Origin of the sequence: Aureibaculum flavum (genome assembly GCF_016406085.1) — a bacterium.
Taxonomy (GTDB): Bacteria; Bacteroidota; Bacteroidia; order Flavobacteriales; family Flavobacteriaceae; genus Aureibaculum; species Aureibaculum flavum.
The window spans coordinates 1-115343 of record NZ_JAEHFJ010000003.1 but is presented as its reverse complement, the minus strand read 5'-3'; the positions used below and the strand labels follow the sequence as shown (position 1 = coordinate 115343).

Here is a 115343-nt window from a genome sequence, read left to right as displayed (position 1 = left end):
AACTTTTGTCCAATTAAACTATACACCTCATAAGTTAAATCTCCTATAAATTCATTTCGTTTTATGTTAATGATTCCGCTTGAAGGATTTGGATATAAAGTAATTTTATTATCTAAAAGATTATTTTCAATAGCTAAAGTATTTGAATAACTGTTTAAGGTGCTTGGCTCAATAGATTTAGGGTCTAACCAGTCTTTTAAACGAGTAGCTGCTGAAGATCCACTATCCCATGAAATTGCAAATCGTCCATAAAGGTCATAATCATTATTGTCTGAAGTTCCAATACATGCCGCATTTCCACCGTATAATTGTCCAATAATATGTCCATTTTGATTAAACAATGGTGAGCCTGAAGAACCGCCTTCAGTTACTCCAATTTCCCACCCTTCTCCAGTGCCAATACCATCGTTTGCTCCACCAATTAACCAAACTTGCTTACCGTCTGTATTTGTTTTTGTAGCACCTGTATCATCTCTGCTAACTTTCATAATGTCACCTAACGGATGATGTATACCAACCTCAAAAGTAGGATCAATATCTCTTCTGTCCCATCCAGCAAAAGTGACATCCCAATCCGTTGGAATGGGATTATTAATTTCCAATAATAACATGTCAGCTTCAGAATATTGAGCTTTTAATGTTGATCCTAACATGGTTAACTCATCATTAGAATCAGTACTTCCTGCAATAGCAGCACAAACAGGATTAGGACTTATCCAATTAAATCGCATGGAAAACAGTGAAGGATTTGCAGCTGGATCTCCTGTTTCTCTTTCTAAACAATGTTCTGCAGTTAAAAAATAAGGTTTTTTATCTTGGGCCGTATTATTTATTAAACTACCTGAGCAAATATAACCATCACCCATACTTAAGAAAGCAACTGATTTTTTTAATTCTTCTTTATGAGCTTCAAAATCTGATCCAATTGGGCAATTAACATCGTGATTACATTGACCCGAGTTATTAATTTTTAAAATTGATTTTTCTATATAGCCGTTTTGAACTTCGTGAGCTAATCTATAACCATGTATTACTGAGCCAATATTTAATTTGCCTAGACCTTTTACTTCTTTAGGTTCGTAATATTCAATGAAAATATGATCTCCTTTTACAAACCAAGTACCTAATTCATTTTTATTATTATTTGCGTTAGAAGTTATGGCACCAATTAGGTCTGACCTATCATTGTTGTATAAATAAATAGTACTGCCTTCTGGCAAATAAAAACTATTAAAATTAACACTTAAATGCAATGCTTCCGGTGATGCAAATGAAATCTGCCAAATACGGTCTCCGTTTGGTAAATCTGTCCAGCGACCAGCATTTTTTAATCCGAAATTAACTTTGTTAGAAACGCCAATTCTGTATGGTTTTGTTTTTATTTTGTCACTTTTAAGGTCTTCAGTTCTTAGCTGTTTTAAATCTAGTTTTGGTAGTTTTATAGATTCAGAAGCAGCTTTTGTATTCGTCAAGCTCCAGCTAAAAGGTTCACCTTCATTGGTAACCTGTGCTGATGTGAGTGCTGATATGCTTAATAAAAATAAAACTAGAATTTTTTTCATAAATGGTAATTTCTGTAAAGGTATAAAAAAAAGCCTCATATTATTTTAATATAAGGCTTTCCAGTTTAATCTGTAAAATCTAATTATATTATTAACATGGCATCACCATAAGAATAAAAATTATATTTTTCTTTAATAGCTAATGCATACGCTTCTTTTAGAAAATCATGACCAGCAAAAGCTGCTGCCATCATCATTAAAGTAGATTTTGGTGTATGAAAATTAGTAACCATTGCGTCTGCAATACTAAACTCGTAAGGAGGAAAAATAAATTTATTAGTCCATCCATTATATGATTTTAAATGATGGTCAGCAGAAACAGAACTTTCTAAAGTTCTCATAACTGTTGTACCAATAGCTACAACTCTTTTTTTAGTGTCAATAGCATTATTAATCATTTTCGCTGCATTTTCAGGAATATCAATTTCCTCAGAATCCATTTTGTGTTTTGATAAATCTTCTACTTCAACGGGGTTAAAAGTACCTAAACCAACATGTAATGTAACTTCAGCTAGGTCAATACCTTTAATTTCAAGTCTTTTTAAAAGGTGTCTAGAAAAATGAAGACCTGCGGTTGGTGCAGCTACTGCTCCTTCATGTTTCGCATATATTGTTTGATATCTCTCATCATCCAAAGGCTCAACATCTCTTTCAATATATTTTGGTAATGGAGTTTCTCCTAATTCTTGTAGTTTTTTTCTAAATGCTTCATAAGATCCATCAAATAAGAAACGTAATGTTCTACCTCTAGAAGTGGTATTGTCAATTACCTCAGCCACTAAATCGTCATTGTCTCCAAAAAACAATTTGTTTCCTATTCTTATTTTTCTTGCCGGATCAACTAAAACATCCCACAATCTGCTTTCTGCATTTAATTCTCGCAATAAAAACACTTCAATTCTAGCTCCAGTTTTTTCTTTATTACCATACAATCTTGCTGGAAAAACCTTTGTGTTATTGAAGACCATTACGTCACCTTCATCAAAATAGTTTACAAGGTCTTTAAATAATTTATGCTCAATTGTTTGTGTTTTTCTGTCTAAGACCATTAATCTGGCTTCATCTCTTTGCTCTGCAGGATAGCTAGCTAATAACTCTTCTGGAAGTTCAAATTTAAAATGTGATAATTTCATATGTTATACGAGGGTTTTTTAATGTGTTAAAAAAAACGAATGCAAATATACAATATCCATATACCCTTTGTCAAGTGTTTAGCTAATTATATTATTTAAAGCGAGTTATTAAGTGTTTTTATAAAATTAATTAGTTCGTTAGTTTGCCTTGAATCATTATCTTTGTAACTTCATACTCCAAAGTTTAACCATGGAGGGCAAAATTTACAATATGACTAATAGAGTTACGCCATATAAAGATTCTGAATTAAGTAAAAAAGAACAAGTTGCAGAAATGTTTGACAATGTTTCTGGTAATTACGACTTCATAAACAGAATTATGACATTTGGTATTGATATAAAATGGCGTAAAAGAGTAGTACAAATTGTAGGTCAGAAAAATCCGAAAACCATACTTGATATTGCTACCGGAACTGGTGATTTTGCTATAATGTTGTCAAAATTAAAGCCAGAGAAGATTGTCGGTTTAGATATTTCAAAGGGTATGTTAGATGTTGGAATCAAAAAAGTTAAAGAAAAAAAACTTGACGGATTAATTGAAATGATAATCGGAGATTCTGAAAACTTACCTTTTGATGATAATAGTTTTGATGCGATTACCGTTGGTTTTGGTGTTCGAAATTTTGAAAATTTAGATAAAGGTTTGCAAGAAATTCATCGCGTTTTAAAACCGGACGGAATTTTTGTGGTATTAGAAACTTCACAACCTGAAAAATTTCCTGTAAAACAGCTATTTAATTTTTATTCGAAGTATATTATCCCAACCATAGGTAAATTAGGGTCTAAGGATAAAAGAGCGTATACATATTTGCCAGAATCTGCGGCAGTTTTTCCTTATGGCAAAAAGTTCAACAATATTTTAGAGAAAAATGGGTTTAATAATGCAACTAACAAACCCCTAACTTTTGGATCTGCCTCCATTTATACCGCAACGAAATAAATTGGAAGCAGCGTTTTGTTGTAATATATTGTAAATGTGAAGTTTGTGTAAAAACACATTCTGCAAAATGAAAATATTAAAAGAATGAATAGATCATTTTTATGTATAGTTAGTGTACTCATTTTTATTGGCAATTCATTTGCTCAAAAAGATAAAGTAATAAACCTCCCTAATAAGGATAAGAAAAAAATCCATTACGGATATTATTTAGGTATTAACAAAAAAGGCTTTAAGGTTAGTTATGAGCTTGCTAACTCGTTTGTAGATGTTGAAGAAAAGTATGGTTTCAATATTGGTCTGGTCTTAGGCTATAATATTAGTGATAATTTAAATGTAAGACTTGAACCAGGACTATCTAGTAACTCTAAAGTGTTGACGTTTTCTAACCCAACTATACCTGACACAGAAAAAGATAGAGTAAGAAAAGTGCCAGCTACCTATTTTAGAATTCCGCTGTTACTTCAATTTAGAACAGATCGGTTAGATAATATGCGTGCTTTTGTAATTGGAGGGGTGTCTTATGATTATAACTTCTCAAGTAATCAAAAAAACACGGATGATAATTTTGAAGGTGAATTTAGAATGAAAACCAACAACTTTATGTACGAGGTTGGTTTAGGGGTCGATTTTTATTTACCACATTTTAAATTTTCACCCTCTATTAGAGGTATATTTGCAATGAATAATGAAATGGTGCGAGATAATAACCCTGCTAGTCCTTGGACTTTACCTATAGACTATTATGGAACAAGAGGGGTTTTCTTAAACTTGACTTTTGAATAATATTTTACCGTCTAAATTCATTCAATAATATAGCAGTCGCTGTTGCTACATTTAAACTTTCTGGAGTGTTGTTTTTACTAAACTTTGGAATAGTTATTTTATGACTCAATAAATGTTCAATTTCAGTGGAAATTCCATTTGATTCATTGCCCATTACTAAAATTCCATTTTTATCTAATTCAGTATCGTATACATTTTTTCCATCCATTACGGCACCATAAATAGGGCTATTGACATTGTTTAAATATGCGTTTAAATCAGTGTAAATAATTGATAATCTGGTTAATGAGCCCATGGTGGCCTGCACCACTTTGCTATTGTAACAATCAACAGTGTCTGTAGAACAAATGAGTTGCGAAACACCAAACCAGTCGCATAAGCGGATAATAGTTCCTAAATTTCCTGGATCATTAACAGCATCTAACGCAACAGTTAAACCTTCTGTTTGTATGGCATTAGCCAAAGGGATTTTAAATAGTGCAATAACCTTATTTGGTGTAGATAATTTACTTAATTTTAATAATTCTTTGTCTGTAATTATTTCTGGCTCATATTTTGATATGGAATTGGAATAGTCTTCAGTACAAAATAACTTATGGAGTTGAAGATTAGAATTTAAAAATTCGTTTACAACCTTTACGCCCTCAGCAACAAATAATTGGTGTTGAATTCGGTATTTTTTTCGTTGTAAACTCGTTATTAACTTATGTTCGTTTTTGCTTAACATCTAAATAGTAGTATTTTTGGTGTTTTAATAAATATTCCCTTTAAATCGAAAATTACGTTGCTTAACTATTTTGCTAAAATAATAGTATTTATAATATTAACTGTTGTAATTATTTCTTGTACTGCAACCAAAAGGGTTCCTCAGGATAAATATCTGCTATCAAAAAACACAATTGTGGTAGATGATAAAAAAAATAGCAACCCTGATGTTATTAGTTATCTCAGACAAACTCCTAATACAAAGATACTCGGAATTCCTATTTCTCTGCATATTTATAATTTTGCAAAACCAAATTACGAAATAAAGTTTCAAGAGTGGCTCGACAAAAATCCAAATAAAGAACGAAAATTAGTCAATGTTTTTTCTCAAAAACAAGTAAAGGCTATGGAAAATGCCTATAATGGAGTAAATGCTTGGTTTTTGAAAAATGGTAATGCCCCTGTAATTTCTGACAGTACAAAAATTAGAAAATCGGTAATTTCATTAACTAAGTATTATCAAAGTAAAGGCTATTTTGATGCTGAAGTTAGTTTTAAGCAAATAAAAAAAGATAATAAAAAAATTACTGTTGATTATTTGGTCACAAAAAATAATCCATATTTTATCGATAGTTTAACAACTGATATTAGTTCACCGGTACTTGACTCGTTATATAAATTATATAGAAATAAATCGCTAGTTGTAGTTGGTGATCAAATAGATTATACCAAGTTTGAAAAAGAGGAGGACCGTTTGGTTGAATTGTTTAGGAATTCAGGTGTCTATTATTTTGGAAAAAACAATATGGAATTTTGGATTGATACATTAGGTTTATCTCCATACAGAACGAGTGTATCTTTAGAAATAAATGATAGAGTTGTTGAAAAAAATGACAGTGTTTATACCGAACCTTTTCAGATTAGAAAAGTTACTAAAGTTAATGTGTTTACTGATTTTTCATTTACTGATAAAAACAAGGCAATTCAAGATTCTGCTTATTATAATGGGTATAATTTTAAGTCGACCAATAAATTGGCATACAACCCTAAATATTTGGCAAACGCCATTATTATTCAAAAGGATAGTATTTATAGAGATACGGAACAGCAATTAACAAGAGCCTATTTAAGAGATTTACAGAATTTTAAACCCTCATTAGATATTAAATATGAAGAGAACGAAGACGGTTCGCTTACTTCAAATATTTACTTAACAACACAAAAGAAATTCACTTTTGCAATAGATAATGAGTACATTACCTCTAATATTAAGCCATTTGGCATATTAGGTAAAGTGTCTTGGTCAAACAGAAATGTATTTAGAGGAGCAGAAGTATTAGAAGTGTCATTTCAAGGCTCTTTTTTAAATGTAGCAGCAGAACTTGCAGATAGTGATCGTTTTTTTAATGCGTATGAAATTGGTTCAAGTGCAACTTTAAAATTTCCAAGAATATTATTCCCAATAAACACGAGAAGTATTATTCCCAAAAGGATGACACCCAAAACCAATATTGAATTAAGTGTAGCCTTACAACGAAATATAGGTTTAGACCGACGGAATATCACAGGAGGTTTAAACTATACATGGAAAAGTTCAGCTACTACCAACCATAAATTTGAATTATTAAATGTTCAATACATAAGACACTTAAGAACCGATAAATATTTCACTGTTTATGAATCTCAAGCAGAACTTCTTGACGATATTTCAGATGTTTTAGTTCCAGACGCTACTTATACTACAGCTAGTGGAGAAAAATTATATGATGATAATGGCGATTTGAATTCTTCTAATTATCTTGAATATGTTCTTGATGATACTAATGGGTTTTCGATATCAAACCCTACTGAATATGAAGAAGCTGTAGATGTAGAAGAGCTTAGAAGTATTCTAACCGAAGATGCGTTGGTTCCTGTAATGTCTTACACTTATAATTACACCAATAGGGAAGGTTTTACTGACAACAGTTTTTCAGGTTTTACAGCCAAATTAGTTTCTTCAGGTAATCTTACATCAATGTTTGTAAATAAATCTTCTGAGAGTAATAAAAAAGAACTTTTTGGTTTAGAAGTAGCACAGTATTTAAAAACCGAAGTTGAGTATAAAAAATATTGGGGTATTAATTCAAAATCAACATTAGTTCATAGAACATTTATAGGGGCTGCTTTTCTTACTGGTAATTCTGAGTCGATACCATTTAGTAGAAGTTATAGGGCTGGTGGGTCTAATGATATTAGAGCTTGGAATACCTTTGATTTAGGTCCAGGCTCTGAAAGCAACTCATTAGAATTTAATGTAGGTAGTTTAAAACTAACCTCAAATTTAGAATATCGTTTTCAGGTTGTAAATAATATTTATAGTGCACTTTTTATTGATGCAGGTAATATTTGGGATATAACGAACTCTTCCATAACTGATAGTAAAGCAAAGTTTAATGGACTTTCGTCTCTAAAAGATATTGCTGTAGGTTCCGGGTTTGGTATCAGATACGACTTTAGTTTTTTAGTATTTCGTTTAGATGCAGGATTTAAAACATATGAACCATACCTTAGCTCTTCTAATAAATGGTTCAAGAATTATAACTTTGGTAATGCTGTATATAATATTGGTATTAATTACCCATTTTAAAACAGAAACGTAGTTTATCTCAGTTGCTTGTGCGATGTAAAAAAGTAAATTAGACAAAATACAACGTTTTCGTATTTTTACAGCTACTCCTGTTTCCATCCTATTTAATTTTTGTAAATTTACATTTCAATTATAATCAATAAATTATGGCTCACAATATAAAACCAGGTGTTGCAACAGGCGACCAAGTACAAGAGATTTTCAAATATGCAAAGGAAAAAGGATTTGCATTACCAGCGGTTAACGTAATTGGATCAGACACTATTAATGGTGTGTTAGAAACAGCTAGAGATTTAAATGCTCCAGTTATCATCCAATTTTCTAACGGAGGTGCTCAATTTAATGCAGGAAAAGGACTTAGCAATGAAAATCAGAAAGCAGCTGTTTTAGGTGCTATTGCCGGAGCTAAACATATTCATATATTGGCAGAAGCTTATGGTGTGCCAGTAATTTTACATACTGACCACTGTGCAAAAAAATTATTACCTTGGATTGATGGTTTATTAGATGCTAGTGAACAACATTTTAAAGAAACAGGCAAGCCTTTGTATAGTAGTCACATGATTGACCTTTCAGAAGAGCCAATTGAGGAAAACATAGAGATTTGTAAAACTTATTTGACTCGTATGAGTAAAATGGGAATGACGTTGGAAATTGAATTAGGTATTACTGGTGGTGAAGAAGATGGTGTTGATAATAGTGATGTTGATGAATCAAAATTATATACTCAACCTGAAGAAGTTGCTTATGCATATGAAGAACTTTCTAAAATAAGTGATAAATTTACTATAGCTGCAGCATTTGGTAATGTTCATGGTGTTTATAAACCAGGTAATGTAAAGTTAACTCCAAAAATTCTTAGAAATTCACAAGAATATGTTACCAAAAAATATGGTGTTGAGCATAATCATATTGATTTTGTTTTTCATGGTGGATCAGGTTCTACTGTTGAAGAAATCAGAGAAGCAATAGGTTATGGTGTTATAAAAATGAATATTGATACAGATATGCAATATGCATTTATGTCAGGTATTCGTGATTATATGATTGAAAAAGCTGATTATTTGAAAGCTCAAATTGGTAGCCCAGACGGTCCTGAATCTCCAAATAAAAAATATTATGATCCAAGAGTATGGTTGCGTAAAGGTGAAGATACTTTTGTAACTAGACTTAAAAAAGCCTTTGAAGATTTAAACAATGTTAACACATTGTAAAAAACCTTTTTAATTAAAAAGCCCAATAAAATTTAATTTTTGTTGGGCTTTCTTATTTTTTAGTAACTTGCATCTTAATAAATTTATATAATATGTCGTCTTGGTTTAAAAGAAAAGATAAAGGAATTCAAACTGCTACTGAAGATAAAAAAGATGTACCAAAAGGACTTTGGTACAAAACACCTAGTGGTAAAATTGTTGATACTGAGGAGTTGAAAGAAAATTTTTACGTGAGTCCAGAGGATGGTTACCATGTAAGAATTGGAAGTAATGAGTACTTTGAAATTTTGTTTGATGAAAATAAATTTACGGAGCTTAATGCTAAAATAACATCTAAAGATCCTTTAAAGTTTACCGATACAAAAAAATATACAGATCGATTAAAGGATGCTGAGGAAAAAACAAAATTAAAAGATGCTATAAGAACTGCCGTTGGTGAGTCTTTTGGTAAAGAATTGGTTATTGCTGCCATGGATTTTTCTTTTATTGGAGGTTCAATGGGGAGTGTTGTCGGTGAAAAAATAGCTAGAGCAATAGACTATTCAATTAAAAATAAAATTCCATTATTAATAATTTCAAAATCAGGAGGAGCAAGAATGCAAGAAGCTTCTTATTCTTTGATGCAATTAGTGAAAACATCTGCAAAATTAGCTCAGTTAGCTGAGGCAGGTGTTCCATATATTTCATTATGTACAGATCCAACTACGGGAGGTACAACGGCATCATATGCCATGTTAGGTGATGTAAATTTTGCTGAGCCAAATGCACTTGTTGCTTTTGCAGGACCACGTGTTGTAAAAGATACTACTGGTAAAGATTTACCTGAAGGTTTTCAGCGTTCAGAATTTGTCTTAGAACACGGTTTTTTAGATAAAATAATAGAGCGTAAAAATCTAAAAGAACAGATTAATCTATATATTGATTTGATTCAGAATTTACCAATTAGAACGGAGCCTCAAGTTAAGGAAAAGGCCTAAAAATAATCTAAAATCATTATCTTTACCTTCAAATAAAAAGTAAAATGATTTTTATAGAAAATGAAGGAGTTACAGATCCGCGTCTAAATCTTGCTCTTGAAGAATATGCGTTGAGAAACTTTAGTAGTGACCAAGATTACTTGTTATTCTACATCAACGAATCTTCGATAATAATAGGTAGGAACCAAAATACGTTAGAAGAGATAAACCAACAGTACGTAACAGATAACAATATTCATGTTGTTCGCCGAGTTTCTGGAGGTGGTGCGGTTTATCATGATTTTGGAAATCTTAATTTTAGTTTTATTACGAATCACGACAATAAAAGTTTAAACAACTTCAAGAAGTTTACGGCTCCAGTTATAAAAGTATTACAGCAATTAGGTCTTGATGCCGAACTAAAAGGCAGAAACGATATTCAAGTAGAAGAGAAGAAGATTTCTGGCACTGCTCAATTTTCTACTGGTAAGCGAATGATTAGTCATGGTACTTTGCTTTTTGACACTGATTTGGCTGAAGTAGTACACGCATTAAACGTTAAAATGAGCAAAATTGAATCGAAAGGTCACAAATCTGTTCGAAGTAGAGTAGCTAATATTTCAGAGTTTTTGAATAACCCGATGAAAATCGAACAATTTAAAAAATTATTGTTGGAAGGACTTTATGAAGAAAGTGAACCTTTTGAAAGTTATTATCTTACTGCAGATGAATGGAATGCTGTACATCAACTGAAAGCTGAAAAATATGATACTTGGGATTGGAACCACGGACGTTCACCTAAATTCAATATTCAACGTACAAAGCGTTTTCCAATAGGCGAAATTGATTTGAGAATATTTGTAGAAAAAGGGTATATCAAAGAATTTGTAATCTATGGTGATTTCTTTGGTAAAGAACCCGTTTCAAATATTGAAAATTTATTGAAAGGAATCCGTTATGAAAAAGAAGATATTTCAATGGCATTAAAAAGCATTGCTATCCGTGAATATTTTGGAGATATTCGAAAAGAAGATTTTTTAGAACTCGTTTATGGTGAAGATTAAAAAGATTTTTCTTTTAGAAGTCTGATATTTAAAATCAATTTATCGTCTCTATAAATGGATACATTGTCTTTTATATTCAGAGATGTTATGCTCATTACTTAATGCGAGCTATTGCTAATCGGAATAATAGTTTTATATTTGCCGCTCGAAATAATTCGATACATAAAAATTATTAATTAAAAAAACTTAATGTTAGCATGTATTTAGCAGCAGAAAAAAAATCAGAGATTTTCAAAAAACACGGAAAATCAGAAAAAGACACAGGTTCAACTGAAGGTCAAATAGCCTTATTTACTTACAGAATCAACCATTTGTCAGAACATTTAAAAAAGAATCGTAAAGATTTTAATACAGAGCGTTCTCTAGTAAAATTAGTAGGAAAACGTAGAAATTTACTTGATTACTTGATTAAAACTGATATTGTAAAATATCGTGAGTTAATTCAAGAGTTAAATATTAGAAAATAACAAAAAGAGGCTTTATGCCTCTTTTTTATTAATCCTGCCCCGATGAATTCGGGGGTTTCAGGATAAAAAAAGCTTACTTCTTTTCATTGGTTAACACACAACACACAACCTGACCGTCCAGCCTGACGGTAACCAATTGTTTAATTACACCTATCAATAGATGGGTTAAAAAATTTATTTATGATACCTAAGGTTTTTACCGAAATTATCGATTTAGGAGATGGAAGAACCATTTCTTTAGAAACAGGAAAGTTAGCAAAACAAGCTCACGGTAGCGTTGTTGTGCAATCAGGAAAATGTATGTTATTATGTACAGTTGTTTCTAACTACGAACAAAAAGATCTTGATTTTTTACCATTAACGGTAGATTATCGCGAAAAATTTGCTGCTGCTGGGCGTTACCCAGGAGGATTCTTTAAAAGAGAAGCAAGACCAAGTGATGGTGAAGTATTAACAATGCGTTTAGTGGACAGAGTTTTACGTCCGTTATTCCCTAAAGACTATCACTCTGAAACTCAAGTTATGATTCAGTTAATGTCTCATGATGATGATGTTATGCCAGATGCAATGGCAGGATTGGCAGCATCTGCAGCTATCCAATTGTCAGATTTCCCATTTGAATGTGCTATCTCTGAAGCCAGAGTAGGTCGTGTTAATGGTGAGTTTGTAATTAACCCAACTAGAGCTCAGTTGGCAGAATCTGACATCGACATGATGATTGGTGCTTCTGCTGATTCTGTAATGATGGTTGAAGGTGAAATGGATGAAATTTCTGAAGAAGAAATGACTGAAGCTATCAAGTTTGCACATGAAGCAATTAAAGTACAATGTGCTGCTCAATTAAGATTAGCTGAAGCTTTCGGAAAGAAAGAAGTTCGTGAATACCCTGAAGAAAGATCTGACGAAGATTTAGCAAAAAAAGTTTATGACATGGCGTACGATAAAGTATATGCCATTGCAAAAGCAGGATCTTCTAAGCATGAAAGAAGTGCAGCATTTTCTGAAATAAAAGAGGAAATCAAAGCAACTTTTTCTGAAGAAGAATTAGCAGATTTTGGTGGTTTAGTTTCTAAATATTATCGTGCTGCTGAAAAGGCGGCTATTCGTGATCTTACCTTAAATGAAGGGTTACGCTTAGACGGTCGTAAAACTGACGAAATTAGACCTATCTGGTGTGAAGTAGATTACTTACCATCTGTTCATGGTTCTGCAATTTTCACAAGAGGTGAAACGCAAGCTTTAGCAACCGTAACGTTGGGAACTTCTAGAGATGCAAATAAAATTGATATGCCTTCTCATGAAGGTGAAGAAAATTTCTACTTACATTATAATTTCCCTCCTTTCTGTACTGGAGAAGCTAGACCTATCCGTGGAACATCTCGTAGAGAGGTAGGACATGGTAACTTAGCTCAACGTGCATTAAAAGGAATGATACCTGCGGATTGTCCTTATACAGTGAGAGTTGTTTCAGAAGTATTAGAATCTAACGGTTCTTCTTCTATGGCAACAGTTTGTTCTGGTACAATGGCTCTTATGGATGCTGGGGTTCAAATGACAAAACCAGTTTCTGGTATTGCTATGGGATTAATTTCTGATGGAGATTCTGGGAAATATGCTGTTTTATCTGATATCTTAGGTGATGAAGATCATTTAGGTGATATGGACTTTAAAGTAACAGGTACGGCAGACGGTATTACCGCTTGTCAAATGGATATAAAAGTAAAAGGATTGTCTTATGAGATTTTAGTAAATGCACTAAATCAAGCTCGTAATGGTCGTTTACATATCTTAGAAAAAATAACAGATACTATTGCTACACCAAATGCTGATGTTAAAGAGCATGCTCCTACAATGGTAACAAGACGTATTCCTAACGAATTTATCGGAGCCTTAATTGGACCTGGTGGAAAAGTAATTCAGGAAATGCAAAAAGAAACTGAGACTACTATCGTTATTAACGAAGATCCAATAACTGAAGAAGGTATTGTTGAAATTTTAGGTGTTGGTAAAAAAGGTATTGATGCTGTAATGGCAAAAATAGATTCTTTATTGTTCAAACCTGAAGTTGGTAAGGTATACGAAGTTAAAGTTATCAAAATGTTAGATTTTGGTGCTGTAGTTGAATATATGGATGCTCCAGGTAACGAAGTGTTATTGCACGTAAGTGAATTAGCTTGGGAACGTACAGAAAATGTTAGCGATGTCGTTAATATGGGAGACGTTTTTGATGTAAAATATTTCGGTGTTGATTCAAGAACACGTAAAGAAAAAGTTTCTCGTAAAGCTATTTTACCAAAACCAGAAGGTTTTGTTGAAAGACCACCAAGAGAAAATAAAGGAAGAGACAATCGCGGACGTGATAACCGTCGCGATGATAGAAAACCAAGAAGAGATTAATTTCTTCTAGATTTTATAAATTTAAAACCTGTCAATATTATTATTGACAGGTTTTTTTGTTTTAAAGATATACTATCCATTGCTTAACATTTTACGAGTGAAAATAATTTTCAATGTTTTATTTCTTCCAAATGCTTTATGTAACACCTGCTATAGTTGTAATCAATGTCATTATTGTTGTTTGAAAACAACTCTGCGAAGGATAGTTTTAACAGATTTTTATCGTCTTATTTATAATATTAATAGGAATTTAACGTCTATAAGTGTTCTAATTAGGGAAATTGTTAACATCAAATTCATCTTTTTTTAATTTAAAGTGAAATAATTGTAACATTTCAGTAACTAGTAACGTATATATAGTACACAACAAAATTTAACATTAATAAAACAGCAGAAATTACATGAGACAACTTAAAATAACAAAACAGGTAACTAACCGCGAAACAGCATCATTAGATAAATATTTACAAGAAATAGGTAAAGTTGATTTAATTACTGCTGATATGGAAGTTGAATTAGCTCAGCGTATTAAAGCTGGTGATCAAGTGGCTTTAGAGCGTTTGACAAAAGCTAATTTACGTTTCGTAGTGTCTGTTGCTAAGCAGTATCAAAATCAAGGCTTAACCTTACCAGATTTAATTAATGAAGGTAACTTAGGTTTGATAAAAGCTGCTAAACGTTTTGATGAAACTAGAGGTTTTAAGTTTATTTCTTACGCGGTATGGTGGATTAGACAATCTATTTTGCAAGCATTAGCTGAGCAATCAAGAATTGTACGTTTACCTTTAAACAAAATTGGTTCTATTAATAAAATTAATAAAACATATGCCCGTTTAGAACAAGATAATGAAAGACCACCTTCTGCAGAAGAAATTGCAAAAGAATTAGACATGACTATTAATGACGTAAAAGAGTCGTTAAAAAATGCAGGGCGTCACGTATCTATGGATGCTCCTTTAATTCAAGGAGAAGATTCAAATTTATATGATGTATTGCGTTCTGGTGAGTCTCCAAATCCTGATAAAAGCTTATTACACGAATCTTTAAAAGTTGAGATTGAACGTGCTTTAGAAACCTTAACTCCAAGAGAAGCTGATGTTGTTGCCTTGTATTTTGGATTGGGTGAAGCTCAACCAATGACTTTAGAGGAAATTGGTGAAACTTTCGACTTAACTCGCGAAAGAGTTCGTCAAATTAAAGAAAAAGCAATTAGAAGATTAAAACATACTTCAAGAAGTAAGATTTTAAGAACTTACTTAGGATAGGTTTACGTTTTACTAACAATAATTTGGAAACGCTTAACATTTAGTTAAGCGTTTTTTTTTGTTTTATACGCTCAGATTTCGTCATTAATGATGTAAAAAAAACTAACCGTTACGCGTTAACCGCTAGTAACAATTTCACTACTTTTGTAAAAAACAGAAAAACATGAGTCATTTAATTGCACCTTCCATTTTAGCTGCTGATTTTGCCAACCTACAACGTGATGTAGAAATGATTAACAACAGTGAGGCCGATTGGTTTCATATTGATGTTATGGATGGCATGTTTGTACCCAATATCTCTTTTGGTATTCCCGTAATAAAAGCGATAAAAAAGCATGCTAAAAAACCAATGGATGTCCATTTAATGATTGTAGATCCTGATCGTTATATCAAAGATTTTAAAGAGGCAGGAGCAGATATTATAACAGTACATTACGAAGTTTGTAATCACCTGCACAGAACCATTCAAGCTATAAAGGCAGAAGGCATGCAAGCAGGAGTTGTACTGAATCCGCACACGCCAATTAGAGTGTTAGAAGATATTATTATTGATTTAGATTTGGTCTTATTAATGAGTGTAAACCCTGGTTTTGGTGGACAATCATTCATTGAAAATACCTATAAAAAAGTAATTCAATTGAAAGATTTAATTGAAAAATCAGGCTCAAAAGCTTTGATTGAAATTGACGGTGGTGTAAATGATAAGAATGCTCCAATGTTAGTTGGTGCCGGTGCCGATGTTTTAGTAGCTGGTAGTTTTGTGTTTAAAAGTGAAAATCCGACAGAAACTATTGCTGAGTTGAAGAACTTTTAGAGAACACTACTCAATGAGCTTATCTTGTTAGCTTTATAAGAAAATATATTTTCATTTCAATAATTTTCAAGAGGACAGTTAAATAAAATGAAATCTTTTTTAATTTTATTGGCAATTAATTTTTCATGTATCTGCAACGCTCAAAAAGTTGATGATACTAATAAGGCTGCACGAAAAATTTATCAAAAGCATCTCTCTCTCATCAAAAGATATTTTAAAGAAATTTATACAGAATCCGGTTTTAGTGATGATTCAAATAATAATTTTGAAGAGACTACCACTTTTCTTGTCATTCTTACAAAATTAGATTGTTATACTTACTCTTATGAAGGGTGTGAAGCTTCAGAAGAAAACTATTTAGATTGGAAAGCTTGGTATAAACTAAATAGGAAAAAATTATATTTAGAAAGAGATACCGTTAAAATCAAAGGTAATCCAATCTCCGTTAGAAACAACCCAATAAAATATTTTAAAAAGAAATTGAAATTGGTTAAAAAGTCAATTAAAAATAGATACTTCGAAGACCCTCCTTACATCGACGCTATTGTATTCTTAATAAATCTAACTGAAATCAAAGATGTTTATTATGATGAAGAATCCGACTTAGATATTCCAACTAGTAAACAAATTACATTTATCGAAAATTGGTTCAAAAAGAACAAAAACAAATTGTATTGGGATGTAAAGACACATTCTGTAAAATTAAAATGAAAGAATTACTCCTCAAGAAGTTTGTTAAATCCGTTTTACATTTGAGAGATTCTTCACTTAGCTTTGAATTACTTGAATATTCTATAATTCGTTTGCTACGTTCTGAATGACAGGAATGAAATAGACCATATTGTTTACTTTTTGTCTTGATTCCTGATTCTTTCCGTCTTGATTTAAAAGGACTGCGGACTGCCACTGCCTACAGAAGACTAGATCGAACATCCTTCACAATCAACTGCAACGAAGTATTGCCGTTCCAAGTGTTTTCACCTATGGTGTAAACGATATCAAAAGGTAGTCCGTTAGAAATTTCGGCATGTTTTTTACCTAAATTAAAACCAATACCGTTAAATTTTGTTCCGTCTTCTGAAACAATGCTCAATTTTAAGTGATCTTCATCTGCACCAACTTTTCTAGAATAACCTGTGTCTTTTACATTTTTACTCATAAAAACGGGACTCATATTCAGAGGGCCACAAGGTGCAAACTGTTGTAGAATTCGATAAAATTTAGGAGTTACTGCTGATAATTCTAGCTCCAAATCAATTTTAATTTCTGGTTGTAATAGTTCTGGAGGAATACTATTTTTTACTACTTCTTCGAACTTATCTTTAAAATTTTTATAGTTTTCTTGTGATAAAGTAAGTCCTGCAGCATATTTATGACCTCCAAATTGCTCAATAAATTCCGAGCAGGCTTCTAGGGCATTGTACACATCAAACCCGCTTACGGATCGGGCGGAAGCCGCTAATTTATCACCACTTTTTGTGAAGACTAGGGTAGGGCGATAATAATTTTCAATTAAACGAGAAGCAACAATACCAATGACTCCTTTATGCCAATCTTCTTGGTAAACTACTGAAGAAAAATCTTCTGTTTCATTATTTTCTTCAATTTGTTGCAGGGCTTCAATGGTAATTAGTTTATCCAGATCGCGACGGTCGTTATTAAAAACTTCAATATCAGCTGCCATAGTTTGAGCTGTTTCAAAATCTTCTTCACATAATAACTCAACAGCATAATTTCCATGTTTCATTCTACCTGCCGCATTTATTCTTGGGGCAATCACAAAAACAACATCAGTAATAGTTAACACCTCTTTTTTTAATTGATGTGTCATGGCTCTAATTCCACTTCTAGGATTGGTGTTAATCCGTTCCAAACCATAATAGGCAAGAATTCTGTTTTCACCATTCATAGGGACAATATCTGCAGCAATTGCAGTTGCTAGCAAATCTAAATACGGCATTAAATCGTCAATAGTTTGATTACGTCTCGAAGCCAACGCTTGCACTAATTTAAAGCCAACACCACAACCACATAATTCATCAAATGGATAGTTACAGTCTTCTCTTTTTGGGTCTAAAACGGCTGCTGCTTTGGGAAGTTCGTTACCAGGTCTATGGTGATCACATATAATAAAATCAATATTTTTATTGTTGGCATAATCGACTTTATCAATTGCTTTTACACCACAATCTAATGCAATTATTAATGAAAAATTATTGTCTTCAGCAAAGTCTATACCTTTATAAGAAATACCATAACCTTCTTGGTATCTATCCGGAATGTAAGTAGCAACATTTGGGTAATAGGTTTTTAAATAAGAAGACATTAAAGAGACTGCTGTTGTGCCATCAACGTCATAATCACCAAAGACCAAAATGTTTTCATCATTAGCAATTGCTTTTTCAATGCGGTCAACTGCTTTTTGCATGTCTTGCATTAAAAAAGGATCATGTAACCTTGATAAATCAGGTCTAAAAAATGATTTGGCTTCCTCGAAAGTTTCAATGTTGCGTTGCACTAAAAGCGTAGCCAAATTAGTGTCAATAGACAACTTTTTTGCTAAGCTACTTACTTTATCTAATGTTGGTAAAGGCTTTAATGTCCAACGCATAGTATTGTTTTTTAGAAGTATTTTTTTATTTAAAATTTATTAAATATGTTTTCCTTTTTCCCAACCGTGTTTCCCTAAATATTGGTTACCACTTTCAACGGCACCTTCTTCTATAGATGTACCCATGGAGTCGTTCCATCTGTTTAAGTATCCAAAGAGAGATATTACACCTAACATTTCTACAATCTCACCCTCATCCCAATATTCATATAATCTTTTTTTAATTTTTTCGTCTACATCGTTCGGTACTTGACTTGCTGCCAATGAAAAATCAAGTGCAGCACGTTCAGCTTCATTAAATGCGGGATGTGTTCTGTATTCCCAAATATTATCTAATTGTTCTTGTTCTGCTCCATAACGTTCTGCGGCTCTTATGGCATGTGCTTGGCAGTAACGACACCCCGTTGAATTACTACTTACCCAAGCAATCATTCGTTTTAAGGCTGAGGTTACCCTGCCTTCATTTGCCATTACCGCTTTGTTTAAATTGATAAAAGCTTTACTAATTGCGGGTCTGCGTTGCATTGTTAATACTGAATTGGGACAAAACCCTAAGGTTTCATTAAAAAATTCAGCTAATTTTTTGGTTTCTATATCATGTTCTGATGATAATGGAGTTACTAAAGGCATATAATTTTGATTTGAGATGTTAGACTTGAGATTTTAGATTACAAACTCTAAAATTTAGAAGTACCAAATTACAACTAAATCTCAAAGTAGAAAAAGTAAACCCTATAACAGAACTAATTTTTTTCAGAATATCAATACTTAAAAAGTCCTATTTGGCTTCGTTGATTATTTTCTACAGATGGTTTTAATTGATGAAATTATGGTTCAAAATATCAAAAAAGATATCTATTCATTTTAATAATTGTTTTATTGTTATTTGGATAAATACCCTTATTTTTAATTTTCATTAAATATAATTTTATGCAACTAATACTTAGACCCTACGAGTTAAAATTAGAACATACATTTCGAATTTCAAGAGAAGCAAGAGACGTTCAAGAAAGCCTTGTCGTTGAATTAAAGGATGGAGAAATTTCTGGTTATGGAGAAGCCACAGCCAATCCCTATTACGGAGCTACTATTGAAAAAATGTCTGCTGATTTAACGGCGTTGGAGTCCTTAATTAAAGCGAATGCAACGTTGGAACCTTCAGCGTTTTGGCAAATAATGTATCCTAAATTAAAGGATAATATGTTTGCTCTCTGTGCGTTAGATTTGGCTTATAATGATTTGTATGCAAGAAAAAAGGGAGTAAAACTATATGAATATTGGGGGCTCGATATTAATAATAACCCAATCACTGATTATACTATAGGTATTGATACCATTGAAAAAATGGTTTCTAAACTAAAGGAAAAACCTTGGCCTTTGTATAAAATTAAGTTAGGTACAAAAGAAGATATTGCTATAATTAAAGAGTTGAGAAAACATACCGATGCTGTTTTTAGAGTAGATGCCAATTGTGGTTGGTCGGTTGATGAAACACTCAAAAATGCAGTTGTATTAAAAGAATTGGGAGTAGAGTTTATAGAGCAACCTTTAAAAGCAGATGATTGGGGTGGACATAAAACATTATTCTTAAAATCAGTTTTACCAATAATAGCAGATGAAAGTTGTATGGTAGAGGCAGATGTAATGAAATGCCACAATCACTTTCATGGTGTTAATGTAAAATTGACAAAATGTGGTGGGTTAACCTCTGGAAAACGAATGTTAGAAAAGGCAAGAAAATTAGGAATGAAAACGATGGTAGGTTGTATGACGGAATCTTCTGTTGGTATATCTGCAATTGCACATTTATTGCCTTTATTAGATTTTGTTGATATGGATGGAGCGATCTTACTTTCAAATGATATTGCCGACGGTATTACCATTACTGACGGGGTTATTACATATAGTGAGTTGAACGGTACCGGAGTTAAATTAATTGCTTAATGATTGTAGATAATTTTCCGGATAGAACCATTACTGTTGAGGGTAATGAATACCTATATTTCGGCGGAACTGGATATTTGGGCTTAGCAACACACCCTGAGTTTGTTGACATTCTATTGGGTGCTATTAAAAAATGGGGAACCTTTTATGGTAGTTCACGTAATTCAAATATTAAACTTTCAATATATGATCAGTTTGAAAACTATTTTGCTGAACAAATAGGTGCGGAGGACGTATTAACAGTTTCTTCTGGAACACTCGCAGGTAGATTAGTTATTGATTTTTTGAAGAAGTCAAATCCTATATTTTTTCATTATCCAAAGACACATCCTGCAATTTTAGCGGACGGCAGCTTGCCTTTGTTTATTGATAATAAGTTACATCCGCGATTGCTTGAAGCAACCGATGAAGAAATTGTAATTACAGTTGATGCTATCTTGGGTCTAGAAGTAGCCCCAGTATCTTTTAATTTTTTGGATAACATATCAACCTCTAAAAAAATTACATTAGTAATTGATGAATCACATAGTTTAGGTGTTTTGGGTGAAAATGGTAATGGCGTTTTTGGCGGTATACAACATTCAAATGTTGAAAGTAAAATTATGGTTTCCTCTTTAGGAAAAGCCTTAAGTTTATCTGGTGGAGTTATTGCTGGGAATAGAGAATTTATCAATAAGTTAAGAAACGAATCAATGTTTGTCTCTTCTTCCGCTGCAAATCCTGCATATTTAGAAGCATTTTGTAAGGCTGAGGATATTTATGAGACTCAAAAGAAAAGATTGGTAAACAATCTAAATTTTATTGCTGATAGATTACAAGCTAAGGACGGTATAAAATTCAATAAAAATTATCCTGTTATTTACAGTGAAGATGAGGGTGTTTATAATAAGCTATTTACTGAGGGTATTATTATTACAAATTTTAAATATCCTACTTATAAAAATATGATGAATAGAATTGTAATCACAGCGAATCATACAGAAGAAGATTTAAATAGATTAATAAAAATTTTAAATAAATAGCAATGACAAATACAGTAAAAACTACTTGGAAAGGAGACATGAAATTTGAATCTACTAACCCTAGTGGAATAAATTTAATGATTGATGCCGGCGTAGATGATGGAGGTAAAGGTGAAGGGTACAGACCAAAGGCACTGATGCTTTCTGCATTAGCTGGCTGTTCTGGATTAGATGTTGTTTCGTTATTAAAGAAAATGAGAGCTGAAGTGGATGCATTTAACATTGATATTACGGCTGAGTTAACTGAAGAACATCCTAAATTTTATAAGAAAGTACATGTAGTTTATAATTTCTATGGTTCAGATTTTAAAAAAGATAAGATTGAAAAGTCTGTAAATTTATCAGTAGATCGGTATTGTGGAGTGATGGAGATGTTTAGACAGTTTGCTGAAGTTACTACGGAGATAAAATATATTGAGAAATAGTGGACTTAAATCAGATGTATAGACAAAAAAAGGTTTAGAATATTCCTAAAAAAAGAAAGCCAACTAAAATTAATTAGTTGGCTTTTCTCTCAGGTTTAATTGCTAATTATAATGCAGTTATTTGTCTTACACGTGCACGGTATGTTGGTGAATCATTACGATAGCCGACAAATATATGGTGTCTTGCATAACCAATATATCCAGTCCAGTAATCGCTATATTCAACCATGTTTCCATAGGCATTTTTAAGAATTAAGTTTCCTTGATCTGATCCATCATCTCCTATTACTCTTAGACGATAATAGATATAACCATAACCTGAAGATATTTCTATTCTTTTATTTACATCTGCTTTACTCCATGAAGTAGCTTCTCCAAAGGCAACCGGTTCTCCTAAATTCGCCCATTCACTTCTATCACCTGTCTCATTATCTACTATATATTGAAATTGATATTGTAGCGTTAAATCAGTAGGTACTCCTTCAGACTCATACATTAGGTTATAAAACCTGATGTTTGTATAATCACCAGTTCCGTCCGTGGTGTAAGTAGGATATGGCACTTCTGCATCTATAATAAGTGGAGCTTCATCAAAGTTATAAATGATTATAGTAGATTTTCCTGCGGGTAAATCTACATTAACATCATAAACTAGATCTAAATCAGAGCCTTTATAGAAAGTCAGTTTTGACGCTCCAGCTTGAGTGGTATAATATTTACCTACACTTGTTGGGAGGTAACTATTAATTTTTAATGGAGAAGCGTCAGTTGATAATAGCTCACCATTCAATTCTATTTTATTTATATAATTTGAAGATCCAGTGCTTATTGGAATCATATAAAATATTTGGAATTGTGCGGTAGTTGTACTAACGTCCTCAGCCATATATTCTATCTCATTTTTCTCGCAACTTGCAACTAAAAAAGTGCAAAGGAGAAATAATCCTATTTTAGTTATATTTTTCATATTTGTATATTTCTTGTTTTGTATATTTCTTGTGTTAACATATCTCATTATTGAGGTAGCTCACCAGGGTAAGCAAACCAAGGAATTGATGTGTGATAGTTAGGTGCCGTTCCAGATATCGGTGTAAGTATCTCCAATGATTTAAGATTCCACATATATTCAGAATTAAAACGTGGTCTTATTCTATAACTTGGAGAACCTTCATTGTTTATATTGTAAGTTCCTTTTCGTCCTTGAACTTGAGCTGGTGATAAATAGAGACCTTTATATACTTTAGTTGGATTGGTATCCCATTTTTGTTCTACTGTGGTTTGTGTCCATCCATTACCTTCACTAGGGTATTCACCTGTATAATCTACGTCAAAGTGATATTTACGCATATCTACCCATGCTTCTGCGGCTCCCCATGGATATAAAGATACCCATTTCTGCATCATAATATGAGATAATGAAAAGTCTGTTAATCCTCCTACAAATGGACCTTCTAGATATTCGTCTGCCAATGTATTAAATAAAGCAGTTGTAATTTTATCTCCTCCAGTAGGACTTCCAGAAGTTCCTGTTTTAATATATCTTGCCGATGTTTGCATGTCAGCACTAACGCCTCTTTTAAAAGCATCAAATGCAAGCGTTGTCTGGTTTGTTTTCCAATAGGCTTCTGCCAAACAAAACTGAATTTCAGCATAGGTTGTCATAACGTATGGTGCTTCATCTCTAAATAACCAACGACCAGTTCCGTCATGTTCTGCACCTTCATAGGCTGAGTTTGCAATTCTTCCATAAACGGAAGGTGCCGTGCCTAAGGGACCATTTGCTGATGTAAAGGTTCCGCCGTAGTACTCATACGTTTTTACACTGTCTGCATTACTTAAGTTTTCATAGTTTGGATTGCTCGTTGTAGATAACTTAACGGTTACTCGTGGGTCAAAATGTCCTAATTCATTTACTAATGTATCCGTGATAATTTGATTATCAGCAAGTTCGAATGGGTAATATTCGGTAACAACATCAAGGTTATTTTTATCGCCAGTAGCTTCGTCATAAGTTGGTACCGTACCAGTAAATACCTGTACAGCATATTCATGTTGAAAGTAGTTGTCTAATAAATTACCTCTGGCCGTTCCCCAAAAATTATTAAATGAACTGAATGGAGCAGATTGTGATCCTCCTGCAATGGATACCGTAGCATCATCATCAGGACTTTGAAAAGATTTACTTGCCGCATCTATCAATTCTTGTGAATAACTAGCTGCAAAATCTGTTTTGTTTGTTAAAGAAGATAAATTACGAACAATAACTGCATATGCAAATTTAATCCACTTGTCTTTATTTCCTTCATATATAAAGTCATTAGAACTAATTTTATCAGCATAAACATGATCATCTGCTCTTTCTAATAATTCGATAGATTTATAGGCCCACTCTCTTACTTGTGCATAAATTTCTTTTTGATAATCATAATCGTGTGAAAGTAAATCTGGTACAAAAGCATCGTTCATCGGTAATTCACCGTGAACCTTCGTTAACAAATCCCAGCTAAAAGCTTTCATTGCATAACCAATACCTGCCAAGGTCCAATCTTCAGCGTCCATAGACTGATTAATCATGTTTTCAAGGTTCTGACCTTGATTCCAATAGGTCATTCTCCAAATTTCACCAGCAGCATCACTACCAACACTGTAATAATTAAGGGCAAAATTAGCATAAGAAGTTGTTCCCCACATCTGAGCCATTGGTGCTATAGCACGTCCGTCCCAATAAATTCCATTGTATTGTTGGGTAATATTAGCCAAATATAAATAGCCATCTGCATAAGAGGGGCCATCTACATTGGTGTTTACGTCAAGGTAGTCTTCGCAGCTTACTAAGCTGAAAAATATTGATAATATGTATATAAATTTTTTCTTCATGATATCTATTCTTTAATTTAATATTATACTTAATCCTATTGAATAACTACGAGGGTTTGGTATTGCCATTACATCATAGCCTTCTCCACCAACACCACCTGCAGCAGCAGAAACAGCGTTACCAACAGCGTCTATACCTGAATAGTTTGTCCAAGTAAATAAATCATTAGCCACAAAATATAGGTTCATAGAATTAAGTAATTTAGACTTTTTAAGGATGTCATCTGGTAAACGATATGCCAAACGTAATTCACGTAGTCTTATATATTTTATATCTTTTTCTATCCAATCTTCATCTCCTCCAGTAAATATGCTAGAACCATATGTACCATAATCAACAGATATTGTATTTGTAGTTGGATTGGCTGTGTTTTCATTACCATCTTTTATAACCCCTTCAAATACTTGATCTGGTCCTTCTCTTAATTCAACGGACTCCCAACTTGTACCTCTTTGCATCATATAGCGTTTAGTACCATTAACAACGGTAGCACCTAAACGTCCTGAAAACAATCCTGATAAAGTTAAGTTTTTATACTTTAAACGCGTAGTTATACCAAAACGTAAATCTGGTTCTCTGTTTCCAAGATTAGACCATTCAGAAGAAGTTAAAGGTAAACCACTTGTTGGAGAAATTAAGATATCACCGTTATCATTACGTTCATAAGCTCTACCCGTTAACGATGTAATAGGGTTTCCTACACTAATACCAGTTCTTATATTTCCAGATAACCAAGTGTATGCGTTATAATATTCTGTTACGTTTTCTGGAAGATAAACAACCTCAGATGTTCCGTGAGATCCATTAACACCCAAATTCCAAGTTACATTTTCAGTTTTTATAACATCAACATCAATTGCGGCTTCCCACCCTTTTGTTTCAAAGGTACCTACGTTTAAGGTGTTTAATACAAAACCAGTAGCATAACTTAATCTAAAACCTTGTATTATTTGATTTGAATTTTCTGTTTCAAAATAAGAAAAAGTACCTTTTACTCTATTTTTAAACAATCTAAAATCAACTCCTACCTCTTGTCCAGTAGTAATTTCTGGTTTCAAATTTCTATTAGGTCCAGTAAATCCATATTTATAACCACCACCTGTTAAGCCCGTAGTTTGTAATTCTGGGTCAATTTGTAATGGTCTAGCATCTTTACCAACTTGAGACCAAGAACCTCTTAATTTTAAGTAACTGATAGCTTCTACATCTTTAATAAAATCTAAATCAGATAAAACGAATGAACCTTCAATAGATGGGTAGAAATAACTGTTATTTTCTTTAGGTAATGTAGATGACCAGTCATTTCTAGCTCTAAAAGTAAGAAAGGCCATGTTATTGTAACCCACTTGAAACTGACCAGAAATACCTTGTACTCTACGTTTGGTGTTTCTTTGTTTAGAAACAATAGTTAAAGGATCTACATTGTTAATGGATTGAAAACTAGCATCAATAAAGTTAGTACCATAAGTAGAAGCTCGTGTAATCTTATTTTCTAATTGGTGATATCCAACTTGTGCTGATACTGAAAGTTTGTCATCAAAATACTTATTGTCGTAACCAGAAAGTATATTAATACTAGGGTCAGAATAATTTGCATTAACTAAACTATAAGAACCATCGCCAGCATTATTATACGCATAATAAGGGTTTCTAGAAGAAACATAGGTTTGATTTGCCACATCCCAACCAACTTGTGCTCTTAAAAAGGCATTTTTAATGGGTGTAAAGTTAAGCGATACATTACCTAAAATACGATCTGATTCGTCGTAGTATTTATTGTTATACATATCAAATAAAGGGTTTAACAAGTCAACATCATGGTAATATTCAGGGTTTCTCATATGTAAACCATCTTCAGCTAAATAATTACTCATATCATCAACAACAGGCCATAACATAGCACGGTATAATGGGCTTTCTGTACCTCTTCTTACCTTGTTATTTTCTGTACCCGTATATTGCATAGAACCTTCAAATTTTAACCAATCTGTAATTTGAGCTCTACCAGATAAACTTAAATTTGTTCTTTCATATTCTGTAGTTTTAATAACTCCAGTTTCATTTAGTTGTGAAAAACTAGCACGGATGGTAGCCTTATCAGAACCACCTTCAACAGCCACATTGTAACGTTGTTGAACACCTGTTTGAAGAATGGCATCAACATTGTCATATAATTGTTGACCTTCTGGGTACAATCCACCATATTTACTTGTGTAGTAATAATTAGTAGTTCCACGGGCTCCGTTAGCATATTTATCTTGCATTTCTGGATAACCATACGCATTACTTAATTTGATATAGTTACTAAAGGTAACTCTACCTTTACCGGCTTTACCTTTTTTAGTAGTGATGATAATGGCTCCGTTAGAAGCATCCGAACCATATAAAGCAGCCGCACCGGCACCTTTTAATACGGTTATCGATTCTACGTCTTCAGGGTTAAAATCATTACCACGTGAAGAGAAATCTGAGTTGTTAACAGAATACTCGCTTGTGGCTCCACCTGCCATCCCGTTAGGATCGAAAGAAGAGTTGTTCATTGGTACACCATCTACTACATATAATGGTTGGTTGCTACCAGATATCGAAGTTATGTTTCTTAAAACTACATTACTAGAAGCTCCTGGTGCACCACTTGTAGAACTGATTTGAAGACCAGGTACACGTCCGGAAAGAGCTGTAATAAAATTCTCTCTACCAGATTCGGTAATAGTTGCTCCGTCAATTGTCTGTGTTGCAGCACCTACACCTCGTTCGGCTCGTTTTTGGCCAAATTCAGCAGTAATCATTACTTCGCCTAAAACTGAAGCATCTTCAATCAAAGTTATATCTAAGATTTCACCAGATACTACTTGTTCTTGTTTTTTGTAACCAATAGACGAAAAAACTAATGTTGTCCCTTCTGCTACCGATATTTTATATTTTCCATTAAAATCGGTTGCTGTTCCTTTCTTTGTTCCTTTCACTAATATCGTTACTCCTGGCAAGGGTGTACCAGTTTCGTCTGCTACCGTACCACTCACACTAATATTTTGTGCGGATAATAGGGCAAAAGAAGTTGTAAAGAAAATTAGGAAGATTGCTTTAATTTTTTTTCTCATGAATGAATTATTTTCGTTAGTACTGGTAAACATATAAAAAATATTGCAATCTTTTGCGGTTTTAGCTTTGTTTTTGCTGTTTTTTGAAAATTTAACTTAATTTGCGAACTAATTAATACATTTATACCTTAAATTATGAGAATATGATCTTTAAATTAAATATTTTTTCAATAGTTTTATTTTGTATTGGGATATATCTTACAAAAACGAATGAATTACCTTCAAAAAACAGTAAAAACCTGCAAATCAGTGAAATCATTACGGGTGCGGACCAAACCGAAAAATATGTACCTTATTTAAAAGATAAGCGGGTAGCAATAATGGCCAATCCTACAAGTATTATAGGAGAAAAGCATTTGGTAGATAGTCTTCAGAACTTAGGGGTAAACATTGTAAAGGTATTTGGTCCGGAGCATGGGTTTAGAGGAAATGTTGGTGCCGGTGTTCATGTTACTGATGAAATAGATCGTAAAACAGGAATACCTATTGTTTCTTTATATGGTGCTAAAAGAAAGCCTTCAAAGAAAGATTTCGAAGATATTGATGTGCTTATTTATGATTTGCAAGATGTTGGTGTTCGGTTTTATACCAATATTAATGCGTTGGTACGTTTGATGGAGGCGTGTTATGAAAATGATAAGGAGCTACTTATTTTAGATCGGCCTAATCCAAATGGTTATTTAATTGATGGACCTGTATTAGATATGAAATATAAATCGGGGATAGGTAAATTTCCTATTCCGATGTCTCATGGATTGACTGTGGCTGAGTTTGCTCAAATGGCAAATGGTGAAGGTTGGGTTACATTAAATGGCAAACCTGTACAATGTAAGCTGAAGATAATATCTGTTGCCAATTATGATCACAATATGTCTTATACCTTGCCGGTATCACCTTCTCCAAATTTAAATACGCAATTATCTGTATTATTATATCCGTCTACATGTATGTTTGAAGGTACTTATATTAACCATGGTAGAGGCACAAAGTTTCCTTTTACTGTTTTTGGGAGTCCTGCTTATAAAGGTATTTATGATTTTTCATTTACTCCTAGAAGTATAAAAGGCATGTCAATGACACCTATATTTATGGATGAAGTGTGTTATGGTTTAGACTTACGAAATTACGATACTGATGTATTGAGAGAAAGCAAGCAAATAAATTTGAAATGGATAATGGAATTGTATGCTTCTAGCCCAGAAAAGGAAAAATTCTTTGATGGTAGTTTAAGTAATCAAATGAATAGTATTGAAATTCAAATAGGTTCAGGGCTGTTTAGACAACAAATTATTGACGGAGTACCCGAATCAGAAATTCGTGCGAGTTGGGAGTCTGGTTTAACGAATTATAAAGAGATGCGTAAGAGCTATTTATTATATCCTTAAAACTATTAGAAGCAAAAAATCCTCGGCTATAACCGAGGATTTTTTGTTTTAAATAATTTAAAAAAGAATAATAATTTCTTTTTGCTTTTTTATTGATCCCACCACATACGAGTAGAAAATGTATCGCCACCCATATCAGCGATTGCTTGTGCTAAGTTATCACCGTTAACAGCACCTTCACTATTTGGATAAAAATATCTTCTTGGAATTTCAGTAGCATTTGTTGTAGCAGCCATTGGAAAGTTTAGTACAGGATAGTCTAATCTTCTCCATTCGCTCCAAGCATTTCCACCTTGAGAATATAGTGCAATATATTTTTGCTCACCAATATATTTTTTCCAATTAGATGCATCATATTGAACATCACTTTGGGCGAGATAAGTATTTGTGTCTGTTCCACTAACGCCCCACTGTTCCATACTAGCTGTAATTGCTTGTTGGTATGTTGTAGCAGCATCGGCAACGGATCCGAACCAGCCTCTTTGTTCAGCTTCAGCTTTTATAAAGAGTAATTCAGAATAGGTCATAATATAGCTTGGAAAATCAATAGCCCTAGTCATTTCATTTGGCAATGAACGCTCATCAATTGCATAGAAAAAGGTATCTGATGTATCTAATCCATATGGGAATCCGATATAGTCTCCATCAACATTTGGATCTGCATATTTTGAAATTCTTGGATCTGAAGGGCTAGAATCTGTCCCTGAACCATAAGTATTCATCAATTCTGTAAGAGGTTCTGCTATAAAAGTCCAAGCTTGAGTTAAAAACTCTATGTATAATGGATTAGCATTTGCCTCTTCGTTTTGATATGCAACTACCGCATTATCATTATTACTAGTAAATATGGTTGACCCTAAAGCATCGGCGACTTCAGTTTGAGCTAAACTCGGATTTGCTTCAGACATACGCATGGCAATTCTCGCTCTCATTGAATTTGCAAAAGCTTTCCATTTTGCCATATCCCCATTATACATTAAATCTCCAGTGGAGAAACCAGAAGCGTTTGTATCAATGAGTGCAACAGCATCTTTTAACTCTTGAATCAAAGCAGGATAAATATCTTCTTGCTTATCAAATTTTGGTAACGTTATATCATTATTAAAAGTTTCTGAATACGGTATATTTCCCCAAGTATCAGTTAAGTTATGAAAAACCCATACTTTTAATATGGTTGCAACAGCAATTTGATTTTCATTTTTACCATAAACAGAATAGCGATCCTTATCGTCACCTGAGTTTAAATTAATTATTTCCATTACTTCTGGAAGAATCCCATAAAAGGCACTCCAGTCTCCTTCTGCTGAAAGACCATAAAGACTTCTAGTCGTTGTTTCTCTTTGAGCCCATTGCTGCGAATAGAACATCATTGTTTTGTTATAACCTAATCCCGAGTTTACATTGATTAAATTCTGAGTTGCAGAAGTTAAAAGTGTCGGAGTTGGCACTTCAGTTGCAGCTAAAGGATTTTTGTTAAGTTCTTCAAAATCGCTAGTACAAGAACTTATACTAACAATTAATATATATATTATTACTATTTTTTTCATAATTTGAATTTTAAAATGATAATTTAATATTCATACCTACAGTTCTAGCAGTGGGTAATTGACCATATTCTCTACCTTGAATATTTCCTGAAGCATTTCCAGCAGACTCAGGGTCGTATCCATCAGGAGTATTTCTTGAAAGTATTGCCAAGTTTCTTCCTACTAATGAGATGTTAAGAGCACTAAGAGATAATTTCTCTAATACTTCTGACGAGAATGAATATTGTAAAGACATTTCTCTTAATTTAACAAAGCTTGCGTCAAATGTTGTAAAATCACCAGGGTTTCTACGCATTAATCTAAAATATTGATCTACGCTTGCAACAGGTGTAGTGTTTGTTACATAGCCTCCATTGCCATCAGACATAACGCCGTCAGCAACCAGACCGTTTTCACGAACACCGTTAGCTGCCGTAATATCAATGGTTCCAGCATAGATAGCCGTTTGATAACCTCTAGCGTAATATACACCTCCTTTTTGAATGTCAATTAAAGCCGATAGCGTAAAGTTTTTATAGCTAATTGTATTCGTTATACCAGAGGTCCAATCAGGCAACACACTGCCAATAAACTCTTGTTCACCACTGACATAATATCCATTTGCATCCACTATTTTATTTCCATCAGGATCACGGGCAATTTTTGTAGCATAAACAGAACTAAAAGGTTCACCAACGCGTGACTCTAAAGTTACAATTGCCGGACCTGAAGTATAAAAAGTTGACATTAAATAAGAATCTAAACCTTCAGCTAATTCAACAACTTCGTTATTGTTTTTTGCCCAATTTACGCCTACATTCCAAGAAAAATCTTCGGTCTTAATAGGGGTTCCTGTTAATAGTACTTCAATACCACTGTTTTTAATTTCTCCAGCATTTACCCACTTACTTGAATATCCAGTGGTTTCAGATACTGTAATTGGCATGATTTGATTTTTAGTATTTCCCGTATAATACGTTAAATCTAAACCAAGTCTATTTTGATACATTTTCAATTCAACACCAGTTTCAAAAGAATTTGTTATTTCAGGTTTTAATTCGGAGTTGTTAAGAGTTGACGGTAAGTAAAATACTGGATTACCACCAACTGCAGCCCCTTGAACATAATCATTATTTAATCTATATGGGTCAGTGTCGTTACCTACTTGTGCCCAACCTACTCTGAATTTTCCTAAATTTATTTTTTCACTTTCAATAAATTCTGAAAATAAAACACTTCCTGTAACAGAAGGGTAGAAGTATGACCAATTGTCTTTAGGTAAAGTAGAAGACCAATCATTTCTTGCTGTTAAATCTAAATACAAATAATCTTTATAACCTAATGAAGTACTTGCATAAATACTATTAGTTTCTTTATTTGAAAGACCTCTAGATAGGTAAGGGGCATCTACTGAATTAGCTAAAGAATAAATATTATTAACCGTGAGGCCTCCTTGTGTTGCACCAGAATTAGATTCTAACGTTCTCGTCATTTTGTTTGCCCCTAAATTGGCAATTAATGAAATGTCTTCTGTTAAATTAGGATTGTTGTATTGTAATAATGCATCGATATTTTCTTCACTAAAATTATACATTTTACTAATAAAATAGGGAGTATATCTAGAGCCAACAGCTCTTCTGTCTCGCCTTCTGTCGTCATATCTATCAAATCCATATTTTAAAGTAGCACTTAACTCATTGGTAATGTCATATTTTACATTAATATTACCTATGAATCTGTTTTTTTCATCATCTTGATAGTCTTCATATGCCAACCAAAACGGATTGTTTGCCCTAATGCTAGTTGAACTTAAATCGCCAGTTCTCCAAGTTCTTTGGGTTCCGTCAGCTCTTTTATAATCTCTTAGTCTATCTATATCTAGTTGACGTTGAGACCAGATAACCATATTATAGGTTAAGTTATCACTACTACCACCTAATTTAGGTCTTGCAGTACCTTTTGTGTTAATGTAATTGAAGTTGGTAGAAATGGATAGTTTATTTATTTTTCCATTTAAGTTTATATTAAATGTATTTCTATTGATATTACTATTAGGAATAATACCATCGTGATTTAAATTGGTATAAGACACTCTGTAGTTACCAAATTCACCACCATTACTTACGGCAATATTTGTTTTATGGATTTCACCAGTATTAAAAAAGTCTTTATAGTTGTCTGGATGAGCAACCCATGGTCTAACTTCACCGCCATTACCATCACCATCCCACTGACGAACTAATCTTCCGTCTAATTTTGGTCCCCAACTTTCGTCTGTACTCACATTTTGAATGGGAATGCCATCATCACCAATATTTGCAAAGTCTAAAGATTGACCTCCACCATATTCATTTTGTAAACCTGGAAAATCATAAGCACTTTCAAGTGAAAAGCCATAATTAACATCTACACCTAATCCATTTCTTTTTTTACCTTTTTTAGTCGTTATTAAAATAACACCATTGGCCGCTCTTGAACCATATAGTGCAGCAGCATTTGCTCCTTTTAATACACTAATAGAAGCTACGTCATCAGGATTTATATCTTGAGCAGCATTACCATAATCTACGTTACCATTAATATCATCTCTACCACCATAGGCTTGTGTACCACTGCCAAAATTGGAGTTGTCAATTGGTACTCCGTCTACAACAAATAGTGGTTGGTTATTACCTGTTAAAGAAGAGGCTCCTCTTAATAGAATTCTTGAAGAACCACCTATATTGTTTGTTCCTTGAATTTGAACACCTGCTATTTTTCCAGATAGCGTGTTTACAACATTACTTTCAGAGCCTTTATTAATGGCATCACCATCTACCTCTTGAATGGCATATCCTAAAGATTTTTTCTCTCTAGAAATACCTAAAGCTGTTACTACTACCTCATCTAAAGAAGCTGCATCTTCTTCAAGACTCACATTTAAAGTTGAGTCTGATATTTTTATTTCCTGAGTTTTGAAACCTAAATAAGAGAAAATTAAAATTCCACCTTTAGGTGCTGAAATTTCATATTTCCCATCAAAATCAGTTGAAGTTCCTGTGTTTGTACCTTTCACTTGAATGTTTACGCTTGGTAATGTCATACCACTGGCATCAGTAACCTTACCGCTTACGGTAATGTTCTGTGCAAATAGAAATGAGCATGCCGTTGAAAAACAAACAAGAAAAGAAATCGTAATTTTTTTTCTCATAAGTATGTTATTTAAGTTAGTAATAAGTAAATCTATAAAAAAAAATGTAATATATTGCGTTTTTATTCGTGTTTTCGCGTTTTAATTCGGAATTTAACATGTGGTTTGCATAAATTAACAATAATTCAGAATTGTTAAATTTATTTTGTCATATGTGTAAAACATAGTTTATGCTAAAGTTAGAAAGACATCAATTAATACTTCAGAAATTAAAGACTCATAGAAAAGTACATTCTACCATTTTGAGTGTTGAGTTGCAAGTTTCTGAAGATACTATTAGAAGAGATTTAAAGGAGTTAGAGGCTCAACATCTATTGCATAAGGTACATGGTGGGGCATTATCAATTGAAAATAAAATACTCAGTTATAATGAAAGGAGTGTTTCAGATTTAGATAAGAAAAAACAAATTGCAAAAAAAGCCGTGAAATTAATTCATGACGGTCAGGTTATTATTATGACTGGGAGTTCTACTAATTTAGAACTGGCAAAATTAATACCAGCAAACATAAATTCAACAATTTTTACTTACAGTTTACCTATTGCTTTGCAATTATCGCACCATCCAACAATTGAAGTTATTTTTATTGGTGGTAAATTAAATAAATCAGCTCAGGTAACCATTGGTATTGATGTAATGAACTCAATATCTAAATTAAGAGCTGATATATGTTTTATGGGTACGGATGCTTTAAATATAGAAAGAGGTATGACGGAATCTGACTGGGAAGTAGCCCATATTAAAAAGGGCATGATTGAATCTTCAGATTATGTAGTGTCTATGTGTATCAGCACAAAAATAATGGAGGCCAGACGGTATGCAGTTGTTCCTATCAATGACATTGATGTTATTGTAACTGATGATAAAACAGATGAGTCGTTATTAATTCCATTTAAAGAGCGAGGAATTGTGGTGATGTAAGATGTTGCTGTTTTATATAGAATTAGATCATAAAAACGAGGAATCCTAAAGTGAGTAAACTTGCCTTATAGATAATTGATTTCACTATATCCTTATACTGCTGATTAGAGACTAAACTCTAATCATTCAACTTCAACACCGACATAAAAGCTTCTTGTGGTATTTCTACATTACCTACTTGACGCATCCGTTTTTTACCTTTTTTCTGTTTTTCTAACAGTTTACGCTTACGAGAAATATCACCACCATAACATTTTGCGGTAACATCTTTACGAAGAGCTTTAATAGTTTCTCTAGAGATAATTTTTGCTCCAATAGCTGCTTGAATAGGAATGTCAAATTGTTGTCTTGGAATTAACTGTCTTAACTTTTCACACATTTTTTTACCGATGCCATATGCATTATCGGCATGTAATAATGCAGAAAGGGCATCAACAGGCTGAGCATTTAGTAAAATATCAACTTTTACCAATTTTGAAGCTCGCATTCCAATAGGTGAATAATCGAAAGATGCATATCCTTTAGAAACCGTTTTTAATCGATCATAAAAATCAAATACAATTTCTGCTAACGGCATGTCAAAAGTAAGTTCAACACGCTCGGTAGTTAAATAGGTTTGATTGGTAATTTCGCCACGTTTTTCAATACACAATGACATTACATTACCTACAAACTCTGATTTTGTAATTATTGTAGCTTTAATATAAGGCTCTTCAACACGTTCAAGTCTTGACGGATCTGGTAAATCTGTGGGATTATTAACTAGAATTTTGGTATTTACATCTTTATGGGTATACGCATGATAAGATACGTTAGGTACAGTTGTAATTACGGTCATATCAAATTCACGCTCTAAACGTTCTTGAATAATTTCAAGGTGTAACATGCCTAAAAATCCACATCGAAATCCGAAACCTAAAGCCGCTGAACTTTCAGGAGTAAACACAAGAGAAGCATCGTTCAATTGTAATTTTTCCATAGAGTTTCTGAGCTCTTCATAATCTTCTGTATCTACGGGGTAAATACCTGCAAAAACCATTGGTTTTACATCTTCAAAACCTTCAATGGCATTGGTAGTAGGGTTTTTAGCATCGGTTATCGTATCACCAACTTTTACTTCTTTAGCTTCTTTTATACCTGTAATTAAATAGCCAACATCGCCTGTTTTAATTTCAGTTTTAGGGGCTTGTTTTAATTTTAAAGTACCCACTTCATCGGCAAAATAAGTTTTTCCCGTTGCAATAAATTTTATGTTTTGACCTTTTTTAATTGACCCATTTAAAACTCTAAAATAGGTTTCAACACCTCTAAATGGATTATAAACAGAATCAAATATTAAGGCTTGTAAAGGTCCGTCTGGATTTCCTGTTGGAGCAGGAACTTTGTGAATTATCGCTTCTAAAATTGCTTCAATTCCTAATCCGGTTTTTGCACTGGCAGGAATCACGTCTTCAGCTTTACAGCCAATTAAGTCTACAATATCATCAGTAACCTCTTCAGGATTTGCACTTGGTAAATCAACTTTATTAAGAACTGGAATAATCTCCAAGTCATTTTCTAAAGCTAAATATAAATTAGAAATGGTCTGTGCTTGAATACTTTGTGCGGCATCAACAATTAACAATGCTCCTTCACATGCAGCAATGGAACGCGATACTTCGTAAGAAAAATCGACGTGACCAGGCGTGTCAATAAGGTTAAGTGTATATTTTTCACCTTCGTACATGTAATCCATTTGTATGGCATGACTTTTAATGGTAATACCACGCTCACGCTCTAGGTCCATACTGTCTAATAACTGATCTTGCTTTTCTCGATCGGTTATAGTGCCAGTAAATTCCAGCAATCTATCTGCCAAGGTACTTTTACCATGGTCAATATGGGCGATAATACAAAAGTTACGGATGTTCTTCATTCAGTTCACAAAATAAGTCAACAAAGGTACTGTTTTTAAAATTATACTCAATTATGCATTTTGCTTTTAAAATTGTAATTTTGAGTATTAATATATTTACGTATTATGACACGAGCAAGTTAAAAATTTTGTCATTTAAGGAAATGATTATTTGCGAACTGTCCCAACGTTTCGGGATGACCATTGAAAAAGAAATAAGGAAAGACACATGAAATTTAAAAGATTAAGACCAAGAAGACAACCTAATCAAAAAAGAGCAATGCTATTAATTGTATTATTACTTTTAGTAATTCTTATTTGGTTAAATGCCGATAGTTTAATGGCACGGGTTTTTAATAAGTAAATACATGAAGATTTTAATTACAGGAGCTACAGGATTAATTGGTAATGAAATTATGGCACTATGTGAACAGAAAAATTATTTTGTTCATTATTTAACGACCAGTAAAGACAAAATTATAAACTCTACGTCAAAAAAGGGTTTTTATTACAATCCTAGATCTCAAGAAATTGATAAAAAATGTATTGATGGTGTTGATGCTATAATTAATTTGGCAGGAGCTTCCATATCAAAACGATGGACCGAGAAACAGAAACAAAATATACTCAATAGTAGAATTGATACCGTTAAATTATTATACAAATTACTTTCTGAGAATGAGCATAAGGTGACTCATTTTTCTTCAGCATCAGCATTGGGTATTTATCCTTCTTCGTTAACTGCAAAATATAGAGAGATAGATAATAGTATCGTCAGCGATTCTTTTTTAGGAGAGGTGGTTAAAAAGTGGGAAGACGAGGTTGATACGTTAGAGGGTTTAGGTATTACGGTGTCTAAGTTAAGAACAGGAATTGTACTTTCAAGTAATGGAGGAGCCTTAGATCAGATGGTAAAACCTATCAACTATTATGTTGGTGCACCTTTGGGTAGCGGCAAGCAAAATCAATCATGGATTCATGTTACCGACATGGCAAATATGTATTTATTTACGATAGAACACAATAATGATGGTGTTTTTAATGCCGCAGCTTCTAATCCGGTATCTAATAAAATGCTTACCAAAGCCATTGCAAAACAATTAAATAAACCAATTTGGTTACCTAATATACCTGCTTTTGTATTGAAGTTGGTGTTGGGTGAGATGTCAGCTATTGTGTTGGAAAGTCAATACTTAGTCAATACGAAAATAAAAAATCAAGGATTTCAATTTCAATATGAATGGATTGATGATGCCTTGGCGTCTATTTTTGACTGATTTTATTTTTCTTCTTTTTTTACAAAGGTCTTTAACCGATCAATAAAAGCGAGTGTAGTCAGTTTTCCTGTTTGATAATAGTAACCCATGTCCTCATTATACAACGTCTCATTAAAGGTTATTTGTTGTAATTTTGGATCAATTTTCAGATTGAATTTATCACCTCTAGATATTTCAATGCCGTATTCTGTTGTATTGTTTTCAAAAATTGGCCAAGGTTTTAAAATACCGTCAACAAATTTATAATAGGTAATTATCAAATGCATTGCTCCACTACCAAAAGTGCCCCAGCCCGCAATAAAATAACCATTATCAAAAGCAACAATTTCGTTAATGGTTGCATTTCTAAAACCGTTTTCTTCTTCGTTATCTCTTAAATTTTCAATGTGTACGATATCATTATTTTTGTATTGAATATAACTTTTCATGTTATGGCGACTACCACCCTCTCTTTCATCCCAAGCAAAAGTTCGTATTAAACTGTCTTTAGAAGATAAAATTCTGATTTTTTTTGACAATTCTTGAAACGGATATTGCCAACTGTTATGTAAATTAAGAGTTACAAGTAATTCTTTTTCAAAAGATGGAGCCACACTTTCATAGCGTATTCGGGGCTCACTGTTTTTTAGTTTTTCAAATAAAGTTACCAATGCTTTTTCTGCTTTTATAATGTTATTTGGTAGTTCTTTATGCGGATACATCCATGGGTAAGATTTGGTGTTGTTAACATAACCATAGGTGTCAAAGTCTCTCCAGACCCCCACTTTATTTTTTTCATCGGCTTCATAAGAGCTTTGATAACTCTTTTCTGCTTTTAATTTTCCATTTTCATGGTATTCATTGACGGTAATGTCTTGTATTGTGCTATGGCAACCGTCTTCCGGATTTATAATCCAATTGTTATAAAATTCAGTTTTATTTAGGACTCCATTTTCATCGTAATATTCAAATTTTCCACTGTCCATCCAGCATCCAAATTCGTTTAATGTTTGACCTTTTTCTTTTAGAATTCCATTTGCATAAAAGACTTCGTAATGTCCACCAATTACAGATCCTTGTGTATCATAATAAATTATTTTTTCTTGAGAGATACTATCAATTACAACCTTGGTTTCTTGAGAAAAACCCCATAATGTATGTAGTAAAAATAAATAAATTACTTTTTGCATTTTTCTTTATTTGGTAATTCAAAGATAAATAGACATACTACTAATTAAATGTATAAAGTTATATTCGTAGTTAACTAATGTATTTTAGACATACTATTTATTATTGCAGAACTCATTCATATGTCTGTTCTGTGATGTCTACTAAAATATCCATGTTATTTTTCCAACGAACCCAACCATTGTAATTTATCTTATCGTCGAAATAACTCGCATATAACTTTGCTTTTTTAACTTTTATCCAATCTCCTTTTAATTCGGTAACTTGAAATGGTAAAAAATCTTCATTATTTCGCTCTAAGAGTATGATACCGTCAGGATTCGTATAAATATCTAAACCTTTTATTGTAATAAACTGTAATCTTTTAAAGTAATTTTCCCAAGTTTCGTAAATATAAAAATCTGGATTGTAATTAGAGCCAGGGCAATTAGAACAACTGTTTGCATAAACTTGACTTAATTCAGTGTAAAGTGCATAATTAGGATCAATTTTTAAATAAGCAGTTTCAAAAGTATTTTCATCAATTATAATTTTGAAGTAGGTATCTGTTTTTTCTAATACTCTAAATAGTAATTCAGGTCCAAATCGTACCAAGCCTCTATTTATATGATCTTGAGCCATTGTGTCAGAGTCTCCTGAATGCATTCTGTATGGAGTTAGCGTTATTTTTGATTCGAATAATAATCTACCTCTCGTTTCAGGATGGCTATCTTTAATAAAATCGAGCTGATCAAAAATTACAGAATCATTTGGGTTTTTGTATAACTTCAACGATTTTTTAAAAGATATAGAAAGTAAACCTAAACCCATTTCTTTTTCAACCGATATAGCATTTTCATGCTGAGTTGTTGGACGGTCGGGTGCTCTTTCTGGATGACATTGAAATAATGTAGATAGAAACACAATGGGGATGAGCAGTTTTAAAATCATAATTTGTCAACTTAGATTCAAATCTATGTAAAACCAATTGTAAAGGGCAAGGGTAATGCGTTTTTGAGTATTTCTAATGATTATTCGCTGAAATTGTAATGATATTTGTATTTAGAACACACAGCCACTATGTTCAGGGTAAAATCTGTTAGATCTTTAAGATTCTTATTTTTTAGACCATAAAATTATTATTCGTTCTCTCTATATTTTTCAAACCAAGCTAAAATATGATCCACTTTAGTAATTAATTGACTAGGTCGGTTAACAATTAAATGATAAGCTCCGGGAATTTCTACCAAGGCGGTTTCAATTTTTCTAATTTTTAACGCACTGTACAATTGCTTGGCTTCTGATAAAGGAGTACGTCTGTCTTCAGTACCCACCATAACTAGGGTAGGCGTTTGTATATTACCCACTAAAGAGAGTGGAGAAAACTTCCAATAGGTTTCAAAATTTTCCCAAGGTTGCCCAGGATAACGCGAATTTGCATAGCCGAAATAGTTGTCAGCCGTTAGGGTTTTACTAATCCAATTCATTACGGGTTTTATAACAGCAGCAGCTTTAAAGCGATTGTTTTTACCAATCATCCATGCAGACATAATACCGCCGGCACTTCCGCCTGTTACGTATAATTCTTTAGGATTTATATAACCTTTAGAAATTACGGCATCTACGCCATCCATAACGTCGTCATAATCATTACCGGGATAATTGTGATAGAGTAAATTGCCAAATTTTTCACCATAACCAGTACTTCCTCTAGGATTGGGATAAAAAACTACATAACCTGCACTGGCGTACAATTGTATTTCGGGTGAAAATCGGTCTCCATAATTAGAAATGGGTCCACCATGATTTTCTACTAACAAAGGATGTTTTTTTGAGGCATCAAAATTTGGAGGAAAAGCAATCCAACCTTGAATATCATTGCCGTCAATGGTCGATTTGTACCATATTTCTTCAACCTTACCTAATGTTCTAAATGGTAAAATATCTTCGTTGAGGTTTGAAATTTTTAGAGATTTTCCTTTGGTGATTACAGCAATTTCGGAAGGGTAGCTTGGTGTAGTTTCCGTAAAGGCTATAATTCCATTTTCTGATAATGAATAAGAGCCTCCACCATAAGGTCTACCTATAGAAGTGCCTCCTAAATTGTCTGCAATTTTAGATGTTTTTCCGGATAGGGTAGTGTAGCCAATTTTCGTATTTCCTGTGTTATCATATTGAAAAAAAAGTCCTTTTCCATCATTACTCCAAGTTAAATTAGAAGGACTTCTATCTAAGCCTGTTTGAATTTGTTTTTTGTTTGTACCGTCAATATTCATCACATAGATATGATTTACTTGATAGGTTTGTACCTTATCATCAAAACCTGTATAAGCAATTTGTTTACCGTTTGGTGAAATAGTTAGGCTATGATCGGGTCCTTTTCTGTCGGTTAACGCAGTGGTTTTTCCTGTGGCAATGTCTATCGTATAAATCTCTGAATTTCTAAAGTCGTAATCCCAATCGTCAATTAAATTACCACTAAAAAAAAGTGACTTTCCATCTTTTGACCATTGCGGATTGCCAAATTTGAAGTTACCAGACGAAATTTGTCTTGGGGAACCACCTTCAGCCGAAACAATAAATAAATGTTTAAATCCCGGTTGAATATATCCCGAACCATCGGCTTCATATTTAAATCGTGTGGTTACTCTTGGGTGTTCTGCCCATTTTGCCCCTTTTGGTTTTTTTGGTGCTTTTACCAAAGTGGGTTGTGCTTCTGGTACGGTCATTAAAAAAGCAATATGCTTTCCGTCAGGTGACCAACTCAAGCCACTTGGCGATTTTTCTAATTGTGTTAGTTTGGCAATCTTACCTGTTGCTAGCCAGTAAACGAATATTTCTGAACCATTTTCAGTAGTACTTGTAAAGGTAATTTGAGTTCCATCTGGTGACCATTTCGGATTGGATTCACTCACTTCATTACTTGTTAATTTTATATGATTTGAACCATCAGCATTCATCATCCAGAGTCGAGATTGTTTACGGTCATTCATAATATCAAATCCACTACGTTGATACACAATACGATTACCATCAGGTGAAATTTCAGGGTTTACAGCCCATTCTAATTCAAACACATCAAGATTTTTAAATGAGGATTTGGTTTGAGAAAAGCAAAGTGTGGAAATAAAAAGGAAACAAATAATTAGAATACGAATCATAGAACTAAATTTAGTTAAGCTATAAATTTAGTAAAAGAAATTGAGAGTATTTATTTAAGAGTAATCGGGTGTCAGTTCGAGTATTTTTTGTGTTCAATTACTATTTGAATAAATTAAAATAAAAAAGGTATCAAAAATTAGTTTTCGATACCTTTAATTCCACATTATTACTTCGAATATAACCTTCTAATTTAGATGTAAATTACTCCAAAATTTCTTTAACTCTTCCTACTTTTCCAGAAACCAACATTACTTTAATGCCATGAGGATGGTTGAGTGAATTTGTTAGTATTTTTTGCACAACACCTTCCGTAAGTTTACCAGAACGCTGGTCTTGTTTTAAAACAATGGCCACGTTTTGACCGATATTGATGTTTTTTCTTGTGTTGCCTTGCATATTTATAATTTCTTAAGAAGTTCTGAACAACTAATATATTAATAAGTCCTAATTTTGAGATGCTAATAGTCTATTGTTTTCTTTACGATACCTTAGTATTTTGATATAACTAATGGCTTCTTTTATTTCATAATCTGTATATGCTTTTTGTGCCCATTCAATAGCTTCATCTAAATTGCCATTTATTTCATTAATAATAGCCATATTATAACATGCTCTTCCGGCTATTTTATTATCGCTATTAGAGACTTCTTCATTCCATAATTCGGCTGCACTATCCCATTGTCCTGCAATAGCTCTTCTGTTTGCGGTTTCTAATTTATCAGTTCCTTTAATAAAATAATCTCTTGAAACGCGTACGCTACGTGGAAGAATTCTTGCCCCATAATTGTATCCAATGGTATTACTATTTTCTAAAACAGCTTCTTTTCTTCCTGCTACAGCACCTAGGGCTTTCACAGGGTTGATACCTTTTCCCGTTGAAGTTATATTTTGATTTACGTTGTATTCATCAAGAATTAATTTATCCTTTACATCATAAACTCTCCATCCTGTTTTTAAATGAGTAAATATCGTTGCATGATGTTCAGGAACTGAAATTTCAATACCTAAAGGATTCTTAATTTTTTTCTGAACGATTTTATAATCAACTTTAGAATCGGTATCATAATATGATAATACATATAAAGCATCTACATCATTTTCATCACATATTTGTTGAACGGTTTCCCAAGAAAGTGAAGCTGGAAAAACGCCTGAACCTGGACTTCTTAAGTTAGCATTTTCAATAATTTTAACTTCATTAAAATTTTGATTTTTACCTAACTTATCAGATAATCCTAAAATAGCTCTATGAGCTCCTTCTTTATCTAAGTTTTTACCTTCGGCCGATAATACTTTATCTAATTTATCCAATTCCGTATTTTCATCAGAGGGTAAACTTCTGTCTATAATACCTATGTTATGAATGTCTTTAGGCATGTAAACAGGTGCAGGTTCTAGCACACCCATAGTCATTTTATTAGTGGTAGCACAAGAACTTAATATAAGAGCAAGTGCTAATAAAGATATAGAAGTTTTATTGGTTAACTTTGACATAATAGTTTGGTTTAACCGTAGTAACGTTAAACACACACTATTTATTACTTGTAGCCGTAAAATAAATATTTATGTAAAATGTTTATGAAGTGCTGAAATACAGTTAATTAATCATTTAACATTTTCCATAATTTATCTTTCAATTCCGTCAATCCCACTTGTGTTATAGCAGAAATAAAGATATGATTGACATCTTCAGGTAAATCTTTTTTTATTTCAGCTTTCAGCTCATCATCTAACATGTCAGATTTTGAAATCGCTAATAAGCGGTCTTTATCTAATAATTCGGGATTATGTTTTTTGAGTTCATTCAGTAATATCTTATACTCTTCATTGATATCATCTGAATCGGCTGGAATTAAAAATAACAAGGTAGAGTTACGCTCAATATGACGTAAAAATCGATGTCCCAAACCTTTGCCTTCAGCAGCTCCTTCAATGATACCTGGAATATCGGCCATTACAAAACTCTGAAATTCGTGGTATTCCACGATACCTAAACTAGGTTTGAGCGTAGTAAACGCATAATCTGCTATTTTTGGTTTTGCTGAGGTCATTACAGAGAGCAACGTTGATTTACCAGCATTAGGAAAGCCTACCAAACCAACATCAGCCAATAGTTTTAGTTCCATCTGAAACCAACCATCTTCTCCTTCAACACCTGGTTGTGCATAGCGAGGTGTTTGATTTGTTGACGTTTTAAAATGCCAATTTCCTCGTCCTCCCATTCCGCCTTCTACTAGAACTTGCTCTTCTCCATCTTCTGTGATTTCGAAAATAATTTCTTGGGTTTCACCATCTTTTAAAATTGTACCTAAAGGAACATCTATATAAACATCATCTCCATCTTTTCCGGTACTACGACTCTTACTACCGCCGCCACCATGCTCAGCTTTAAAGTGTTTTTTGAATTTTAGGTGAACTAAAGTCCACATGTTTTTATTACCACGAACAATAATATGACCACCACGACCACCATCACCACCATCTGGACCACCTTTTTGGATGAATTTTTCGCGATGTAAATGCACAGAGCCTTTACCTCCATTACCAGAGGCAGCATGTATTTTTATATAATCTACGAAATTGCCTTCAACCATTTTGTCTTTGTTTGTGCTTTATTTGTTTATAATTATGCTATTTTTTGAGTAATAGAAAACTATAAGGTATCAAAAACAGAACTTAATCGTTCTGTAATTTCTTCAATATTACCAACACCGTCTACTCCAAAATACTTGTTTTGATCAGCGTAATAATTTTTTAAAATAGAAGTTTTAGTTTCGTATTCATTAAAACGATTTCTAATTTTAGACTCGTCTTGATCGTCAGATCTTCCACTTGTTTCACCACGTTTTAATAATCTAGCAACCAATAGGTCTTCAGCAACTTCTAAGGCTACCATTCCGTTAATTGATTGTCCTTTTTCTTCTAAAAAGGCATCCAATGCCTTTGCTTGAGATTCTGTTCTAGGAAAACCATCAAAAATAAAACCGTTGGCATCAGGATTTTTTTCTACTTCTGCTTTAAGCATATCAATGGTTACTTCATCAGGAACTAAATCGCCCTTATCCATAAAGGATTTTGCCAATTTACCTAAGTCTGTTTGGTTTTTAATATTATATCTAAATACATCTCCAGTGGAAATATGTACTAAATTATATTTATCTTTTAATACATCCGCTTGAGTTCCTTTTCCGGCACCTGGAGGGCCAAATAAAACAATGTTTGTCATTTTGTGTGTTGTTAATTGGTAAATGTCTGCAAGGTTTCTTCCTAAACCATTATAATCTAATCCATAACCTACAATAAATTTATCAGGTATAGAAAGACCAATATAATCAATATGTAACTCTTTACGAAAAACATCAGGCTTAAAAAATAATGTTGCTATTTTTAATTGTTTGAGTTTTTGATGTCTGAAGATATTATAAATTTCTTCAAGCGTTGTACCTGTATCAATAATGTCTTCTAAAATAATAACAGTTCTGCCTTCTAAATTTTCATTAAGACCTACTAACTGCTTTACGTTTCCAGTAGAATCTGTACCGCTATATGAAGCTAATTTAACGAAAGACATTTCGCAATTTCCGTTATATGCTCTGACAAAATCTGCAGCGAACATAAAAGACCCGTTAAGAATTCCAATGAAAATTGGAACTTCATCTTTACAGTCTTTTGCTACTAAAGAAGCCATTTTATCAATAGCAATTTTAATCTTTTTAGCAGAAATATATTTTTTAAAGTGCTTATTATGAAGTTTAATTGTACCCATTTTTGTAAAAAAAGAAAATCGTTTTGCTATTTCTGAAATAAATCAGTAAAGCAAAACGATTTTTTATAATGTTTAATTTGTTTTACTTTTCTTTGATCAATTTTTTCGTGGTATCATACATAATTGGCGAAGCAATGAATAATGATGAGTATGTACCTACAACCACACCAACAATCATAGCGAACATAAATCCTTTAATAGAATCTCCACCAAATATAAATATTGATAACAATACTAATAAGGTCGTTAATGAGGTATTTATAGTTCTACCTAAAGTACTACTTAAACCAGCATTCACTATTCTCATAAATGGCCAAGTTTCATGTTTACCTGTAAACTCTCTAATTCTATCAAAGATAACCACAGTATCATTCAGGGAATAACCAACTACCGTTAATAATGCGGCAATAAATGATTGGTCAATCTCCATATCAAAAGGTAATATTTTGTAGAATATTGAGAAAACAGCTAATACGATCAATACATCATGAAAAACTGCTACTACAGCACCTAAACTATATTGCCATTTTCTAAATCGTAATAAGATATATAAAAAGACAACGATTAATGAGCCAATGATTGCCCAAACTGCTGCTTGCTGAATATCATCTGCAATGGTTGGTCCAACCTCCATAGATGACATTAAACCAATTTTATGTTCTGTGTCTGTACTACTAATTTTAAAATCTTCTAACGTAGTTCCGTCTGGAAGGTAAGTTTGCAAACCTTTATATAGTAATTCTTGAACCTCGTCACCAACTTCTACTGAATTTTCATCAACTTTATATTTAGTAGTAATTTTTAATTGGTTAGAAGGACCATAAGTTTTTACCTCTGGAGCATCACCAAAAACACCTTTTAAAGTGCTTCCTACCTCAGTTGAACTTGTAGGTTGATCGAAACGAACCGTATATGTTCTACCTCCTGTAAAGTCTACACCATAATTTAGACCATTGACTACTAATGAACCAATACCTCCTATTATAATAAGTCCAGAAATGAAATATGCTATTTTACGTTTCTTTAAAAAGTCAACTCTAATATTTTGGAACCATCCTTTAGTTATAGCAGTGTTAAATGACATGGTATGGTCTCTGTTTGAGTACCAATCAATAAGTAAACGAGTAATAAATACAGCAGTTATTAAAGAGGTTATAATACCTATCATTAATGTAGTTGCAAATCCTCTAATAGGACCAGAACCAAAAATATATAAAATTACCCCTGTTAAAAAGGTTGTAATATTAGCATCAATAATAGCTGATAATGCTCCTTCTAAACTAAATCCTTCTTTAACCGCTTCTTTTAAAACCTTTCCTTTATTGAGAGCTTCTTTTATACGCTCATAAATAATTACGTTCGCATCCACAGACATACCAATGGTAATAATAATACCTGCAACACCTGGTAATGTTAGTACTGCACCAAAGGCAATTAGTGTTCCGAATATAAATAAGATGTTTACCAACAAAGCGATATTCGCAAAAATACCCGCCTTACCATAATAGAAAATCATCCATATTAGAACAATACAAAGGGCTAAAATAAATGCTATTGCACTACTATTAATAGCTTCTTGACCTAACGACGCACCAACTACAGAAGATTCTAAGATTTTCGCTGCAGCAGGAAGTTTACCAGATTTTAAAGCATTTGCTAAATCTTGTGCTTCATCAATAGTAAAGTTACCAGAAATTGATGTTCTACCATTTGGAATTGGACCATTAACGTTTGGTGCAGAATATACATAGTCGTCTAATACAACCGCTACAAATTGTCCAACATTTTCTTCCGTCATTTTCGCCCATAACTTTGAGCCTTTACTGTTCATAGACATACTCACCTCTGGATTTACACCCATTTGGTCAAAAGTCTGACTAGCGTCAGAAACAACGTCACCTTCAATGGGAGCAACATCTTCTCTGTTAGATACTATAGCATATAAGTTAATAACTTCCGTTTTCTCTACTGGTTTTGCATCCCAAAGAAATTTGGCATATACCATATTATTAGGTAATAAAGCTCTAACCTCTTTCATGGCTAGATATTTATTAACTGTTGCAGTATCTTTTACATTAGCAGAACCCACAACTGAGCTTCGTTGGTTTTGATTTTGAGGAATACTAGGGTACATTATTGAAAATAAAGGACTCGTTGCCTTTGTGTCAATTGAATCTTGAACCTTACCTAATAAATCATCAATTTGTGAATCTTCAGATGCAATTGAATCTGTAGTCTCTTCAGTATCTTCAACCTCAGGCTTTAATATTTCGGCTAATTTAGAATTTGCTTGAATAAAAAAGTTAGCAGTTTCTGTATTATCATAGGTTTCCCAAAATTGTAGTTTAGCAGTACCTGTAAGTAATTTTTTTACACGAGCTATATCTCTAGCACCTGGTAATTCAATTAATACTCTACCAGATTCGCCAATACGTTGTATGTTAGGTGAAGTAACACCAAAACGGTCAATTCTATTTCTCAACACTTCAAAAGCTGTACCTATAGAACCTTTTACTTCATCTTTTAAAACACTTTTAACCTCTTCATCGGTCATTTTGAAATTAATCTTATCTTTCAACGATTTATTTCCAAAAATTGTAGGGTCACTTAATTTTACAGAACCTTTACTTTCTGCTTCAAATGCATCAAAAAATAAATTTACATAAGTTTCATCACTTCCCTCTTGAGCAGCAGATGCATCAGCTAATGCTTTATTAAATGTTGGATTTTTAGAATCATTTGATAAGCCCATTAAAATATCTCTTACAGATACTTCTAATGTAGCATTTATACCACCTTTTAAATCTAATCCAAGGTTTATCGCCTTGTCTTGAATCTCACTGTGTGTGTACTCTGTGTATAAATAATTGGCTACGGGTACGTTGGCTACCGAATCTAAATATGCCTCTTGTTTGGCAGCATCTCCATTTGCAAATTCTTTTGCATCATTTTCAACTCTATTATTGACCCATGTGAATGATAAATAATACACACATATTAAGCCAAATAAAATAGCAAAAGTTTTAATTAGTCCTTTGTTTTGCATCTACTTTCTATTTAAAATATCTTTTAGGCATATATTATTGATATACCTTTTTTTTATTAACGTGCAAATATATAGTAACAAATGAGAATAGACAATTGTTTTTAAGTTTTTTATAATTGGCTTTACTTCATAAATTCATTATCTTAGCTATTTAAATTTAATGCTAAATGAAAATACTTTCCGATATTGAAATTGCCCAGGCTACCGAAAAAAATCACATAAAGAATATTGCAGAAAAATTAAACATCGTTGAAGATGATTTAGAAATGTATGGTAAATACAAAGCGAAACTACCTTTATATCTTATTGATGAGGATAAAGTCAACAAAAATAACTTAATTTTAGTAACGGCTTTAACCCCAACACCTGCTGGTGAGGGGAAAACTACAGTTTCAATTGGGTTGACTGAAGGTTTAAATATAATTGGCAAGCAAGCTACTGTTGTATTAAGAGAACCTTCTTTAGGACCGGTATTTGGAATAAAAGGTGGTGCAGCTGGAGGAGGATATTCTCAAGTAGTGCCCATGGAGGATATTAATTTGCATTTTACGGGAGACTTTAATGCTATTGAAAAAGCAAATAATTTATTGGCAGCTTTGATTGATAATAATTTACAGAGCAAGGTTAATAATTTAAATATTGATCCGAGAACCATTGGCTGGAAAAGAGTCATTGATATGAATGACCGGTCATTACGTCAAATTACTATTGGTTTGGGCGGCACTGCTAACGGTATACCAAGGGAGGATGGGTTTAATATTACTGCTGCTTCTGAAATTATGGCTATTTTGTGTATGGCTGAAGGCCGTGATGATTTAAAAGAACGTATTGGAAATATTTTTGTAGGTTTTACTTTTGATAAAAAACCAATTTTTGCACGTGATTTAAAAGCAGAAAATGCCATGGCTATTTTGTTAAAAGATGCCATTAAGCCCAATTTAGTGCAAACCTTAGAAAAAAACCCTGCCATTATTCATGGTGGTCCATTTGCTAATATTGCCCAAGGTACCAATAGTATTATTGCAACTAAAATGGGACTCTCATTATCAAATTATGTAATTACTGAGGCTGGCTTCGGTGCTGACCTTGGAGCGGAGAAATTTTTAAATATTAAATGTGCTGCTGCTGGGTTAAATCCGAAATGCGTTGTTTTGGTAGCTACCATTAGAGCATTGCGTCATCATGGAGGTTCACCTAGTCATGAATATAACACGCCAAGTGTTGAACGTGTAGAAGCGGGTTTTGTAAACCTAGAAAAACATATTGAAAATATAAGAAAATTTAATATTGAACCTGTAGTTGCTATCAATTCCTTTGTTTCTGATACTAATGATGAAGTTGAATTGATAAAACGTAAATGTGATGCATTAGGAGTACACGCAGTTGTTTCTAACGGATGGGCTGAAGGCGGAAATGGAACTATTGATCTAGCGAAAGCTGTAGTTGATATTGTAGAAAATAAGGCGGCTGAGTTTAAACCATTATATAATTGGAAGTCTCCTGTAAAAGAGAAAATTGAAAAAATAGCAAAAGAAATCTATGGAGCTGATGGTGTTGATTATGATAATAAAGCGAATCTAAATTTAAGAAGAATTGAAAAGTTAGGGTTTAATGATTTTCCAATTTGTATGGCAAAAACACAAAAATCTTTTTCTGATAATGATAAGCTTATTGGAAGGCCTGAAGGTTTTAGAATAACCGTTCGGGAAATAGAAATTGCTGCAGGTGCAAAATTTTTGATTCCAATTTTAGGTAAAATGATGCGAATGCCAGGATTACCATCTAAACCAGCTTCTGAAGAAATGTTTATTGATGATAACGGTAAAATTTCGGGACTTTCATAAACGGAGTATTGTTTATAAGACTATAGGTTGATTGATTTCACATTATTTTGTGTAAAATATGTAAGTTGGAATAATTAATGGTATCATTGATTTAACGAAATTTACAACTTAACAGATAAATTAAAGCAACTAAACATTATGATTAAATTAAAACTACTTATTGTATTACTACTAAGCGTAGGAATTTCTTGTGCCCAAAAAACAAAAGCAATCGACTCTAATGAAGTATTAATAGGTATTGATAGTTTAATGGTAAAAAAACATTTGTATACATTAGCTTCTGATGAAATGGAAGGTCGTAAAGCAGGTACACCTGGCATTGAAAAAGCGGCACAGTATATAGAATCAGAATTTGAGAGAATTGGCTTGAGTAAATTTCAAGATTTAAAAACATATCGTCAATCTTTTGAAGAAAAAGAATTGAATTTGTTTAATATCATAGGAGTATTGGAGGGAAAAAGTAAAAAAGATGAATATGTATTAGTCTCCGCTCATTACGATCATTTAGGTGTAAAGGAAAATGGTAGTGGAGATGTTATATATAATGGTGCAGATGATGATGCTTCAGGGGTAGCTGCCGTTTTAGCTTTAGCGGAATATTTTAAAAATATAGATAGTAACGAACGGACAATTATTTTTGTAACCTTCACAGCAGAAGAAATGGGTTTAGTGGGGTCCACTTATTTTGGTAAGCAGATAGAACCAGATAATTTTGTGGCTGGAATCAATATCGAAATGATAGGGAAAGAATCTAAATTTGGACCTAAAACGGCATGGTTAACTGGCTTTGAGCGTTCTGATTTTGGAACAATTATTCAGAAAAACCTTATAAATTCAGGTTACACATTGCATCCTGATCCATATAAAGCATATCAATTATTTTATAGATCGGACAATGCAGCAATGGCTAAATTAGGAATTCCTGCTCATACCTTTTCAACGGGACCGATAGATAATGATCAGCATTATCATAAAGTATCTGATGAGGCAACAACATTAAGTGTGTCTACCATCACGGAAACGATAAAAGCTATTGCAACAGGGACAGAAAGTATAATTAGTGGTAAGGATACACCTACCAGAATAGAAGATTAGTGATATAAAAAAAGCCCCGAACTTCGGGGCTTTTTTAAGAAGTAAGTTTTAATTATTGTTTTGGCATTGCCATTTCAGTATATCCTTCAGGTACAGTCATATCGAATTTACTGTCTGGCACGCTTTCAGCTTTAACCTCAGTAACTTCCATTGTAATGTCCATTGCCATTCCACCTTGATTCATTGATATTACCATGTGTAATGGAAAACCTTTTAATTTGCCACCTAACATAGCAGTATACTGCTCTTGAGCTAAAATTTTGTCTGTAACAAACATTTTCATTTTGATCTCTTGACCATTTACTTTTGAAACCACATCATAACCTTTACAGTCATAACCAGCTACAGTTTTACTTTCACCATTAGCAGTTACAGAAACATCTTTTAATTCTTCTTCTGATTTTTTAGTGTCTTGTTTCATGTATTTTTTTCCCATCATAGGAACATCCATTAACATCAACATTTTTTCAGCTTCTTGATCAACTATAGAAGTTTGAGTACCAGTCATCTGATTGGTTTGTTCTGTTCTCGCTTTATTACCTTTAAAATGAGTTGTTGCACCAATATCACCAATCATTGCAAAAGAGGCATTTACTTGCTCATTATCAGAAGACATGGTAACTTTTGTTGTCATTACACCTTCTTTAATTTCTTTTTGAGCAAAAACGCTCACGCTCAACGATAGAAGAGCAACTAGAATAAATTTTTTCATATTTTGTTTTTGTTTTTAAATTTCGATAAATATATAAAAAAAAGACTACTTTAAATTAAAGTAGCCCATTTTGATTGTTATTAAAGAGTTTATTTTACAACTCTAATAATGCATTTGTTTTACTAACCGCTTCAGCACTATTTTTCATTTTTTCTTTTTCAGCATCTGAAAGGTCAATTTTCACTATTTTTTCGATACCGTCTTTTCCTAAAATTACAGGAACACCAATGCAGATATCACTTAATCCGTATTCGCCTTCTAGCATTGTAGAACAAGGGAACATTTTTTTCTGGTCACAAGCAATGGCTTGAACTAAACTAGAAACTGCTGCACCTGGAGCATACCAAGCTGAAGTACCTAATAATTTTGTTAAGGTAGCACCACCTACTTTAGTATCTTCAGCAACTTGATTCAGTCTTTCTTCAGATAAAAATTTACTTACTGGTACACTGTTTCGTGTAGCTAAACTTGTCAAAGGAATCATACCTGTATCAGAGTGACCACCTAAAACCATACCGTCAATATCAGAAATAGGAGCTTCTAAAGCTTCTGCTAATCTGTATTTAAAACGAGCAGAATCTAATGCACCACCCATTCCAATTATTCTATTTTTAGGTAATCCAGTAGTTTTATGTACCAAATATGTCATCGTATCCATAGGATTTGAAACTACAATAATAATGGTGTTTGGTGAATGTTCAATTAAACTTCCTGAAACAGTTTTTACAATTCCTGCATTTATACCAATTAATTCTTCACGAGTCATTCCTGGTTTACGTGGTATACCTGAAGTAATTACACAAACGTCACTTCCAGCAGTTTTGGAGTAGTCTCCAGTTGTACCCACAATTTTGGAGTCAAATCCGTTTAATGAGGCTGTTTGCATTAAGTCCATAGCTTTACCTTCGGCATAACCTTCTTTAATGTCTAAAATTACAACTTCTGATGCGAAGTTTTTAATAGCGATGTACTCTGCACAGCTTGCTCCAACAGCTCCTGCACCTACGATAGTTACTTTCATTTTAATATTATTTAATGTTTATAAATTCTTTTATTATTTCAACATCCCTAATTTAAAATGGTAACAATTGTATGTCGCAATACAGCTGTATTCCCTTCCCCCTTGGGAAGGGTCAGGGATGGGTTTTACTTATATGTCAATATTCGCGTATACAGCGTTCTTTTCAATAAATTCTCTACGAGGCGGTACTTCATCACCCATAAGCATAGAAAATACTCTATCGGCTTCGCCACCGTTATCTATCGTTACTCTTCGCATTGTTCTAAATGAAGGGTTCATCGTTGTGTCCCATAATTGAACCGCATTCATTTCCCCTAAACCTTTATAACGTTGAATAGTACCTCCATCAAACTTCGTAACGATATCATCACGTTCTTTATCAGACCATGCATATTCTTTTTTAGCACCTTTTTTAACCAAATATAATGGTGGAGCTGCAATAAATATGTAGCCTTCTTCAATTAACTCTCTCATATATCTGAAAAAGAAAGTTAAAATTAATGTTGCAATGTGGCTACCATCCACATCCGCGTCACACATAATAACTATTTTATGATATCTTAACTTGTCTAAGTTTAATGCTTTGCTATCTTCTTCGGTTCCAATAGTTACACCTAATGCGGTGTACATATTTCTGATTTCCTCATTTTCAAAAACCTTATGTTGCATGGCTTTTTCAACATTCAAAATTTTACCACGTAAAGGTAAGATGGCTTGAAAATTACGATCTCTTCCTTGCTTTGCAGTACCACCTGCCGAATCTCCCTCGACTAAAAACAACTCACACTTTTCAGGGTCTGTCCAAGCACAATCGGATAACTTACCTGGTAATCCTCCACCAGACATAACTGTTTTACGTTGAACCATTTCACGAGCCTTTTTAGCTGCGTGACGTGCTTGAGCTGCCAAAATCACTTTTTGAACGATAATTTTAGCATCATTAGGGTTTTCTTCTAAATAATCTGTTAGCATTTCTGAAACGGCCTGACTAACAGCAGAAGTTACATCTCTGTTTCCTAATTTGGTTTTGGTTTGTCCCTCAAATTGAGGCTCTTGAACTTTTACCGATATAATTGCTGTCAATCCTTCACGGAAGTCATCACCAGCAATTTCAAATTTTAATTTATCGAGCATGCCAGAAGATTCTGCATACTTTTTTAAGGTGTTTGTTAAACCTCTTCTAAAACCAGATAAATGTGTACCTCCTTCGTGTGTATTAATGTTATTTACGTAAGAATGTAAATTTTCTGTATATGAAGTGTTGTAAACCATGGCAACTTCAACGGGAATACCACCTTTTTCACCTTCCATAGAAATAACGTCAGAAGTTAACTGCTCTCTATTTCCATCTAAATATCTAATAAATTCTGGTAAACCTATTTCACTGTAAAAATCTTCATGAATAAACTCTCCTTTTTCATCTTTATTTCTTTTATCAGTAATAGAAAGTTTAATCTTTTTATTTAGGAAAGATAATTCTCTTAACCTGGTCGATAACGTTTCGTAATTAAAATCGATTTCAGATTGAAAAATGGTGTCATCCGCCATAAAGGTAACTAACGTTCCTCTTTCGGTTGTTTCACCAACAGCTTTTACAGGATAAGAAGCTTTACCTCTTTCATATTCTTGTTCGTAAATTTTACCATCACGATAAACTGTTGCTTTTAAATGTGAAGAAAGTGCATTTACAACAGAAACACCAACACCGTGTAAACCACCAGAAACTTTGTAAGAATCCTTATCAAATTTACCACCAGCACCAATTTTAGTCATTACTACTTCAAGAGCAGAAACGCCTTCTTTTTTATGCATGTCAACCGGAATACCCCTACCATTATCTTTTACAGTAACCGAATTGTCTTCATTTATTATTATGCTTATGGCATCACAATGCCCAGCCATAGCTTCATCAATAGAGTTGTCAACCACCTCGTAAACCAAATGATGCAACCCTCTAACACCAACATCACCAATATACATTGATGGACGTTTTCTAACGTGTTCCATCCCTTCTAAGGCCTGAATACTATCTGCTGAATAACTATGTTTCTTTGCTTCTTCGCTCATATTTTTAAGTCTCTTTTTTAAGTATTTTCAAAAACATACAAATATAAGAAAACACGCTCGGTTGAGCGTGTTTTCAAGGTCGTTAAATAACGTAAGTTATTAACAAATTCTCTTCAAAAGAGAGGTATTTAAATTTAGAGTGTTTTATTGTTTGGCATAATGGATTTTAAAGAAAAAGAAACAGCTTAATGTGTAGTAATATATTAAGCTGTTTCAATTAAAAGCAATCAACCCAATTTGCTCCGTTTTTAATTTAGTGTTTTTTGTTACTTCAAATGTAATAAGAGAATCTAAAGACTTTCTAAAGTTTTGTAGGAAATTAAAAAGAACCAACTAAACTTGTTGTTAATAAGGCTTTTACATCTTCTTTTTTTAATAATTTTCCTTTAGCATTAAAAATGAATTTGACTTTTGCACTTTTATTAGCTAAGGTTACGTAGAATAATTCTTTTTCGTTTTCCATGTTTTTTCAATTTTATAAGACCAAATATAGAATGTGAATCTAAAGATATTCTTAAGGTAATTGATGGATTAAAAGTTTAACATTTTATTAATAGAAGAGGTCAGCTGGAACCAAAACTAATTTAAATATCGAACTTCGATAAATGAAAAAAAACACGCTCTAAAATTAGAACGTGTTTTAAAATTAATTCAAATATATTTTGTAATAAAACAGCTTAGCGTTTAGTGAAACTAAGCTGTTCTGTTAAAAGCAATCAACCCAATTTGCTTTATTTAAAGATCTCCGTCTTTTTGCTCAATTACTTTACCTTCTGAATCAAAAAGTACTTTAATATTCGCATCTTCTTTTGACAATGCTACCCAATACACTTCTTTTTCATCTTGCATTGTTTTAAAAGCTTTGTCAGCTGAATAATCAGCAAAGTCTGCACTTAAAGTAGCTGTTACTGTTTCTGGTAATTCACTTACTTGAATTTCAACTTTGTCTTCTTGTTGAGCAACAGCTTCAATAACTGTTTCTTCTACTTCTTGTGCAAAAGTTGTAGTGCTTACTAAACTCATTACTGCAACTGCTGCTAGGAAACTTAATTTTTTCATAATACTGTGTTTTTAAAATTAATTAATATTTAGTTTTATTTGTTTTGTTACTTCAAATGTATGTGCAAAATCTAAAGATATTCTTAAGTTGTTAAGCGTATTTTTATTTTAACATTTTATTAATAATCACTTTAAAATCAAATAGATAAATGCATATTAAACACTTTTTAATGAGCTGATTTCGTTTAGCTCGGGTGCGAATATCTTTAAAATACAAAACACGTTCAACTTGAACGTGTTTTGTAAAATAATTCAAATTTATTTCAATAAAAACAGCTTAACAAAAAAGTAGTGTTAAGCTGTTCAATTAAAAGCAATCAACCCAATTTGCTTTTTTTAATATTTTTAAAGTTGAGCGTCTTCTTGCTCAATTACTTTACCTTCTGAATCAAAAAGAACTTTGATAGTAGTTTGACCTTCTTGGGATAAAATTACTGAATAAGCTTCTTTTTCATCTTTTAAAACTTTAAAAGCTTTGTCAGCAGTATAATCAGCAAAATCAGCCGCTATTGTAGTTGTTATAGCTTCTGGTAATTCGCTTATTTGAATTTCAACACTTTCTTCTTGTGCAGCTTCAACAACTTCTACTACTTCAATAACTTCTTCTTCTTGTGCAAAAGTTGTAGTACTTACTAAACTCATTACCGCAACTGCTGCTAGGAAACTTAATTTTCTCATAATTTTGTGTTTTTTTAAATTAATTAATATTTAGTTTTGTTTGTTTTGTTACTTCAAATGTATGTGTAAAATCTAAAGATATTCTTAAGTTGGTAAGCGTATTTTTATTTTAACATTTTATTAATAATCGCTTTAAAATCAAATAGATAATTGCATATTAAACACTTCCTAATGAACTGATTTCGTTTAGCTCAGGTGCGAATATCTTTAAAATAAAAAACACGTTCAACTTGAACGTGTTTTATAAAATAATTCAAATTTATTTCAATAAAAACAGCTTAACAAAAAAGTAGTGTTAAGCTGTTCAATTAAAAGCAATCAACCCAATTTGCTTTTTTTAATATTTTTAAAGTTGAGCGTCTTCTTGCTCAATTACTTTACCTTCTGAATCAAAAAGAACTTTGATAGTAGTTTGACCTTCTTGAGATAAAATTACTGAATAAGTTTCTTTTTCATCTTTTAAAACTTTAAAAGCTTTGTCAGCAGTATAATCAGCAAAATCAGCCGCTATTGTAGTTGTTATAGCTTCTGGTAATTCGCTTATTTGAATTTCAACACTTTCTTCTTGTGCTGCTTCAGCAACTTCTACTACTTCAATAACTTCTTCTTCTTGTGCAAAAGTTGCAGTACTTACTAAACTCATTACCGCAACTGCTGCTAGGAAACTTAATTTTCTCATAATTTTGTGTTTTTTTTAATTAATTAATATTTAATTTTGTTTGTTTTTGTTGGACCAAATGTATGTGCAGATTCTAAAGATATTCTTAAGATTTATAAAAGAATTTTTCTTTAACATTTAATTGTGATTTGCTAACTAAATAGTAATTTCGATAAAAACGTCTAAGTGTATTAAGAGTCTATGCTAATCGTTCTGATTAGTTGTTGTGCTCGTGAAGCTGACACTGAGGGTGTGCAGTTTGTCCTCGCAAGAATATTGCAGTTGCCATTGATTAACATCGCAAATTTGCTTAATAATAGCTAAGCCTAAACCAAGTGAGTCTTTTCTAGTACTCTGTTTTTTAAATCTATTAAATAAATTTTCAGGATCACCTCTTAATTGTTCACCAGTATTGGAAAAAATCAATTGATTTTTAGAAAAAGTAATGGAGATGGTACCGTTATTAATATTATGTTTAATGGCGTTACTTAATAAATTTGAAACGAGCGTGTCTACCAATATGATATTTGTAGAAATTATATGATCGGATAATTCTTTACTAACAGATATATTTTTATTAAGAATAAAGTCCTCGTAATTTTCTAATTGTTTTTCTATTAACTCTTTGAACGAAACTTCTTCTTTTGTGCTAAATTGTTGGTTTTCTACCTTTGCCAGTAATAATAATGTTTTGTTTAGTTTTGACAATCGCTTGCCGGCCTGATAAATGGATTGTAATTGTTCAGATTGCTCTTTGTTAATATTGTCCGACTGCAATAGCAATTCAATTTTAGATTGCATTATTGCCAACGGTGTTTGCATTTCATGTGAAGCATTTTCTGAAAACTCTTTTAAATTACTAAAATCAGATTGTAATTTCTGAGTTAAGTTGCGTATGGATTCATTTAGTTCTTTAAATTCTTCGATGTTTGATTTTTCCAGTTTAATAGGTTCTTGATCTTGAACAGAGAAATTTTTAAGTCTATTTAAATTGGTGTAAAATGGGTGCCATAGCTTTTTAGAGATCTGGGTGTTCAAAATCCATAATCCAATTAATAATAGGATTATTATTATAAATGAGGAAACCACAATTACCCAAATAAAATCTTGATTTCTGACTAATGAATTTCTAGCGACAATTTTGTATCTATTGTTATGAAGTGTTTCGTAAGCCGTTAATTGTCTGTATTTCTCAAATTCATTAATGCCTTCTCCTTCAATGTTTCTTAGAATTAGAGTATCCTTATATATAATGGTATCATTCGGAAATTTGAATTGCTCCGCCTCATTCAGTTCCTTTGGTTCATCAAATAAAGTTAGTGGGTAGTCGTATTTTATTCTTTTGGCAATAACATCTTTACTATAGCGTAATTGCTCATCAAGCCTATTATTCATGACAATAGTCAAGACAAAAATAAGCATACCAGCAGAAATTAAAAATATAACAATAGATAGCCATAAATAGGTTCTACTCGTTCTTTCTATTAATTTCATGCGATTGGAATATTATTTTAATCCTTAAAGAAGTGGAATTGATATGTTATAAATTTACTTTAATGTATCTGTAAATTTATAGCCAAGACCATACATGGTTTGCAGGTAATTATTACCACCTAATTTATTTATTTTCTTTCTAAGGTTACCCATGTGTGTATAAATGAAATCATAGCTATCTGCCATCTCAATATCATCACCCCAAAGATGCTCTGCAATAGACTCTTTCGTTAGTACTTTATTTTTATTGGTTATAAAATACAATAGTAAGTTATATTCCTTTTTGGTTAACTCTATAGGTTTACCATGCACTGTTACTTCTTTAGAGCTTGGGTCTACTCTTATTTCGTTAAATTCAATAAACTCATCGCCGTCAAAATTTCTACGTCTAATTAACGAATTAACCCTTGAGTTCAATTCTGCTAAATGAAAAGGTTTAGTAATATAATCATCAGCACCGAGATCTAAACCTTTGAGTTTATCATCTAAGGAGTTTTTTGCAGATACAATCAAAACCCCTGTTTTAGAATTTTGTTCTTTTACTAATTTTAATAAATCAATACCACTGCCGTCAGGTAGAGTAATGTCTAAAATAATTATATCGTATTTAAAACTTACAATTTTATCTTCTGCATCAAAAAAAGAAGTCGCTTTTTCGCAGATAAAATCTTCATTTTTAAGATAACTTGCCATTGAATCTAATAATTCAACTTCATCTTCTACTATTAATATTTTCATGTGTTTATATTTATTTTTTTAACTGATACATGCAATTCGCTATTAAAAGACCCCTTGAGCGAAAATACTCATTACATGCTTGTTTCATCAGTTCAAAATTTAGAGTTATTGAATCGTTATATGCAAAAATGGAATTATTTATGTAAACATCTATGATATGTTTTCTTATTTTTTTCTTAAAATAGCCTTGTCAGAAAATTTTTCAATCGTTATTTGAGGATTGTTAAATATATAAATTTCAGAATCGTCAATGGCTGAAATAATTAGATCCTTTTTTGCACTTACTTGAACGTCTGCACTATCAGAAGACTCAACAATGGCCTCATTACTTTCAAAACTACCTCCTTTAAAATTGCTCCTGTTTTCAGCATTTACATATAATTCTGAGCAGCTTCCGGTAACTTCGGTAGTTGAAGATCCTTGTATTGTAACCTCGGCATGGTCGCATGAAAGTGCGATTTTAGATTTGCCTGAATTATCAGCGTTAATAAAAACATCATCGGCATTAACAGTTAATTTTGCATTGGCACTTTCGTTGTTATTTAGAATGAGTTTAGCGGCTTGAAAATCTAAAGTCAATTTAGAGTCATCTTCTGCGTTAATTGTTAACTGATCAAACTTTAATGTGCCAGATGACGTTATTTCAGATTTATCTTTGGTGATAATTTCATCAATATATTGATCTATGGTAACATATACTTTTAGCTCTTTTTTTCTTGTTATACGTTTTGTAAGATCAATGATTAGTGTGCTGTCTCTTACCTCAGTGTACACAGCTACGTGCAGGTTTTCATCGGCCTCAACAGTAACGGATTGTTCCATGCCTTGGGCTATAATAACTTCAATTTTGTCATTGGTTTCAATTTTAGAAAACGCATCAATATATCTATTTTCTGAAGTTACTATTTTGTTACCTTTTAATTTGTCTTGAGCAGACATGTTAAAAGGTGTTAGAACCATTGTAACAAGTACAATGATTAGGGAGTAGTGTTTTTTCATTTGTTTTAGTTTTGTTGTATCAAAGATATGTAAAATACAAAAACTCTGCCGAAAGCAGAGTTTTTTATTAATTTTTTATTTTTAATTGAGGTGCCTCAATTATGAAATGCTATTTTGAATAGGCAGAATCATGAACATTCGCAATTGCTCTACCAGATGGTTCATTCATGTTTTTGAAACTCTCATCCCAATCTAAGGCAATTTGAGTGCTGCATGCTACTGAAGCTTCTTGCGGTACAGATAGTGCTGCAGCATCACTTGGGAAGTGTTCTGTAAAAATAGATCTATAATAAAATTCCTCTTTAGTTGTAGGGGTTTGAATTGGGAATTTAAATTTTGCATTCGCCAACTGTTCATCACTTACTTCTACTTCTACAATTTCTTTTAAGGTATCTATCCAGCTATATCCTACACCGTCGCTAAATTGTTCCTTTTGTCTCCATGCTACACTTTTAGGTATCATATCTTCAAAAGCTTTTCTAACTACCCATTTTTCCATACGTTCTCCATTGATCATTTTGTCTTGTGGGTTAATACGCATTGCAACATCCATAAATTCCTTATCTAAAAAGGGAACGCGACCTTCAATACCCCAAGCCGCTAAGCTTTTGTTAGCACGTAAACAATCATACATATGTAGTTTACTTAGCTTACGCACGGTCTCTTCATGAAATTCTTTTGCATTTGGTGCTTTATGAAAATACAAATATCCTCCAAAAAGTTCATCTGCTCCTTCACCTGATAATACCATTTTTATACCCATAGACTTAATAAGTCTAGCCATTAAATACATAGGTGTGGCAGAGCGAATAGTAGTAATGTCATAGGTCTCTATCTTATAGATTACATCTCGTATGGCATCTAATCCTTCTTGAATTGTAAATTTTATTTCGTGGTGTACCGTACCAATATGATCTGCTACTAATTTCGCCGCAGCTAAATCGGGAGAGCCATCTAATCCCACAGAAAAAGAGTGTAATTGTGGCCACCATGCTTTTTGAGTATCTCCAGATTCGATACGTTTTTCGGCATATTTCTGAGCAATTGCAGAAGTCACTGAAGAGTCTAATCCTCCAGAAAGTAAAACACCATAGGGTACATCACTCATTAACTGTCTGTGTACAGCAGCTTCTAACGCATCTTTGATTTCTTTTATAGAAGTTTCGTTTTCTTTTACGGCATCATAATCTGTCCAGTCTCTTTTATACCATTGTACAAACTCTCCATCTTTACTAGACATATAGTGTCCTGGAGGAAATAGTTGAATTTTAGTACAAACCCCTTCTAAAGCTTTTAATTCAGAAGCCACATAAAAAGTTCCGTTTTCATCCCATCCAATATATAGAGGGATAATCCCCATATGATCACGAGCAATAAAGTACTCGTCTTTTTCAGCATCATAAATAGCAAAACCAAAAATTCCGTTCATTTCATCAAGAAAATCAACGCCTTTCTTTTGATAAAGAGCTAAAATAACTTCACAATCTGATTCTGTTTGGAAGTTATACGTTCCTTCAAATTGTTTACGTAATTCTCTATGATTATATATTTCGCCATTGGCGGCCAAGATTAACTTATTATCTTCACTAAATAAAGGTTGTTTACCAGAAGCTGGATCAACAATTGCTAAACGCTCATGAGCTAAAATAGCTTTATCATCACAATAAATACCACTCCAATCCGGTCCACGATGACGAATCTTTTGAGACATTTCTAATAGTTGAGGTCTTAAATCTTCAGATTTTTGCTTTAGATCAAAAGCACATACAATTCCACACATAATTTCAATTTTATAATTTAATAATGCAAAAATTCATTTTTTATTTCATTACGTAAACAAAAAACGCCAATATGGTTACATATTAAAACAAATATAACGATATTGGTGATTATTTGTAACAATTTTAAAATAATAATTATCAATTTAGTTATCAATAATAAATACTAAAAGTGTAAAAATAGCGTTGTTAACTCAACTAAACTATATTAATGCATGGTAAAACATTACTTTTCAACTGTAATCTCCCTCTTTTTATTACTTTTTTTTATTTCTGAAGCTAGAGCTCAGGGTTTTGTGCCTGCAGATGATATTCCTCATGATATATCATATTGTCGCGAAAGCAAGGTAACTCCGCCATTGGCTAAAGTGCTTTATGGTAGGCCTCAAAAAAACGATGAAGAAGTTTTTGGTAACCTTGTTCCATTTGATAAATTATGGCGTACGGGTGCTAATGAAGCAACTGAAGTTAAATTTTATAATGATGTCCATTTTGGCGATTGTGAAGTAAAAGCAGGTACTTATGTACTTGTAACCATACCACATGAAAAAGAATGGCAAGTTATTTTAAATTCACAAACTGATGTTTGGGGATCTTTTCAGTACAATCCGTTTTTTAACGTAGCCGAAATTATTGTGCCTGTAAAAAAAGGGGAAACTCTTGATTCATTTACAATATCTTTTAAGGAAAAAAATAAGGCTACTCAAATGATTTTAGGCTGGGATAATGTTAGAGTTAACGTTCCACTAAAATTTGAAAAAGAGCCTGTACTCGTTTCTAATTAGAAGTTAATTTAAAATTTCGCCGTTTATATAATTATGAACCACTTTTGTTTTAGGAACATTCTCAATAGGAATTTCCATAATATTCTGGTCTAGAATTATAAAATCGGCCATTTTGCCAATCTCAATACTGCCTTTTTCATTTTCTTCAAAATTGGAATAGGCAGCCCAGATGGTCATACCTTTTAGGGTTTCTTCTCTAGATAAAGCATTTTCCATTTGAAAACCATTTTCAGGAAAGTTGTTTAAATCTTTTCTTGCTACAGCTGCGTAAAAGGTTAACATCGGACTTACCTTTTCAACAGGAAAATCAGTACCTAATACCACTTTTCCGTATTGTTTTAATAAGTCTTTGTAAGCATAAGCACCTTTCATGCGTTCTGCACCAATTCTATCCTTTGCCCAATACATGTCAGATGTAGCGTGCGTAGGTTGAATAGAAGGAATAATATTTTTAAAAGCGTTAAAATCCTCAGGCGAAATAATCTGAGCATGTTCAATTTTCCAACGTCGGTCTTTCTTGTCTTTCAAGACTTCTTTATAAGTTTCTAATAAATAATGGTTGGCAGAATCACCAATAGCGTGCGTATTCATTTGAAAATCAGAATCAGCAATACGCTTGGCTATTTCTTTTAAATTTTCAGGAGTGTTAACTAAAGCTCCAAAATGCTCGGGTTTATCATTATATGGTTCTCTCATAGCAGCACCTCGCGAACCCAATGCACCATCTCCATAAACTTTAAACGAACGCACATTTAAACGATCGGTTTTATAAATTCCTCTTTTTAGGTAATAGTCTAAATTTTCGGGATATGCAGATGCCATTGCATACACACGAATTTTCAGTTCCCCAACTTGTTGTAAACTATCAATGAGTTCAATGGCTTCTCTTGATAACCCCGCATCATTTACTGTTGTTAGTCCATGAGCCAAACAAATTTTCTCGGCATCTTTCAACGCTTGAATAGCCTCGTTTAAACTTTCGCTTGGAATTTTAGCATAAATTAAATCCATTGGGTTGTCTATAAAAATACCTGTTAATTTCCCGTCCTTTTGAAGGATATCTCCACCGGAAAAAGGAGAGGCGGTAGTTACACCCGCTAAATCTATTGCAGCTTGATTTACTAATAAGGCGTGTCCGTCTATACGTGCAATAGCCACTGGTGTGTCAGGAAAAAGTTCATCTAGCTTCTCTTTTGTAGGGAATTCTTTCACTTCCCAATCATTTTGATCCCAACCGCGACCTGTAATATAGTTTACATTTTTCTCTTTTTGAAAATCGACAATGCGTTGTACTACTTCATCAAAACTTTTTGTCCCTTCTAACTTTACAGATTGCTCCGACAGTCCCAACCCAAAAAAATGACAATGGGCATCTATTAATCCTGGAAGCAGTGTTTTGCCTTCTGCATCTAAATTGTTTTCTGCAGTATATTTCGTCATTAATTCCGTTGTTGTGCCAACAGCAACAAATTTGCCATCTTTTATAGCAATGGCTTCTGCTTTTGGAGAAGAATCATTTACGGTGTAAATATTCGCATTGAAAATTATTAAATCGGCTTTTTTTTGATTTTTACAGCTTACAAGGAGGAAAACAGAAAGGATTAAAGTGTATAAAATTTTCATGGTTAGGGGTAGTTTTAGGTTTTAAAGATACAAAAAATAAGGAGCTGTTCATTTTTTTTTCCCTTTGCCACTTTAAACGTAACTTTGCCATTCGAAAAAAATAACTGAATGAGTTACCATTTTAATGAAATTGAGGCCAAATGGCAAAAGTACTGGGCAGAAAAACAAACTTTTAAAGCAGCTAATCCTGGTGAGGAAGGTTCTGAAAAACCCAAATTTTATGTGTTAGATATGTTTCCCTATCCTAGTGGTGCAGGTTTACATGTAGGGCATCCTTTAGGGTATATTGCTTCTGATATTTATGCTAGATATAAAAGGCATAAGGGGTTTAATGTAATGCATCCGCAAGGTTATGATAGTTTTGGATTACCCGCTGAGCAATATGCTATCCAAACAGGACAACATCCTGCTGTAACTACTGCTGAGAATATAAAAACATACAGACGCCAATTAGATGAAATAGGTTTTTCTTTCGATTGGTCTCGTGAAGTCCGTACTTCTGATCCTAATTATTATAAATGGACACAGTGGATTTTTATTCAATTATTCAACTCTTGGTACAACAAAGATTCAGATAAGGCAGAAGATATTTCTAGCCTAATTTCTGTTTTTGAGAAGGAAGGGAACGCCGGAGTTAATGCAGCGTCAGATGATGGTATTGAACCCTTTACTGCGGAACAATGGAATGCTTTTTCGAGCGAAGCACAACAAAAAATACTCTTACAATACCGTTTAACATTTTTGTCTGAAACGGAAGTAAATTGGTGTCCTGCATTGGGTACTGTTCTGGCAAATGATGAGATTGTAAATGGCGTTTCAGAGCGTGGTGGACATCCCGTAGAACGTAAAAAAATGAAACAATGGAGTATGCGTATTTCTGCATATGCTCAACGTTTGTTAGATGGTTTAAATAAAATTGACTGGCCACAACCGCTTAAGGATTCGCAAACCAATTGGATTGGTAGATCTGAAGGGGCGATGGTGTCGTTTAAGGTCCTGTCAACGGGAGACCTCCCCCTAGCCCCCTCCGAAGGAGGTGGAACGGAGCCTCGTTATAGAACGAGTGATTCTGACATTTACGGCATTCTTTTAGATAGAGCTAAGGAAATGCGTAAGAATCCAACTTTAGCGGAAGCAAAACTTTGGGAAATTCTAAAAAAGAAAGGTCTTAAAGTTAAGTTTAGAAGACAGCATCCAATTTTTAATTATATAGTTGATTTTGTTTGTATTGAAAAAAAATTAATCATTGAAGTTGATGGTGGAATTCATAAATACCAATTAAACGCGGACGCTGAAAGACAATTATTACTAGAACAAAAGAAAGGTTTTAAAGTGTTACGTTTCACTAATGAAGAGGTTTTAAATGACATTGATAACGTACTTTTAAAAATAAATCAAGAACTAAACTCCCCTCCTTCGGAGGGGTTGGGGGAGGTCCCAACTAAAGGATGGGATATCCCAGTCTTCACAACCCGTCCAGACACTATCTTCGGAGTAAGTTTTATGACCTTGGCACCAGAACATGAATTGGTGACCAAAATAACAACTGATGCTCAAAAAGCTGAAGTAGAAGCGTATGTTAAGGCTACTGCAAAACGTAGTGAATTGGATAGAATGGCAGATGTGAAAACCATTTCAGGTGCGTTTACAGGTGCCTATGCAGAGCATCCTTTTACTAAAGAACCAATACCAATTTGGATTGGTGATTATGTATTGGCAGGTTATGGTACAGGTGCGGTTATGTCTGTACCGTGTGGTGATCAACGTGATTATGATTTTGCGAAGCATTTCAACATTGCTATCCCTAATATTTTTGAAGGGGTGGATATTTCTGAGGAAGCATATGCAGATAAAGACAAAACAGTTATAGCAAATTCTGATTTCCTAAATGGATTGCCTTATAAAAAGGCGATGAAAACTATCATTTATGAAATTGAAAAACGTGGATTTGGCTATAAAAAGATAAATTATAGAATGCGTGATGCGGTATTTAGTCGCCAGCGTTATTGGGGAGAACCTTTTCCTGTGTATTATGTGAATGGTTTACCGCAAATGATAGACCCGAAATATTTACCAATTGTTTTACCTGAAGTAGAAAAATACTTGCCTACTGAAGATGGTAAACCGCCATTAGGCAATGCTGAGGTTTGGGCTTGGTGTACGGAAACGAACCAGGTTGTTGATAATAGTAAAATTGATAACAAAACGGTACACCCTTTAGAATTAAACACCATGCCGGGTTGGGCAGGAAGTTCGCAGTATTTTAACCGTTATATGGATCCTCATAATGAGGGTGAAATATTTTCACAAGATGCTGTAAATTATTGGCAAGATGTTGATTTATACATCGGTGGTAGCGAGCATGCAACGGGGCATTTATTATACAGCCGTTTTTGGCAAAAATTTATGTTTGATAAAGGGTTGGTTCCTAAAGATGAGTTTGCAAAGAAGTTGATTAATCAAGGTATGATTTTGGGGACAAGTGCGTTTGTTTATGTTTTGTTGTTAAAAGTCAAAACCAATCTTAATAATTCATTTCTTTTAGAGGGAAAAACTTCATTTAAGGATAATGATAAATTGACTAAAGCTATCAAAGCTCCGAAATCTTTAATTGTTTCTGAAGATGTTTTCAATGATGTTAAAGAGTATGGCAAAAATGATTTGGTGGATGAATGGGTGGAGCAATTCGAAAATCAAAATGAAGGAATGAAAATTTCATATTCTTCGGATAGATTAATTAGACCAAACTTAGATATTTCCCTACTAAAGGGACTAACAGATGAGATTAACAAAGAGGCTCTGCTAAATACGTTGCAGTATTCAGATTCTGTATTTTTGGAAGAGACGCCATATTTCTCTCAGAGAGAAGTCGAAAAAATGTCTAAATCCAAATATAATGTTGTAAATCCCGATGCTATTTGTCAGCAATACGGAGCGGACAGTTTACGTTTGTACGAAATGTTTTTAGGTCCATTAGAACAAGCAAAACCTTGGAATACCGCAGGGATTACAGGAGTACATAGTTTTTTAAAGAAATTATGGAAATTGTATCACACCGGTGAAAACGGAAGTTTCTATGTGACTAATTCCCCCCTTGAGGGGGGCGTGGGGGGTGTTGAACCTTCTTCGGAGTCATTTAAAACCTTACATAAAACCATTAAAAAAGTAGAAGAAGATATTGAGAATTTCTCTTTTAACACTTCGGTATCTACTTTTATGATTGCTGTAAATGAGTTAACCGCAGAAAAATGCAACAGCAGAGCAATTCTAGAACCATTAATCATATTAATTTCACCATATGCTCCGCACATTGCAGAAGAATTGTGGAGTAAATTAGGTCATAATACGTCTATTTCAACAGCACCTTTTCCAGAATTTGATGGTAGTTATTTGGTAGAAAGTAGTAAAACCTATCCTATTTCTTTCAATGGAAAAATGCGTTTTACTATGGACTTATCTTTAGATTTAACCAAAGATGAAATTGAAGCAGCGGTTATGGCACATGAAAAAACGATAGCACAGTTGGCAGGTAGAACACCTAAAAAGGTAATTATAGTGCCTGGTAAAATTGTAAATATTGTAGGTTAAAATTTTAATTTCACAAATACAGCTCTTTTTTTAGGCTAAAAACCTTAGAATGATTAAAAATAGACTTTTAACCCCTAAATATTAGGGGGTATAATTTTATAATATCATTTTTATAACGATTTTTGCAGAAAAAATAAGTTATGATAGTAGGACTTCCAAAAGAAATAAAGAATAATGAAAACCGAGTAGCATTAACTCCTGCAGGAGTTTTTGAATTGGTTAAAAATGAGCATACGGTTTTTGTTCAAAAAGATGCTGGATTTAATAGTGGTTTCTCTGATGTAGATTATACCGATGTAGGTGCTTCTATTTTAGATACCATTGAAGAAGTTTACGCCAAAGCAGAAATGATTGTTAAGGTGAAAGAACCTATAGCAGAAGAGTATGGCTTAATTAAAGAAGGGCAAATTGTATTTACCTATTTTCATTTTGCATCGAGTCAACCGCTTACAGATGCTATGATTAAAAGTAAAAGTGTTTGTATTGCTTATGAAACCGTTGAAGATAAAAACGGTACATTACCTTTATTAACACCAATGTCAGAAGTTGCCGGTAGAATGGCGGTACAACAAGGAGCAAAATATTTAGAAAAACCTATTAAGGGTAAAGGAATTCTGTTAGGTGGTGTACCTGGAGTTCAACCTGGTAAAGTATTGATTTTAGGAGCGGGAATTGTTGGTGTTCAGGCAGCAAAAATGGCCGCAGGTTTAGGGGCTCATGTTACCATTATGGATGTAAATATGGACCGATTGAGATATGTAAATGATGTAATGCCGAGCCATGTTGTAACAGAGTATTCCAATGAATATAATATTAGAAGACATATTAAAACACATGATCTTATTATTGGAGGTATCTTAATTAAGGGTGCCAAAGCTCCAAAATTAATTACTAGAGATATGTTGAAAGAAATGCACCCTGGTACTGTATTAGTTGATGTAGCGGTAGATCAAGGTGGTTGTATGGAGACAACAAAACCTACAACTCATGAAGACCCTACTTATATTATCGACGATATTGTTCATTATTGTGTTGCTAATATGCCAGGAGCAGTTCCATATACTTCAACTATTGCTCTTACTAATGTAACTTTGCCCTATGTAATAAATATAGCGAACAAAGGTTGGGAAAAAGCTTGTGAAGAGAATGAAGGGCTGCAAAAAGGACTTAATATTGCTTATGGTGAGGTCGTTTATAAAGAAATTTTAGAAAATTTACATTAAAGTTAAATATGATAGCATCGATTGAAATTTTAGGATTATTGGCAGGTGGTTTAACAACTGCATCTTTTGTACCGCAAGTTTATAAAACCTATAAAAGTAAATCCGCTGATAGTCTTTCATTAACTATGTATACCGTATTTTTTGTAGGCATTATTCTATGGTTAATTTATGGCATTTATGTAAATAGTATTGCAATGATGGTAACCAATAGTATAACTGCTATATTGTCATTGCTATTAATTTATTTTAAATTGAGATTCAAGTAGTTATAATTTTTATTACTTTTGAAAAAAAATAAATGTCTATGAAAAAAGTTTACACTTTATTTTTACTTGTTTTTTTTGGACTAAATTGTTTTGCTCAAGAACTTTATGTTGGAGATGGAGCTGAATTTTATCTGAAAAAAGGGTTGGACTTTACCACAAGTAATACTGTAGTTACGCTTGGAACTACCGGGAAATTTTCAGTTGAGGCTGCTTCAACTTGGGGCGATTCTCAAGAATATGTAAACGGTAAAGTTTATGTGTATGGCTTAGGTGAAACCAAATTACCTGTTGGTGATAATGGAGTTTATGCACCAGTACTGTTAAATCATTCTATTGATTCAGAAGCACAATATTTTAATGCTATTCCTACAAGTGGTACTAATGGTGCTGATGTAGATGCCGTTTCTGATAAAGAATATTGGGAGTTGAATGGTCAAGGTATTGTTACTTTGCCTTGGATACCTGCAAGTGATATCACAAATTTAGTAACTGATAATGGAGGTAAATTGAGTTCGATTGCCGTGGTTGGATTAATTGGTGGTGTTTGGAATTTGACGAGTGCCACGCAAACAAATGTGGTAACAGGAGATTTATCTAATGGTACGGTTACAACCGATAGTGCAACCGAAGTTGTTTTAAATGGTTTTACACAGTATACTTTTGGGATTGATCATCAAGTGGTTTTAGGTATAGACGATTTATTTATTTCAAATGATATTCGTATCATTTCTAATCCGATTGATAGTGATGCTGAAAGTATTCAGTTTGTTTCTGCTAGTCTTGATAATCTTGAAGTTACTATTTTTGATTTGTTAGGTAGAAAAATAAGTAATCAGAAAAATATTTCAGTTTCAAGTAATAGAGGTTCCATTGCTAAACCCAATTTAAAAAGCGGAATATATCTATTGAAGTTTGAGCATGAAGGTAAAATAGGAACTAAAAAAATATTAATTAAATAATTTATTGAGTTATGAGAAAAGTAGTATTAATTGTTTTTGCGGTTTTATTGTCAGCTCACGTTTTTGCACAGGTGGGTATTGGTACAACAACGCCGGATGCTTCTGCTGCCCTAGATATTGATGCAACAGATAAAGGATTGTTAATTCCAAGAATGACAACAACTCAAAGAACTGCAATAGTATCGCCAGCTTTAGGATTGTTGACATATGATACAGACACTAAATCTGTATGGAATTATGATGGAACTGCTTGGGTAGAAGGTTCTGGAGGAGCTGGTAAATTTGTGGATGGAGCAACTTCTGCAATAGCTTATTATGAAGGAACAGTTGGTATTGGCAGAAATGACCCTTCTCCAATTCATAAACTTTATGTAGAGGGGAAAAAATCTTCTGATGGACAGAATAATGCGGTTAATATTGAGGCAATATTTGAAGGTACAGGTACAAGTCTTTCAACCTACGGGTTGGCAAGTACAGCTGAAAATCAAGGTACAGGTACTATTGGGTATGCAATAGGTACAAGGAGTATAATTGGCAACGGCACTAACGGTACAATAACCACTGGTGACGTATTAAGTTCAGAGGCGAATAATTTTGGGAATATTAATTCAATTTCGGGTACAAAAATCAGAATTAATAATTCAGGAACCATAAATACATCGGTTGGAGTCTGGAATATACTGAAGAATAATAGTGGGAACACTGTAACTAATGCGTATAGTAATTATTCTAACATTGAGAACAATGGTACCTTAATAAACGCATTTGGTAGCTATATAGATTATACAGGGTCTTCAAGTGTTACAAATAGTTATGGACTTTGGATTTCCGACACTTTTAATCAAGGAACAGGTGATAATTTTTCACTGTATTCTGATTCTGATGCAGATAGTTATATGAAAGGTAATTTAGGTATAGGCACAACATCGCCTCAACAAAAACTACATATTAGTGGTGTAATGCGTCTAGAACCACAAGCTGCAGCACCTACAGGAGCGTTAGGTGATTTATATGTAAATACCGATGGTAAATTATATTTCCATAATGGTACCGAATGGAAAGAAGTATCATTGCTTTAAGCCAATAATTTTTTTATTGTTTAAATATTTTATTACATTTGTATCAACAATATAACTATGAACACAATTTTAAATCATACTTGGTGGTGGAATTCTCGAAAAACTAATTCGTGAACTAACCTATTGTATATTTAAATTAAAAATAACAAGGCTTGTCATTCACGACAAGCTTTTTTTATTATATCGAATACATGTAACGAGCATGTTAAAAGTTTTATCACTTAAAGGAAAGATTAATGGCGAACAGTCCCGAGGCTTCGGGATGACCATTAAAATGCTATTAAATATGAACACATGAAATTTAAACTAAACACAACATCGAAGAAAATAATTGCAGATACTATTACACCTGTAAGTGTGTATTTGAAAATTCGCGACCGTTTTCCGAACAGCATTTTATTAGAAAGTAGTGATTATCATGGTAACAATAATAGCTTTTCATATATCTGTTTTAATCCAATTGCAACCATTAAAGTTGTAAATGAAAAGATATTTCAAACATTTCCTGATGGCAGTAGTGAAGTGATGGATATTAATAGTGACACTGATGTTCCTGCTGAAATCCACAAATTTTCACAACGTTTTGATGTTCAAAAAGATGAAAATTTCAAATTCATCCACAATGGAATCTTCGGGTATACTAGTTATGATGCCGTACGTTATTTTGAAGATGTAGAAATTTCAAAAAAGGAAAATTCTATTGAAATTCCAGATATGTTTTATGCTGTATATCAAAATATTATAGCGATAAATCATTTTAAGAATCATGCCTATATTTTTGCTCATGATTATGATAAAAAAAGCAATATTGAAGACTTACATCAGCTGATAAAAGCTCAGAATTTCACTACATATAAGTTTACTAAAGATGGAGAGATAAGTTCTAATCTAACAGATGAGGAATATAAAGAACATGTAGAAATTGCAAAAAAGCATTGTGCAAGAGGTGACGTGTTTCAATTGGTGTTGTCTAAAAAGTTTAAACAAGCTTTTAAAGGGGATGAATTTAATGTGTATAGAACCTTACGAAGTATCAATCCATCTCCTTATCTTTTCTATTTTGATTATGGTGATTTTAAAATATTTGGAAGTTCGCCAGAGGCCCAGTTGGTTGTAAAAGATGGTTTGGCAGAAATACATCCTATTGCAGGGACTTTTAAACGTTCTGGTAATGATGAACAAGATGCAGTTTTAGCTAAAGAATTATCGGTAGACGAAAAAGAGAATGCGGAGCATGTCATGTTGGTTGATTTGGCTAGAAATGATTTGAGTAGACATGGCAGTCAGGTAAAAGTTGAAACGTATAGAGAGGTTCAGTTTTTCTCGCATGTAATACATTTAGTGAGTAAGGTAACTGGACAAAAACATAAGGATACTTCAACCATGCAAGTGGTTGCTGATACTTTTCCTGCCGGAACACTTAGCGGTGCACCTAAACATAGAGCGATGCAATTGATAGAGCAATATGAAAAAACGAGTAGAGCTTTTTATGGTGGAGCTATTGGCTTTATGGATTTTGAAGGAAATTTTAACCACGCTATTATGATTCGAACTTTTTTAAGTAAAAATCACGAATTGCATTGGCAAGCTGGAGCGGGATTGGTTTCAAAATCAGACCCTGAAAATGAATTACAAGAGGTATATAATAAATTAGGAGCATTAACACATGCCATTGAATTGGCAGAACGCGTGTAAATGTATTAATTGTCCCCTTGAGGGGACTACAGAAGTGTTTTACATAAAGTTAAAGAGTTAACTACAATTCCCTTTCTCGAGAAAGGTTTAATAGAATAGGAATGAAAAAAATATTAGTTATAGATAATTACGATAGTTTTACCTACAATTTGGTACATTATTTAGAAGATTTAGGCTGTGAAGTTACTGTAAAACGTAATGACCAATTAGCTCTAGATGAGGTTGAAGCCTATGATAAAATCGTATTGTCTCCTGGGCCAGGTATTCCTGATGAAGCAGGATTGTTAAAAGAAATAATTAGACAATATGCTTCTACAAAAAGTATATTGGGCGTTTGTTTAGGTCAGCAAGCGATTGCCGAAGTTTTTGGTGGTAAAATTATCAACTTAGATGAAGTTTATCATGGCGTGGCAACAAGTATACAGCTTGCCGTAGATGATGAGCCTATGTTTAAGGGTTTGGAGAAGAATTTTGAAGTTGGTCGATATCATTCTTGGGTAGTTGATACCCTTTTGCCTGACGATTTGGAAGCTACTTCATTTGATGAAAACGGTCAAATAATGTCATTACGCCATAAAAAGTATGATGTAAAAGGTGTTCAATATCACCCTGAATCTGTGCTAACTCCAAATGGAAAAAAAATATTAGAAAACTGGTTAATAAGCTAGTTTGTCTATAGTCTTATCTTTAATAGCTATCAAATGAAACAAATATTAAATAGATTAATCAATCATGAAACCATTTCCAAAGAGGAGGCTAAAAATGTATTGGTAAATATTTCGAAAGGTGAATATAATCCGAGTCAGATTGCTTCTTTTTTAACGGTATATATGATGAGGAGTATAACTGTTGAAGAGCTTGAAGGCTTTCGTGATGCATTGTTAGATTTATGTTTAGCAGTTGATTTTTCCGATTATAACACGATTGATTTATGTGGAACAGGTGGTGACGGTAAAAACACTTTTAATATTTCAACACTATCATCTTTTGTTGCTGCTGGAGCGGGAATACATGTTACTAAGCATGGTAATTATGGTGTTTCTTCCGTATCAGGTTCTAGTAATGTCATGGAATTTTTAGGCATAAAATTTAGTAATGACGAAGGTTTTTTGCAAAAAAGTTTAGAAGAAACAGGTATCTGTGTATTGCATGCTCCGTTGTTTCATCCTGCCATGAAAAATGTAGCTCCAATTCGTAAGGCATTAGGTGTAAAAACCTTTTTTAATATGTTAGGCCCAATGGTAAATCCTGCCTTTCCTAAAAATCAATTGGTGGGCGTTTTTAATTTGAAATTAGCAAGAATGTACAGTTATTTGTATCAAAACACGGATAAAAACTTTACCATTTTGCACGCTTTAGATGGTTATGATGAAATATCTTTAACAGGAGATACGAAAGCGATTACAAATCATACGGAAACGATGTTAAGTCCGGAAGATTTCGGAGTGCCACAAATAACCCAAGAAGAAATTTTTGGTGGAAATACAGTAGAAGATTCTGCTAAAATTTTTATGGAAGTGATAAGCGGGAAGGGTACAACTGCACAAAATAATGTAGTTTGTGCAAATGCAGGAATGGCAATAGCCACGGTAAAACATTTACAACCAAAAGCAGGTTTTGAATTAGCAAAAGAGGCACTATTAAGTGGAAAAGGTCTAGAAGTATTGAAGAAATTGCAGGCAATTAGTAGTAATAATTAAAAATATGACAATACTAGATAGAATAATTGCAGATAAATATATAGAGGTTAAACTTCGTAAAAGCGTGTTACCAATATCGCAATTGGAAAATTCGGTTTTATTTGAACGAGAAACGATTTCTTTAGCGAATAGGTTAAAGAACAGCAGCAGTGGAATTATTGCGGAACACAAAAGAAGGTCTCCTTCTAAATCAATTATAAATACCAGTTTAAATGTTTTTGACGTTGCCAAAGGTTATGAAGAGGCGGGTGTATGTGGGATGTCCGTTTTAACAGATGGTAAATATTTTGGAGGATCATTAGATGATTTATTAACCGCCAGAGCAAATTGTAATTTACCGTTGTTGCGTAAAGAATTCATTGTTGATGAATATCAGTTGTTAGAAGCAAAATCATACGGTGCAGATGTTATCTTACTTATTGCTGCAGTTTTATCACAAAAGGAAATAAAACACTTTTCTGAATTTGCTAAAAAATTGGGATTGGAAGTGCTGTTAGAAGTCCATAATGAAGAAGAATTACAGAAGTCTATCATGCCTAGTTTAGATATGTTGGGTGTAAATAATAGAAATTTAAAAACTTTTGAAGTTAGTTTAGAAAATAGTAAGAATTTAGCAGCCAAAATACCCAATGACTTTGTAAAAGTTTCTGAAAGTGGTATTAGTAGTATTGAGGCAATTAAGGAATTACAACCCTATGGCTATAAAGGTTTTTTAATTGGTGAAAACTTTATGAAAACAGATGATGCAGGTAAAAGTGCCAAGGAATTTATAGAATTATTGAATAAATAGAGCAAGATGAAACTCAAGGTTTGTGGAATGAAATATCATGATAATGTAATTGGCGTTGCTGACTTGCAACCTGATTATATGGGCTTTATATTTTATGATAAATCTCCACGAAATTTTGTAGGAAATATGCCAGAGATTCCAAAATCAATTCATAAAGTTGGCGTCTTTGTAAATGCTAGTTTAGAAGAGGTTATTGATAAAGTTAACAGATATGGTTTGCAAGCCGTGCAATTACATGGCGAAGAAACACCTGAATATTGTATCAAACTAAGGCATTCTTTTGCCCCTAAGCATCGGGGTATTTCAGGATTACATCCCGATATTATCAAAGTATTCTCGATAAAAGATGAATTTGATTTTAAGGTTTTACAGCCCTATGAAATGGTATGTGATTATTTTTTGTTTGATACAAAGGGAAAAAATCCAGGAGGTAATGGTTACACGTTTAACTGGAATGTTCTAGAAAATTATCCATCAACAAAACCCTATTTTTTAAGTGGAGGTATTGGATTAGAATCAAAAGATAAATTAGATATTTTCTTTAAAAGTAACGCTTCGAAATATTGTGAAGTTTTAGATATTAATAGTCGGTTTGAAATAGAGCCAGCATTAAAAGATATAGAACAATTAAAAGAATTTAAGAAAGGTCTTTTTTAAATAAGGAGATCTTGTGTTCGAGTGATTTTTCACTTACTAAATTATAAAAAATGAATTATAACGTCAATGAAAAAGGATACTATGGAGTGTTTGGAGGAGCATATATTCCTGAAATGCTTTATCCGAATGTAGAAGAATTACGCCAGAATTACTTGAAGGTTATGGCAGAACCTGATTTTCAAAAAGAATTTCAGCAATTGTTAAGAGATTATGTTGGTAGACCTTCACCTCTTTATTTTGCCAAACGATTGTCTGAAAAATATAACACTAAGATATATCTAAAACGTGAAGATTTAAACCATACAGGTGCTCATAAAATAAACAATACGGTTGGTCAGATTTTAATGGCTAAACGTTTAGGAAAAAGCAGAATTATTGCTGAAACAGGAGCGGGTCAACATGGTGTGGCAACAGCAACTGTATGTGCTTTAATGGGAATGGAATGTATTGTGTATATGGGTGAAATTGATATTGCTCGCCAGGCACCAAACGTTGCTAGAATGAAGATGTTAGGGGCAACTGTAATTCCGGCTTTATCAGGCAGTAGAACCTTAAAAGATGCTACTAATGAAGCTATTCGCGATTGGATTAACAATCCTGTAAACACGCACTATATTATAGGTTCTGCTATTGGTCCACATCCATATCCAGACATGGTTACACGGTTTCAATCTATAATTTCAGAAGAAATTAAATGGCAATTAAAAGAACATGAAGGTAGAGAAAATCCTGATTATGTTGTGGCATGTATTGGTGGCGGTAGTAATGCAGCAGGAACGTATTATCACTTTTTACATGAAGAAAGTGTAAAGATAATAGCTGTAGAAGCGGCGGGATTAGGAGTCGATTCAGGAGAAAGTGCTGCAACTTCTATATTGGGAAAAGAAGGAATTATACATGGGTGTAAAACATTATTAATGCAGACTAATGATGGTCAAATTACGGAGCCATATTCTATTTCTGCGGGATTAGATTATCCAGGGGTTGGACCAATGCACGCACATTTATGTAAAACAGGTCGAGCAGAATTTATGTCAGCGACAGATGATGAGGCCATGAAATCGGGATTAGAACTTAGTAAATTAGAAGGAATAATTCCAGCCATTGAAAGTTCACATGCATTAGCCATTTTTGAAAAGAAAAAGTTCAAGGAAGACGACATTGTAGTAGTAAGCTTATCTGGGCGTGGCGATAAAGATTTAGATACTTATATAAACTATTTTAAATTATAAAAATTTAAGATTAGACCTCACGGGTTTTAAAATCTGTGAGGTCTTAATATGCTACTTAAAGATGAATAGAATAAACCAAAAACTCGAGGAAAGTAAACGTTTACTTTCTATATATTTTACAGCTGGTTATCCAAATTTAAATGACACAGTTACTATCATTCAAAATCTTGAAAAATCAGGAGTTGATATGATAGAAATTGGATTGCCATTTAGTGATCCTTTGGCGGATGGACCTACAATACAAGCAAGTTCTACAAAAGCTTTACAGAATGGTATGACCAGTGAAGTATTGTTTGGGCAATTAAAAAACATAAGAGAAACGGTAAAAATACCTTTGATTATTATGGGGTATTTTAATCCTATTTTACAATTTGGTGTAGAAGAATTTTGTAAAAAATGCTCAGAAATTGGCATTGATGGATTAATAATACCAGATCTTCCAGTAGATGTCTATAATGATCAATATAAAGCTACTTTTGAAAAATATGGATTGGTGAACGTATTTTTAATTACACCTCAAACTTCTGATGAACGCATTCGCTTTATAGATTCTATATCTAATGGGTTTATTTATATGGTAAGTAGTGCTAGTGTTACTGGTAGTCAATCTGGTTTTGGAGAAGAGCAAACAAACTACTTCAAACGCATAGAAAAAATGAGCTTAGACAATCCACAAATTATTGGTTTTGGTATTTCTGATAACACCTCATTTACCCAAGCTACTGAGTATGCTAAAGGAGCAATTATCGGTTCGGCATTTATAAAACACGTTACAAGTTTTGGCATAAATGATGTTGATAAATTTGTTAGTAAGATACTAAAGGCATAATGATTTGCATATCAGTTGATTAATTTTTTTTATATATTTGCAAAACCCAAAATTGATTACATAACTCTAAATTAATAAAAAAGGATGGGCTTAAAACTTTTGATAGGTATACTACTTTTTATACCTACTTTACTTTTTGCAGCTACTAATTCTAACGACTTTGTTGGCAATAATTCTAAATCTTATATAAAGGTAAACGATACCGTTGGTACACCAGCAACAACTGTTGTAGAAAAAACGGAATTGCAAAAGAATAACGCGACTAAGGTTACAAATCTTGAAAAAAAAGCCGTAAGAATATTTCCAAATCCAGTTAAAGATGTACTTATTGTCGGGTCATTAAATGCTTCAAAAGATGCTGTGAATACCGTTCATATTTTTAATAATTTAGGTCAAGTAGTGTACGAAAATTCTTCAATGCCTGCTGAAAACAATCAAATTAAAATTAAAACCGAAAGCCTTAAACCTGGGGTGTATTATCTTAAAGTAAATAAAGGAAGCATTTCCAAATTTATTAAGATTTAAGAATTTCTTCGAAATCTCAATAGAATATTTAGTTATATTATTTTATATTTTTTAGGTATGATATTTGCTATCTTTACGCCTAGATGAAACTAAAAAAATTCTCTTTACGTACCCGTATCTTTTTAGCTATGATCCTATTGGTGGTTATAGCCTCTGTTTTAATTGCCTTGGTGGCGGTTTATCAATACCGTGAACAAACTAAAGATTATCACGAAGATCGTTTAGAACGTAAAGAAAATACCATAAAAACCACTATTGGTATTGAGTTAAAAAAGCATACTACTTTTCCAGTTACAGAAGAAAATTTATATAATATCTTTAAATATAAAGATAGAATCTATGATATTTCTGATATAAACCAACTCGATATTCTCATTTTTGATTTAAAAGGGAAGCTACAAATCAGTTCTTCATCGAGTTTTGCAAAAGACGATACTAATTATGACATTTCTCAGCGAGTGTTGAATGGATTAGCAGAAAGCTCAGATCATAGAGTAGTGGTTGAAGATCAGACACCGAGTGGGATAAAATATAAATCTGCCTATACCTACATTTATGATAGTAAATTTAAGCCTATTGGTATTTTACATATTCATTATTTAAAAGATAATACGTTTCAAAATGATGAACTTATAGAATTTTTAGGAAGATTATCTTACGTTTATTTTTTCATGTTATTAATTGCGATCACCATAGCCTATTTTGTATCCAAGTATATTTCTCAATCTATAGAAACAGTAAGTGATAAAATGGCGATGACGGTCTTAGGGAAAAGTAATGAAAAAATTCTATTAGACACGGCAAGTTTAGAAATTTACAACCTAGTTAACGCATATAATAAGATGGTTGATGAATTAGAAAATAGTGCGGCCAAATTAGCTAAAAGTCAGCGTGAACAGGCCTGGAGAGAAATGGCAAAACAAGTGGCACATGAAATTAAAAATCCGCTTACCCCAATGCGTTTAACAGTTCAAAGCTTTGAGCAGCGTTTTGATGCAAATGATCCAAATATAAAATCGAAAATAAACGAATTTAGTAAGTCTTTAATTCAACAAATTGATACAATGAGTTCTATCGCTTCTGCTTTTTCTAATTTTGCTGAAATGCCTAAGCAAAATAGTGAGAATTTAAATGTTGTAGAAGTGGTTAAATTGGCATTAGATATTTTTAATGAAGACTATATTCATTATTTTAATGAAGATAAAGAGTTAATTGCCAAATTAGACAAAACACAATTGATTCGCGTTATTACAAACCTCACAAAAAATGCTATTCAATCTATAGAAGATAAGGAAAATCCGAAAATTGAGGTACGTGTGGCACAGGATAACAATCAGATTGTTATTACCATTGCGGATAACGGGGTTGGAATTGAAGAGGAGTTTAAGGATAAAATTTTTGAACCTAAATTTACTACGAAATCGAGTGGAATGGGATTAGGATTAGCCATGGTAAAAAATATTGTGGAGGCTTATGATGGAAATATTACCTTTGTATCTGAATTAGGTATAGGTACCGTTTTTAAAATTACCATTCCAAAAAAATAAACTACTAATGAGTTACAACAATATTCTAATTGAGCAGGATCATAATATTACAACGATTACAATTAATCGTCCAAGTAAACTTAATGCCTTAAATAGAGAGACACTCTCAGAATTACACAATGCTTTCGTTGAAATTGAAGGAGATGGAACTACGCGGGTTATTATATTAACAGGAAGTGGAGAAAAAGCCTTTGTAGCTGGTGCAGATATTTCTGAATTTTCTGATTTTGAGGTAAAAGAAGGGACAGCTTTGGCCAAACAAGGTCAAAAGTTAGTTTTTGATTTTATTGAAAATCTTTCTATACCTGTAATAGCTGCAATTAATGGTTTTGCTTTAGGTGGAGGTTTAGAGTTAGCGATGGCCTGTCATTTTAGAATAGCTTCAGATAATGCCAAAATGGGATTGCCAGAAACGAGTTTGGGTGTTATTCCTGGTTATGGTGGTACACAACGTTTGCCTCAATTGGTAGGTAAAGGTAAAGCTATGGAAATGATTATGACAGCACGGATGATAAATGCAGATGAAGCTTTAAAAGTGGGATTGGTTAATTATGTGGTTACCCAAGAGGAATTACTACCATTAGCGGAAAATCTAGCTTCTAAAATAATTCAGAATTCTCCTTTAGCTATAAGTTCTGCGATAAAAGCGGTTAATGCCGGATTCAAAGATGGTATAAATGGTTATGATAAGGAGATAAAACAATTTGGTAAATGTTTTGGTACTGATGATTTTACAGAAGGTACCACTGCTTTTTTACAAAAAAGAAAAGCTGAATTTTAAATTTAATTGACCTATAATCTTTTGAAGTATTTCTACAATATAGTATTTTTATTATTCGTATCAACTTTTTTTAGTATAAGTGATAGTTATGCTCAAGATATTGAGGATAATAAGAAAGAATATGATAAGCTTAGAGATTCAATTGGAAAGTATTATAAGATAGATAAGAGACTGTCAATTGAATATGCAAAGAAAACAATTCCGCTTGCAACTGATGCTGAAGATACCCTCAAAATTATAATGGCATTGCATTTGATTGGTAGAGAAAGTCAGTTTATCAATGAATACCATCAATCTATATCATATTTTAAAAAAGAACTTGAATTACTCAGAAGTATTAATTTAAATGATGAGAAATATGAAGGTCTTCGCAACAGTCAATTTGTAGAAATAGAAGTTTTAGCACAATTGGGTCAAGATTATGAAGAACTTGGTCAAATTGAAAAAGCCTTTAAATTATATAATCAATGCGTTGATATTGCTAATAGAGAGAATTTGGAGTTTTATAAAGCGGTTATGCCTACAATTATTGGCAATTTATTTAATATTAAAGGTGATTATAAAAAGGCGTTGGAAAAACATAAGGAATCCTTTAGCCGTTTAAATAACTCACAAAATATTGATTTTCGAAGTAAAATTTTTAATATGGGTTCCGTAACCCTTAAATTAAGTGAAACCTATCTAAAATTGAACCAAAAGGATTCGGCCAATTGGATTTTAAAAAGAGGTTTAGTAGAAAAATTAGATACTATTGATGAAACCTTAAAAATAGAATTTATCTCTCAAGAAGGAAAAGTGTATTTAGCAAAAAAGGAATTTGCGAAGTCACTAGAATATTTTAAAAAGGCAAATGAATTATCTTATCAGTATGACTCGGTAAGTGGACCGTCTTATGTAAGTTTAGAATTAGGAGAATGTTACTTCAGCCTTAAAGAATATAACAAAGCTGTCGAAGTATTAGAAAGAGGTATTGACGTTAAAAAACTAAATACGAAGGAAATTTATTTAACCGAGGATTATAAATTATTAGCAAAAATATATAAAGCATCAGGCGAATTAGAAAAGTCTAACAAATATTACGAAAAGTATATTTTAAACCAAACAGCCTTAGAAAAAAGTAAAGATACGATCACTTCGTCTTTTCATACTCAAGAATTATCAAAAGTTGAAAACGAAAAATCTACTCAAAGAAATACGTTTTATTTATTTATGAGCATTGGGCTCGGTTTACTTTTACTTTTAATAGCTTATATATTATACCTGATCAAACAAAAGAAGAAAAACAAGGAAATGTTTAATGTTTTGTTGGCCAAATTTAACCAAGAAGAAAAGCCAACATTCGAAATCATAGACACCAAAGATAAAGTGTTGGAAGAAAAGGTTACAGCAGAGGTAAATGAAGAAACAACCTACCTTATATTGGCAGGCTTACAATCCTTAAAAGAACAAGAATACTTCTTAAGACAAGACTGCACTTCTTATACTGTTGCCAAAAAAATTAAGACCAATACGTCCTATCTTTCTAAGGTAATTAATTCTCATTTTGAGAAAAATTTTAATACCTATATAAATGATTTAAGAATTAACTATGCCATATTAAGATTGAAAAATGATAGTCGATTCCGTTCTTTTTCTGTGCAATCCATTGCTGAAGAAATCGGTTATAAAAGTGCGGATTCATTTGCCAGATACTTTAAATTAAGTACCGGATTAAACCCTTCATTTTACATTAAGCAACTCAATTCTTTAGGACAATCTAGCTAATGAAAAATTTTTACCAAATAGCACTTCTTTTATTCACATTAACCTTTTTTGGAGTAAATACTGCTCATACACAAGATCTTAAAGATAATAAAAAGGAATTTGATATTCTTATAGATTCAGTAACAAAATACTATAATAGTAATGTACGCTTGTCACTTAAATATGCAGAAAAGATATTAAAGTTAGTTACTGAAGATAAAGATACATCAAGAACTATTTATACATTACATCACTTAGGTAGGCAAAATCAATTTATTGGTGAATATAAAGAATCCATAAAATATTTTGAAAAGGAGTTAAATTTGATAAAGATAATAGATGTAGAAAGGTTCAAATATCGAAAGCTTAAATATGATGATGTTACTGAAATAGAGGTAATGGCTCAACTCGGTCAAAACTATAAAGAGTTAGGCCAATTTGAAAAAGCATTTGCCACTTATAACAAATGTATAGATATAGCTTATAAAGAAGATTTAGAGTTCTATAAAGATATTATGCCTACTCTAGTTGCCGATTTGCATTTTACAATGGGTAATTATAAAGAGGCTTTGGAAAAGCATAAAGAGTCCTTTAGAGCATTAGAGACAACTATAACTATTTCTGAGGCAACACGGGTTTATAATAGAGGAGAACAAACTGTAGCCATAAGCGAAACGTACTTAAAGTTAAATGAAAAAGATTCGGCTCTCTATATACTTGACGAAGGTTTAAGGGAAAAACTAGATACCTTAGATTTAAAAGCGAAAATTATTTTAACGGCACAAAGAGGAAATGTATATTTAGCTAAAAAAGAATATAATAAAGCAATAATAAGCTTGCTAGAAGCAGAGAAGTTGGCATATGAATATGATTCAGTTAGTGCACCTAAAGAAGTAAGTTTAGAGTTAGGGGAATCTTATTTTAATCTAAAAGAATATGATAAGGCCATAAAAATATTGGAAAATGGTATTAACGTAAAAAAGCAAAATTCTAAAGAAATTTACCTTACGGACGATTTTAAACTATTAGCAAAAATCTATAAAGTATCAGGTAATTTAGAAAAATCAAATGAGTATTACGAAAAGTACATTTTAAATCAAACGGCCTTAGAAAAAAGTAAAGATACTATAACATCTGCTTTTCATACCCAAGAAGTATCAAACTTAGAAAAAGAAAAATCTACTCAAAAGAATATGTTTTACTTGTACATGAGTATTGGGTTGGGATTGCTTGTGCTTCTTATGACTTTTATTATTTATCTAGTTAAAGAGAAAAAGAAAAATACAGAAAAGTTCAATGTATTGTTGGCTAAATTTAGTCAGCAAGAAAAACCAACATTTGAAATTATAGACACCAAAGATAAAGTGCTTGAAGAAAAGATTTCAGCAGAGGTAAATGAAGAAACAACTTACCTTATATTGGCAGGCTTACAATCCTTAAAAGAACAAGAATACTTTTTAAGACAAGATTGTAATTCATACAATGTGGCTAAAAAAATAAAAACAAATACATCTTATCTTTCTAAAGTAATAAACTCACATTTCGAGAAAAACTTTAATACCTATATTAATGACTTACGAATCAATTATGCGGTATTAAGATTGAAAAATGATAGTCGTTTTCGTTCTTTTTCTGTACAGTCTATTGCTGAAGAAATAGGTTATAAGAGTGCAGATTCTTTTTCAAAATACTTCAAATTAAGTACTGGTTTAAATCCTTCTTTTTATATTAAACAATTAAATTCTTTAGACGGAAATCAATAAGTGAAAATAGTTTTAAAATATCATTCTTATAATTTACCTTTGTTCTTTTAGTACTACTATCTTCTATACACAAGACATTCTAAATAATTTTAAAGAAATAACAAAGACTTAATAATTATAAACTACTTGAAATTTTCCTTAAACATAGTATTAATTCTAATTGTATTTATCTTTTTTAATTTAAGTAATGGGCATGCTCAAGATCTAAAAGATTATAAAAAGGAATATGAAATGTTGCAAGATTCTGTTTCAAAACACACGAGTTCTAATAAACGATTGGCAGTTGATTTTGAAAAAAGGCTATTACAACTTGTGGAAAAGAATAATGATACCACTGAAATGATAATTTTGTTGCATCGACTAGGTAGTAATAGCCAGGTGATTGCAGAATTTGAACAATCAATAGGGTATTTCCAAAAAGAACTTAGGTTAATAAGTAAATATGATATAAGCAGAGATAGTATAAAGTTTAAAGGATTTACAGAAATAGAAATTTTGGCACAATTAGGTCAAAATTATAAACTTCTGGGACAATATGATAAGGCATTTAAAACTTACGATAAATGTTTAAGAATTGCAGAAAGGGATAATTTAGAATTTTATAAAGCAGTGATGCCGGCAATTATTGCTGATTTAGATTTTACCGTTGGGGATTATAAAGAAGCTTTAATAAAAAATAAGAAATCATTTAGTGCTTTAAATAAAGTAACCGATATAGATAAAAATATTATAGTGCATAATAGGTCTAGTATTGCTCTGAAGCTTAGTGAAATTTATCTTAAATTAAATGAAAAAGATTCGGCCATTTGGATTTTAAATGATGATGTGCTAGAGCAATTAGATTCGATAGGTAGATTTGAAATGCGTGTTATTGCCCAGAGAGGTAAGATATATTTGAAAAAAGAAGAATTTCAGAAAGCTCTTGAAAATTTAAAAGAGGCTGAAAGTATGGCATACAAGTATGATTCCGTTTTAGCACCTGCAATAGTATATTATGATTTAGCAGAAACTTATTTTAAAATAAATGAAAATGAAAAAGCGATACATACATTGGAGGAAGGGATTGCAGTTGTTAAGCCTAGAGTTAAAGAAACTTCCCTAACTGAAGATTATAAATTACTGGCAAAAATCTATAAAGCATCAGGTAATTTAGAAAAATCAAATGTGTATTACGAAAAGTACATTTTAAATCAAACGGCCTTAGAAAAAAGTAAAGATACCATTACATCTGCTTTTCATACACAAGAAGTATCAAACTTAGAAAAAGAAAAATCTACTCAAAAGAATACGTTTTACTTATATATGAGTATTGGGTTGGGATTGCTTGTGCTTCTTATAACTTTTATTATTTATCTAATTAAAGAGAAAAAGAAAAATACAGAAAAGTTCAATGTATTGTTGGCTAAATTTAGTCAGCAAGAAAAACCAACATTTGAAATTATAGACACTAAAGATAAAGTGCTTGAAGAAAAGATTTCAGCAGAGGTAAATGAAGAAACAACTTACCTTATATTGGCAGGCTTACAATCCTTAAAAGAACAAGAATACTTTTTAAGACAAGATTGTAATTCATACAATGTGGCTAAAAAAATAAAAACAAATACATCTTATCTTTCTAAAGTAATAAACTCACATTTCGAGAAAAACTTTAATACCTATATTAATGACTTACGAATCAATTATGCGGTATTAAGATTGAAAAATGATAGTCGTTTTCGTTCTTTTTCTGTACAGTCTATTGCTGAAGAAATAGGTTACAAGAGTGCAGATTCTTTTTCAAAATACTTCAAATTACGTACAGGATTAAACCCTTCATTTTACATCAAAGAACTCAATTCACTTTCCTAGATAGCTCGTTTTTACACTTCTTTTACCCTAAATTTATAAATATAGGGTTGCCAAATGACGCGTTCGTTTGTTAAGTTAAAATTTAGTATAAGTCACAATTAATCAACCTGTTAAGTCTAAATGTTTATCCCCATTTTTCTAAAACTGGGGATGCTTTGCTTGTATGTCACTTTATTTAGAAGGTTATTTGCTTCAGAAATCAAACAACAATTAATAACTAGAAAATTTAATAGCATGACATTTAAAATGAAATTTACAACAAGCATCATCTTATTGATTAGCACAATGTCTCTTTTAGCACAAAATTTTGCAGAGGGAATCATAAAAGATATTGAAACAAACGAACCTATCCCTTATGTGAATATTGGTATTATCAATAAGAGCATTGGAACCGTTACTAATTTTGAAGGAAAGTTTCAATTTGAAACACAATCAAATATATCTAATGATACCATCAGACTCTCTTCTATTGGCTATAAATCGGAATCTATGATTTTTCGTGATTTTTTAAAGATGTTAAAGACTAATTCAGAGGTATTACTAATTCCTGATGTAACCGCATTAAACGAAGTTGTCATTACCGCTAAAAAACTGAAAGAAAAAGTAATTGGAAATAAATCGAAATCTAAAAGAATAAGACTCGGATTTACAGAAATTACACTTGGACAAGAAATTGGAACAAAAATTAGGATAAACAATAGTCCAACTTATATTAAAAGCTTTCACACCAATATTGCAGCGAATAGTAATGATACACTAAAATATCGTATCAATTTCTATAGCATAAAAGATGGACTTCCTTATGAGAAAATTGTAAATCAAAATATAATTTTTCCAATTGATGTAAAAGAGGGCGAATTTACACTGAACCTTGAAGCGTATAACATTATTGTGAAAGATGATATCTATTGTACACTTGAGTTGATAGAAGTTCCAAATCCTGAGGATGAACTGTTTTTTTCAGCGGCATTTTTAGGAAACAAAATGATTATTAGAAGTGTTAGTCAAGGTGATTGGGAGAAAGTAGGTGCCGTAGGTGTTGGGTTTAATTGTACTGTAAAATATTAGAAATAGAGTAGTTAAAAAGAGTAATCACTTAAAATAAAAAAAATGAAAAAATTAACTAAAACAGGTATTATTATCCTTGTATTAATTGCGGCGATTGTTTCCGTTTATGGATTTATTGATGGCTACCAAGATGCTAAAGACAGGTCAGAATTAATTAGCGAAGTACTCGAAGAGAATTGCAATTGTTCTGAGATCAACCAGATCATCTATGCGAAAGGATTACAATTTGGTAAAGAAGGTATGTCAACTGAAAAGGCAGAATATCAAATGATAGATTGTGATTATCAATCTTTTGAAGTCGAAGCGATACGTATTAATGATGTTTTAAATAAGAAGGTTAAAGGCTTTAAAGATTTTGATCTCTTAACCATAGAAATCAATAATAAAATAAATAGCGAAACACTTACCATTAAAAATGGTGTAATTCAATAATTAATCTAAAAACCCTATAAAATGATACTAGTAGTAATAGATGCAATCATCAAAATAATAGAAGCCGTAATCTTATAAAAGAACTAATTATGAAAGAAAATTGTAAAAAAACAGATAAATATCAGAAACTAAAATTTGTAGCCGGAATCTTAATTGGAGCTGCAGTATATGTCTTCGTTGAGCTTTACCTATAACAGAATCAAAAATGAAAAAACAACAAATAAACAAATTACTGTTCTCGATTTTAATTATATTACTGGCTTCAGTAGATGGTTACAGTCAGAATACTGTTAGTCCAGAAATAAAACAAACAGTTATCAGAAATGGAGTAGGCCTAGGTAGCGTAATTGCGGTAACAGTATCTTGGGAGCGAAATAAATCCATTCTGTGGGCCATTTTACATGGTGTATTTAGCTGGATCTATGTAATTTATTATGCAATTAGTCAAACAACAAAATAAAAAAAATACTAACTTTAAATTTTTAAAAATGAAAAAACAAATCTTATTAATGCTGACACTATTTACATTGCTAATTCCTAAAGTAAATGCACAACAAAATGATATACCTATAATTGATCGTGATATCTTTTTTGGAAATCCTGAAATATCTGGTGGGCAACTGAGCCCTGATGGACAGTGGATTTCTTTCTTAAAAGAATACAACGGAATCATGAATATTTGGGTGAAAAAATTTGATCAACCTTTTGATGCCGCGAAGCCGTTAACTAACAATGAAAGGCCACTTGGAGGTTATTCATGGACTTACGATGGTTCAAAGATCCTATTTGTAAAAGATAATAAGGGCGACGAGAACTATAATATTTATGCTGTAAATCCGAATGATGAAGCTGATGCGGCAACAGGTGTTCCTAATTCAAAAAACCTAACACCTATGAAAGATGTTACGGTACAAATTTATCAAGCGAGCAGAAAAAACCCGAATGAACTTATGGTGGGTATTAATGATAGAGATAAAGCTTGGCATGATTTGTATAAATTAGATATCAGTACAGGTAAATTAGATTTATTATATGAAAATAACAATAGAATAACGAGTTGGAACTTTGATTGGGATGAAAACCCACGATTAGCTTATAGAACTAATGAAGCTGGTCATTCTGAAATTCATCGAATAGATGGCGATAATAAATTTACAAAGATTTATGAAACGAATCTTCAAGAAAGTGCTTATGTAGCAGGTTGGAACAAAGACAATACTAAAATGTATTTGGTTTCTAACAAAGGTGATGTTAACTTTTCAACACTTTACACTATGGATCCTCTAACCAAGAACATTGAAAAAATGGAGAGTGACCCTAAAAACAAAGTAGATTTTGGCGGAATGTTTGTTGATGATAATACACGTGAAATTATATATACATCGTACACATACGATAAAAGAGAACGTGTTTGGAAAGATAAGAAGTGGGAAAAAATGTTTAAATTTTTGGAAAAGAAATTTAAAGGAAAAGAAATAGGTTTCGCTAGTTTTACTAAAGACTATAAACAAATGTTGATTTCAATAAGTAGTGATAATTCAGCTTCTGATACCTATTATTTTAATTGGGATACAAAAGAATTGATTCATCAGTATACACCAAGACCTCTTTTAAAAGAAGTAGAACAGCATTTAGCTAAAATGGAACCTGTTTCTTATAAAAGTAGTGACGGATTAGAGATTCCTGGTTATTTAACTGTACCAGTAGGCGTAGCAAAGAAGAATTTACCGCTTGTCGTTTTAGTACATGGTGGTCCAAAAGGACCAAGAGATTATTGGGGATATAATCCTTATGCTCAAATATTAGCGAATAGAGGATATGCCGTATTACAACCCAATTTTAGAGCGAGTGGTGGTTACGGAAAAGCATTCTTAAATGCAGGAGATAGAGAATGGGGTAAAAAAATGCAAGATGATATTACGTGGGGTGTAAAGCATTTTATTGCTAATGGTGTTGCTGATAAAGATAGAGTAGCCATAATGGGTGGTAGTTACGGTGGTTATGCAACCTTAGCAGGTTTAGCATTTACACCAGATGTTTACACTTGTGGTGTTGATATTGTAGGGCCAAGTAATTTATTTACATTGCTAGAATCAATCCCTGCATATTGGGAATCTTTTAGAAAAAGTTTGTATGAAATGACAGGAGACCCTGAAACTGAAGAAGGTAAAAAACTAATTACAGAAGCGAGTCCGTTATTTAGTGCCGATAAAATTACCAAACCATTATTAATTATTCAAGGAGCAAACGATCCAAGAGTAAAACAAGCAGAAAGTGACCAGATTGTGGTTTCTATGCGTGATTCTGGTAAGGATGTTGAATATATTTTAGCAGATGATGAAGGTCATGGATTTAGAAAGCCAAATAACAATATGGCGATGTGGATGTCTATAGAAAAATTTCTAGCCAAACATTTAGGTGGTCGTTATCAAAAAGATGGATCCGAGGAAGTGATAAAACGTCTTGGCGAAATTACTCAAGATGTTTCTAAAGTAGTGTATAATAAAACAGAAAAAGTTGAGGTGCCATCTGCCTTACCTGTATTAAGTGATGATTTAAAAGCGTCAACAATTCAATACGACGTTATGGTTGAAGTTCAAGGACAGAACATACCTATGGAATTAACACGCGAAATTAAGAAAGAAGGAAAGCAATGGATTATTAAAGATGCTTCAACATCTGCCATGGGTGATAGTGAAGATGTACTGTATTTAGAAGATATGAAGCCAGTAAAGCGAGTAATGATGCAAGGTGGGCAAACCATAGAGATAAATTATTCTGAAAATAGCATTGCGTTAACTATGATGGGTAAAACGAAAGACTTACCATTTGAAGGTGCTTATTTAACGAATGGCCCTGGATATGATTTCTTAGTAGCTCGTTTACCGTTGGCAGAAGGATATAAAACTTCTTTTTATACTTTCGATGCGATGACTCAAAAATTGAATATTATGAAGTTAGTCGTTTTAAGTAAGGAAAATAAACAATGGAAAGTTGCTATCTCTAATGCAGAAAATGAGAAAGAAGTAACTACAATGTTGATTGACGTAGATAAAAAAGTAGCAAGTCAAATGGAACAGGTTGTGCCTGCCATGGGTAATGCAAAAGTTACTACTAAAATAAAATAGATTACACAGATTTAGGAGTGGGATTTCCATATTGGATTTCCCACTTTTTAATTATAGTTACATTGCAACATAAAATTATGTACTTTTAACACATACAAAAACGCTAATATGAAAAAACAAACAGTAATACTATTTACATTATTATGCCTGCTAACCGTGGCAATTCAAGCTCAAGAAAAAAGTAGTCTGTTGTGGAAAATAGAAGGTAAGGGTATTCAAACTTCCTATATTTTTGGTACCATACATATGATGCCTCAAAAAGATTTTTCTATGCCTCAGAAGGTAAAAGATGCCTTTGAAGGTTCAGATGAAATTTATTTGGAGTTGGATATGGATAGTCCTGAAATGATGCAGGAAATGATGAAAGAAATGATGATTGAAGAACAAGATCTATTGTCTAATCATGTTGATTCTACAGAGTACAAAATATTGGACGCTTATTTAAAAGAAAATGTAGGTTTAGGCTTTGCTCAATTTAATAAATTTAAACCGTTGTATATGTCATCTACCATAATGTCTTCATTTATGGGTAAGCAAGTAGCAAGTTACGAAATGACATTTATTGGTATGGCTAAAGAAGCTAAAAAAGAATTAAAAGGGTTGGAAACGGTAAATGATCAAATGTCAGTTTTTGATAGTATCCCTTATGAGGATCAATTAGATGAATTAGTTGAAATGTTAGATGATCCTGAGGAGACAAAAGAACTTTACGGAAAAATGGTAGCAAAATACAAGTCAGAAAATATAGATTCTTTGTACAATTTTACGTTGAAATCTTTTGATAACGATGAAAAAATGATTGATGCTTTATTGCTGAATAGAAATAAGAATTGGGTGAAAAAAATACCTGAAATTTCTAAGGAGAAAAAAGTGATTTATGCTGTAGGAGCCGGACATTTAGGTGGTGAAAAAGGAGTTATACAATTATTAAAAGAAGAAGGGTATACCGTAACACCTGTATTAGACTAAAACATTGAATTTATTAAAAAAAAGCCCAATGAAAATAACATTTTCATTGGGCTTTTTTTTGTTTGAAATCAATTATAATTTACCATTCCATTCTCCATAGAACTGATCTAAATATTTTATCATATACTCATGTCTTTTCTTGGCTATTTTTTTACCAGACTTGGTATTCATTTTATCTTTTAAAAGCAATAACTTTTCGTAAAAATGATTGATGGTTGGAGCTGTCGATTTTTTATATTCTTCTTTGCTCATGTTTAAATTTGGAGCAATATCTGGGTTGTAAATTTCCCTGTTTTTAAATCCTCCATAATTAAAACAACGTGCAATGCCAATAGCTCCAATAGCATCTAATCTGTCCGCATCTTGCACTATGTCAAGTTCAATGGAGGTAAATCTATTTTGGCTTTTAGAAAGCGATGATTTGTAAGAAATATTTTCAATAATTTTAATAACGTGCTCAATTATTGTGCTATCAATATTTTGTTGAAATAAAAATTTACGTGCTACTTTAGGTCCAATAGTTTCATCTCCTCCCGATGCGTCGGGATAAAATTTAGCATCAGCAATGTCATGCAATAATGCACCAAGGGCCACGATAAAACCGTCTGCCTTCTCTGTTTTAGAAATCAATTGGGCATTATTATAAACACGTTCAATATGAAACCAATCATGTCCGCCTTCTGCTCCTTTTAAGGTTTCTTTTACAAATTCAATGGTCTTAGAGATGACTTGATCTTGATCCATATATTGAATCTATTTGGTCGCAGGTTCTACCCATTTAAATTGAAAAGAATTTTCAGGAACTTTCATCCTATCAGCTAAACGCATCATTCTTGCAGGTAAGGCAATTAAATAATCTCTTGCTTTTTCGGCTTCATCACTAAGGTTCGTAATTTTATCAATTTCCCAACGTTTTACAAGTTTGTCTAGAATGTCTACATAATCTAAAGAAGTGTACACACCTATACGTTGTGCTGTATTCGAAAATTCCTCAAAAGCAGTTCCGATTTTATCACCAGACTCTCTTAAAAATTGTGCAGGCATAACAATTTTTTGCTTCATCATATATTGAAATGCCAACATCATTTGACTAGGGTCGACTTTAAAAATACGCTCTACAAATTCAGAATACGCATTGTGATGACGCATTTCGTCACCAGAAATAATACGACACATTTTGGCCAATTGTTTATTGCCTTTTGCTTTTGCCAATTTAGCGACTCTGTTATGAGATACATAGGTTGCTAGCTCTTGAAAACTAGTGTACACAAAGTTTTTGTAAGGGTCACGGTCAGTACCAATATCAAAACCATCAGTAATTAAATGCTGTGTGGTTATCTCAATTTCTCTCATATTTACTCTGCCGGACAGATATAAATATTTATTAAGTACATCACCGTGTCTATTCTCTTCACCTGTCCATTGACGCACCCATTTTCCCCAAGGGTTGGTATCAACTTGATCTACACCTTCAACATCCATTAACCACGACTCGTAAGTAGGTAGTGCTTCTTCAGTAATCATATCACCAACTAAAACAACCCAAAAATCGTAAGGTAATTCTTTTGCTAGTTCACGTATTTCAGTAACCTCATTAAAAAAATTATCACCTTCAGAATCAGGTAAGAAATCGGAAGGCTGCCAAATTTTATCAACTGGGATTAAATATTTTTGAATCAATGCATCAACATCTTTTTCCAAAAATCGCATTACTTCTAATCTTTTATTTTTTAACGACATATATATAAATATTTTATGGATGAACACCATTTTTAATGGTGGTTTCAACTTCGTTTATTAAGAGCTCCTTATCCGTAAAGGTAGCAATTTTTACTGGTTTGTGTACTGTAATGGTCATGTGCGTACCAATGCCCATAGGAAATTTTCCGTAACGTACTGTTTTCCAAGAATTATTTATAGAGATTGGAACAACTGTAGCTTCCGGTATTTCTTTAAATAAAGTTAACAATCCTCTTTTTTGAAAATCTTTTGGCACTCCATTTTTACTTCTTGTTCCTTCTGGGAAAATTACAGCAGCCCAATTGTTTTTCACCACAGAAACTGAAAATTCCTTTATGGCAGTAATGGCTTGTCTCGGATTTTTTCTTTCTATTAATGCAGAACCTCCATGGCGTAAGTTATAAGAAATACTCGGTATGCCTTTACCTAATTCGGCCTTGCTTATAAATTTAGGATGATGTTTACGCATATACCATATTATTGGCGATATGTCGTACATGCTTTGATGATTAGAAACAATAATCAAGGGTTGATTTATTTCTATATCATAGGGGTTGGTAAATGTAAATCGAGTACCTAAAACATTTAAACATCGTAATAAGAAAAAGTTAAACAGATCAACACTTTTCTTTAATGAGTTATAGCCAAATACGTTATTGCTAATCCATAAAATAGGATGAAATATTAACAGTGTTAATCCAAAACACAGGTAATATACAACAGATAAAGGATAGGCTAATAGTTTTCTCATGTTTTTAAATAAAAATCCCTCTTCTTTCCAAATATACTAAAGTTTTAGTACAAGGACAGAAGAGGGTTAACTTGTAAAGTTTAACAAAATTCTTGATAAGCTCCTGTTAAATTTTCTGCAATCATTTCAGCGGTTCTACCTTCAATATGATGACGTTCTAACATGTGCACCAATTCACCATCTTTAAATAATGCTATTGCTGGAGAAGATGGAGGAAACGGAATCATATGTTCTCTCGCTTTATTCACTGCTTCAACATCATTTCCCGCAAAAACAGTAGTAAAATGATCTGGTGTTTTATCACCTGTAGTAGATAAAATGGCTCCTGGTCTTGCAGTACCTGCTGCACAACCACAAACTGAATTTACCATTACTAAAGTGGTACCTTTTTCACTCAATATAGCGTCAACTTGGTCTGCAGTTTTTAATTCTTGAAAACCAGCATCTACTAATTGTTGACGCATTGGTTTTACTATTTCTTCTGGATACATATTCTTTTCTTTTTAAAATTGAATGGCAAAGATAATCATTATTAAGAACTCATCTCGAATTTTTGTTTTAAACCGAAAATTTCGGCTTTTGTGCAGTGATGAATGCTTTTTTTAGTAGCATAGCCTTAGTACGGAACTAAAAAAAGACAAAATTAGGATGCGAAATGTTAAATTTGCAGGTAAAAGAGAAGGTCAAGACGTGTTCTAAGAATAGTTCTAAGATAAATGTATCTTTGAACCCTCAATTGATTATTTTTTATGTCGAATTTTTCAAAATGGATAGGTGCTACATTAGGTTGGTCTGTAGGTGGACCTATTGGTGGTATTTTAGGTTTTATTGTTGGTAGTTTAGTAGATGGATTTACTGAAGGTGATATTAATACGGCAGGGCAAGGTCCAAGAACATCAGCAAGGACAGCTGGTGGTGACTTTGAAATTAGCTTATTGGTACTCGCCGCTGTTGTGATTAAAGCAGATGGTAGATCTAGCAAAAAAGAAATGGATTATGTACGTGATAACTTCGTTAGAATGTATGGTAAAGAACGTGCGAATAATGCCTTTAAATTATTTAATGAATTAAGAAAAAAAGGTACCATACCAACACGGCAAGTATGTATGCAAATCAGGGAACATATGACACATGCTTCGCGATTGCAATTATTACATTTTTTGTTTGGTATTGCTCAATCAGATGGTTCTGTTAGTCAATCAGAAATTGATGCTATAAAGCGTATTTCTACCTATTTATATATTAGCAGTCGCGATTTTGAATCTATAAAAGCAATGTTTTATGGCTCTTCATCTTCGTCATCATCTTCAACATCGTATAGTAGTGTTACTGCCTACAAAATTTTAGAAATAACAAAAACGGCTACTGATGTTGAGGTTAAAAAGGCCTATCGTAGAATGGTTAAAAAACACCACCCAGATAAGCTTAGACACTTGGGTGAAGCTCATCAAAAAGGTGCCGAAGAAAAGTTTAGACAAATACAAAAAGCCTACGAACAAATTCAGGCGGAACGAGGACTTTAGTTCGCAGTAGTAGTTTTTAGTTGGCGGTAAAAAATCAATTTTTTTTAGAATTGACCATCTCTTTGTTTGGATTATTTGTGTTGTATTCTTTTACATTATTCTCTAAAGTTTGAATAAAATCGGTCATTTCTTTTTCAGAAGGGTTATTATCGTATAATTCTAATATAAATCTTTGTGTTGGAATAAATAACAGGTGTTTTCTGCTTAATAAAGTTGCAATTGTAAACACAATAAAAAACAGCAAAGCCAGTGGCCAGAGTCCTTTGTTTAACCCTTCAGGATTATCTGATAACCCTAAAAGTGCTTTTATGAGCACTCCAAGTGATACTATAGCTACAAATAAGTTAAACTTATCCGTCTTAAACTCTCTAAAGTAATTGTTAATTTCAATTTCATTATATGGTATAAAAATACTATGAGAATTTAAAATGTTTCCACTACTATATTGAATTCCTCCGGTTTTAAAATCAACGGTTTTTGTGTTAAAATGTCTTTTTTGTTTTAAACTATTCATAGTTGAGTTTTACAAATACAATTCCAATTTTTGTGGCCCAGCCAAAATCGTTTTTACGATATGGTTTTCGCCAGAATCATCCTTTTCAAAATGCCATTTTACCATGGTAATTTCTAAATTTTCAATTTCAAGTCCAATAATAGAATTTGGATGTACACAACTACCATCATTAAAATAAGGTAACAGTCCAGGATCTGGAAAACGCGGTCTATGCGTATGACCCGCAATTACCATTTGATTGTCATTTTTCAACATCCAGTTTTTTAATTTTTTCTCAATTCTGTTGAGTGTAGTGTTGTTTTTTGCGGGACTCGTAGGGTCTTTTACGTTAAACCATTTTTGTAACGGCATCCATAAATAACGTACAAAAAAACGACTGACTTTCCAAAATCTATAATTAAACCAATCGGCTTGATGACCGTGAATTAAAAATATCTTCTTGTCTGTGTTTTCAATTTCTAAGAGCATACTTTCGTGATATTCTAAATTAAAAAGTCGCTCTTTTTGCTCGATGTTTTTTGGAGGAAAAATTTTATACAGCATTTTTTCTACCGTCAACGGATCTCCAAAAATCATATCATGGTTTCCCCAAAGCATATGCAGACGATCATCATCATAAAATAATTTGAGTAATTCAAATGAACTTTTATGAGCTTTGTAAATGGGTTCAAAAGAATAATTTTCCCAGAGTTCTACACCATCACCTAATTCTATATAGGTGTATTTTTTATCATAATATTCTTTTATAGCATACTGATAAATAAGCATATTATGCAAAAAATCATCCGCATAACTATTGTCCCCTTTATGTAGATCGCTAAAAAGTATAATTTTAGAATCTTTATTAATGGTTAAAGGTTTCGCGTTTTTAAAAGCGTTGTCTAATATAGAATGCATTAAACCCATAGTTTTATTGCTTTAAAAAGGGTTTATTAATTGTGTTTTTATCTGTTTTTATTCTGATAAAATGCAAACCATTTGTTAATGTAGAAACATCAAGGTTTTGTGAGGTGGTGAATTCACGTTCTATTTGACCTAATGTGTTGTAAATTGTAATATTTGCAATACTTGAATGGTCAGTGGTATTTATAGTAAGGCTGTTTGTAACAGGGTTGGGGTAAATGTTGAATTGTGAGGCTATTTCTTTTTCAATTCCCAAAACAGCCGTGTTACTTGTTGAAATTAAGTGTACATCAGGATCAATTTGAATTTGAGCAACTTGAAAACTCACAGTTTCTGTAAATTCTTGACCATCCGTGGTATTGTCTAAAACTACCTTTAAAATTTCGTTGTTGGTTCCTGTGATTCTAACTGGCACCGGAGCTTCAAAATAATTTACTGAAGCATGACTTTGGGTTTGATTTATCGTGATTTTTATTTCGTCATTTTCTGGTTGAAACCATGTTGCTGAGTAGGTTGGATGTCCTTCTCCGTAGATCCAATCATCAAAAAATTCTGATAAATCTTCTCCACTTGCATTTTCCATATTTACAATAAAATCAGGTGTTTTTGCATAACTATAAGCTAAGTTGGGGTCTGCTAAATAATTTTTCATTCCCTGAAAAAAAGCGGTATCTCCTAATTTTTTTCTGAGCATATGTAAAACCATTGACGCTTTGGTATACGACAAACGGCCATTGAATATTCTGCTTACACTGGTAGTGTCGGTGTCAGAAAGGTAAATGGAGCCATCAGTCTGAGCCGTAACTTGATTTACGGAACTTGTTCGCCAATTTTTAAAAGCTTCGTCGCCATCTAAATTTTCAATGGTAAGTCCTGCCAAATACGTAGCAAAGCCTTCATTTAACCAAATATCTTTCCAGCTACCGCAAGTTATTTTATTCCCAAACCATTGGTGTGCCAATTCATGAGCAATTAATCCTCGGTTAAAGCTACCCATAAAAGAAACGGTGGTATGCTCCATGCCGCCACCCCATCCAAATTGAGCATGGCCATATTTTTCATCCGCAAAAGGATATTCTTCAAACAACTCCGTAAATAAATTCATGATTTCAACGGTTACGGGAGTTTGGCTTTGGGCGGATGCTAAACTTTCAGGATACACATAATTTACAATCTCAAAAGGATTTCCGTTATTAGCCACAGTGTGATTATAAGTGCTGTAATTAGTTACCGCGATGGCAATTAAATAGGCGGGAATAGGATATTTGTGTTTAAAATGTGTGGTTTTGATTCCAGCATCTATCGTCTGGCTTTGTTCTAATCCGTTAGAAACAGAAGTATATAGTTCTGGTGTTTTTAAATACACATCTATACTGTCAATTTTGTCGTTGAGGTCTTGTTTACACGGCCACCAACCTTTTGCTCCAAAAGGTTCTGAAAGTGTCCAAATTATTGGTGTTCCATTATGTTCGGTTTGTTCAAAAGAGCCAAAGCCTGAACTTTGTGGATTACCACTGTATGTAATTTTTATCGCTGTAGATTCTCCTAGCAATAGTGTTTGAGGTAAGGTAATAATTAACTCATCATTGGCATTTTGAGAAAAGGCTAACGAGGTTCCGTTTTCTGAAACTGCTGACACCATCATATTGTCATCCAAATCAAAAGTGACTGTGCTCAAATTCTCTAGAGCGGTAAAGGTAGTGGTTACAGATCCATTTATAAAAGCAATGGCGGGGTCAATAACCCAATCCATTCTATGATGGGTAACATCGTAGTTTACGGTATTAATATTGGCTTTATGATTTATAATTTTAGTTGCCGCTTTTGCTTCTGCTTCAATAATGGTTGATAAATCCAACTGTTGTGCATAGACAAAGTAACATCCAAAAATGAAAAGAAGTGTTAATATGTTTTGCTTTAGCGGCATAAATAGTATTTTTGGACTTTAAAAGTACCAATATAAATCAGTTCATTATAAAAATTCGTTTTATTTTTGTGCTTTACCCATCTTTTATGCAAAAACTACTCTTATTTTTTTGTGTTTTTTTATTGCTGTTTTCTTGCGTTAGTGTGAAATCTTATAACGAAGAAATTAATGTAAACCATTCCGCACACAGTTTAAAAAAAGATGTTGATGTGGCGTATAAAAAACTACAAAAACTGCATCCTCGGTTATATCAATATATTACAAAACCTATATTAGATTATAAATTTGATAGCTTAAAAAACACTATTGTTACGCCCTTAACCAGTAAACAGTTTTACGAAAAATTAGCTCCGGTTATCTCAGAAGTACGGCAAGGACATATTACGATTAGTCCACCACAGAAACTTTTTAATGGTAAAGAAAGAAAGGTATTAAATAAAAAGAAGTTTGAATTTTATGCGTTAGATTTCGAATACTTAAATGACAGTTTGTGGATTGTAGATACGAGAGGTTTAGATTCTACCATCGTTGGTAGTAAGGCAGTCAAAATTAATGGAGAAGATATTTATAAACTTTTTGAAAAATATAAAAAATTATTTTCATCTGATGGCTATAACAATACCTTTCAGAATAGAATAATAGCATCTCGATTTTCTGGTTTTTATTATAAAGATAAAGGGTTTGTAGATAGCCTTTCAATGACATTGAAAAATGAAGATTCTTTATTTACGAAAATGTTTAGAAGAATTCCTAAAGATTCTGTAAAAGGGAAAAAAAAGGAAATAGATTCTTTAGCGAAAAAACCAAAGAAACTAACAGATCAAGAAAAGAAAGATTTAAAACTGAAGCAGAAACAAAAGAAGGATAGAGATTATATTTATGGTTTTGAAAAAGACAGAAATAGATATACAAGAAACTTAAATTTTATAGGAAAGGATAGTACCGTTGCTCTATTGAAAATACGCAGCTTTGGTAATGGAAACTATAAAAAATTTTATAAGGAAAGTTTTGCTAAAATGGACTCCTTAAAAACGGAGTATTTAATACTAGACTTAAGAGATAATACAGGTGGTAGGCTTGACGAAATTGATAAACTATATTCGTATTTAACAGAAAAAGAGTACCAGTTAATAAAAAAGTCAGAAGTCTTAACACGGCAGCCTTTTTTAACCTCAATGTTATCAAAAAACAGTTCTTCATTTGTAAAAATTGGAGCTGTGTTGTTATCACCTTTTGTAGCCATTCACAACTTGTTTAAATCCGGAAAAAATGATGGAAAAACCTATTATTCATTTTCAAGTGCTAACCTAAAAAAACCAGATCCTTTACATTTTAAAGGAGAAATGTATGTGTTGATTAATGGAGCTTCATTTTCAGCATCTTCTATTTTATCTACAAATTTACATGCAAATAAAAGAGCTATTTTTGTAGGCGAAGAAACAGGTGGAGCTTATAACGGAACCGTTGCCGGTTTATTTAAATATATTGAATTGCCCAACTCAAAAGTGAAAATGAATATTGGTCTAGCTCAAATTGAGGCACCATATATCATGGATCCTGATGGATATGGAATAAAACCAGATGTAGAAATTCTGCCTACCATAGAAGATAGGTTAAACAATATAGACCCTGAATTGGATTGGGTTTTGGAAGATATAGAAGTAAAAAAAGATAATTAAATAGAGTGTATACAAGAATCTATTAGATGTGAAATACATTTTAAAAAGATGCTACGCGTTACTCTTAAGGACAAAAAAAGTATGTTAGAAGATAAAAATGAACAAAGAACCTCTTTAGCTGAATTAGGGGAGTTTGGATTAATAAAGCACTTAACAGATCAGGTTAAGTTAACACATAAATCTTCTATAAAAGGAGTTGGTGATGATGCTGCTGTATTGGAGTTTAAAGACAAACAGATTTTAGTAACTACAGATTTGTTAGTGGAAGGTGTGCATTTTGATTTATCATATATGCCCTTAAAACACTTAGGTTATAAGGCGGTAATGGTTAATTTATCTGATGTGTATGCTATGAATGGTAAGGCTACTCAAATTACGGTTTCATTAGCGGTGTCTAACCGTTTTCCTTTAGAGGCTATTGAAGAGTTGTATGCTGGTATTCATTTGGCTTGTAAAACATATAATGTCGATTTAATAGGTGGTGATACCTCTTCTTCTACAAAAGGTTTGTTACTTAGTATTACAGCAATTGGAGAAGCTAATAAAGAAGATATTGTCTATAGAAATGGAGCAAAACCTAATGATTTAATCGTGGTAACCGGAGATTTAGGAGCTGCATATTTAGGGTTGCAAGTTTTAGAACGCGAAAAGCAAGTTTTTCAAGCCAATCCAAATGCTCAACCAGAATTGGACAATTATACCTACTTGGTAGAACGTCAGCTAAAACCAGAAGCTCGAAAAGACATCCCAAATTTGCTAAAAGAATTAGAGGTAAAACCTACATCTATGATTGATATTAGTGATGGCTTGTCGTCAGAAATTATTCATATCTGTAGTCAAAGTGAAGTGGGTTGTAATTTGTTTGAAGATAAATTTCCTTTAGACCCACAGGTTATTTCAACGTGCGAAGAATTTAAGTTAGATAGCACAACCGTGGCTTTAAGTGGTGGTGAAGATTATGAATTACTTTTTACGGTAGATACGGCAGATTATCCGAAAATTAAAGCAAATCCGCATTTAACAGTTATAGGACATATTACTGAAAAAGATGAAGGAATGAATTTAATAACACGAGGCAATCAAAAAATAGAATTGACGGCTCAGGGGTGGAACGCCATGTTGAAATAAAATTATATCATAAATGGAGCAACGCTTTATTTAATTTTGCATCTACTTATAAATTCTATTCTATGAAGTTTATAAGCGTATCCGTGATTCTTTTTTTAGCATGTTTAATTTCAATCTCCTCTTGTACAAGTGATGATGATGTGGAAATTGTAACCCTAAAAGTGAATCATTTTAAGCAGTCAGGAGTAGGCTCGTTTACTTCTCAGTTTTTATTAGTCTATGAAGGAAGTGATGCAGGAGACGCCATGTATAATATGTTTTATAGTGGAATTGAAGGTTTTAACTATGAATGGGGTTATGTATACACGTTAACGGTAGAAAAGAAAACGATAGGAAATATAGCAGCAGACGGCGGTTCAATAAGTTATAAGCTTATTGATGAGGTAGGTAAAGAAAAGGCAGCTTCTGATATTTCTTTTGAAATTCTCTTATCAAGAACTTATGACGATGGCGGTTTTGAACCTTTTTTTACAAAGACTGATAACTCCACTTTTGAGTTATTAGATGGTACTAAAATTGATTGTGCTAATTTGTGTGATCAACTCACAGAAAAGTTAGCAGTAAAAGAAGCCATTACAGGTGTGTTTCTTCATTCTGAAAATATCGGCCTAGAATTAACAGCACTGAAATAATTAATTAGCCATTACTTGATCAACTAATAGTTCTAGCTCTTCTGCATGTAAATTTTTAGCAATAATTATTCCTTTACTATCAATTAAATAATTCATAGGTAAAGCGGTTACTGCAAAATTATAAGCTGCTGGTGTTTCAAAACCTTCTAGAGACGATACATTTGCCCAAATTCTATGGTCTTTAGCCATGGCATTGGTCCATTGTTTTTTATTGGTATCTAAAGACACACCATAAATTGTAAAGCCTTTTTCATTATACTTTTCGTATAATTTATTTAAGATACCACTTTCTCTTCGGCAAGGGCCACACCAACTTGCCCAAAAATCTATTAGCGTATATTTTTCGGTGATAGAAAAAAGACTTACCGTGTCTTTATCAGCGGTAGTCATTACAATACCTGGTACTTTTCCGCCTACGGCTGTTTGTTGTAATCGCGTTACTTTTTCTCTTAATTTTTTAGAAATAGCTAAATTAGGATGAGCATTTTCAAATGCATTGGTTAAGCTATCAAAGAATTTAATGTTATCATCTTTCCATCGTAATGAAGTTGGGTAAATGGCAATGCTAGTTCCCATTTTTTCCTTTATAAAAGCGTTTAATTCTGCCAAATGCAAATCATAATTTTTTAACTCTAGTTTACCTAAAGAATCAATGGTTTTAGGGTTTGGATTTTCAGATTTATTTTCAGTTACAATTTGTTTTCTAATGGTGTTTACCAAGCGGTCTAAAGATTCTTTTCTTAAGTTTTCATACGCATTAAGCAAGTCGGTGTCTTTAGATCCGGTAACCAACGGTGTAGCATTAGTTGATTCTATTGTAATTTGCTGATCTTTATCTATAGCCAGTGGTATGTTTTCATTTTCGTTCACTACCAAAGAATAGAAGTGTGGCTCTTTATTTAGTGCAACCGAAAAATTTCCATTTTCGTCTAATTTTATCGTGTCAATTAATGTGTTGTTTTTTCTTTCAATGTCATTTTCTTGATATAGAAGTACATACTTATTTTCGGAATTATTAATCTGACCCTGTAATGTAAATGTTGCATTTTCTTTTTTAGCACATGATGTAAAAAGAATAATTGTCAATAAAAATAGTATTCTCTGCATAAATAGTGTTTGTGACTAAGTTGTCGTTAAATATTGGGGTTAATTACAAGATTTTATAAATTCAATCAGTGTTTTTGCGAGTTCATTTTTGTTTTCAACATGACTCATATGCCCATCAGGGAATTCAACTACTTGAACTTCAGTATTTTTTACTTTATTTTTAAGTGATTCTGAATCTAAAACAGGATCTTTTGCTCCGAGAATCAACATTTTTTTAAAGGTAGCTTTTTTAAAGAAACTTGTACTGTCTTTTCTAATTTTCATTCCTTCTAAAGAAGCTATTATTCCTTGAATTGATAATTTTAAAGCACTTTGTGTTATCTGATCAATTTCGTTTTTAAAAGCAACTCTGTTTTGTTCGCAAAATAAATTGGGAATAGACATTCTTATAAACATTTTATGATTTTGCTTTACGGCTACAATAGCTCTATCTCGGTTTATTTTTTTCTCTTTGGTATCTGCTTCAAAGGTCGAGTTCATTAAACAAATGCCTTTTATAGTATTGGGAAATAATTTTGCAAATGCAAGATTTACATAGCCACCCATACTATGTCCGACAATAATATATTTTCGCAGTTTTAAGTGTTTTAATACCGCTTTTACCATTTCAGCCTGTTCTTCCATGGTATGGATATATCCTAAATTACCAGATGCTCCATGCCCTAATAAATCAATGGAAACCACTTTGTTTCTTGTTGAAAGTTCTTTTGAGAGATCATCCCACATGGTTACATCTTCTAAAAACCCATGAAGTAAGATAACAGCAGCTCCTTTACCTGAAGTACGATACCGAATTGCGGTATTTTTGTATGTAAAAAAATTATCCATCCCACAAAAATAACTATATTGGCTTACTTATTTTTTATTAGTGAATAAAACTAAAGAAATACTTATTACCGGATTTGCCTTGTTCTCCTTGTTTTTTGGAGCAGGAAATTTATTGCTACCGCCTTTATTAGGTTATAATGCAGGTTCTGACTGGTTTTTGGTTACACTTGGCTTTATGATTACTGCTGTAGTGATACCGATTCTCGGTATTTTGGCTCATGCCAAATTACAAGGAACCATGTACGATTTTGGTAAAAAAGTATCGCCAATTTTTAGTGTAATCTATTGTATAATTGTCTATCTCATTGCAATTGCCATACCCTCACCTCGAACTGCTGCTGCCACTCACGAAATTGCCATTTATCCACTTTTTAATACAAGTCCGTTATTAACTAGTAGTGTCTATTTTGGACTCGTTTTGTTATTTGTGCTCAATCGCTCCAAAATATTAAGCTTTATTGGTAAGTTTTTAACGCCTCTCATTGTGGTTATGCTCTTTTTGGTAATTGGGATTGGCTTGTTTTCTAGTGATATGCTTATGAATCCGTCTAATTTTAAGGCTCCCATTGTAGATGGCATATTAGAAGGTTATCAAACATTTGATGCTATTGGTGCTGTTGTTGTTGGTGCTGTAATCATCGTCTCACTCAATTTAAAAAGTAATGCTTCATTTGAAGCTAAAAAAGAATTGATTATAAAATCAGGATTTATAGCGGGCTCAGGCTTGTTTATTATTTATGCGGGACTCATTGCTTTAGGATCGTTTTATGGTGCTGAAATTTTTATTGATGATGCTTTAAGTAGTGACATGCAACGAGCCAATTTATTAATGGGAATCAGCCTTAGAACTTTAGGTCCGATTGGGAATCTGTTTTTAAGTGTTTTAATTGCGTTGGCTTGTTTTACCACTGCTGTGGGGATTGTTACCGGTACAGCCGATTATTTTAAGGGTTTGTTTAAAAATTCTCAAAAAGCGTATGTTATAACGGCAATATTAGGTTGTGCGTTGGGTATTTTAGTGGGGCAGCTGAATTTCTATTCTATTATAATGATTGCCTTACCTGTGTTGATGTTTATTTATCCGATAACCATTATATTGATTTTATTAAATGTGGTACCCGATAAATTTGCTTCTAAAGCTGTTTTTAGAATGGTAGTTTTAATTACTTTTTTATTCAGTATTCCTGACTTTTTAAAGTTTATAGTTCCTGAAGAAAGTTTAAGTGGCTTGCAAGGTATTATTCCGTTAGCAAAATATAGTTTGGGCTGGGTGATGCCTGCGTTTATTATGTTTATTTTAGTGAATATAGTAGATCTTTATAAAGCTCGGAAAAACTATAGTCCTGCTCGGTAAACTACAAAAAAAGTACAGATTATAGCAACTACAATAAAGGTGGCCATAGTCCAAATAATGATACTTAAATTAGCCCGTATTTTTTCAAGTTTTTGACGGGTCATTTGTTGAGAATACAATACCTCTAATTTATAATCTTGTTCACTTAGTTTACTGTAATGGTCCATGAACTTTTTCTTTCTGTGGGAGTGCGGGTGTGGCATTTTTGGTTGATTTAGTTGGTTACTTGGTTTTAAATAAAATAAGGTAGTTTTAAAACATGCTGTGCTTTTGGTAAAAAAGCAAACCCATTACATTTTTTATTAAAATGTAGTCCAATTGAATATGTGGGGGAGTTAGGGGAGAACATGTTTAGCGATTATATAAGGTGCTAATTTATTAATTTACCCTTTAAAAAACAATAAAAACGGCCTAAAATTGCTATAAACTAGGACTTTAGCTTTGTTTTTAATACAATTTTAAATGATTTACCTCTTACTCTGCTTTTTCATAAGCTTCCTTTAACCAGTCTAATAACTGCTCGTCAACTTCAGCAGATGAATTTAATTGTACACGGTGTGTACACATGGTTCCAAATGGCCCTGAGTTTTCAAGTCGGTCAGTTGTTGGTACATCTATTAGTTTTAAACCTAAATCAATTCTGGTTTTGGTTGCTGGTTTTATCAAGGCAAATTGCTTTTTTCTAATAAGGCTTACGCTGGTTTTCTTTGGGGTTATGGTAATATCATTACCAAAGGTACTTATGGTGTTAATTAACTTTTCAAAGATTGGAAATAAGGCTTCTTTACCTTTATATTGATTGCTAACTAAATCATCTGCCGTGTCGTTATTTTCTTTTGAAAGGGTAACAATGGTGTTTGCAAAACCATGCGTTACCTGATGTTCACTTTTTAAATACTTTACCGCTTCTCCATGTTTGGCAAAGTCTTTAGACTTTAATATTTTTTTCCACTCTTCTAAAGATTTACCTGTTTTCTCAGGCATATTATCAATCATTGTTTGTAAGGCTTTTTCCATGGTAGTAGGTTTTAGAATATCCTAAGTTACAAAAATTTCAAATTATGGGTATTTTATGTTGAGGTTTCAAACCCTCCGTCTTCCGACTGAAAAAGTCGGAATCCACCTCCCTTTGTCTAAAGGGAGGGCCGAGCGTTCAATATTGGTCTAGTAGACCAATATTAGCGAGGAGCCAGGTGGTGCGTTGGCTGAGAAAGGTGAGTTTGAAATCAAAGTTCGTCAGGACTAATCCCCAAAACGGTAAGAAAACCTGAAGGTTAGGTTTTTCAAACCCTCCGTCTTTCGACTGAAAAAGTCGGAATCCACCTCCCTTTATCTAAAGGGAGGAGCTCAACAAAAGTTTATAGTAACTAGTTGAACACTTCAATTAATGAAACTGGAGTGGCAATAATCAGACACATGAGTGAAAAGAGTTTGGAATCCACCTGTATTTATACAAAGGGAGGAGCTCAACAAAAGTTTATAGTAACTAGTTTAAAACATGAATTAATACACCCAAAACAGCAATAATCAAACATAAAGGAGAAAAGAGTTTGGAATCTAATCTAGCAAAATCTGTAGTTTTTATGCGTTTAAAAAAGCCGACATATTTAAATTCGCCTATGGCACGTATTAGGAAAATAGCAGGAATAAGCCACGAGCCAACAGTGAAAATCCATAAGGGTAATGGTATATCAATCAGGTCGGCTTTTATTAAATAGAACAAGCCAAAAGCGGTTAAACCCAATCCAACAATAGCACTGTCCATTTTTTTGGGATTCAACATACGTTCTCCAGTTACTGTAGTGGGTAATGAAGCTGCAAAACCGAAGCTACCACCCACAACCCAATTGAAATGAATAAGAGCTAAAATGAAAAATACACTACTTAAAATCAGGGTTAGTATCATAAATACACAGAAATAGTAAGTGCGATCATCGTTACTACAATAAGCGTAATAAACAAAGGCAAAACAAATTTTAACCACTTGTCATAACCAATTTTTACAATAGCTAAAGAGGCTAAAATTAAACCTGTAGGATTTATAAAATAAAACAAACCCATTCCGTATTGATAGGTGTTTACAATAACTTCTCTACCTACGCCAACGGTATCAGCCAATGGAGACATTACCGGCATGGTTAATACCGCCATCCCAGAAGAAGAGGGAATAAAAAAGGACAAGCCTCCATAAATATAAAGCATCGAATTTACAAATACACCTTTGTTCATACCTTCGGTAAATGTGCTTGCATAATATAACATGGTATCGCTAATTAAGCCATCGTCCATAAGTACAGAAACACCTCTGGCAATACCAATAATAAAAGCAACTCCTAATAATTCTCCTGCTCCTTTAGAAAAGGCCTCTACAAAGTTAGCTTCCTTTATTTTTCCTAAAAAGCCAATAATTATTGCTCCTACTAAAAAGGTAGTGGTCATTTCTACAAACCACCAATCTAATTTTGAAACACCCACAATCATAATGACAAAACTTAGGATAAATACCAATAAAATTAAGCGTAATCTGGTAGTCAATTTAAGTTTAGCATTGGTTTCTTTGATATGAAAAAGGGCTTCTATTTGTTCTTTCTGATCGTAAATAATAGATTTTGTAGGGTCGTTTTTTACACGCTTGGCATAACGCAGTATATACCAAATGCTAATGGCAAGCACCACCATAAGCATAACAAACCTACCGTTAAGTCCAGTGGTCCAGTTGATACCCGCGGCATCAGAGGCAATTATTGTTGAAAACGGATTTACCGTAGAGCACATGGTACCAATAGAAGACCCTAAAAAGATACAGGCCAAACCGACCATAGCATCATATTTTGCGGCAATAAAAACGGGAATAAGTATCGGGAAAAACGCAATGGTTTCTTCTGCCAATCCGAAAGTGGTTCCGCCAGCAGCGACCAAACACGTAACTAGAATAATTAAAATAAATTCTCTTCCTTCTAAGGCTTTTGCTAGCCAAGCAATACCAGCATCAAAAGCTCCGGTAAGGTTCATAATGCCGATTAGACCGCCAATAATTAAGACTAAGAAAATGATGTCTGCTGCGGCTATTATTCCCTTTATGGGCGATTGCATAAAAGCGGCAAAACCTTGTGGTTTAGATGCTAATTCTTGATAGGTATTAGGGATGCCAATGGGTTTATAAATGGCTCCGCTTGTAAATTTTTCTAAGGGTATTTTTATCTGTAAATTGTCTAAGGTTTGTTGTGTAGCGGGTAATGCTGTGGTGGTTTCTAAACTGGTTTTTGTAAAGGTTTTGGCAGTAGCATCATAGGTTAAGCTGTCAAATTTACCAGCAGGAACCACCCAAGTGAGTAGGGCAACTAAACCCGCAATTAACAATAAAATGGTTTGTGCTGTGGGGAATTTTAATTTTTTGATACGCATATGACAAGGGTTGGTCAATTATAACGGCAAGTTAAGTATTATTTTACGGTCTATTCACCGTATCTTTTTTTAATTAATTGCTAGTTAAAAGCTAATACACACCACGAATGTATTGGTGTATTTCCGTATTGTAAAATTCAGTAAGTGCGGCATGCAGTTCTTCTGGTAACGGATTTAAACTGGAAACATACGCATTGTTTTCTGCTTGTGTTGGTGAGCTAGCTCCAGGAATAATTGTTGAAACCGCCTTGTGGTCTAAGATCCAACGTAGAGCCATTTGTACCATGGTCATGTCTTTAGGAAGAAAGTCTTTTAGAGCTTCTGTAATTTCTATACCTTTTTCAAAAGGGAGTCCTGCAAAGGTTTCGCCAACATTAAAAACGGCACCGTCTTTATTAAAATTTCTATGATCTTCTTTATGAAATTTAGTGTCTTTGGTAAACTTACCCGTAAGTAAACCACTGGCTAATGGCAGTCTAACAATAATACCTACGCCTTTTTCTTCAGCCTGTGGAAACAATGCAGTAATTGGTTTTTGTCTATAGATATTAAAAATAATCTGCAAGGCTTGTAGGCCTTCTTGCTCTAAGCAGAGTAATCCTTCTTCGACAGATTCTATACTAGCACCAAAATTTTTAATAAGTCCTTCACTTTTAAAATCGCGGAGCCAATCAAATACATCTCCTTTTTTTAATTCAGCGGTGGGTATGCAATGCAATTGCAACAGGTCTAATGTAGTTACGCCAAGTCTGCTTAATGAGGCTTCAATTCCTTTTTTTAAGGCCTCTTTGGTATAGTTATCAGGAAAAACGTTTGCTCCTCTTCCAAATTTAGTAGCCACTTTAATTTTGGCATCCGTATTTTTTAAAAATTCGCCAATAAAAGCTTCGCTTTTACCATCACCATAGACATCAGCAGTATCAAAAAAAGTAACGCCACTATCTACGGCGGTCATTAAAATGTCCATGGCTTTTTGGGTTGAAAAATCTTTTCCCCAGTTGCCACCAATCTGCCATGTACCTAGTCCAATTTCACTTATGTTTAATCCGTTGTTACCTAATGTTCGGGTTTTCATGCTGTCGTTCATTTTATAATGATTGTATTAAATCTAAAGGATGGTTTAGTGTTTGTTTGGCTCCACTGGCCATAAGTTCTTCTTTGGTTCTAAAGCCCCAAAGTACGCCAACGCCATACAGGTCTGCATTTGTAGCCGTTTGCATATCTACATTGGTATCACCCACATAAATAGCTTCTTGAGGTTTAATGTTTAATTGCTCGCAAATTTGTAGAGCCACTAACGGGTTGGGTTTTTTATGAGCTTCAATTTTTAAGCCTGCAACGATACTAAAATAACCAGGCAATAAGGCCTCTACTATTTTTTTAGTAAAATCATCTGCTTTATTAGAAAAAACGGCTAGTTTTAATTGACGCGATTTTAATTCGTCAAGCAGCTCCATAATACCGTCATACGGTTTTGTGTTAACGGTGCAATTTTCACTGTAAAAAGTTAAAAATTGCTCCATACACGAAGCAATTGTTTCTTTATTTTGAGCTGTTTTGGGTAGAGAGACTTCTACCAAACTTAAAATTCCTTTTCCGGTAAATGACTTGTAATCTACTAAGGTATGTGTAGGGTAATTACACTGCGACAACACACTATTCATTGCATTGGCAATATCTTCTAATGAGTTTACCAATGTGCCGTCTAAATCAAAGAGTACGCCTTTAAAATTCATGTTATAAAAATCTAGTGAACTTCAAAATTACGTTAACTTTTTTAGAAAATTATTAGTGTGAGCTGTTAATTTATTTTGCTGAAAATTTTACGATAATGGCTTTAGATCTTTGACCATATAATTCATTGTTAGATGAGTTCCATTTCTTATTGCCTTTCATAACCGTATACATATCTAACATATTAAAAGTTAAATTATCAACATCAGCAACTTCACTAAACTCTATAAGTTTACCTAGTTTTAAATTGGATAATTTGGCAATTGTCATTGCCTTTTTTTCGGCTTTATCTAGTAGTTTTTTAAATAATCTTTCTTCTGATTTTTCTTCATTGGTATAATGGAATTCTCCTAAATTTCCATTTACATAATCTAGTATTTTAAGTTCGTGCATGAATTTTTGCAAATCTTTTGCTGAGGTAAACGTTACCATAAATCCATTTTTTGCAAAATAGGAAGTGTTATTAACTTCATAGGTAGAATGTTGTAATGGTGTAAAATTAGTAGTCTTTTCTTTTAAAAAAGATTCTAATTCCTTCAACTTTAATTTTAGTTTTTCATTGGATATTCTTGGGTCGTAAGGCCCAGTGTTGTTATAATCTCTCAATGTTGACTCGTCTACACTAATTTGATAATCAAAACTTTCGGGTTTTATTTTAATGGTATCTCTAACTTCAATTTCTATAAAACCGGTTTGGCTAAAGCAAATTGTAGTGGTTAAAAGTAAAATAGTGAGAAGTGTTTTCATAGGTTTTATTTTTTGAAATGCTTTAATAGATGATGATTTAAAGATATGAATAATTTATGTTTTGGCTTAGTTCTTTATGAGCCGAGGGCTTACTATTATCCGCCTTTTGTCCATTTTTTAGTTGTTGAATTATAAGTTTTAGATTCTCCAAGACTCAAACCAAACCATACTATATAGGTGGAGTCTGTTTTTTTCTCGTAAAATGCTTTACTGTTTTCAAGTTCAATCAGACCAATTTCAGAAACATTTTTCGGCAATCTATTTTGTTCTGTTTTAAATTGTTCAACTTTTTCAATTATTATTTTAGCGTATTGTTCTCGCTCATTTTCTATACTACAACTATAAACTATTAATAAGAGACAAATAAATATGCTATAAAACTTTGTCATTTTTTTGTTTTAAAATCCGCTTTCTATAAATTAAAAATCCGATAATTGTCAGTCCGCAAAGAATTGCTAAAATGTGAAAAGTTCTGATTGCGTTGCATAAATCAATTCCAGAAACGAGTGAAATACAATCAGTCAATTCACGTGTTTCATATTTTAAACTGACCATTGAATTAAAAGCCATAAATTCAAATAATGGAATTCCGATTATTAGTAAAGTCAGAGTAATTATGTAAATCGTTTTTCTCAATTATTCTCGTTTTTCAACTTGTACGCAACGGTTTGTGTATGGTTGATTGCGATTGTCTCGCAAATAATCTAGTAAGAATAAACCGAACGTTAGGGAAATCCGTAGGATTTTCCGAGTACACACAGACCCAAGCAATTAATTATACACCTCTTAAGTTAGCTACTGTTTCAGTACAGGATAAATGGACTTCATTGCTCCATTCAGACATATTATTTCCACCTCAATTCCGCTTTCAGTTTTTGATGTATAGATGTTCTTACTATTCTTTTTCTTTATTTTATTATTGACTGCAAATAAACATTCATGAAATAATTGATGATAACTCCAGTCGTTTGGGAAAAATGTAGTTGAAGTATCCTTTTTAATCCATTTTTTTGTTCGTGAATCAAAATATTCTATTTGGGCTTCCCAAATTCCGTTGGATGGATTTTGATCAATAATATTTAATATTTTAACTGTTTTAGGGTCATAGAAGTGAATTCCAGAAACCTTTCCCCTGTTTACTCTTCCTTTAGTACAATGCTCTATAATTTCAATAAAATCTAAATTAACACGTAAACCTTTTTTAGCTAGTACAACAGCTTTAATGACCCTCATATTTTTTTCCACACAAATTTGTTCCGCTCTTTTAGGGTTTCTTAAAATAAGATTTCGATAAATTGTCGACTTTCTCTTTAATTCTTTCAAATCCTTAAACGGACCATTTCCATTAATAAAATCAAATGGGTATGTTGTTGGTACTTTATGTATTATAACACCTGTTTTTAGACTTTGTTTATCAGTCGAAAAGGAATTTTTAAGGATGTAATAGTAATAGTCCAAATGAAATTATAAAATTGTAGCTAACGTTGTTCTTTACTTTGTTGCGTGTTTCAGCACCTAAATTAGTAAACTAAAACGAACCAGAGAAAATTCCGAAGGGATTTCCAAGTAGGCAAGTACTAGCAATGAATTATACACGGCTTAAGTTTGTAATTCATTAAATTAGATACTTAATCAGAAAGAATAAAAGAGAGAATTAAGGTTAATATATACGGTGAAGCTACAGACTTCGACAACATTGATAATCCTCTCTCTTTTCTACTTTAAATCACGTTCAGTTCTGTGAGACTTAGATCTCGTTTTCAAGTTGTTGTGAGT

Annotated in this window: 97 protein-coding genes (1 of these 97 running past the window's edge); 49 read left to right on the top strand and 48 right to left on the bottom strand. The window is 32.8% G+C overall.

Annotated features, from left to right (window positions below):
• Together JBL43_RS06445 and queA are read right to left on the bottom strand one after the other, a co-directional pair.
• On the bottom strand, positions 1 to 1562 hold the 5' portion of the coding sequence (locus JBL43_RS06445) for a T9SS type A sorting domain-containing protein (protein WP_198840651.1). Its footprint begins 130 nt before the window's first position; only the first 1562 of its 1692 coding nucleotides appear in the window; its start codon is at positions 1560 to 1562; its stop codon lies beyond the left edge, outside the window.
• Positions 1563 to 1645: 83 nt separating this feature from the next.
• Positions 1646 to 2695, bottom strand: coding sequence for a tRNA preQ1(34) S-adenosylmethionine ribosyltransferase-isomerase QueA (queA, locus tag JBL43_RS06440; RefSeq protein WP_198840650.1), 1050 nt, complete (start codon positions 2693 to 2695; stop codon positions 1646 to 1648).
• Positions 2696 to 2906: 211 nt separating this feature from the next.
• Between queA and ubiE the strand changes: the two genes are divergently transcribed.
• On the top strand, positions 2907 to 3635 hold the full coding sequence (ubiE, locus tag JBL43_RS06435; RefSeq protein ID WP_198840649.1) for a bifunctional demethylmenaquinone methyltransferase/2-methoxy-6-polyprenyl-1,4-benzoquinol methylase UbiE: 729 nt from the start codon (positions 2907 to 2909) through the stop codon (positions 3633 to 3635).
• An 84-nt stretch (positions 3636 to 3719) separates the two neighbouring features.
• Positions 3720 to 4418, top strand: a complete 699-nt coding sequence (porT, locus tag JBL43_RS06430) for a type IX secretion/gliding motility protein PorT/SprT (protein WP_198840648.1) — start codon at positions 3720 to 3722, stop codon at positions 4416 to 4418.
• A 4-nt stretch (positions 4419 to 4422) separates the two neighbouring features.
• On the opposite strand, the gene JBL43_RS06425 is transcribed toward porT, so the two are convergent.
• Positions 4423 to 5145, bottom strand: a complete 723-nt coding sequence (locus JBL43_RS06425; protein ID WP_198840647.1) for an RNA methyltransferase — start codon at positions 5143 to 5145, stop codon at positions 4423 to 4425.
• Positions 5146 to 5202: 57 nt separating this feature from the next.
• Between JBL43_RS06425 and tamL the strand changes: the two genes are divergently transcribed.
• The 9 genes from tamL to JBL43_RS06380 all read left to right on the top strand — a co-directional run bounded on the left by tamL (position 5203) and on the right by JBL43_RS06380 (position 16640).
• The gene (tamL, locus tag JBL43_RS06420; RefSeq protein ID WP_198840646.1) at positions 5203 to 7752 is read left to right on the top strand and encodes a translocation and assembly module lipoprotein TamL; all 2550 of its coding nucleotides are present in this window, start codon (positions 5203 to 5205) and stop codon (positions 7750 to 7752) included.
• A gap of 146 nt (positions 7753 to 7898) precedes the next feature.
• Positions 7899 to 8966, top strand: a complete 1068-nt coding sequence (fbaA, locus tag JBL43_RS06415) for a class II fructose-bisphosphate aldolase (RefSeq protein WP_198840645.1) — start codon at positions 7899 to 7901, stop codon at positions 8964 to 8966.
• A 92-nt stretch (positions 8967 to 9058) separates the two neighbouring features.
• Positions 9059 to 9943 (top strand): acetyl-CoA carboxylase, carboxyltransferase subunit beta, encoded by an 885-nt coding sequence (gene accD / locus JBL43_RS06410; RefSeq protein WP_198840644.1) that lies wholly within the window; start codon positions 9059 to 9061, stop codon positions 9941 to 9943.
• A 44-nt stretch (positions 9944 to 9987) separates the two neighbouring features.
• On the top strand, positions 9988 to 10986 hold the full coding sequence (lplA, locus tag JBL43_RS06405; protein WP_198840643.1) for a lipoate--protein ligase: 999 nt from the start codon (positions 9988 to 9990) through the stop codon (positions 10984 to 10986).
• 197 nt (positions 10987 to 11183) lie between these two features.
• A complete protein-coding gene (rpsO, locus tag JBL43_RS06400) occupies positions 11184 to 11453 on the top strand; it encodes a 30S ribosomal protein S15 (protein WP_198840642.1) in 270 nt (89 codons plus the stop codon).
• Between the two features lie 180 nt (positions 11454 to 11633).
• Entirely contained in the window at positions 11634 to 13850 is a 2217-nt protein-coding gene (locus tag JBL43_RS06395) for a polyribonucleotide nucleotidyltransferase (protein WP_198840641.1), read from the top strand.
• Between the two features lie 401 nt (positions 13851 to 14251).
• On the top strand, positions 14252 to 15115 hold the full coding sequence (locus JBL43_RS06390) for a sigma-70 family RNA polymerase sigma factor (protein ID WP_117879914.1): 864 nt from the start codon (positions 14252 to 14254) through the stop codon (positions 15113 to 15115).
• 163 nt (positions 15116 to 15278) lie between these two features.
• Complete coding sequence (gene rpe / locus JBL43_RS06385; RefSeq protein WP_198840640.1) at positions 15279 to 15929, top strand: ribulose-phosphate 3-epimerase; 651 nt, start codon at positions 15279 to 15281, stop codon at positions 15927 to 15929.
• 87 nt (positions 15930 to 16016) lie between these two features.
• A complete protein-coding gene (locus JBL43_RS06380; RefSeq protein WP_198840639.1) occupies positions 16017 to 16640 on the top strand; it encodes a hypothetical protein in 624 nt (207 codons plus the stop codon).
• A 199-nt stretch (positions 16641 to 16839) separates the two neighbouring features.
• On the opposite strand, the gene recJ is transcribed toward JBL43_RS06380, so the two are convergent.
• A complete protein-coding gene (recJ, locus tag JBL43_RS06375) occupies positions 16840 to 18540 on the bottom strand; it encodes a single-stranded-DNA-specific exonuclease RecJ (RefSeq protein ID WP_198840638.1) in 1701 nt (566 codons plus the stop codon).
• 39 nt (positions 18541 to 18579) lie between these two features.
• Positions 18580 to 19170, bottom strand: a complete 591-nt coding sequence (locus JBL43_RS06370) for a carboxymuconolactone decarboxylase family protein (protein WP_198840637.1) — start codon at positions 19168 to 19170, stop codon at positions 18580 to 18582.
• 300 nt (positions 19171 to 19470) lie between these two features.
• Here JBL43_RS06370 and JBL43_RS06365 point away from each other — a divergent pair, with 300 nt between their 5' ends.
• Genes JBL43_RS06365 through JBL43_RS06355 form a run of 3 tightly spaced genes read left to right on the top strand, consistent with a single transcriptional unit; the run spans position 19471 to position 21931 of the window.
• Positions 19471 to 20484: a dipeptide epimerase gene (locus JBL43_RS06365; RefSeq protein WP_198840636.1), complete on the top strand. Its 1014-nt coding sequence runs from the start codon at positions 19471 to 19473 to the stop codon at positions 20482 to 20484.
• Complete coding sequence (locus JBL43_RS06360; RefSeq protein ID WP_198840635.1) at positions 20484 to 21506, top strand: aminotransferase class I/II-fold pyridoxal phosphate-dependent enzyme; 1023 nt, start codon at positions 20484 to 20486, stop codon at positions 21504 to 21506. Before JBL43_RS06365 ends, JBL43_RS06360 begins: the two co-directional genes overlap by 1 nt.
• A gap of 2 nt (positions 21507 to 21508) precedes the next feature.
• Positions 21509 to 21931, top strand: coding sequence for an OsmC family protein (locus tag JBL43_RS06355; RefSeq protein WP_198840634.1), 423 nt, complete (start codon positions 21509 to 21511; stop codon positions 21929 to 21931).
• A gap of 106 nt (positions 21932 to 22037) precedes the next feature.
• Here the strand turns inward: JBL43_RS06355 and JBL43_RS06350 are convergent, their stop codons facing one another.
• Genes JBL43_RS06350 through JBL43_RS06340 form a run of 3 tightly spaced genes read right to left on the bottom strand, consistent with a single transcriptional unit; the run spans position 22038 to position 27910 of the window.
• The gene (locus JBL43_RS06350) at positions 22038 to 22898 is read right to left on the bottom strand and encodes a hypothetical protein (protein WP_198840633.1); all 861 of its coding nucleotides are present in this window, start codon (positions 22896 to 22898) and stop codon (positions 22038 to 22040) included.
• A 47-nt stretch (positions 22899 to 22945) separates the two neighbouring features.
• Positions 22946 to 24808, bottom strand: a complete 1863-nt coding sequence (locus JBL43_RS06345) for a SusD/RagB family nutrient-binding outer membrane lipoprotein (RefSeq protein ID WP_198840632.1) — start codon at positions 24806 to 24808, stop codon at positions 22946 to 22948.
• Between the two features lie 12 nt (positions 24809 to 24820).
• Positions 24821 to 27910 (bottom strand): SusC/RagA family TonB-linked outer membrane protein, encoded by a 3090-nt coding sequence (locus tag JBL43_RS06340; RefSeq protein WP_198840631.1) that lies wholly within the window; start codon positions 27908 to 27910, stop codon positions 24821 to 24823.
• A 143-nt stretch (positions 27911 to 28053) separates the two neighbouring features.
• Between JBL43_RS06340 and JBL43_RS06335 the strand changes: the two genes are divergently transcribed.
• Entirely contained in the window at positions 28054 to 29295 is a 1242-nt protein-coding gene (locus JBL43_RS06335) for an exo-beta-N-acetylmuramidase NamZ family protein (RefSeq protein WP_198840630.1), read from the top strand.
• 89 nt (positions 29296 to 29384) lie between these two features.
• Here JBL43_RS06335 and JBL43_RS06330 read toward each other — a convergent pair whose 3' ends face one another.
• Positions 29385 to 30842 (bottom strand): SusD/RagB family nutrient-binding outer membrane lipoprotein, encoded by a 1458-nt coding sequence (locus JBL43_RS06330; protein ID WP_198840629.1) that lies wholly within the window; start codon positions 30840 to 30842, stop codon positions 29385 to 29387.
• A gap of 10 nt (positions 30843 to 30852) precedes the next feature.
• Positions 30853 to 34011 (bottom strand): SusC/RagA family TonB-linked outer membrane protein, encoded by a 3159-nt coding sequence (locus tag JBL43_RS06325; RefSeq protein ID WP_198840628.1) that lies wholly within the window; start codon positions 34009 to 34011, stop codon positions 30853 to 30855.
• 170 nt (positions 34012 to 34181) lie between these two features.
• Between JBL43_RS06325 and JBL43_RS06320 the strand changes: the two genes are divergently transcribed.
• A complete protein-coding gene (locus tag JBL43_RS06320) occupies positions 34182 to 34931 on the top strand; it encodes a DeoR/GlpR family DNA-binding transcription regulator (RefSeq protein WP_198840627.1) in 750 nt (249 codons plus the stop codon).
• A 118-nt stretch (positions 34932 to 35049) separates the two neighbouring features.
• On the opposite strand, the gene lepA is transcribed toward JBL43_RS06320, so the two are convergent.
• On the bottom strand, positions 35050 to 36846 hold the full coding sequence (gene lepA, locus JBL43_RS06315) for a translation elongation factor 4 (RefSeq protein WP_198840626.1): 1797 nt from the start codon (positions 36844 to 36846) through the stop codon (positions 35050 to 35052).
• A 208-nt stretch (positions 36847 to 37054) separates the two neighbouring features.
• Between lepA and JBL43_RS20340 the strand changes: the two genes are divergently transcribed.
• Positions 37055 to 37189 (top strand): hypothetical protein, encoded by a 135-nt coding sequence (locus JBL43_RS20340; protein ID WP_262896263.1) that lies wholly within the window; start codon positions 37055 to 37057, stop codon positions 37187 to 37189.
• A 4-nt stretch (positions 37190 to 37193) separates the two neighbouring features.
• On the top strand, positions 37194 to 38102 hold the full coding sequence (locus JBL43_RS06310; protein ID WP_198840625.1) for a TIGR01777 family oxidoreductase: 909 nt from the start codon (positions 37194 to 37196) through the stop codon (positions 38100 to 38102).
• Positions 38103 to 38104: 2 nt separating this feature from the next.
• Here JBL43_RS06310 and JBL43_RS06305 read toward each other — a convergent pair whose 3' ends face one another.
• From JBL43_RS06305 to secDF, 8 genes are all read right to left on the bottom strand, one after another.
• On the bottom strand, positions 38105 to 39271 hold the full coding sequence (locus JBL43_RS06305; protein ID WP_198840624.1) for a hypothetical protein: 1167 nt from the start codon (positions 39269 to 39271) through the stop codon (positions 38105 to 38107).
• Between the two features lie 112 nt (positions 39272 to 39383).
• Entirely contained in the window at positions 39384 to 40199 is an 816-nt protein-coding gene (locus JBL43_RS06300; RefSeq protein ID WP_198840623.1) for a hypothetical protein, read from the bottom strand.
• 188 nt (positions 40200 to 40387) lie between these two features.
• On the bottom strand, positions 40388 to 42325 hold the full coding sequence (locus JBL43_RS06295; protein WP_317193438.1) for a prolyl oligopeptidase family serine peptidase: 1938 nt from the start codon (positions 42323 to 42325) through the stop codon (positions 40388 to 40390).
• A gap of 286 nt (positions 42326 to 42611) precedes the next feature.
• Complete coding sequence (locus JBL43_RS06290) at positions 42612 to 42806, bottom strand: YwbE family protein (protein ID WP_198840621.1); 195 nt, start codon at positions 42804 to 42806, stop codon at positions 42612 to 42614.
• Positions 42807 to 42854: 48 nt separating this feature from the next.
• Positions 42855 to 43904, bottom strand: coding sequence for a DUF6340 family protein (locus tag JBL43_RS06285; protein ID WP_198840620.1), 1050 nt, complete (start codon positions 43902 to 43904; stop codon positions 42855 to 42857).
• 107 nt (positions 43905 to 44011) lie between these two features.
• Positions 44012 to 45004, bottom strand: a complete 993-nt coding sequence (gene obgE, locus JBL43_RS06280; protein ID WP_198840619.1) for a GTPase ObgE — start codon at positions 45002 to 45004, stop codon at positions 44012 to 44014.
• 59 nt (positions 45005 to 45063) lie between these two features.
• A complete protein-coding gene (locus JBL43_RS06275) occupies positions 45064 to 46176 on the bottom strand; it encodes an adenylate kinase (protein ID WP_198840618.1) in 1113 nt (370 codons plus the stop codon).
• Positions 46177 to 46258: 82 nt separating this feature from the next.
• The gene (secDF, locus tag JBL43_RS06270; RefSeq protein ID WP_198840617.1) at positions 46259 to 49222 is read right to left on the bottom strand and encodes a protein translocase subunit SecDF; all 2964 of its coding nucleotides are present in this window, start codon (positions 49220 to 49222) and stop codon (positions 46259 to 46261) included.
• Between the two features lie 167 nt (positions 49223 to 49389).
• On the opposite strand from secDF, the gene JBL43_RS06265 reads away from it, so the two are divergent.
• Together JBL43_RS06265 and JBL43_RS06260 are read left to right on the top strand one after the other, a co-directional pair.
• Positions 49390 to 51066 (top strand): formate--tetrahydrofolate ligase, encoded by a 1677-nt coding sequence (locus JBL43_RS06265; protein ID WP_198840616.1) that lies wholly within the window; start codon positions 49390 to 49392, stop codon positions 51064 to 51066.
• A 138-nt stretch (positions 51067 to 51204) separates the two neighbouring features.
• Entirely contained in the window at positions 51205 to 52161 is a 957-nt protein-coding gene (locus JBL43_RS06260) for a M20/M25/M40 family metallo-hydrolase (RefSeq protein ID WP_198840615.1), read from the top strand.
• Between the two features lie 52 nt (positions 52162 to 52213).
• On the opposite strand, the gene JBL43_RS06255 is transcribed toward JBL43_RS06260, so the two are convergent.
• The 11 genes from JBL43_RS06255 to asnB form a co-directional block, all read right to left on the bottom strand.
• Positions 52214 to 52873 carry a DUF4412 domain-containing protein gene (locus JBL43_RS06255; RefSeq protein WP_198840614.1) on the bottom strand — a complete coding sequence of 220 codons (660 nt, stop codon included), beginning with the start codon at positions 52871 to 52873 and terminating at the stop codon, positions 52214 to 52216.
• Between the two features lie 94 nt (positions 52874 to 52967).
• Positions 52968 to 53894, bottom strand: a complete 927-nt coding sequence (locus JBL43_RS06250; RefSeq protein ID WP_198840613.1) for a malate dehydrogenase — start codon at positions 53892 to 53894, stop codon at positions 52968 to 52970.
• Between the two features lie 129 nt (positions 53895 to 54023).
• Positions 54024 to 55961, bottom strand: coding sequence for a DNA topoisomerase (ATP-hydrolyzing) subunit B (gene gyrB / locus JBL43_RS06245; RefSeq protein WP_198840612.1), 1938 nt, complete (start codon positions 55959 to 55961; stop codon positions 54024 to 54026).
• Positions 55962 to 56280: 319 nt separating this feature from the next.
• Positions 56281 to 56424, bottom strand: a complete 144-nt coding sequence (locus JBL43_RS06240; RefSeq protein ID WP_157972820.1) for a hypothetical protein — start codon at positions 56422 to 56424, stop codon at positions 56281 to 56283.
• Positions 56425 to 56696: 272 nt separating this feature from the next.
• A complete protein-coding gene (locus tag JBL43_RS06235) occupies positions 56697 to 57020 on the bottom strand; it encodes a hypothetical protein (protein WP_198840611.1) in 324 nt (107 codons plus the stop codon).
• A 345-nt stretch (positions 57021 to 57365) separates the two neighbouring features.
• A complete protein-coding gene (locus tag JBL43_RS06230; protein ID WP_198840610.1) occupies positions 57366 to 57698 on the bottom strand; it encodes a hypothetical protein in 333 nt (110 codons plus the stop codon).
• A gap of 346 nt (positions 57699 to 58044) precedes the next feature.
• Entirely contained in the window at positions 58045 to 58377 is a 333-nt protein-coding gene (locus JBL43_RS06225; RefSeq protein WP_198840609.1) for a hypothetical protein, read from the bottom strand.
• A gap of 183 nt (positions 58378 to 58560) precedes the next feature.
• Complete coding sequence (locus JBL43_RS06220; protein WP_198840608.1) at positions 58561 to 59850, bottom strand: sensor histidine kinase; 1290 nt, start codon at positions 59848 to 59850, stop codon at positions 58561 to 58563.
• A 54-nt stretch (positions 59851 to 59904) separates the two neighbouring features.
• Positions 59905 to 60588, bottom strand: coding sequence for a response regulator transcription factor (locus JBL43_RS06215; RefSeq protein ID WP_198840607.1), 684 nt, complete (start codon positions 60586 to 60588; stop codon positions 59905 to 59907).
• 165 nt (positions 60589 to 60753) lie between these two features.
• Positions 60754 to 61587, bottom strand: a complete 834-nt coding sequence (locus JBL43_RS06210; RefSeq protein WP_198840606.1) for a GIN domain-containing protein — start codon at positions 61585 to 61587, stop codon at positions 60754 to 60756.
• A gap of 109 nt (positions 61588 to 61696) precedes the next feature.
• Entirely contained in the window at positions 61697 to 63367 is a 1671-nt protein-coding gene (gene asnB, locus JBL43_RS06205; RefSeq protein WP_198840605.1) for an asparagine synthase B, read from the bottom strand.
• A 213-nt stretch (positions 63368 to 63580) separates the two neighbouring features.
• Between asnB and JBL43_RS06200 the strand changes: the two genes are divergently transcribed.
• A complete protein-coding gene (locus JBL43_RS06200; RefSeq protein ID WP_198840604.1) occupies positions 63581 to 64150 on the top strand; it encodes a DUF2911 domain-containing protein in 570 nt (189 codons plus the stop codon).
• Between the two features lie 3 nt (positions 64151 to 64153).
• Here the strand turns inward: JBL43_RS06200 and JBL43_RS06195 are convergent, their stop codons facing one another.
• Positions 64154 to 65773, bottom strand: a complete 1620-nt coding sequence (locus tag JBL43_RS06195) for an amidohydrolase (protein ID WP_198840603.1) — start codon at positions 65771 to 65773, stop codon at positions 64154 to 64156.
• Positions 65774 to 65881: 108 nt separating this feature from the next.
• Between JBL43_RS06195 and JBL43_RS06190 the strand changes: the two genes are divergently transcribed.
• The 23 genes from JBL43_RS06190 (at position 65882) to JBL43_RS06080 (ending at position 93595) form a co-directional block, all read left to right on the top strand.
• Entirely contained in the window at positions 65882 to 69361 is a 3480-nt protein-coding gene (locus tag JBL43_RS06190; RefSeq protein WP_198840602.1) for a leucine--tRNA ligase, read from the top strand.
• A gap of 140 nt (positions 69362 to 69501) precedes the next feature.
• On the top strand, positions 69502 to 70584 hold the full coding sequence (gene ald / locus JBL43_RS06185; RefSeq protein ID WP_198840601.1) for an alanine dehydrogenase: 1083 nt from the start codon (positions 69502 to 69504) through the stop codon (positions 70582 to 70584).
• Positions 70585 to 70592: 8 nt separating this feature from the next.
• Positions 70593 to 70850, top strand: a complete 258-nt coding sequence (locus tag JBL43_RS06180) for a SemiSWEET family sugar transporter (RefSeq protein ID WP_198840600.1) — start codon at positions 70593 to 70595, stop codon at positions 70848 to 70850.
• A gap of 38 nt (positions 70851 to 70888) precedes the next feature.
• Complete coding sequence (locus JBL43_RS06175; protein ID WP_198840599.1) at positions 70889 to 71809, top strand: T9SS type A sorting domain-containing protein; 921 nt, start codon at positions 70889 to 70891, stop codon at positions 71807 to 71809.
• Between the two features lie 11 nt (positions 71810 to 71820).
• Positions 71821 to 72888, top strand: coding sequence for a phage tail-like protein (locus JBL43_RS06170; RefSeq protein WP_198840598.1), 1068 nt, complete (start codon positions 71821 to 71823; stop codon positions 72886 to 72888).
• A gap of 294 nt (positions 72889 to 73182) precedes the next feature.
• Positions 73183 to 74583 (top strand): anthranilate synthase component I family protein, encoded by a 1401-nt coding sequence (locus JBL43_RS06165; protein WP_198840597.1) that lies wholly within the window; start codon positions 73183 to 73185, stop codon positions 74581 to 74583.
• Between the two features lie 101 nt (positions 74584 to 74684).
• Positions 74685 to 75251 carry an anthranilate synthase component II gene (locus JBL43_RS06160; RefSeq protein ID WP_198840596.1) on the top strand — a complete coding sequence of 189 codons (567 nt, stop codon included), beginning with the start codon at positions 74685 to 74687 and terminating at the stop codon, positions 75249 to 75251.
• A 33-nt stretch (positions 75252 to 75284) separates the two neighbouring features.
• Positions 75285 to 76283 carry an anthranilate phosphoribosyltransferase gene (trpD, locus tag JBL43_RS06155; protein WP_198840595.1) on the top strand — a complete coding sequence of 333 codons (999 nt, stop codon included), beginning with the start codon at positions 75285 to 75287 and terminating at the stop codon, positions 76281 to 76283.
• 4 nt (positions 76284 to 76287) lie between these two features.
• Entirely contained in the window at positions 76288 to 77073 is a 786-nt protein-coding gene (gene trpC / locus JBL43_RS06150; RefSeq protein WP_198840594.1) for an indole-3-glycerol phosphate synthase TrpC, read from the top strand.
• A 6-nt stretch (positions 77074 to 77079) separates the two neighbouring features.
• The gene (locus JBL43_RS06145) at positions 77080 to 77730 is read left to right on the top strand and encodes a phosphoribosylanthranilate isomerase (protein WP_198840593.1); all 651 of its coding nucleotides are present in this window, start codon (positions 77080 to 77082) and stop codon (positions 77728 to 77730) included.
• Positions 77731 to 77780: 50 nt separating this feature from the next.
• The gene (trpB, locus tag JBL43_RS06140) at positions 77781 to 78962 is read left to right on the top strand and encodes a tryptophan synthase subunit beta (protein ID WP_198840592.1); all 1182 of its coding nucleotides are present in this window, start codon (positions 77781 to 77783) and stop codon (positions 78960 to 78962) included.
• A 61-nt stretch (positions 78963 to 79023) separates the two neighbouring features.
• Positions 79024 to 79791, top strand: a complete 768-nt coding sequence (gene trpA / locus JBL43_RS06135; RefSeq protein ID WP_198840591.1) for a tryptophan synthase subunit alpha — start codon at positions 79024 to 79026, stop codon at positions 79789 to 79791.
• Between the two features lie 84 nt (positions 79792 to 79875).
• A complete protein-coding gene (locus JBL43_RS06130; RefSeq protein ID WP_198840590.1) occupies positions 79876 to 80316 on the top strand; it encodes a T9SS type A sorting domain-containing protein in 441 nt (146 codons plus the stop codon).
• Between the two features lie 83 nt (positions 80317 to 80399).
• Positions 80400 to 81863: a sensor histidine kinase gene (locus JBL43_RS06125; RefSeq protein WP_233098708.1), complete on the top strand. Its 1464-nt coding sequence runs from the start codon at positions 80400 to 80402 to the stop codon at positions 81861 to 81863.
• A gap of 7 nt (positions 81864 to 81870) precedes the next feature.
• A complete protein-coding gene (locus JBL43_RS06120) occupies positions 81871 to 82644 on the top strand; it encodes an enoyl-CoA hydratase/isomerase family protein (protein WP_198840589.1) in 774 nt (257 codons plus the stop codon).
• A gap of 21 nt (positions 82645 to 82665) precedes the next feature.
• Positions 82666 to 84408, top strand: coding sequence for a helix-turn-helix domain-containing protein (locus JBL43_RS06115; protein ID WP_198840588.1), 1743 nt, complete (start codon positions 82666 to 82668; stop codon positions 84406 to 84408).
• Positions 84408 to 86150, top strand: coding sequence for an AraC family transcriptional regulator (locus JBL43_RS06110; protein WP_198840587.1), 1743 nt, complete (start codon positions 84408 to 84410; stop codon positions 86148 to 86150). Before JBL43_RS06115 ends, JBL43_RS06110 begins: the two co-directional genes overlap by 1 nt.
• A gap of 126 nt (positions 86151 to 86276) precedes the next feature.
• Positions 86277 to 87998: an AraC family transcriptional regulator gene (locus JBL43_RS06105; RefSeq protein ID WP_198840586.1), complete on the top strand. Its 1722-nt coding sequence runs from the start codon at positions 86277 to 86279 to the stop codon at positions 87996 to 87998.
• A 246-nt stretch (positions 87999 to 88244) separates the two neighbouring features.
• Complete coding sequence (locus tag JBL43_RS06100; protein WP_198840585.1) at positions 88245 to 89066, top strand: carboxypeptidase-like regulatory domain-containing protein; 822 nt, start codon at positions 88245 to 88247, stop codon at positions 89064 to 89066.
• 42 nt (positions 89067 to 89108) lie between these two features.
• Complete coding sequence (locus JBL43_RS06095) at positions 89109 to 89498, top strand: hypothetical protein (protein ID WP_198840584.1); 390 nt, start codon at positions 89109 to 89111, stop codon at positions 89496 to 89498.
• A 205-nt stretch (positions 89499 to 89703) separates the two neighbouring features.
• Positions 89704 to 89958 carry a hypothetical protein gene (locus tag JBL43_RS06090; RefSeq protein WP_198840583.1) on the top strand — a complete coding sequence of 85 codons (255 nt, stop codon included), beginning with the start codon at positions 89704 to 89706 and terminating at the stop codon, positions 89956 to 89958.
• Positions 89959 to 89986: 28 nt separating this feature from the next.
• The gene (locus tag JBL43_RS06085; RefSeq protein ID WP_198840582.1) at positions 89987 to 92626 is read left to right on the top strand and encodes a S9 family peptidase; all 2640 of its coding nucleotides are present in this window, start codon (positions 89987 to 89989) and stop codon (positions 92624 to 92626) included.
• A gap of 108 nt (positions 92627 to 92734) precedes the next feature.
• Entirely contained in the window at positions 92735 to 93595 is an 861-nt protein-coding gene (locus JBL43_RS06080; RefSeq protein ID WP_198840581.1) for a TraB/GumN family protein, read from the top strand.
• A gap of 72 nt (positions 93596 to 93667) precedes the next feature.
• On the opposite strand, the gene JBL43_RS06075 is transcribed toward JBL43_RS06080, so the two are convergent.
• The 4 genes from JBL43_RS06075 to JBL43_RS06060 form a co-directional block, all read right to left on the bottom strand.
• The gene (locus JBL43_RS06075) at positions 93668 to 94339 is read right to left on the bottom strand and encodes an HD domain-containing protein (RefSeq protein ID WP_198840580.1); all 672 of its coding nucleotides are present in this window, start codon (positions 94337 to 94339) and stop codon (positions 93668 to 93670) included.
• Positions 94340 to 94348: 9 nt separating this feature from the next.
• Entirely contained in the window at positions 94349 to 95335 is a 987-nt protein-coding gene (locus tag JBL43_RS06070; RefSeq protein ID WP_198840579.1) for an acyl-ACP desaturase, read from the bottom strand.
• 13 nt (positions 95336 to 95348) lie between these two features.
• Positions 95349 to 96086: a lysophospholipid acyltransferase family protein gene (locus JBL43_RS06065; RefSeq protein ID WP_198840578.1), complete on the bottom strand. Its 738-nt coding sequence runs from the start codon at positions 96084 to 96086 to the stop codon at positions 95349 to 95351.
• A gap of 80 nt (positions 96087 to 96166) precedes the next feature.
• On the bottom strand, positions 96167 to 96577 hold the full coding sequence (locus tag JBL43_RS06060; RefSeq protein ID WP_198840577.1) for a BrxA/BrxB family bacilliredoxin: 411 nt from the start codon (positions 96575 to 96577) through the stop codon (positions 96167 to 96169).
• Positions 96578 to 96835: 258 nt separating this feature from the next.
• Between JBL43_RS06060 and JBL43_RS06055 the strand changes: the two genes are divergently transcribed.
• The gene (locus tag JBL43_RS06055; protein ID WP_198840576.1) at positions 96836 to 97609 is read left to right on the top strand and encodes a TerB family tellurite resistance protein; all 774 of its coding nucleotides are present in this window, start codon (positions 96836 to 96838) and stop codon (positions 97607 to 97609) included.
• A gap of 34 nt (positions 97610 to 97643) precedes the next feature.
• Here the strand turns inward: JBL43_RS06055 and JBL43_RS06050 are convergent, their stop codons facing one another.
• Genes JBL43_RS06050 through JBL43_RS06040 form a run of 3 tightly spaced genes read right to left on the bottom strand, consistent with a single transcriptional unit; the run spans position 97644 to position 100953 of the window.
• Positions 97644 to 98123: a hypothetical protein gene (locus tag JBL43_RS06050; protein ID WP_198840575.1), complete on the bottom strand. Its 480-nt coding sequence runs from the start codon at positions 98121 to 98123 to the stop codon at positions 97644 to 97646.
• 9 nt (positions 98124 to 98132) lie between these two features.
• The gene (locus JBL43_RS06045; protein WP_198840574.1) at positions 98133 to 99020 is read right to left on the bottom strand and encodes a metallophosphoesterase; all 888 of its coding nucleotides are present in this window, start codon (positions 99018 to 99020) and stop codon (positions 98133 to 98135) included.
• A gap of 13 nt (positions 99021 to 99033) precedes the next feature.
• The gene (locus JBL43_RS06040) at positions 99034 to 100953 is read right to left on the bottom strand and encodes a M1 family metallopeptidase (protein ID WP_198840573.1); all 1920 of its coding nucleotides are present in this window, start codon (positions 100951 to 100953) and stop codon (positions 99034 to 99036) included.
• Between the two features lie 143 nt (positions 100954 to 101096).
• Here JBL43_RS06040 and JBL43_RS06035 point away from each other — a divergent pair, with 143 nt between their 5' ends.
• The 3 genes from JBL43_RS06035 (at position 101097) to JBL43_RS06025 (ending at position 104392) form a co-directional block, all read left to right on the top strand.
• A complete protein-coding gene (locus JBL43_RS06035; protein WP_317193437.1) occupies positions 101097 to 102632 on the top strand; it encodes a S41 family peptidase in 1536 nt (511 codons plus the stop codon).
• An 81-nt stretch (positions 102633 to 102713) separates the two neighbouring features.
• Complete coding sequence (gene thiL / locus JBL43_RS06030; RefSeq protein ID WP_198841068.1) at positions 102714 to 103760, top strand: thiamine-phosphate kinase; 1047 nt, start codon at positions 102714 to 102716, stop codon at positions 103758 to 103760.
• Positions 103761 to 103822: 62 nt separating this feature from the next.
• On the top strand, positions 103823 to 104392 hold the full coding sequence (locus tag JBL43_RS06025; protein ID WP_198840571.1) for a DUF4377 domain-containing protein: 570 nt from the start codon (positions 103823 to 103825) through the stop codon (positions 104390 to 104392).
• On the opposite strand, the gene JBL43_RS06020 is transcribed toward JBL43_RS06025, so the two are convergent.
• Both JBL43_RS06020 and JBL43_RS06015 read right to left on the bottom strand, forming a co-directional pair.
• Positions 104393 to 105499, bottom strand: coding sequence for a TlpA disulfide reductase family protein (locus tag JBL43_RS06020; protein ID WP_198840570.1), 1107 nt, complete (start codon positions 105497 to 105499; stop codon positions 104393 to 104395).
• 39 nt (positions 105500 to 105538) lie between these two features.
• Positions 105539 to 106327: an alpha/beta fold hydrolase gene (locus JBL43_RS06015; RefSeq protein WP_198840569.1), complete on the bottom strand. Its 789-nt coding sequence runs from the start codon at positions 106325 to 106327 to the stop codon at positions 105539 to 105541.
• A 40-nt stretch (positions 106328 to 106367) separates the two neighbouring features.
• On the opposite strand from JBL43_RS06015, the gene brnQ reads away from it, so the two are divergent.
• The gene (gene brnQ, locus JBL43_RS06010; RefSeq protein WP_198840568.1) at positions 106368 to 107681 is read left to right on the top strand and encodes a branched-chain amino acid transport system II carrier protein; all 1314 of its coding nucleotides are present in this window, start codon (positions 106368 to 106370) and stop codon (positions 107679 to 107681) included.
• Positions 107682 to 108155: 474 nt separating this feature from the next.
• Here brnQ and JBL43_RS06005 read toward each other — a convergent pair whose 3' ends face one another.
• The 8 genes from JBL43_RS06005 to JBL43_RS05970 form a co-directional block, all read right to left on the bottom strand.
• Positions 108156 to 108698 (bottom strand): DUF4287 domain-containing protein, encoded by a 543-nt coding sequence (locus JBL43_RS06005; protein WP_198840567.1) that lies wholly within the window; start codon positions 108696 to 108698, stop codon positions 108156 to 108158.
• A 469-nt stretch (positions 108699 to 109167) separates the two neighbouring features.
• Positions 109168 to 109587, bottom strand: a complete 420-nt coding sequence (locus tag JBL43_RS06000) for a DUF3995 domain-containing protein (protein ID WP_198840566.1) — start codon at positions 109585 to 109587, stop codon at positions 109168 to 109170.
• Positions 109584 to 111080 (bottom strand): YfcC family protein, encoded by a 1497-nt coding sequence (locus JBL43_RS05995; RefSeq protein WP_198841067.1) that lies wholly within the window; start codon positions 111078 to 111080, stop codon positions 109584 to 109586. Before JBL43_RS05995 ends, JBL43_RS06000 begins: the two co-directional genes overlap by 4 nt.
• A gap of 97 nt (positions 111081 to 111177) precedes the next feature.
• Entirely contained in the window at positions 111178 to 112161 is a 984-nt protein-coding gene (locus JBL43_RS05990) for an aldo/keto reductase (protein WP_198840565.1), read from the bottom strand.
• Between the two features lie 13 nt (positions 112162 to 112174).
• The gene (locus JBL43_RS05985) at positions 112175 to 112822 is read right to left on the bottom strand and encodes an HAD family hydrolase (protein ID WP_198840564.1); all 648 of its coding nucleotides are present in this window, start codon (positions 112820 to 112822) and stop codon (positions 112175 to 112177) included.
• Positions 112823 to 112892: 70 nt separating this feature from the next.
• Positions 112893 to 113567: an SIMPL domain-containing protein gene (locus JBL43_RS05980; RefSeq protein WP_198840563.1), complete on the bottom strand. Its 675-nt coding sequence runs from the start codon at positions 113565 to 113567 to the stop codon at positions 112893 to 112895.
• Between the two features lie 95 nt (positions 113568 to 113662).
• Positions 113663 to 113956: a hypothetical protein gene (locus JBL43_RS05975; protein WP_198840562.1), complete on the bottom strand. Its 294-nt coding sequence runs from the start codon at positions 113954 to 113956 to the stop codon at positions 113663 to 113665.
• Between the two features lie 406 nt (positions 113957 to 114362).
• A complete protein-coding gene (locus JBL43_RS05970; protein ID WP_198840561.1) occupies positions 114363 to 115025 on the bottom strand; it encodes an EndoU domain-containing protein in 663 nt (220 codons plus the stop codon).
• Between the last annotated feature and the right edge of the window lie 318 nt (positions 115026 to 115343).

Coding starts and splice junctions, on each gene's coding strand:
- queA (WP_198840650.1), bottom strand. CDS start 2,695: ATGAAATTATCACATTTTAAATTTGAACTTCCAGAAGAGTTATTAGCT.
- ubiE (WP_198840649.1), top strand. CDS start 2,907: ATGACTAATAGAGTTACGCCATATAAAGATTCTGAATTAAGTAAAAAA.
- porT (WP_198840648.1), top strand. CDS start 3,720: ATGAATAGATCATTTTTATGTATAGTTAGTGTACTCATTTTTATTGGC.
- JBL43_RS06425 (WP_198840647.1), bottom strand. CDS start 5,145: ATGTTAAGCAAAAACGAACATAAGTTAATAACGAGTTTACAACGAAAA.
- fbaA (WP_198840645.1), top strand. CDS start 7,899: ATGGCTCACAATATAAAACCAGGTGTTGCAACAGGCGACCAAGTACAA.
- accD (WP_198840644.1), top strand. CDS start 9,059: ATGTCGTCTTGGTTTAAAAGAAAAGATAAAGGAATTCAAACTGCTACT.
- lplA (WP_198840643.1), top strand. CDS start 9,988: ATGATTTTTATAGAAAATGAAGGAGTTACAGATCCGCGTCTAAATCTT.
- rpsO (WP_198840642.1), top strand. CDS start 11,184: ATGTATTTAGCAGCAGAAAAAAAATCAGAGATTTTCAAAAAACACGGA.
- JBL43_RS06395 (WP_198840641.1), top strand. CDS start 11,634: ATGATACCTAAGGTTTTTACCGAAATTATCGATTTAGGAGATGGAAGA.
- JBL43_RS06390 (WP_117879914.1), top strand. CDS start 14,252: ATGAGACAACTTAAAATAACAAAACAGGTAACTAACCGCGAAACAGCA.
- rpe (WP_198840640.1), top strand. CDS start 15,279: ATGAGTCATTTAATTGCACCTTCCATTTTAGCTGCTGATTTTGCCAAC.
- JBL43_RS06380 (WP_198840639.1), top strand. CDS start 16,017: ATGAAATCTTTTTTAATTTTATTGGCAATTAATTTTTCATGTATCTGC.
- recJ (WP_198840638.1), bottom strand. CDS start 18,540: ATGCGTTGGACATTAAAGCCTTTACCAACATTAGATAAAGTAAGTAGC.
- JBL43_RS06370 (WP_198840637.1), bottom strand. CDS start 19,170: ATGCCTTTAGTAACTCCATTATCATCAGAACATGATATAGAAACCAAA.
- JBL43_RS06365 (WP_198840636.1), top strand. CDS start 19,471: ATGCAACTAATACTTAGACCCTACGAGTTAAAATTAGAACATACATTT.
- JBL43_RS06360 (WP_198840635.1), top strand. CDS start 20,484: ATGATTGTAGATAATTTTCCGGATAGAACCATTACTGTTGAGGGTAAT.
- JBL43_RS06355 (WP_198840634.1), top strand. CDS start 21,509: ATGACAAATACAGTAAAAACTACTTGGAAAGGAGACATGAAATTTGAA.
- JBL43_RS06350 (WP_198840633.1), bottom strand. CDS start 22,898: ATGAAAAATATAACTAAAATAGGATTATTTCTCCTTTGCACTTTTTTA.
- JBL43_RS06345 (WP_198840632.1), bottom strand. CDS start 24,808: ATGAAGAAAAAATTTATATACATATTATCAATATTTTTCAGCTTAGTA.
- JBL43_RS06340 (WP_198840631.1), bottom strand. CDS start 27,910: ATGAGAAAAAAAATTAAAGCAATCTTCCTAATTTTCTTTACAACTTCT.
- JBL43_RS06335 (WP_198840630.1), top strand. CDS start 28,054: ATGATCTTTAAATTAAATATTTTTTCAATAGTTTTATTTTGTATTGGG.
- JBL43_RS06330 (WP_198840629.1), bottom strand. CDS start 30,842: ATGAAAAAAATAGTAATAATATATATATTAATTGTTAGTATAAGTTCT.
- JBL43_RS06325 (WP_198840628.1), bottom strand. CDS start 34,011: ATGAGAAAAAAAATTACGATTTCTTTTCTTGTTTGTTTTTCAACGGCA.
- JBL43_RS06320 (WP_198840627.1), top strand. CDS start 34,182: ATGCTAAAGTTAGAAAGACATCAATTAATACTTCAGAAATTAAAGACT.
- lepA (WP_198840626.1), bottom strand. CDS start 36,846: ATGAAGAACATCCGTAACTTTTGTATTATCGCCCATATTGACCATGGT.
- JBL43_RS20340 (WP_262896263.1), top strand. CDS start 37,055: ATGAAATTTAAAAGATTAAGACCAAGAAGACAACCTAATCAAAAAAGA.
- JBL43_RS06310 (WP_198840625.1), top strand. CDS start 37,194: ATGAAGATTTTAATTACAGGAGCTACAGGATTAATTGGTAATGAAATT.
- JBL43_RS06305 (WP_198840624.1), bottom strand. CDS start 39,271: ATGCAAAAAGTAATTTATTTATTTTTACTACATACATTATGGGGTTTT.
- JBL43_RS06300 (WP_198840623.1), bottom strand. CDS start 40,199: ATGATTTTAAAACTGCTCATCCCCATTGTGTTTCTATCTACATTATTT.
- JBL43_RS06290 (WP_198840621.1), bottom strand. CDS start 42,806: ATGCAAGGCAACACAAGAAAAAACATCAATATCGGTCAAAACGTGGCC.
- JBL43_RS06285 (WP_198840620.1), bottom strand. CDS start 43,904: ATGTCAAAGTTAACCAATAAAACTTCTATATCTTTATTAGCACTTGCT.
- obgE (WP_198840619.1), bottom strand. CDS start 45,004: ATGGTTGAAGGCAATTTCGTAGATTATATAAAAATACATGCTGCCTCT.
- JBL43_RS06275 (WP_198840618.1), bottom strand. CDS start 46,176: ATGGGTACAATTAAACTTCATAATAAGCACTTTAAAAAATATATTTCT.
- secDF (WP_198840617.1), bottom strand. CDS start 49,222: ATGCAAAACAAAGGACTAATTAAAACTTTTGCTATTTTATTTGGCTTA.
- JBL43_RS06265 (WP_198840616.1), top strand. CDS start 49,390: ATGAAAATACTTTCCGATATTGAAATTGCCCAGGCTACCGAAAAAAAT.
- JBL43_RS06260 (WP_198840615.1), top strand. CDS start 51,205: ATGATTAAATTAAAACTACTTATTGTATTACTACTAAGCGTAGGAATT.
- JBL43_RS06255 (WP_198840614.1), bottom strand. CDS start 52,873: ATGAAAAAATTTATTCTAGTTGCTCTTCTATCGTTGAGCGTGAGCGTT.
- JBL43_RS06250 (WP_198840613.1), bottom strand. CDS start 53,894: ATGAAAGTAACTATCGTAGGTGCAGGAGCTGTTGGAGCAAGCTGTGCA.
- gyrB (WP_198840612.1), bottom strand. CDS start 55,961: ATGAGCGAAGAAGCAAAGAAACATAGTTATTCAGCAGATAGTATTCAG.
- JBL43_RS06240 (WP_157972820.1), bottom strand. CDS start 56,424: ATGGAAAACGAAAAAGAATTATTCTACGTAACCTTAGCTAATAAAAGT.
- JBL43_RS06235 (WP_198840611.1), bottom strand. CDS start 57,020: ATGAAAAAATTAAGTTTCCTAGCAGCAGTTGCAGTAATGAGTTTAGTA.
- JBL43_RS06230 (WP_198840610.1), bottom strand. CDS start 57,698: ATGAGAAAATTAAGTTTCCTAGCAGCAGTTGCGGTAATGAGTTTAGTA.
- JBL43_RS06225 (WP_198840609.1), bottom strand. CDS start 58,377: ATGAGAAAATTAAGTTTCCTAGCAGCAGTTGCGGTAATGAGTTTAGTA.
- JBL43_RS06220 (WP_198840608.1), bottom strand. CDS start 59,850: ATGAAATTAATAGAAAGAACGAGTAGAACCTATTTATGGCTATCTATT.
- JBL43_RS06215 (WP_198840607.1), bottom strand. CDS start 60,588: ATGAAAATATTAATAGTAGAAGATGAAGTTGAATTATTAGATTCAATG.
- JBL43_RS06210 (WP_198840606.1), bottom strand. CDS start 61,587: ATGAAAAAACACTACTCCCTAATCATTGTACTTGTTACAATGGTTCTA.
- asnB (WP_198840605.1), bottom strand. CDS start 63,367: ATGTGTGGAATTGTATGTGCTTTTGATCTAAAGCAAAAATCTGAAGAT.
- JBL43_RS06200 (WP_198840604.1), top strand. CDS start 63,581: ATGGTAAAACATTACTTTTCAACTGTAATCTCCCTCTTTTTATTACTT.
- JBL43_RS06195 (WP_198840603.1), bottom strand. CDS start 65,773: ATGAAAATTTTATACACTTTAATCCTTTCTGTTTTCCTCCTTGTAAGC.
- JBL43_RS06190 (WP_198840602.1), top strand. CDS start 65,882: ATGAGTTACCATTTTAATGAAATTGAGGCCAAATGGCAAAAGTACTGG.
- ald (WP_198840601.1), top strand. CDS start 69,502: ATGATAGTAGGACTTCCAAAAGAAATAAAGAATAATGAAAACCGAGTA.
- JBL43_RS06180 (WP_198840600.1), top strand. CDS start 70,593: ATGATAGCATCGATTGAAATTTTAGGATTATTGGCAGGTGGTTTAACA.
- JBL43_RS06175 (WP_198840599.1), top strand. CDS start 70,889: ATGAAAAAAGTTTACACTTTATTTTTACTTGTTTTTTTTGGACTAAAT.
- JBL43_RS06170 (WP_198840598.1), top strand. CDS start 71,821: ATGAGAAAAGTAGTATTAATTGTTTTTGCGGTTTTATTGTCAGCTCAC.
- JBL43_RS06165 (WP_198840597.1), top strand. CDS start 73,183: ATGAAATTTAAACTAAACACAACATCGAAGAAAATAATTGCAGATACT.
- JBL43_RS06160 (WP_198840596.1), top strand. CDS start 74,685: ATGAAAAAAATATTAGTTATAGATAATTACGATAGTTTTACCTACAAT.
- trpD (WP_198840595.1), top strand. CDS start 75,285: ATGAAACAAATATTAAATAGATTAATCAATCATGAAACCATTTCCAAA.
- trpC (WP_198840594.1), top strand. CDS start 76,288: ATGACAATACTAGATAGAATAATTGCAGATAAATATATAGAGGTTAAA.
- JBL43_RS06145 (WP_198840593.1), top strand. CDS start 77,080: ATGAAACTCAAGGTTTGTGGAATGAAATATCATGATAATGTAATTGGC.
- trpB (WP_198840592.1), top strand. CDS start 77,781: ATGAATTATAACGTCAATGAAAAAGGATACTATGGAGTGTTTGGAGGA.
- trpA (WP_198840591.1), top strand. CDS start 79,024: ATGAATAGAATAAACCAAAAACTCGAGGAAAGTAAACGTTTACTTTCT.
- JBL43_RS06130 (WP_198840590.1), top strand. CDS start 79,876: ATGGGCTTAAAACTTTTGATAGGTATACTACTTTTTATACCTACTTTA.
- JBL43_RS06125 (WP_233098708.1), top strand. CDS start 80,400: ATGAAACTAAAAAAATTCTCTTTACGTACCCGTATCTTTTTAGCTATG.
- JBL43_RS06120 (WP_198840589.1), top strand. CDS start 81,871: ATGAGTTACAACAATATTCTAATTGAGCAGGATCATAATATTACAACG.
- JBL43_RS06110 (WP_198840587.1), top strand. CDS start 84,408: ATGAAAAATTTTTACCAAATAGCACTTCTTTTATTCACATTAACCTTT.
- JBL43_RS06100 (WP_198840585.1), top strand. CDS start 88,245: ATGAAATTTACAACAAGCATCATCTTATTGATTAGCACAATGTCTCTT.
- JBL43_RS06095 (WP_198840584.1), top strand. CDS start 89,109: ATGAAAAAATTAACTAAAACAGGTATTATTATCCTTGTATTAATTGCG.
- JBL43_RS06090 (WP_198840583.1), top strand. CDS start 89,704: ATGAAAAAACAACAAATAAACAAATTACTGTTCTCGATTTTAATTATA.
- JBL43_RS06085 (WP_198840582.1), top strand. CDS start 89,987: ATGAAAAAACAAATCTTATTAATGCTGACACTATTTACATTGCTAATT.
- JBL43_RS06080 (WP_198840581.1), top strand. CDS start 92,735: ATGAAAAAACAAACAGTAATACTATTTACATTATTATGCCTGCTAACC.
- JBL43_RS06075 (WP_198840580.1), bottom strand. CDS start 94,339: ATGGATCAAGATCAAGTCATCTCTAAGACCATTGAATTTGTAAAAGAA.
- JBL43_RS06070 (WP_198840579.1), bottom strand. CDS start 95,335: ATGTCGTTAAAAAATAAAAGATTAGAAGTAATGCGATTTTTGGAAAAA.
- JBL43_RS06065 (WP_198840578.1), bottom strand. CDS start 96,086: ATGAGAAAACTATTAGCCTATCCTTTATCTGTTGTATATTACCTGTGT.
- JBL43_RS06060 (WP_198840577.1), bottom strand. CDS start 96,577: ATGTATCCAGAAGAAATAGTAAAACCAATGCGTCAACAATTAGTAGAT.
- JBL43_RS06055 (WP_198840576.1), top strand. CDS start 96,836: ATGTCGAATTTTTCAAAATGGATAGGTGCTACATTAGGTTGGTCTGTA.
- JBL43_RS06050 (WP_198840575.1), bottom strand. CDS start 98,123: ATGAATAGTTTAAAACAAAAAAGACATTTTAACACAAAAACCGTTGAT.
- JBL43_RS06045 (WP_198840574.1), bottom strand. CDS start 99,020: ATGCATTCTATATTAGACAACGCTTTTAAAAACGCGAAACCTTTAACC.
- JBL43_RS06040 (WP_198840573.1), bottom strand. CDS start 100,953: ATGCCGCTAAAGCAAAACATATTAACACTTCTTTTCATTTTTGGATGT.
- thiL (WP_198841068.1), top strand. CDS start 102,714: ATGTTAGAAGATAAAAATGAACAAAGAACCTCTTTAGCTGAATTAGGG.
- JBL43_RS06025 (WP_198840571.1), top strand. CDS start 103,823: ATGAAGTTTATAAGCGTATCCGTGATTCTTTTTTTAGCATGTTTAATT.
- JBL43_RS06020 (WP_198840570.1), bottom strand. CDS start 105,499: ATGCAGAGAATACTATTTTTATTGACAATTATTCTTTTTACATCATGT.
- JBL43_RS06015 (WP_198840569.1), bottom strand. CDS start 106,327: ATGGATAATTTTTTTACATACAAAAATACCGCAATTCGGTATCGTACT.
- JBL43_RS06005 (WP_198840567.1), bottom strand. CDS start 108,698: ATGGAAAAAGCCTTACAAACAATGATTGATAATATGCCTGAGAAAACA.
- JBL43_RS06000 (WP_198840566.1), bottom strand. CDS start 109,587: ATGATACTAACCCTGATTTTAAGTAGTGTATTTTTCATTTTAGCTCTT.
- JBL43_RS05990 (WP_198840565.1), bottom strand. CDS start 112,161: ATGAAAACCCGAACATTAGGTAACAACGGATTAAACATAAGTGAAATT.
- JBL43_RS05985 (WP_198840564.1), bottom strand. CDS start 112,822: ATGAATTTTAAAGGCGTACTCTTTGATTTAGACGGCACATTGGTAAAC.
- JBL43_RS05980 (WP_198840563.1), bottom strand. CDS start 113,567: ATGAAAACACTTCTCACTATTTTACTTTTAACCACTACAATTTGCTTT.
- JBL43_RS05975 (WP_198840562.1), bottom strand. CDS start 113,956: ATGACAAAGTTTTATAGCATATTTATTTGTCTCTTATTAATAGTTTAT.